The organism is Amycolatopsis sp. NPDC000009 (assembly GCF_055563465.1).
On record NZ_JBVHDI010000015.1, the window covers coordinates 57,672 to 167,163 of the forward strand.

Genomic DNA, 109,492 nt, shown 5'->3' on the forward strand with positions numbered 1-109,492 from the left:
CGCTCGAAGCCCTCGGCACGATCGTGTTCGCCGCCGCCGCGGTCGCCGTCCCCGCGTGCATGATCCTCGGCCACGGCCCGTGGCAGCGTGATCTCGCGGCGAAGATCGGTGACCTCTCCCTCGGGCTGATCTGGCTGCTGTTCTCCTTGTCGGTACTCGGAAACGTGTTGCGTCTCGTCCTCGCGGCGTCCGGAGTGGACAGTGCGGCGGGAATCGTGTCCGGAGTCGTCTTGGTCGCCTTCGCGGGGCTGGCGGCGTACGGGATGTTCGAGGCCCGGCGCGTGCCGAGGCTCAAGGAACTCGATGTCGTGCTCCCCCGACTCGGCGCGGGGCTCGACGGTCTGCGCTTCGCGATCATCACCGACACCCACTTCGGCCCGCTGAACCGGACGAAATGGTCGGAGAAGGTCGTCGAAGTGGTGAACGAGCTCGACGCCGACGTCGTGGCCCACGCGGGTGACCTCGCCGACGGTTCCGTCTCCAAACGCGCACAGCAGGTCGCGCCGCTCGGGAAGGTGCGGGCGAAGCTCGGCAAGTTCTACATCACCGGCAACCACGAGTACTTCGGCGAGGCGCAGGCCTGGCTCGACCATATGCGCGACCTCGGCTGGGACACGCTGCACAACCGGCACGCGAAGGTCCACCAAGACGGGGACACGCTCGTCTTCGCCGGCATCGACGACCCGACCGGCACCGCCTCCGGCCTGCCCGGCCACGGCCCCAACCTCCCCGCCGCGCTCGACGGCGTCGCCGAGAGCACTCCGGTCGTCCTCCTCGCGCACCAGCCGAAGCAGGTCAAGCAGGCCGCCGAGGCCGGGATCGATCTCCAGATCTCCGGGCACACCCACGGCGGCCAGATCTGGCCGTTCCATCTCCTGGTCCGCCTCGACCAGCCCGTTCTGGCCGGTCTTTCGCGCCACGGCGAGCGCACGCAGCTCTACACGAGCCGCGGCACCGGGTTCTGGGGGCCACCGCTGCGCGTCTTCGCGCCCAGCGAGATCACCCTTCTGACCTTGCGAAACTGCAAGTAGTCACCTGGTTGCGACACCCCTCATGGCACATCAGGTGCCACCGACAATTTTTTTTGTCTTGACAACTGAGGCTTTCGGAGCGAAGCTTGTACCCAACGCACCCGCCGCCCCGAAAGGCCGAAACGATGACCATCACCGCCACCCGGACCCACGTCGCACTGCCGGCCCGCGCCCTGCTCGCGTGCGGCGCCGTCTCGGGTCCGCTGTACTTCCTGACCACGCTCATCCAGGCCGCCGTCCGCGACGGCTTCGACGTGACGAAGCACCCGGCGAGCATGCTGAGCAACGGCGACGCGGGCTGGATCCAGGTGACGAACTTCCTGGTCACCGGTGTCCTGATGATCGCAGGAGCGATCGGCCTGAGCCGCACGCTCGAACCGGGCAGAGGCAGCACGTGGGGGCCACGGCTGCTGGGCGTCTTCGGCGCCAGCATGCTCTTCGCCGCCGTCTTCAAGGCCGACCCCGGCAACGGCTTCCCTATCGACACCAGCCCGGCAGGCACCGGCACCGCCACCATCAGCACCGCGGGCGTCCTGCACATGGCCGCCGGCTCGATCGGTTTCCTGTCGCTGATCGTCGCGACCTTCGTGTTCGCGAGCCGCTTCTCCCGTGAGGGCCACCGCGGCTGGGCCGTCTACTCCCGCGCCACCGGCATCGCGTTCTTCGCCTCCTTCGCCGGGATCAGCTCCGGCAACGCGAACGCCGTCGTGATGCTCGCCTTCTGGGCCACCGTGATGCTGGCCTGGGCCTGGGTCACCGCCGTCATCCTCCGTTCCGCTCGCTAGACCACCCGAGGAGAATTCCCGCCATGAACACCGTGACCTCGCAAGACGGCACCACCATCGCCTACACCCGCACCGGCTCCGGCCCCGCCGTCATCCTGGTCGACGGCGCGATGTGCCACCGCGAGTTCGGCCCGGCCAAGCCGCTGGCCGCCGAACTGGCCCCGCACTTCACCGTCTACACCTACGACCGCCGCGGCCGCGGCGAGAGCGGCGACACCGCGCCGTTCTCCGTCGCCCGCGAAGTCGAGGACATCGCCGCGCTGATCAAGGAAGCGGGCGGGACCGCCCACGTCTACGGGATCTCCTCCGGCGCCGCGCTCGCCCTCGAAGCCGCGAAAGCCGGGCTCCCCATCACGAAACTGGCCGTCTACGAATTCCCGCTGGTCGTCGACGACACCCGCCCGCCGGTCCCGGCCGACTACGCCGACCGGCTGGAGAAGGCCATCGCCACCGGCAAGCCCGGCACCGCGATCAAGACCTTCATGCGGGAAGGCGTCCGCGTCCCGGCTCCGGTCGTCTTCATGATGCAGTTCATGCCCGCGTGGCCGAAGCTGAAGAAGGTCGCGCCGACCCTGCGCTACGACGCCGCCCTCTTCGACGGCCTGCACGACGGCACCCCGCTGCCCGAGGGCCGCTGGGCGAGCGTGTCCGTGCCGACGCTGGTCATGGACGGCGGCAAGAGCCCCGCGTGGATCCGCAACGGCGTCGCCGCGCTGGCGAAGGCGGTCCCGGGCGCCGAGCACCGCACGATCGAGGGCCAGACGCATATGCTCAAGCCGAAGGCCGTGGCCCCGGTCCTGATCGAGTACTTCACCGACTGACGGAGCGATCACGATGATCGAACTGGTCGAAGGCGACATCACCGAGCAACGGGTCGACGTCGTGGTCAACGCCGCGAACTCGTCACTGCTCGGGGGCGGCGGGGTGGACGGCGCGATCCACCGCCGCGGCGGACCGGAGATCCTCGCCGAATGCCGGGCCCTGCGCGCGGGGCACTACGGCAAGGGACTGAAGACCGGAGAGGCGGTCGCCACCACGGCGGGCCGCCTCCCGGCGCGCTGGGTGGTGCACACCGTCGGGCCGGTGTGGTCCGATTCCGAAGACCGCTCCGCTTTGCTGGCCGCCTGCCACCGCAACTCGCTGCACGTGGCCGCCGATCTCGGCGCGCACACCGTGGCGTTCCCCGCGATCTCGACCGGGATCTACCGGTGGCCGGTCGAATCCGCGGCGGAGATCGCCCTCGAAACCGTGATGACCACGCTCTCGGCCGGGTCGTGCTCCGTGGAGCTGGTGCGGTTCGTGCTGTTCGGGAAGGCCGCGTACGACGTGTTCCGCGAGCAAGCGGACGCCATGGGCCTCGTGAGTGGTAAGGACGGTTAGAACCGTCCTTACCACTCACGAGCCGACTACACGCCCGCCGGCGAACTACCCTGCGCCACCAGCTCCTGGGCCGCCCCGCTCCCATCCGCCGGAACCGACCAGATCGCCGAATCCACGCCGTACGCCACGGTCCGGTCGTCGAGCCAGGTCGCCTGGTCGTCCACGCTGCGCGTCTCGGCCAGCATGGTCTCCTTCCCGGAGGCCAGATCGAGGACGGCGAGCCGCCACGGCGCCGCCAGATCCGCGGAAACCTTCTTCTTGAAGGCGATCCGCTTCCCGTCCGGTGAGAGCGACGGGCATTCGACGTTCTCCCGGATCATCCTCGCGACGAGCTTCTCGTAGTCCGCCTCGACCAGGTACGTCTTCCCCTTCGTCCCCACTGTCGCGTAGAACCGCTTGCCGTCCGGGGCGAAGGTGATGCCCCAGTAGTTCACGTCGGACGAATAGTACGGCTTGCCGTCGAGGAGAAGCCCCATCTCCTCGATGCTCTTCATCAGTTTCCCGGTCTTCAGGTCGAAGATCCCGGCCCTGGTCGAAAACCCGGTCTCCGCATAGGAATCCCCGTTGACGAACAGCGTCCAGTAGGCGAGTTTCCCGTCGGGCGAGACCCGGCCGCGGCTGGGGGTGCCGGGCAGTTCGATCCGGCGGATCTCGTTGAGGTCCTTGTCCAGCACGATGACGTCGGTCATCGGCGGCAGCACCCCGGGCTGCGCGGCCAGGCACAGCGCGGTCCCCGCCGAGGCGGCGAACCGGTCGCAGCTGAGCCCGGATACCTTCCTCGGCTCGCCGGGCCGGTCGGCCGGGACGGTCGCGAGATGGCCGAAGTCCGGGCCTTCGGCGGTGTTGCGGAACAGCAGCTGCCCCTTGGCCTGCACCGAAACCGGCTGTCCGGTGACGACGGCGACGGAGTTGACGGCAGGCCCTCGGTCCCGGGAGACGACACCGTAGCCGACGGCCGCCGCGATCAGGACGACGACCGCCGCCGCCACGCCCAGGATCCGCGCCCTCACGCGTAGGTCCGCAAAGGACGGAGCACGGCCGCGGCGACGACCACCACGGCCAGCGCGCCCGCGGCGACCAGTACCGCGGCGTGCAGATCCCACGTGGTCCAGGCGAGTCCGAAAAGGACGGACGCGAGCATCCGCGTGGTCGCCTGCCCGGTCTGCACCAGCGCCAGCCCGCTCGCCCGCTGGTGCTCGGGCAGCAGCGGCCCGGCGGCGGCCATCAGCACACCGTCGGTGGCCGCGTAGAAGACACCGTGCAGCACGAGCGCCAGCACCGCGAGGATGCCGCCGTCCACCGGTCCGAGCAGCGCCAGCAACGCGACGACCAGCGCGACGTGTCCGCCGAGGAACACCTTCCAGCGGCCGATCCGGTCCGAAAGCCTGCCGCACGGAACGGCGAGCAGCAGGTACACGCCCGCGGTTCCCAGCGGCAGCAAGGGAAAGAAGACCGCGCCGAGATCCCAGCGGCGCTGCAGTACGAGGTAGAGGAACGAGTCGCTGAGGGTGACCAGGCCCAGCAGCGCCGCCCAGACGCAGATCCGGCGGAACGACGCCTGCCGGATCAGGCCCGCGGTCTCCCGCAAGGAGACCTTCGGGCGTTCGGCACGCGGCTTGGGCTGGTGATCCTTGACGAGCACCACCAGGATGATCACGCCGATCGCGGCGACGCAGAAGCTCGTGAAGAACACCGAGTCGTAGCTGCCGAGGCTGAGCCACAGCACGGCCATTGCGACCAGCGGGCCGAGGAACGCGCCGAAGGTGTCCATCGCGCGGTGCACGCCGAACGCGCGGCCGAGATGTTCCGGCTCGCTGCTCAAGGTGATCAGCGCGTCCCGCGGCGCGGTCCGGACGCCTTTGCCGGTGCGGTCGGCCGCGAGTACCGCGCCGATCGCGACGGTGGAGGAACCCGCCACCATCAGGCCGATCTTGCCCAGCGCCGAGAGGCCGTAACCGAAGCAGGCGACCGCTTTGAGCCGCTGCCACCGGTCCGCGAGATGCCCGCCGACGAGCCGGACGACGGCGGTGACACCGGAGTAGAGGCCGTCGAGCACGCCGAACTGCAGCGGGCTGAGGCCGAGACCGAGGACCAGGTAGAGCGGGAGTACCGCGGTCACCATCTCCGACGAGATGTCGGTGACCAGGCTGACCAGGCCGAGCGCGACGACGTTCCCCGTGACGGCCCGTTTCACGCCGCTCTTCGGGACATCCGCCGCGGCGTCCGCTCCCCTACTGGTGGCTATGTACATGGGAGACCTCCAGAGCCGGGTCGCGGCGTGTACGGCCGCGACCCGGCACCCGAATCGCGAGGATCAGTGGCAGGTGTAGGTGGGAGAGGAGTCGATCGTCTTGCCGTCGAGCCCGATCAGCTGGGTCGAGAAGGCGTTGTCCGACATGTTCAGCTTGAGCACGCCGTAGGTCGAGATCGCCTTCGCCGTGGCCGGGTGCTCGGTCTTGACCGGGTACAGGCTCGCCCCGCCACCGCCGCCGATGATCTGCACCGGACCCGCGGGATCCTTGTCGCCGTCGGCGTTCTGCGGATGGAACCGCTCGTAGTGGTGGTCGTGCCCGTTGAGCACCAGGTCGACCTTGTTCTGGACGAGGGTCTCCCAGAGGGTGGCCATCTTGCTGTTGTCGCCGTGGTCACCCGAGGTGTAGCGCGGGTGGTGGTAGTACGCGGCGACGCAAGGCTTGGTGTTGCTCTTCAGGTCCTGCTTGATCCAGTTCAGCTGCTCGTCGCTGATCGCGTTCGCGGCCAGGCCGGGCGAGAACTCCGTGCTGTCGATGGCGACGAAATGCCAGTTGCCCATTTCCCAGCTGTAGTAGGTCTTGCCGTTCGGCGTCGCGATCTTGCCGAAGTACTGCTTGTAGGCGCCCAGCGGGGTGTGGTCGTAGGTCTCGTGGTTGCCGGGGACCGGGTGCATGATGTTCTTGTACTTGCCCCAGGTCTTGTCGAAGTACTTCGTGAAGTCCTCGATGTGGGCGTCGTCGTACTGGTTGTCGCCCATGGTGATGACCGCGGCCGGGTTCATCTGGCCGACCAGCGCGGCCGTCTTCGGGTGGACGCACGAAGACGACGAAGCGGTGCACTGTTCGGCGATGTCACCGGAGGCGGCGAGGACGAACGAAGAACCACCCGCCTGGGTGGTCGCCTGGATCTGGTTGCTCGCCGCCGAGGTGTTGCCGGCGGCGTCCTTCGCACGGACGGTGTAGGTGTACGCGGTCGACGCGCTCAGCCCGCTGTCGGTGTAGGAAGCGCTTTCAGTAGTGCCGACGACCTGGCCGTTCCGCAGCACTTCGTAGCCGCTGACACCGACGTTGTCCGTCGAGCCGGTCCACGTCAGGTCCACAGTGGACGAAGTGACCGAACCCGCCTTGAGGTTCGACGGCGCGGTGGGCGCCTGCGTGTCACCGGAGGAGTCCGACGTCCCGTAAACCTGCATCTCCCAAAGGGAGTAGCCGTAGCTGGTGGCGCGTTTGGTGCCGACGAGGCGCAGGTAGCGGCCGCGCGCGGCCAGCCCGGTGAGGTCGTCGGTCCCCCCGTTGCCGTTGGTGACGGACTTGATCGAGGTCCACGCCGAGCCGTCGTTGGAGACTTCCAGCCGGTACGCGCTGGCGTAAGCCACTTCCCAGTTCAGCTTGACCCGGTTGATGGCCGAGGGGCCGCCGAGGTCGATGCGGATGAACTGCGGGTCCTCGCCTTCCTTGCTCGCCCAGCGGGTGGTGCTCTTGCCGTCGACGGCGAGCGGACCACCGTAGGAGGAGGACTCCACCGAGGAGACCAGGACGGCTTTACCTTGGGACAAAAGGACATCAGCGGCTTGGGCGTTACCGCTGAGCAGCGTCGGCAACAGGATGGCGGCCGCGCCTAGTGGCAGTAGTCGGGTTCGGGCCTTCACATCGATCTCCCCGGGAATCCGTGGCGGCGGGTTGAGAGGGACGGGTGCGCGGCGATTGTTCGTTTGGTAAGTTTCCTAACGAATGCGTACGGTAATCCGTGCCACTCAGTGAGTCAAGACGTAGACTCGTCCCATGACCGGCGCATTGATCTTCGATTTCGACGGGACGCTGGTCGACACCGAGGCGGCCGTCCTCGTGGCCTGGCAGGAGACCTTCCGCGCTCGCGGCGGCGAACTCCCCCTCGACGTCTGGCACACCGTGATCGGCACGCAGAACACCGCCGTCGCGATGTTCGAACTGCTGGAGGAGAACGACGAGAACCTGGACCGGGTCGCGGTCCGCACCGGCGTTCGCACCAGGGTCACCGAGCTGCTGGAATCGGTGGGGCCGCGGCCTGGCGTCCACGAGTACCTCGAAGACGCGAAGGAACACGGCCTGCGGCTGGCCATCGCGTCCAGTTCGACCGGCGACTGGGTCACCACGCATCTGAACCGGCTGGGCCTCGCGGACGCGTTCGAGGCCGTCCTCACCGGAGACCTCCACCAGGCGAAGCCGAGCCCGGACCTCTACCTGGCCGCGCTCGCCGCGCTGGACCTGCCCGCGTCCGAGGCGATCGCGTTCGAGGACTCACCCCACGGTGTCACCGCGGCGAAGGCCGCCGGGCTCGAATGCGTCGCCGTGCCGAACGCGATCACCGCGGTACTGAACTTCGACCACGCCGATCTCGTACTCGGCTCGCTGGCCGACAAACCCCTCGGCGAGCTGCTCAGCCGTTGAGCAGCGCCGGAGGCTGACCTTCGCGGCGCGGTTCCAGGTGCCCCAGGAGTGCCGCCACCGACGTTGCGAAAGCCACTTTCGCAACGTTGGAGGTTGCGAAAGTGGCTTTCGCAACACCACCGCGCCTTCCCCACCTCGGCGAATTGCTCAGCCGTTGAGCAGTTCGCCCAGCCGGACGAGGAACGGGCGCTGGCCTTTGAGCAGCTTCTCCTCCGCTTCGGCCAGCGTGAACCAGGCGACGCGGTCGACCTCCGGGAACTCCTGTGTCCGGCCCGACCGCGGCGGCCACTCCATCTCGAAGGTGCCCGGCACCACCTGAGCCGGGTCGAGGTCGCCCTCCACCGCCCAGACCGTCACGACCTTGCCGCCGGACTGCTTCACGACGCCGAGCGGGAGGTACTCCCCCTCGGGCGCCGGCAACCCCAGTTCCTCCTGGAATTCTCGCCGCGCCGCGGCCTCCGGCGCCTCGTCCGGCTCGTACTCGCCCTTGGGCACCGACCAGCCGCCCGCGTCCTTCTTCGCCCAGAACGGCCCGCCCATATGCCCGAGCAGCACCTCGGCCACCCCGCCCGACCTGCGGAAGAGCAGGATCCCGGCACTCGTCTTACCCGCCATGCCGTCCAGTCTGGCCTTACTCCGACCGGGTGATGTGACCGGCCCGCGAAAAAAGTTTCCGCCCGGATGTCGATTCGCGTCGTGCCCGTCCGACGCGTTGTCAGAAGCCGCCCGACAGACACTCCCGGAAGGACCGGAACCATGACGCAGACCACCGCCCCCGCCCAGACCACCGCCACCACGACCGCCGCCACCCCGCGTGCCGCCAAGGCGCAGGGCGCGATCCAGTCCGCCGTCCGGATCGTCGTCTCGTTCCTCTTCCTCTGCCACGGTTTGCAGGGATTCGGATTCTTCGGTGGCGTCGACGGCGCGGGCGGTTCGGTCGAACTCGGCTCCTGGCCCGGCTGGTACGGCAGTGTGATCGAGCTCGTCGGCGCCGCGTTCGTGCTGGTCGGCCTCTTCACCCGGCCGGTCGCGGTGCTCCTCTCCGGCGTGATGGCGTACGCCTACTTCACCGTGCACGCCCCGGAAGGCCTGCTGCCGCTGCAGAACATGGGCGAGCTGTCGACCCTCTACTGCTGGATCTTCCTGCTGATCGCCGCGATCGGCCCGGGCACCTACGCCCTCGACACCCTGCGCCGCCGCCGCTGAATCGGAAAACACGAGGCCCCTTTCCTGGATTCATTCCAGGAAAGGGGCCTTAACGCGTTTCGGCGTCGTTAAATTCGGACATAACATGGAATTACCCCCCGAAAGAAAGTTCCCCGCAGGTGGGGGTGTCCGGCATCCTCTATCGCATCAATGGTTTAGACCACCTTGAGCCGGAAGGATGCGTCATGACCCAGACAGCCGCCGCCTCGACCACCGAGGTCGGCCCGACCGCCCCCAAGTGGCAGGGACTCGCCCTCTCCGCCGTCCGCGTCGTGGTCTCGTTCCTCTTCCTCTGCCACGGTTTGCAGAAGATGGGCCTCTTCGACAAGCCCGCCGTGCCGTTCGGCACCTGGCCGGGCTGGTACGCCGGGGTGATCGAAACGGCCGGCTCGCTGCTGATCCTGGCGGGCCTGTTCACCCGCCCGGTCGCGGTACTGCTCTCGGGCACGATGGCGTACGCGTACTTCGTCGTGCACCAGCCCGACGCGCTGCTGCCGCTGCAGAACAAAGGCGAGATGGCCGCCCTGTACTCCTGGATCTTCCTGCTGTTCGCGGTGGTCGGCCCGGGCACCTACGCGCTCGACACCCTGCGCCGGCGCCGCAAGTCCTGAAAGTCCGTGAAGGCCTCCTTGAGGGACTCTGGGTCCCTCAAGGAGGCCTTCACGGACAACGGGGTCAGCGGCCTTGAGGCATGCCTGCGGCAAGGTCCGACAGCGCCAGCACGTGCTCCATCAGCACGGTCAGCACCTGCTTCGTCGACTCGCGTTCCCGCGCGTCGCACAGCAGCAGCGGGACGTCCATGCCGACGTCGAGCGCCTGCCGGACCTCCTCGGTGCCGTATCGGTAGGCGTTGTCGAAGCAGTTGACGGCGACGACGAAGGGCAGCCCGCGGCGCTCGAAGAAGTCCACGGCCGCGAAGCAGCTGTCGAGCCGCCGGGTGTCGGCCAGCACGACGGCGCCGAGCGCGCCTTCGGCCAGCTCGTCCCACATGAACCAGAACCGGTCCTGCCCCGGCGTGCCGAACAGGTACAGGATCAGCTCGGGGTTGATGGTGATCCGGCCGAAGTCCAGCGCCACCGTGGTGGTCGTCTTCTTCTCGACACCGGTGAGGTCGTCGACGCCCTCGGACGCCGCGGTGATGACCTCCTCGGTGCGCAGCGGGGGGACCTCGCTGACCGAACCGACCATCGTGGTCTTACCGACCCCGAACCCGCCGGCGACGAGGACCTTGACCGCGTTCGCGGTCAGGGATCGCCGGGGCTCAGAGTTTCCGGATGCCATCAAGAACCGCCTGGAGTACGTGTTTGTTGGGGGTGTCGGTGACCGGGGTCGCGGTGCGGAACAGCACGAGGTTCTGTTCGATGAGGTCGCTCAGCAGCACCTTCACCACCGGCAGCGGCAGGTCTATGCGCGCGGCGACCTCCGCGACGGAAGTCGGTCTCTGGCACAGGTTGAGGATCCGCCCGTACTCCGGCTCGAAGCCCGCCACCTCCTGCGAGGAGCGCATGGCGACCACCAGGGTGATCAGGTCGAGGCCGAGCGTGTCCGAGCGGGTGCGCCCGCCCGTGACGGCGTACGACCGGACCAGCGGCCCGGCCTCCTCCTCGAACCAAGACTCGTGCCGCCCGCTCATGGCGACGTGGGAGTCGCGGCGCGGGGCGCCGAAGTGAGTACCGCGCCGACCCGCTTGACCATCAGGTTCATCTCGTAGGCCACGAGGCCCATGTCCGCGTCCTCCTTCGCCAGCAGCGCGAGGCACGCACCGCGGCCCGCCGCGGTGACGAACAGGAAGGCGTGGTCCATCTCGACCATGGTCTGGCGGACGTTGCCGCCGCCGAAGTGCCGTCCCGTGCCCCGGGCGAGGCTCTGGAACGCCGACGCGACCGCGGACAGGTGCTCGCCGTCCTGCTCCGACAGGTTCCCGGACCGTCCGATGAGCAGGCCGTCGGAGGACAGGACTACCGCCCTGTCGGCACCGGCGACACGCTTGACCAGGTCATCCAGCAACCAGTCGAGTTCACTGACTCCCGCGTTGGCCATCTAGTCACGATCTCCGTACATGTCGAGGTCGGTGTAATCGTCGGTGGGTTCGGTGTCCCGCGCGCGGCGCGTGCCCTGCTGGAACGCGGCGAGCCGGTTCCTCGCCAGCTCGGGGGTGTCCTCGCGGACCTCCTCGCGCTGGGCGGCGGGCCGGTCCTCCATCAGCTGGGGGACCAGGTTCGCCTGGCGGCGGCGCTGCGGCAGCGGTGGCCTGCCGGGCGCCTCAGGGCCGGGCCGCCGGGTCTGCGGCGGGCGGCCGTCCTGCGGCCGGGTGTCGGCGGGCGGCCACGCCGGCGGCTGCACCGGCTGCGGACGTCCCTCGGCACGCACGGGCTCGGGGCGGATCGGCTCGGGCCGCGGCGTCTCCGGCCGGGGCACTCGCGGCGGGCGCGGGGGCAACGGCGGCAACGCGGATCCGGGCTGCTCCGGGGCCTGCTGCTGAGGCTGCGGCTGCGGCGCGACCGGCATCGGCACGGGCAGTTCGGGCCGCTCCGCGGGGATCTCGGTGCGGTGCCGGGCACGACGGCCCGGAAGCAGCGGCGCGGCTTCCGGCACCTCGGTGCTCTCGGGGTCCACCTCGTCCTCCGGCTGATCAGACGGGACCGGCGCGAGCAGGTCGGTGCGGACGAGCACGATGGCCCTGGTGCCGCCGTACGCGGATTCGCGCAGGTGCACGGAGATCCCGTGCCGCGCCGCGAGGCGCGCGACCACGAACAGGCCCAGCCGTGGCTCGGCTGACAGGGCCATGATGCCGAAGTCCGGCGGATCGGCCAACATCGCGTTCAGCTCGGCGGCCTGCTCGGGCTCGATACCGAGGCCCTGGTCCTCGACCTCGATCACGACACCCTTGCCGACCACGTTGCCCCGCAGCTCGACGCGCGACTGCGGCGGCGAGAATGAGGTCGCGTTGTCGATCAGCTCGGCGAGCAGGTGCACGAGGTCGCCGACGACCGGGCCCTGCACCGCCATCGCGGGCATCTTCGCCGTCTTCACCCTGGCGAAATCCTCGGTCTCGGCCGAGGCGCCGCGGGTCAGCTCGGCCAGCGTCACCGGCTTGCGCCACTGACGGCCTGGCTGCCCGCCACCGAGGATGATCAGGTTCTCCGCGTTGCGACGGGCGCGGGTGGAGAGGTGGTCCAGCTGGAAGAGCGTGTCCAGCTGCTCCGGGTCCTCCTGCTTGCGCTCGGCCTGGTCGAGCACCTTGAGCTGGCGGTGCACGATGACCTGGCTGCGGTGCGCGATGTTGAGGAACACCGTCTTGGTGCCCTCACGGGTCCTCGCCTCTTCGACGGCGGCCGCGATGGCGGTCTGCTGCGCCTTGTTGAAGGCCTCGGCGACCTGGCCGATCTCGTCGTCGCCGTGGTCGAGGAAGTGACCCTTGTCGTCGAGGTCGACGGGTTCACCGGCCCGCACGCGGTCCACCAGTTCGGGCAGCCGGATCTCGGCGACGTCGAGGGTGTCCTCGCGCAGCCGCGCCAGCCGTCCGATGAGCCGGTTGGACAGCCGCAGGGCGATGACGAACACGCCGATCGCCACCAGCAGCGCGATGGCCGCGGCGATGGCCGACGTGATCAGCGTCCGGTCGGCCTCGTCGACCGCCTCCGTCGTGGCCGTACCACTCTGCTCGACGAAGCCGCGCATCATCGCGTCGCTGACGCCGCGCGCGGCCTGAAGCCACGTCTGCTCGGGGATGGGGAGCGTGGCCTTGCTGTTCTGCAGGAAGGTGTTCTCGACCGTGGTGACGGCCTTCCACGGATCGCTGGCGACGAGCTGGTCGAACTTCGCCTTGACGTCCGGGATCATCCGCGAGACCGAAGACTCCAGCTGCGAACGGTAGGAACCGACCTCGGTCACGTAGGCGCGGTAGGCCTCGTCGGTGAAGCCGCCGCCCGCGACGGCCGCGGCGGCGAGGGCGTTCGCGCGCTGCATCTGGTCGATGGCGGTGAACAACGGGACCGCGGTGATCCGCTGATAGGCGTTCTCGGCGTTCGGCGCGTCCTGGGCCAGCCCGGTGAGGCCCTCGACGAACTGGTCGAGGATCTGGTTGTAGAAGGTGAAGGCGTCCAGCAGCGGGAGCTGGCCGGAATCGGCCGACTGCCGGATCTGCGGCGCCTTCTGGAGGAGCCCGTTCAGCGTGGCGATGTTGCGCTGCACGCTGTCGGGCGAGTCGCCGACGAACTTCTGCAGATGCGCGGCGACACCCTGGGCGGCGGCGTCGGTCTTGGCGCGCTGCTCGACGAGCGTCGCGTGCTGCGACCGGTCGCCGGCGAGCTCGCGCAGGGTCAGGCGCCGCTCTTCCTGCACCTGGACGAAGAAGGGGAGAGAGGGGGCTTCCGAGTCACGGATTCGCTGCGCGTAGTCACGGCCGTCGACCGCGTCGAAGATCAGGTACCCGCCGATCGCCAGACCGACCAGCATCAGCGCGATGCTCGGAATGAGCGCGATCGTCAGAACGCGCGAACGAATCGAAGAGCCGCGGCCTCGTCGAAGGGAAATCTGCTTCACCGTGGTCCGTTTTCCTTCCGGCAGTTTTTGGTGTCGGGTCGCCGGGGATTCATACCCGCGGGATCCGATAGCCGGATCAACACAGCGTGGTCCGCTCCGCCCGCGAAGACGCTAGGAGACCCAAACGGGTGAGTCAAGTCCAGACGCGAAGGGTAGTCGCGTATGGCCGTGACCTGCTGACAAGAGGCAGCCGGACCAGGAAAGTCCACCACGTGGGACAGGGCCCCCGGCCAAGTGACTCACCAGTAGATCACCTGGCGGTTTACCGCAGGCAGCGGCTTGATCGTCACTCTTCGGATTCGATCAAGTCACACCTCTCGGACCCCGAGTCCGAGCGAAAAAGCCGACGAAAACTACGCGCCGTGACCTCGCTCACGCTTTCGGACCAGCGCTCCACATACCGTTCGGTTTGCGAACGACATCACCGCGGAGCAACGCCGCCGTAACACCCTTCGCGCCACGAAATCGAGAATTTCCGCCGCTCATTACCGGCGATTCGGCGAAATGATCTTCGTCGAACCGGCCGAGCTCGTCGTCGAGGAGCGCGTCGACCCTCCCGGAGGCGTCGCGGAGGATCCGGACGCCCGCCCAGCACAAGGTCGCCACCCCGCAGATCAGGATCACGACGAGCGCGGTCTCGACCGGATACCGGGCACCGAATTCGTTGAGCAGAAATCCGGAGGCGGCACCGGACACGGCGACGACGACATACGTGAACGACATGATTCCCTCCCTCTCCGGCGCCGCGGACCGCGCCTCGCCGACAAGACGGGCGACGCGGGTTTTCCTTACGCCACAGGGGAAGGATCTACGTCACACACGCGGCGGGGCGAAGGTCGAGATTAACAGCGGATTCGCGAAAGAGCGCGCGTTCTCCCCCGCCGGGGCGAGGTGATCACCTATTTGCCATCGATTCCCGAATAAGTTTCACCCCTTTCGCCACACCCGGTATACCGAAATGAGTGGCTTCGAAAATCATCGAAAGCTTCGGAGATCCCGCAGCGTCGTCACGGCGCGAAGCACCTCGCCGTAGGTGGTGTAGAGCGGCGCCAGCCCGAATCGCAGCACGTTGGGCGGGCGGAAGTCGCCGATCACGCCGCGGTCGATCAAGGCCGCCATCGTCTTGGCCGCGTCGTCGTCGATCACCGAGATCTGGTGGCCGCGGTCCGCATCGCGCGGGGTCCGGATCGTCGCGCCGTCGAGGAGCTCGTCCGTGCACCGGAAGAAGAACTCGCCGAGCGCGAGGCCCTTCTCCCTGAGCACTCCGCGGTCCACCCCGTCCCAGACGTCGAGGGCCGCGTCCAGCGCGAGCAGCGACAGAATGTCGGGCGTGCCCGCGCGGCCCCGCGCGATACCCGCGTCCGCCTCGTACGCGCCACGCATCGCGAACGGATCACGGTCGCCCGCCCAGCCCGCCAGCGGCTGCTCGAAGCGGTCCAACCACTTCGTCGCCACGTAAAGGAAAGCGGGCGATCCGGGGCCGCCGTTGAGGAATTTGTAGGTGCAGCCGACGGCTAGGTCCACGCCCGCCGCGTCGAGTTCGACGGGCAGCGCGCCGACGCTGTGGCAGAGGTCCCAGAGCGCCAGCGCACCGGCGCGGTGCAGTGCCCCGGTCAGCTCGGCCATGTCGTGGGCGCGCCCGGTGACGTAGTCGACGTGGTTGATCAGCGCGACGGCCGTCCGCTCGCTCACCTGGGCGGGCATGTCCTCGGCGACGACCCGGCGCACCGTGCGCCCGGTCAGCCGGGCGACCTCGTCGGCGATGTAGCCGTCGGTCGGGAAGGTGTCCGCGTCGACGAGGATCTCGTCGCGGCCGGGCTGGAGGCGGGTCGCGGCGACCAGCGCCTTGAACAGGTTCACGCTGGTCGAATCGGCCACGACGAGCTGCCCCGGCGCGGCGCCCACCAACGGCGCGATCCGTTCGCCGACCCGGACCGGAGCCTCCCACCAGCCCTCCGACCAGGACCGGATGAGCCGCCCGCCCCACTGCTCGCGGACGACCGCGGCGACGCGTCCGGCCACGTGCTTCGGCGGGGCGCCCAGCGAGTTGCCGTCGAAGTAGGCGACACCGGCGTCGAGGTCGAATTCGTTTCGCTTGTGCGCCAAGGGATCGGCCGCGTCCAGCGCCGCGGCCTCGGCTACGAGGTCAGTCACGGCGACCATCGTCGGCGAGAGTGTTCCAGAAGTCCAGTTCGTACGCCTGGAACAGCCGAGCGTGGGTCCGAGCGTCCTTTTCGGACAGAACACCGGCGTCGAGCGCGGCCTGCACGGCTCGGACGGCCAGCTCGTCCAGCTCGGGGGACGGCGTGCCGAAGAAGTCGAAGAAGGCGCACGCCTCGTCGTCGAAGCCGTAGCGCTCGCGCATCGCGGCGGCGATCGCGGCGCAGTACCGGCCGAAGGCGGCGAAGTTCGCGACGATCGCCACGATGACGTCCGCCGGTTCGCCGTTGAGCGCGAGCCAGGCGACGAACGCCGGGTACGCCTGGCATCCCGCGCGCGGCTCGAAGCCGGATGACTCCTCGGCGAGCGCCGCCAGCTTGCCGAGCGCCAGCCCTTCACCCGCAGCCAAGGCCGCGAAGAACTCCCGCGCCGGCTGGTCCTGGGAACGCGACGCGAGATGGAGGAAACTGCGCCAGTCGCTGCGGACGATCCGGTACTCCTCGGCGGCGATCGCGGCGAAGACCTCGCGCGGCGCCTCGCCCGCCTCGACCACCGGGACGAGCCTGTTCTCGTCGTCGCGGGGCGCGAGTTCCGCCTGGACCGCGTCGATCAACTCGCGTGCCGGACCGGTCATCGTCGTAGCTCCTCCTGGTGCGGGACTGACGCGGTGAAAACGGAAAAGGTGGACATTTCGCGGGCCACCACCGTGGCCGCGATTCTCTATCCAGCACTGCCGACAGCCCTTACAGTGTGCCTGATCAGGCAGCATCGAGGAGGCCAGCGTTGACCACCCAGCCGACCGTCGCCGAGCAGATCGAAGGCCAGACCATCCCCGCCCTGCTTCACCGCAACGCCCAGGAGTTCGGTGAGCTGCCGGCGGTCACGTCACTCGACATCGAGGGCAAACCGACCCTCACCTGGGCCGAATTCCGCACCGCCATCGCGGAGGTGTCCCGCGGGCTCGCCGGGCTGGGGCTCGGCGTCCGCGACCGGATGCTGATCATGGCGCCGAGCAGTCCGGACCACCTGATCGCCGATCTCGCCGCCGCTCATCTCGGCGCGATCCCCTGCACCGCGTACGCGACGCTCAGCCCGGAGCAGATCGGGTTCGTCGCCCGGCACAGCGCCGCCGGCGTCGTCGTCCTCGCCGGTGCCGACGAACTCGCCCGCTGGTCGCAGGTCCTCGACGACCTGCCCGCGCTGCGGCACGTCGTCCTGCTCGACGGGTCCGTGGTCCCCAAGGACGACAAGCGGTTCCTGTCGTTCGCCGACCTGCGCGCGGCGGGCGCCGAGGCGCACGCGGCCGACCCGCGGGCGTTCGAGACCGCCTGGGCCGCGATCACTCCGGACGATCCGCTGTCGATGATCTACACCTCCGGCACCACCGGCGACCCCAAGGGTGTCGTGCTGTCGCACCGCAACGCGATCTACCAGGCCGTCGCCGTCCAGAAGCTGCACGACTCCCCGATGCACGCCACGAACATCGCGTACCTGCCGCTCGCGCATATCGCCGAACGCGAACTGTCGATCTACATGCCGATCGTGTGGGCCGGGCACGTGCACACCGTCGCCGACCCGACCGGCGTCGTCGGCGCGCTCGGCCAGGTGCACCCGAAGAGCTTCTTCGGCGTCCCGCGGGTGTGGGAAAAGATGGTGGCCGGCCTCAAGAACCTGCTCGGCTCGCTGCCGGAGGAGAAGCGGAACGGCCTGATCGCCGCGAACGAACTACTGCAGCAGGGCTACAAACTACGCAGCGACGGCAAAGAGGTTCCGCCCGAGCTCGCCGAAAAGATCGCGCAGACCGACGCGGCCGCGCTCGCGCCGGTGCGGGCGATGCTGGGCCTCGACCAGATCGAGGTCGCTTCCAGCGGTGCCGCCGCGCTGCCGGTGGAGATCCTGTACTTCATCGCCGGGCTCGGCGTCGAGATCCAGGAGGTCTGGGGGCTGTCCGAGACCACCGGCGCAGTCACCTCGAACACGCCGTCGGCGTTCAAGGCCGGTTCGGTCGGCCGCCCGCTGGAAGGCATCGAGGTGAAGGTCGCCGAGGACGGCGAACTCCTCGTCCGCGGCGCGATCGTGTTCCTCGGCTACCTGCAGGCGGACGGCACGATCGAACCGGACGTCGACGCCGACGGCTGGCTCGCCACCGGCGACATCGGGACCATCGACGAACGCGGCTTCGTCACGATCACCGACCGCAAGAAGGAACTGATCATCACTTCGAGCGGCAAGAACATCGCGCCGACGAAGATCGAAGGTCTCCTCAAGGAACACCCGCTGATCGGTCAGGCCGTCGCGATCGGCGAGAAACGGCCGTACGTCACGGCGCTGATCGTCGTCGACGACGAGATCGCGCCGGGCTGGGCGACCGCGAACGGCATCCAGCTCGCGGAAGGCGAATCGCTCGCCGACAACGCGGAGGTCCGCGCGGAGATCGAGAAGGCCGTCGAGGCGGCGAACGCCCGGCTGGCCAGGATCGAGCAGATCAAGCGGTACCACGTCATCCCCAAGGCGTGGACGCCGGAATCCGGCGAGGTGACCCCGACCCTGAAGCTGAAGCGGCGGATCATCAACGACCGGTACGCGCCCACGATCGCGGACCTGTACGCGGCGGCTTCGGAACCCGCTCCCGCCGCCGGCTCCTGATCGCGCGTGAAGGCCCCCTTCCCTCGGCTGAGCCGAGGGAAGGGGGCCTTCACGCGCTTCGGCCCGGTCGCGTTGGACGTGCGCCAAGTCGTCACACGCGTGCTTGAAGGCGTAACTCGCGTGTTTCCCGCCGGAAGACCCGGTGCGGCTCCGGCCCCGGCGAGTTACGCCTCCAATCACGCGAGTTACGTCTCTGATCACGCGAGTTCGCCCTCCAAACACGCGAGTTCGCCCCTCAATCACGCGAGTTCGCCCCTCAATCACGCGAGTTCGCCCTTCAAGCACGCGTGTTCGCCCTTCAAGCACGCGGCGAAAGGGGTCGCGACCGGTGAGGGGCCGCTGCTAACTTGCCGCCGTGGATCTCTTCTCCCGCTCCTGGGCGGCACTCCTCGCCGCCGTCGCCGAAATCCCCGACGAAGACTTCGCCAAGCCGTCCGGCTGCGCCGGCTGGCTGGTCCGGGATCTGGTGTGTCACCTGGTGATCGACGCCCAGGACGTCCTGATCACCCTCGCCACTCCCACCGAGACGGAACCCACGCGCGACGCGGTCACCTACTGGGAGATCGCCGAGAAGCCGCCCACCGGCGAGGACGACCTCGACGCGCTGATCGTGCGGCTCGCCGCCGCCTACCAGGAGCCGCGGCTGCTCAAGTTCCATCTCGACGACGTCGGCTCCGCCGCGGGCCGGGCCGCCGGCCTCGCCGACCCGGCGTCGCGGGTCTCCACCCGCGACATCGTCCTGACCGCGGGCGACTTCCTCGCCGCGTACGTCCTGGAGTGGACGCTGCACCACCTCGACCTGGTCGCGTATCTCCCGCACATCGACGGCCCCGCCGCCGACAGCCTCGCCAGGACGCGGCAGATCCTGGAGCAGCGCACCGGCGAAACGTTCCCGGCGTCGTTCTCCGACACGGACGCGCTGCTGGTCGGCACCGGCCGACGTCAGCCGACGGACGCCGAGAAGGCCGAACTCGGCGACCTGGCCGTGAAACTGCCGTTCGTGGTCGGCTGATCCGGACGACACGCGTGATTGCGTGGACGACACGCGTGATTGGACGGACGACACGGCGTTGTTGTCCGTCCAAGCACGCGTGATCACGCGGTCCGGGTCGACTCCGTCCACTTGCGCAGCCTCGGCGGGACACGCTTTTCGAGGCCGTAGTTCTCCAGGTGCGCGCTGAACACCTCGTCGAAGGCGCGCTGCACGGTCTCGGTGTCCCACACCGGCCGCTCGAGAATCGGCTGCTTCAGGTACGGCTGCCCCATGACGTGCAGCTGCGGCCCGTTGCAGCGGATCATCTGCCCGGTGATCCCGTCGGATCCTGGGCCGAGCAAGAAGAGCACGACCGGCGCGATCCGCGACGGCGTCCGGTCCGGCGGGCAGGCCCGCAGCGACCGTTCGGACTTCCACACCATCCGGGTGTGCGCGAGCGGGCAGACCGCGTTCACCCGGATCCCGCTCTCCTCGAGATCGAGCGCCCACGAGTAGGTCAGTGAGGCGACGGCGCCCTTGCTGGCGGCGTACACGCCGAGCTTGCGCTGCCCGAGCGACGCCCCGGACGAGATGTTGACGATCGAGCCCGGCGTGCCCCGCGAAACCATCGCCTTGATCGCGGCGAGCCCGGTGTACATGACGCCGAGGACGTTCACCTCGACCAGCTCGCGGGCCTGTTCGACGTCGTCCTCCCACGGCAGCGCCTCGTAGTTGAGGCCCGCGTTGTTGACCAGCCCGTCGATCGCGCCGAACTCGGCGAGGCACAGGTCGACGATCTCCTGTGCCTGCTTCGGATCAGCGACGCTGTGCCCGCTGGCGACCGCCCTGCCGCCGAACCGGCGGATGTTCTCCGTCGTCCGTTCGGCCAGTTCGGCGTCGATGTCGTTGACCACGACGGCCCCGCCCGCCCTCGCGACGTGCACCGCGAACGCCTCGCCGAGGCCCCGTCCCGCCCCGGTCACGACGACGGCCTTGTCGTCGAGCAAACCGTTCATCGCCTTCACCCCTTTGACCCAGCCGGCCTCCACCTCCAGACCGGTCTCTACTCAGTGTTGGCCCATTCGGCCCAACCGGACCGCCGGCGGCGACGAACGGCGGCCCGGCTGCGCCGAGCGAGGGCGGGGCGATCGGCGCGCAGATACCCGCGGGCGAGTCAGGCCGCCGTCACCCACCGGTCAGACGGCGTAGCCCGATCAGCTCAACAGGCGCAGGATTCGGCGGTCTTCTGTTCGTCTCCCTGTAGCCAGAGGCATACTGAACGTTGTCCGGCGGGACGACAACTGTGACTCCCTCGTCGACCGCGTACCACGGCAGGCAAGAATGCGAGGGACGTAAGTTCACCCGATCGGGGGGAGGTGGTCACGCAGTGAAGACGAACGCGGCGCCGCGGATGACCGCCGCCCTGGCGAACCGCGAGTTCCGCGCACTCTGGCTCGCCGAGGTGCAGTCCCTCATCGGGGACCAGCTCACCATCGTCGCGCTGGCGATCCTCGTCTACGACCGGACAGGTTCCGCGCTGCTTTCCGCGGTGGTCTACTCCCTGACCTTCCTGCCCGCGCTGGCCGGTGGTCTCGGCCTCTCCCAGCTGGCCGACCGGTACCCGAGGCGCACCGTCCTCGTCGTCTCGTCCCTGATCCAGGGCGTGCTGATCGCGATCATGGCGATCCCGGGCACCCCGCTCGCCCTGTTGTGCGGGCTGGTGGTGCTGGCACGGCTCGTGAACGCCCCCGGCAACGCGGCGCAGAACGCGCTCACCCGTGAGGTGTTCACCGACGACGACCTCTATCTCAAGAGCCAGGACATCAGGGGTATCTCGACCAACACCGCCATGCTGCTCGGCCTGGCGGGCGGCGGCCTGCTGGTGTCGCAGGTCGGGGCGAGCTGGGCACTGGCGCTGGACGCCGCGACGTTCCTGCTGAGCGCGGCCGTGGTCCGCTTCTCGGTCTCCCGGCGGGCGGCGGCGTCCGACGGCAGCGGCAGCTGGTTCGGCGCGGTGAGGCAGGTTTTCGGCAACCGGCACCTGCGGGTGCTGGTCTGGTTCTCGTGGCTGGTCGGCCTGGCCGTCGTCCCCGAGGGGCTCGCCGCGCCGCTCGCCGCGGAGATGGGCGTCGGGAAACAGGCCGTCGGCTGGCTGCTGGCCGCCGATCCGCTGGGCTTCGTCATCGGGGCGTACCTGCTGTCCCGGTTCGTCTCGGCGGAACAACGACGGAAGCTGCTCGGCGTGCTGGCGGCACTACCGATGGTCGCCCTGATCGCCTTCGCGCTCCAACCCGGGCTGATCCCGGCATTGCTCCTGCTGGCGGCGGCGGGTGCCGCGGGGGCGTACCTGATCACGGTGAGCGCCACGTTCATCACGTGGGTCCCGAACGAACTCAGGGGCGGTGCGGGTGGGGTGTACCGCACCGGGTTGCGGGTGGCTCAAGGAGTAGGGGCGGGACTCGGCGGGCTCGCCGCCGATCGGCTCGGGGCGGCGACCTCGGCCATCGCCCTCGCGGGCGTGGTCGGCCTGTTGCTGGCCGTACTGGTCGCACTCAGCTGGGGACACATCAACGGATCCAGCCCGGAACCGCTGCTGTCATGAGGAATCCACACTGGACGACCCCTGGGGCGGCACGGCCGCCCGGCGGGTTCGTACTAGGAAATCTCGACACGACACTGCTTCGGCACCTCAGTGAAAAGAAACGGCTTCGGGTCAGAAGTCACGGCTCGACACGGTCATCCACCTCCCGGCCACCTCGTTGCTGCGAACTATTACCTTGTCCGGGCTCAGAAGTCACGACTGGACACTATCCGTCACCCCTTCCGCGTCACGTCTCGAAAAACATTCAGTCGCCAAGATCAGAAATCACGGGACACGATTGGCACCTCCGGTCCGTGTTCGCGGGCACCCTTGCCTGTGTCGGACAACCGATGCGATGGGATGATACCGGCCGTGGAATACGAACGGTGTATCAGTCGGTACCGGTGAGATTACTCAGCCGTGCCGTCCGCGCGGAAAAGAGGTAGCAATTGCCAGCCGAGACCGGTGACCGCCGCCAGCACGGTGACGGCACCGGCGACCTTGACGACGCGACGGCGCCACCCGCCGCCCAGAGCGGTGCACCCGTGACCGAACGCGGGCGGACGAGTCCGGAAGGTGACCAGGCCCCGCCGGAACGCCATCCCTACGATCCCAGGGCGTGGGCGCTGTGGCAGCGGCCGAAGCGATTCATCGCGTTCCTTTTCGCGATGGAGGCCATCGGAATCGCGATCATGGTCCTCGCGACGATGAATTCCACAGATCCGGGAAGAATAGACTGGGTTCGTTTCGCGATTCTCGCGGTCGGCGCCACGGCGCATATTCAGCTCACCCAGCGACAGGAGGAAAGGCGGCGCGACCGAAGCCGCACCGTCCTCATCGACCTCACCGCGGTCTGGACATTTCCGGCCGCGGTGATCCTGCCGCTTTCGCTCACGCTTTCCATCATCGCGATCGTGCGTATCCAGCATTGGTTCATCGCCCGCCGTCCCGCGCACAACTTCGTGTTCTCGTCGGTCACCCACGGCGTTTCGGTGACCCTGGCGTCGCTCACCTTCGCCGCTTTCGGGCCGCATGAATGGGGACGGATCTCCGGCTGGGACACCCTCGGCGAGTTCGGGATCCTGATCGTCGCGGGAATGGTCTTCGAAGCGGTGCAGATCGTCTACATCGGCGGCATCCTCGCCCTCGGCTCGCCGAAGCGGCCGTCGATCTCCACCGTGCTCGGCAATGCGGCGGACAACCTGCTGGAGGCCATCACGATCGGCCTCGGCGCGGTCACCGCGGTGCTGCTGTTGATCATGCCACCGATGGTGATCGTGATGGCCGTGGTGACGGTGGTGTTCAATCGCCTCGCCGAGATCGACCAACTGCAAAACGACGCGCGGACGGACCCGAAAACCGGCGTTCTGAACATGCGCGGATGGTCGGAGTCGGCCGATCGGGCACTCGGAAGGACCGCCCGATCGGACGACAACCTGGCCCTTCTGATGATTGATCTCGACCACTTCAAGTGGATTAACGACACATATGGACATCCGGCGGGTGACGACGTCCTCCGCGATGTGGCCCGGAAATTGGACGAGGTCACCCGGCCCGCCGACGTCATCGGCCGGTTCGGTGGCGAGGAATTCCTCGTACTCCTGCCGGATATCGACGAAACGGCGGCCAAACTCGCCGCCGAGCGAGTGCGCAGCGCCATCGCGGAACTGCATATAGTGACTACCGACAAAAGGGGCAGCCGGGTCACCATCTCGGGCCGCACCACCTCGATCGGGGCGGCCCTGTTCCCTCGTCACGGTGAATCCCTGGAGGAACTCCTGCACGCCTCCGACGCCGCCGTCTACGTGGCCAAGGAGAACGGCCGGAACCAGGTGCGCTTCGCCCAGGACGTGCACCGGCCCGCTCCCCCGCCCGCCGCGGACCCGCATTCAGAGGACTAAACGCGTCACACCTTCGGGGGAGACTCCAAGGAAACCCCGGGGGTTATCCGGATGTCGGCCTTGATCGGCGGATGGCACCCTGGACGCCATGCCAGCGACAGCCGAAGCCGCCGCTCGTCCTGCCCGGATCCGGCGGCCGTGGTCGACTTCGGGCTGGTTGCTGCTGGTCACCGTGCTGGTGTTCGGCTTCGGGCTGATCGCGTCGCGGCCGGCCTCGCCGCCGGACCAGGGGCCACCGACGGGTGACATCCTCGCCGCGCAGAACGCGGTCGACGCGCTGGTGCGGCCGGGCCCGGTCGAGCACGCGATCGCCGAACTACCCGCCGACTTCACCGCGGTCAGCGGGATCACGCCCGGGGTGATGACGGCACGCGACGGCACCGTGCGCGCCGTCCACTCCGACGGTGGGTGCTCGGCACCCTGGGGCGACGACAACACCAAGTGGGACTACGCCGTCCCCTGCAAGGCGCACGACCTGGGCTACGACATCCTCCGCTACGCCGAACGCAAGGGGCACCCGCTCGGCCAGGAGGCCAGGGCCTCGCTCGACGACCGGCTCTCGGCGGACATGCACAACGCCTGCGTCGTCAACCCGATGGACTCGCCCGGCACCTGCGACGTCGTCGCCTCCCTCTATACCGCCGGTCTCGTGCTCAACTCCTGGCATCAGCGCTGGGGGCCGCCGGTCGGTGACCCGCTCGGCCCGATGATCGCCGGCGTCCTGGTGATCGGCGCGCTGCTGGTGTTCCGGCTGCGCGGCTGGGTCCGCAACCGCCGGAACGCCGTCACCCTTCCTGCCGAGCCGCGGCCGGTCGCCCCGGTCGGCCGGTGGGCGCTGCTCGGGGTCGCCGGTGTCGTCCTCATGCTGCTCGGTGAATCCGCCGTCGCGCTCGCGCATTGGGCAGGGGCGCCGGAGCGGTCGTTGTGGCCGTTCACCTGGCTCGCCCAGCTCTGCCCGCTCATCTTCTTCGCGGTCGGCCGGATCAACGAGGCGGGCTGGCGGTCGATCCGCGCGACCGGCGGCCGCTATCCGCAGTACCTCGCCGACCGCGCGAGCCCGTTGCTGCGCCCGGCATTGATCTTCGCCGTCGTCGCGCTGGTCGTTCCCCTGGCACTGGAGGTGCTGGGGATCCCGACCGGCACGAACGCCACCGTCATGCGGATCGCGCTGCATCCGCTCTGGCTGCTCGGTGTCTTCCTGCTGACCGTCGTGCTCGCGCCGGCGCTGCTGACGCTGTATCACCGGACGCGGACCGCCTCCGTCGCCGGGCTGCTGGCGCTGACCTTGGCGAGTGAGGCCGCCGCGCAGTGGTCCGGTTCGGCCGTCCCGCGTTACGCCGAGACGTTGTTCCTCGCCCTGTTCGTCCAGCAACTGGCGTTCGCCCACGCCGGCGGCGTCCGCCTGTCGCGTGGTGCCCTCGTGGCGACGGCGTTCACCGGCGCCGCCGGATTGGGTCTCGCGGTCGCCGTCCGTGGCGAAGGGCCGATGCTGCTCGGCGGGCCGGGCGCCCCGGCCGCACTGTCGGGTCCGCCGTGGGGCGTGCTCCTGCTCGGCCTGGTGCAGCTCGCGTTCCTCGGCCTGCTCGCGCGGCCGCTGGCCCGGCTCGGCGCCCGTCCCGCGGTCGCCGCCATCGCCCGCCTCGTCCTGCGGGCCCCGATGAGCCTGTACCTGGGCTTCCTGTCCGCGATGCTGCTGCTCGTGGCGGTCGTCTACCTGCCGGGACCGTTCGTGGACGGGCTCAGCTGGCTGGCGCGCCCGAGGGTCCTGCTCGCGATGGCCCTGCTGGCCGTGCCCGCCGTGCTCGTCTTCTGGTGGTTCGAACGGCATTCGGGACCGCAGCAGCGGACGGTCGACGAGCCGGGACTGCGGGCCATGGTCTTCTGCCGCGCGGCGGCGACGGTCGGCATGGCGTACGCGATGCTCGGCGTGTTCGGGTTCGCCCTGACCCGCTTCGGTGGCGCGTCCGCCGACGCCGACCTCCTCGGGATCCGGTTCGGCCCGGTCCAGAGCCTGGTCAACCTGCTGCTCGGGGTGTACCTCCTGCACACCGTGCGGAACGGCACCAGCCGGATGACCGGGACCTGGCTCGTCTGTGCGGTCGCGTGCGCGCCGCCGCTGATGACCGCCCTCGACGGCGAGCAGGTGAGCGCCGCGTCCGTCGCGCTGCCGGTCGCGACGATCGTCGTCGCGATGCTCGCGGCGGCCGCCACACTGGTCCCGGCCCGCGCGGCCCGGCGCGTCCTGCCCTGACCCACACAGCGCTGACCAGGCATTCTCCGTACCATTACGAGGAAACCGGTGGTGCGTGCCACATCTTCGGGGGGATGTGTAATCCTGCGACAACCCGCAACAGGCACCATGCGTCCCTTGAAGAGACCGTCGAACCGGTAACGACCAGAAGGAGCAGACCGCGTGGAGTACCCGCCTCGGAATGGGCATGGGGATCGACGTCCCGCCCGGCCTAGGCAGGACGCGCCCGGACGCGTTCCTTCCCGCCCGGCCCCACCCCGGAGTGCCCGCCCGGCCGCGGGCCCGCCGCCCAGGCGCCCGGCCCCCAAACGTGCCCCCCGGCGGTCGTTCCGCGGCCCCAAGATCGCTCTCGGCCTGGTCTCGCTGCTGGTGATGGGCCTGACCGGGTACGCGTGGGCCGCGATGGACGGCCTGACCTTCGCGAACGTCGGCATCGGCGCGGACGAAGGCGAGAAGCCCGCCGACGGCGCCCGCGACATCCTCCTCGTCGGCCTCGACAGCCGCACGGACGCGCAGGGCAACCCGCTGTCCAAGGAGGTCCTGGCCCAGTTGCGCGCCGGACAGGCGGACGGCGAGCTGAACACCGACTCGCTGATCTTCGTGCACATCCCGAACGACGGTTCCAAGGCCGTCGCGATCTCGCTGCCGCGTGACTCCTACGTCGACATCCCCGGCGGCTACGGGAAGCACAAGATCAACTCGGCCTACGCCCGCGCGATGCTCGACGAGCGCAAGAAGCAGCAGGAGAAAGGCGTCTCCGACCCGAAGGAACTCGACCAGAAGGCCAACGAGGCCGGGGCGAAGACCCTGATCAAGACGGTCGAGCAGCTGACCGGCTCGACCATCGACAACTACGCCGCCATCAACCTGCTGGGCTTCAGCGAGATCACGCAGGCCATCGGCGGCGTCGACGTCTGCCTCAACCACGACGTCGACGACCAGTTCTCCGGAGCGAAGTTCACCAAGGGCCCGCACACCATCTCGGGTGTCGAAGCGCTCGGCTTCGTCCGGCAGCGGCACGGGCTGCCGCGCGGCGACCTCGACCGCGTCGTCCGGCAGCAGGTGTTCATGGCCGGGATGGCGCGGAAGGTGCTCTCGGCGGGCACGCTCGCGAACCCCGGCAAGCTCAACGACCTGATCACGGCCATCAAGAAGTCGGTCGTGCTCAACCAGAACTGGGACGTCTTCGGCTTCGCGCAGCAGATGAAGAGCCTGACCGGCGGTCAGCTCGAGTTCCGGACGATCCCGATCGTCAACATCGAGTACAAGACCCCGAACGACGGCGTCGCCATCCAGGTCGACCCGAAACAGGTGAAGAACTTCGTCCAGGGGCTCGCGGGACCGCAGCCGGGCGAACAGCAGCAGGCGCCGCCCGCCGAATCGCCCAACAAGGCGACCACGGTCGACGTCCGCAACTCGACGACCCGCGACGGCCTGGCCTCGTCGGTGCTGAAGCAGCTCGTCGACAAGGGCTTCACCGCGGGCGACACGGCCACCGCGAGCGCGCGCAAGAAGACGGTCGTCTGGGTCGCCAAGGGCGAGAAGGCGAAGGGTCAGGCGGTCGCCGAGGCGCTCGGCGGCGACCCGACCGTCCAGGAGGACAAGAGCGTCGAGGCCGGGCACGTGATGGTCTTCCTCGGCTCGGACTTCAAGGCGCCGAGCGGGGCCGAGGGCTCCGGCTCCTCGCAGAACGCCGTCGGCTCGTCGGCCGCCGCGCCGCCGCCCGAGCAGTCCGACGAGAAGCCGATCACCGCCGAAGGCGTGCCCTGCGTCAACTGACGCTCTCGCAGCACCTCCGGGCAGGCGGGCTCAGGTGTTGCGAAAGCCACTTTCGCAACCTTCAGTGATGCGAAAGTGGCTTTCGCATCGGTTTGCGCTGGCGCTCAGGTGCGGTGCCACCTCCGGCACGTGTCGCGAAAGCCACTTTCAGGACGTCAGGTGTCTCGAAAGTGGCTTTCGCGACACGGCCACCCGCCGGCGTACGGGCCCTGAAGGCCACCGAAACGGCCCCTCCACAAGCCGTTCCTTCACCCATTCGGCCCAGCCAGCCAAAATCGATAGGAAAAGCACCCCCGAAACCGCGTAAGAGCGAGGGCCCTGCCGACTTTCATACACGTGAGCGCGCTCGTCCCGGGTTTTGTCACACCGGGTGGGCGGTGGAGAAGGTTGGCAAGGCAGGGGATGGGGAGTGCTGATCGACGCTGAGAGCTATCAGCGGATACTCGGAGACGAGCTCCGCAAGCTCCGCCGTAAACGTGGCTGGACACGCAAGGAACTGAACCAGCATCTGCAGAGCGAGATCTCGCTCCAGACGCTGGCCACCTACGAGCTGGGCACCCGGCACTGTTCGGTGGTGCGGCTCGTCGAACTGTGCGTCGCGATGGACGAGCTGCCACAGGATCTGCTGGCCAAGGTGCACCGCCGGGTGTTCGTGGACGAACCGGGCCGGGTCCGGGTCGACCTGCGCCAGGTGATCAAGGACGAGCAGCAGGAACTGCTCCCGCTGCGGCGGTGGGCGGACGACCGGCTCAAGCGGTCGAGTGACAACGGCTCCGCCGAAGTCCATCTCGATCTCGCGGCGCTGGAACGGATGGCCGAACTCTGCGGCATCCCCACCGTCGATCTCATCGGAAGGCTTCGCCGGCTCAACCCCTCATGAGCGCGGCGTTCCCCGGTCCGTGAAGGCCATGCCCCCCATCTTGGCTTTCACGGACCTCCCCCTTTTCGCGTGAAGGCCCCCTTCCCTCGGCTGAGCCGAGGGAAGGGGGCCTTCACGCGCGGGCTCAGCCGAGCAGTTCGTAGTCCTCGCGGCGCACCTTGCGGGTGTCGAGCCAGTACCGCCAGGTGAAGCCCGGCCAGATCGTGCGGTTGACGCCCTTCGCGTCGAGATACCAGCTCTTGCAGCCACCCTGGGTCCAGATGCCCTTGGCGAGCTTGCGCTGGATCTCGCCGTTGAAGCGCTCCTGCGCTTCCGGCCGCGGGTCGAGCGCCTTGCCGCGCGCGAGCCGCAGCGCCTGCGCGACGTAGGAGATCTGCGCTTCGATCATGAACACCACGGAGTTGTGCCCCAGCCCGGTGTTCGGACCGAGCAGGAAGAACAGGTTCGGGAACCCCGACACGGTGATGCCCTGATATGTCCGCATCCCCTCGGTCGCCCACTCCTTGCCGAGGTTGCGCCCGTCGCGGCCGATGATCTCCAGATCGTCGAAGGCGTCGGTGACGTGGAACCCGGTGCCGTAGATGATCGCGTCGACCTCGTGCTCGACGCCGGCACCGTCGACGACACTGTGCTCGCGGACCTCCCGCACGCCGTCGGTGACGACGTCGACGTTGTCCCGCGCGAGCGCCGGGTAGTAGTCGTTGGAGACCAGGACCCGCTTGCAGCCCATGGTGTAGTCCGGCGTCAGCTTCCGGCGCAGCTCCGGGTCCTTGACGCTCTTGTGGATGTTGCGCTTCGCGATGCGCTGGCCGATCTTCATCACCCACGGCTGCCCGTTGAAGCCGATCGCGCGGGCTTCGAGGCCCCAGTAGAGGACGTTGCGGAAGGCGCGTTGCAGCAGCGGCACCGAACTGAACGTCTTCCGGAGCGCTTCCGGCATCTCACGGTCCGGCTTCGGCATGATCCACGGCGGAGTCCGCTGGAAGAGCGTCAGTTCGGCGACGTCCTTCGCGATCCGAGGCACGAATTGGATCGCGCTCGCGCCGGTGCCGACCACGGCGACGCGTTTGCCGGCGAGGTCGTAGTCGTGTTCCCATCGCGCGGAGTGGAAGGCGCGGCCCTTGAAGCGCTCGATGCCGGGCAGCTTCGGGATCTGCGGCAGGTGCAGCGCGCCGACCCCGGCGACCAGCGCGGGCGCGACGAACTCGTCGCCCGACTTCGAGGCGACGTGCCAGCGGTTCTCGTCCGCGTCCCAGCGGGCGCCGGTCATCTCCTGGCCGAAGCGGATGAAGCGGTGCAGGTCGTACTTCGCGGCGACGTCGCGCATGTACCGCCAGATCTCCGGCTGCGGCGAGTACGCGCGGGACCAGCCGGGGTTCTGCTCGAACGAGAACGAGTACATATGCGAGGGGATGTCGCAGGCGCAGCCGGGGTAGGTGTTGTCCCGCCACGTGCCGCCCACGTCGTCGGCCTTCTCCAGGATGACGAAGTCCTCGCGACCCTCTTTGCGCAGCTGAATGGCCATGCCCAGCCCGGAGAAGCCGGTTCCGACGATGACGACACCGGTCTCGGTGCGGTTGCCCATGACCCGACCTCTCGTTCGGTTTACCTGTTACCGGGAGTTCACCTTACTCGAAGTAGGTTACCTTCGGTAGAGTGTTGTGGTGACGACGGCGAAGCGCAAACGCATGCCACGAGCAGAGCGAATGCGGCAGATGATCGAAATCGCGGAAGAGGTCTTCGCCGAACGCGGCTACAGCGCGGCGTCGATGGACGACATCGCGGAACGCGTCGGCGTCTCCAAACCGATGCTCTACGAGTACTTCAACTCGAAAGAGGGACTGCTGCTGGCCTGCATCCAGCAGTCCCGGGCGGCCCTGCGCGAGGTCACCGAACGGGCGACCGTCGGCGCGACGTCCGCCGAGGACGCGCTGCGGCGGGGGCTGCTCGCCTTCTTCGTCTTCATCCGGGAACGACGGCAAGCCTGGTCGTTGCTCCGCCACGAGATGGCGCTGATCGGGACCGGCGCCGCCGACGAGATCGAGCAGACCCGGCGCCAGCAGACCGACCTGATCGCCGCGCTGATGGGTGATCACCTCGACGCGGGGGACGACCTCCGCGCCGAGGCGTCCGCGGAGTTCGTCGTCGGCGCGTGCGAACGGCTCGCGATCTGGTGCGAACGACACGAGGACGTCAGCCCCGAAACGGCCACCGGATACGCCATGGACGTCCTCTGGTCAGGCCTGTCCGCGAGGGCCCGCTGAAACGACTGTGAAGATGCTCGTGCATTAGGCCATTCGGTCGTCACTCAGAGCACATTGCCGCCAGTGTCTTGTGACACAGAGTTGTCCTACTGTATCGATGACACTGTAGAAAGTCTGATGGACAGTCGCGACCTCCCTCAGGAGGGGGCGCCACCACCCGAAAGTGGCGTCATGACGGGGGCGTGACCGAGTCCATTGAGTGACGCATGCTCGCGAGGAGAGGGGTGAGGCGGATGACCGAACCGATCACCGCGTCGTACGTCCAGGAGGACGACGACTGGAAGATAACGGTCAGCGGCTCCGGCAAGGAACTGACCGGTCGCGCGCCGGGCATCATCGCGGCACGGGACCGGGCCGACCAGCTGGTCGAGAAGCTGTCCCCGCCGGAACACTCGACGGTGGTGCACCTGCTCAACGGCAGCGCCCTCGAGTTCACCGCCGCCTACATGACGGCGAGGCTCACGCTTCCGGAGATCGAACCGCTCGAGGTTCCTCCGCCGGCGAACGGCAAAGCCAAGGAGAAGGCCGGCGGCAAGCCCCCGGTGCCCCAGGGCAAGGAGCTCCCGAAGGTCGTCGACGAGGCGAAGTCCAAGGAGAAGTCCGAGCCTGCCAAGACACCCGCCAAGGCGGCCCAGACCTCCTGAGGCCTACTTCAGGAGTTTGCGGATCAGCAGCACGCCGATCAGCACCGCCCCGCCGATGAGCGGGTACTTCACCTTGGGCTCGTCCAGCTTCGCGCGCAGACCGGTCTTCGCGGAATCCACCAGCTTCGCGGGGTTCGCCTTCGTGCCCAGCTGGTCGAGCGTGGCGACCAGCGCGTTCCTGGCCTGCTCGATCTCACGCTCGATGGTCTCGGGATCGCGAGCCACGTGTCCTCCTCGCCGCGACGGACTTGCTGGAAGCCCACGTTAGAGGACGCCACCCCCCGACGTGGCACCGGCCACGCCGAGAAACGCGGATCGTGTCGCACGCTACGATTTCGGGGCAGTACTTGGGGGCCCGTAGCCCAATTGGCAGAGGCACACGGTTTAGGTCCGTGCCAGTGAGAGTTCGAGTCTCTCCGGGCCCACCCATCAAGGCCTGACGCGGGAAGAACCCGGCCATGGCGCCACGGCGGATCTTCTGCGTCAGTACGAGTGTTCTCGCACCAGCCCAGTCGAGAGGCGCCGACATCAGACCAGCTCGTACCGGCCGAGCGATCTCAGCGTCGCCTCGCCTTGATGAGCTCATCGGGACCGAACGTCGCGGCCAGCGGTAGACCCTCTTCGACACCAGCGCGGGACACAGCGACCAACGGCGTGGAGTGGTCACGTCCCGGAATCGACATGGAACCCGCGATGAGCTTCTCCAGCTCACGTTTGCCGAAGAGGTCGTTTTCCAGCCACTTGATGGAGCCGGTGAACGCGATGCGAGTCGGTGCCGGCTGCTCTCGGTCGGCACCGACCAAGTCGATCTCCGGGTTGTTCTGGCGGTTCCACCAACCGCCGACGAACTCCGCGCCAGGCAGCCGCTCGTCGGGCAACAGCCGCGCAAGACCGGTACGGACGAGCGGCTCGACGGCACGGCCACGCCAAGACGTCCAAGACCGTTCGATCCGCGCTGCCACCAGGTCGCCACGACCCCGTTCGACCTCGGCGATCCCCCTCTGCAGGAAGGTGAGCCAGAACCGCAGGTAGGAGTCTTCGATCCGGTAGCGCTTGTTCTTGGTGTCGGGGCGAGTGGCCAATGGGTTGTCGACGGCGACGATGCGTTTGGCCGTGAGTGTGGTCAGAATAGGCGCGAGAGTCCCCGACGGGATCGGGTCACCAGCGCCGATCCGGCTGGCGATCGTGCTGAACGTCCGCTCGCCCGTTCCGATGGCTTCAAGGGCCGAGCGGCTGTGCGACGGCTTAGGGACCTCACCGAGCAACGACAACTCTCCTGCCATCAGCAACGGAGAGAGCGGATCCCCGAGCTGGTCTTCCAGGAACGCCTTCCGGTCGGTGCCCGGCTTCCAGCGTTGGACGATCTCGGGAAAGCCTCCGGTGATCAGGAACGCGTCGATCGCTTCAGCAGGCTCGAGCGCGGTCATTTCCTGCACGTCGCCGAGGTCGAGCGGCCGGACGAGCATGCGGGCGGCACGGCCATGGAATGGACGGCCGTACTCCTGGAGGGCCTCCATCGTGGACAGATCACTGCCGACGAGTAGCAAAAGCACAGGCTTCGCCGACAGGTAGCGATCCCACACGGTCTGCAAGGCACCTTCGAACTCGCCGTCCTGCTCGACGAGCCATGGCACCTCGTCGAGAACGACGATGCTCGGTTCGCGTTCCGGGACAGCAACCGCCAGGCTACGCAGCGCTTGGTTCCAATCGGTACCGGCCGCGCCTGCGACGAGGTCGGCGCCAGGCAACGCGGACTGGGCCAGCGCGGCGGTGAAGTCGGCGCGCTCGGCGGCCGGATTGCGGCCGCGGGAGGCTTGAAAAACGACATACGGCACGCCTGAACGGTCGCAGAACTCTTGGACCAGCCTCGACTTTCCCACCCGGCGCCGACCGGTCACGATCACGGCCTGCCCAGGAGTGGTCGCGACCGCGTCACGGACCACCCGCAGCTGCCTGTCCAGCAGGGCGAGATCGGCCGTCCGCCCCTGGAAACTCATCAATGCATTTCCTCACATAAGTATGATTCAATCTTACTTAGACTTCATCTTACTTTATTCGCGCGGCTCAGCGCACCCGGTCATAGACCAGCGCCATCTCCCCCAACTCCCCGACCTCCTGATAAGCCAGCGCCCACTTCGACGCGGGCAGGCCGTCGACGAACAGCCGCTGCCCGCCGCCGGTGATCTCGGGGCAGATCATCAGGTACAGCCGGTCGATCAGGTCGTCCGCGAGCAGGGCCTTGATGACACTGGCGCTGCTGTTGACGAGGATGTCGCCTTCCCCGTTCGCCTTCAGGTCGGCGATGACGTCGCCGGCGGGGGCGTTCACAATGCGGGCGCGGTCCCACGGCGCTTCGGTCAACGTCTTCGAGAAGACGACCTTTTCCGCGTCCGTAAGCCACTTCGCGTAGGCGCGGTCGCGCGGGTCGGCGTTCTCGTCGGCGGCGATGGTGGGCCAGAAGCCCAGGAAGCCTTCGGCGTTCAGCCTGCCGAGCACCGCGGTGGTCGCCTTCTCGTGGATGCGGGCGAGGTGGGCACGGGCGACGTCGGTGGTGGCGTACGAGACGATCGCGCCCATGTCGCCCGGTCCGCCGGGGCCGCTGTAGTGGCCGTCGAGAGTGACGCTGATGTTCGCGGTGACGCGGCGGCCGGTGGGGTTCGTCATGTCGTTCAGTCCTTTTCCTTGGTGAGTTGAGCTGCGAGGTTGTCGAGCACCTGGCCCCAGCCGGTTTCGATACCGGCGATGAAGGGGACCGCCTCGACGGTCGTTTCGGTGATCCGCAGGTCGAGCCGGAGCCGGGTCCCGCCCGGCGCCTCGGCGAACTTCAGGTCGTAGTGGCCGGTGAAGAAGGTGTCCCCCTTGGCGTCCAGCACCGAGAGGTCGAATTCGAGGTGTTCGGGTTCGGTCGCGGCGCGGACCTCGCCCGCGGAGCGGTATCGCCCTTCCGCGTCGCGGTAGTCGAGCACGGCCCGTCCCCCGGCCCGCGGCTCGATGACGCAGTCGGTGACGGTCATCGAAGGCGGCGCCCACCAGGACGCGAGCAGCGCGGGCTCGGTCCAATGCCGCCAGACGGCGTCCGGCGGCGCGGCGAGCAGGCGGTCGAACGTGAACGCCCGGCCGTCCGCCCACCGATCCCGCTTCGCGGAGGCGGTGTCCGCGGAGATCGCGGCCTGATAGCGCGTGAGGACATCTCGCTCGCCCTCGTTCGCCTCGATGGTCGCGATCAGCGCTCGCAGCCGTCCTTCGAAGTCCTTCAGCGGACCTGCTTCGGCCGCATAGACCCGACGCTGACCCAGCGGGAAGACCGTCACGAGGCCGGCGCGGGCGAGGGTCTGCAGGTGCTTGGTGGTCTGCGGCTGCCGCAGGCCGGTCAGCTCGGCGAGTTCGCCGACGGACCGGGGCCGCTCGGCGAGAAGCTCGACGATGCGCCGCCTAGCTCCGTCTCCCAGTGCTGCTGCGATCTGCTCCATGCCCAGAAGTATTCACTCATCAGAATATTCTTGTCAAGGAATATCTTGCGGATGGAACTCCAGCAGGCTTCGCTCCTCGGTCAGCGTGGTGATGGAGGCGAAGACCAGCCCGTGCGAGGCGGCGAGCTCGCGAAGTTCGTCGAGGCGCCGCTCGCGGCCGCCGTAGAGCACGAGCATGACCAGGTCCCACTCGGTCTGGGCCCCGAGTCCGCCGACCGCCTCGATGACGAGCACCCGGCCGCCCGGGCGGACCGCGTCGGCACAGCGGGCCAGGATGCGATGGGCGTGCTCGTCGTCCCAGTCGTGGAGGATGTCGGAGAGCAGATAGGCGTCCGCGCCTGCCGGGAGCGGGTCGAAGAAGCTGCCCGCGGTGACCTCGACGCGGTCTTCCAGGCCCTGCGCGCGCAGTTCCCGTTCCGCGGCCGCCGCGGTCGGCGCGAGATCGACGAGGTGGCCGCGCATCGAGGGGTTGGCCTTCAGGATCGCGGCGAGCAGGCTGCCGTGACCGCCGCCGACGTCGACGAGCGTGCCGAACCGGGACCAGTCGAATCCGGCGACGAATCGCGGCACCTGTGTCAGGAACCGCTGGGTCATCTGCCGGTCGAACGTGTCCCGGAGATGGGGCTGCTCGGCGAGATCGGTCCAGAAGTCCTTGCCGTAGCGGCGGATGTAGCCCGCCTCGCCGGTGGCGATGCTGTGCGCGAGTTCGATGAACGCCAGCTCGCCCCGCCCGCCGGCGGCGTTCATGTCCAGGAGCCCGGCGATCCCGTTTCCGGCGTCGGCGCGGAGTTTCGCTCCGTACTCGGTGGTGCGGTAGCCGTCCGGAGTCGCCTCGACGACGCCGAGGGTCGCGAGATGTCCGAGCAACAGGCCGAGGGCGAGCGGGGATTGGCCCAGCTCCGCCGCCAGATCGTCGACGGCCGCGCCGGGCCCGGACAACCTGTCCGGCAACCCCAAGGTCACCGCGACCCGCAGCGCCATCGGCGTCGCGAGCCCGGCCAGCCGGAGGAATTCCTGTCTGTCCTTGTCATGGGAGGTCACGACTATCCACTGTGGCAGCGTGGTCAAGCGACTTACGGCACCAGCGTGCGCCCGGTGAAGTCCGCGTTCTCCACGGCCTCGACGTAGCTCCGCGCGACGTCGGCCGCCGGGGTGCCGCCTTCCGGTTCGCCGAGCGCGGCGAGGGTCTCGCGCACCCAACCGGGGCTGACGGCGTTGACCCGGAGGCCGCGTGGCAGCTCGCGGGCCGCCGCGGCGACGAACGCTTCGAGACCGGAGTTGGTCAGGACTCCGAAAGCGCTGCCGCGCAACGTCTCCGGGATCCGGCCGGCGGTCAGGGTGACCGAGCCGCCGTCCGGCAGATGCGGGATCGCGTGCCGCAGCAGGAACACCTGTCCGAGCAGTTTTCCTTGCAGCCCCTGGATGAACTCTTCGTCGGTGCCGCCGTCGACCGGCACCAGCGAGCCGCTCCCCGCACAGCACACGACGTGCTCGATACCCGGCTCGGCGGCGAAGAGCGCGTCGAACGTGGCGGGCTGCTCGACGTCCACCTTGATCTCACCGGAGCGGGACGCGGGGAGCACCGTGTGCCCGCGTGCGGTGAGCGCTTCGGTGACCGCGGCCCCGATCGTCCCGGTGGCACCGACCACGAGGATCTTCATCGGCGTCTTTCCCTTCAAGGTCTCGTGAGAGGTTCGGTTTCGTAAGCCCGGTGCAGTGCCTCGACGAACGACGGCGCGTCCGGCAACGGCGCGGAGCCGATCCGGCGCACCGCGATCCCGGGTGTCCACGAGTTCATGACCACCGCGCCGCCGAGCCCCGGCAGATCGGCGAGCGTGACCTCCCGGACTCGTTGCGGCACACCGAGTACCTCCAGCCGCCGCTGGACGATGCCCATCGTGGTCCCCGTCAGCAGGCCGGCGTCCGGCCACACCACCGTACCCTCGTCCCAGAAGGCGAGGTTCCAGATCGTCGCCTCGCTCAGCCTGCCCCGGCGGTCGACGAACGCCGCGTCGTCGAATCCTTCCCCGACGGCCTGCAGCCGGAAGTACGTCTTCGCCATCTCGCCGGTGTGCTTGAAGGCGGGGAGGGCGCGCTCGTGCTCCACGGCCGTCAGCGCCAGCGGCCCCGCCGGACCGGACGACGGTGGCCTGGTCCGCACCAGGACTTCGAGCTCCCCGGGACAGTGGATCGTCACCGTGAGGGAGACGTCGGCGGGGCTGTCCTTGAGCGCCTCCCGCACGAACGAACGGATCCGGTCGTCGGGCAGGGCGTCGCCGAACAGCTCCAGCGAGGCGGTCCGGAGCCGGCCCAGGTGCAGGTCGAGACCGCGCACGCGGCCGTCCCGCACCTGCATGGCCGTGAAATGCGCGAAACCGGCGAAGGCGAGCGGCGCCAGCTCTTCGGCGGTCGCCGTCCGGCCGTTCAGCTGCGCGACATGAGGACTCATGCCCGCACCGTAAACCGGTTGCGGCCGCCCCGTCCCGGCGGAAGGATCCCGCGGGTGTCCGCATCGCGTACCGAGCTGTCGCGCTGGCAGTTCGATCTGACCTGGTCGTTGTTCGACTACCACCTCGCCGATCTCGAACCGGCGGACTTCCGCTGGGAGCCTTCGGCACTGTGCTGGACGATCCGGGCGGACGGCACCCCCGACTGGGCCGACACCGAACCCGACCCCATTCCGGTGCCCACCATCGCCTGGCTCACCTGGCATATCGGCTGGTGGTGGAGTGTCGCACTGGATCACGCGAACGGACGGGCTCCGCGCGAGCGCGAGGAAATCACCTGGCCCGGCGAAGATTCCACCATCGAGTGGCTGCGCGGTCTTCGCGAGGAATGGCTGGCTGTGCTGGATCGGTTGACCGACAACGACCTGGACGCGCCTTCCGCCTATCCGTGGGGCGGGGACGCCGGGCTGACGTTCGCCCACACTGTCGCCTGGGTGAACTCGGAACTGATGAAGAACGTGGCCGAGATCGGGCAGCTCAGGTTGCTGCGGCGCAGCTCGATGTGACGCCGGGGACTTCAGCTCGCCGAGAAGTACCGGACTGACGGCGACCGGGTAGTCGTCGAGCGCGTACACCGTCCCGGCGAGTTCCACGCGGACCGGGGTTTTTCCCTTGTGCGCCAGCAAAGTCCGCGCCCTCGGTCAGCCGCTCGGCGGCCGCGTGCAGGGTCAGCGGCGGCTCCCCGTCGCCCGCCGCCGAACACCGACATCTTGTCCCCGCCCGGACGGACTGCCGGTAGAACTCGAGTACTCGGTATGAACGTGCAGGTGCACGAAGGAGTCCACCGGCCACTCCCCACGGTTGTACGATTCCGGTCCGACGCGGCGATTGGACCGTTGGCACGCCGGTGTTGTCCAACAAGCGACACACGGCGATCGACAACCAGGAGTTGTAGGGAGACACAGTGGAGCTGGACCTGGGCGCGGTGCGCGCGTTCGTCGCGGTGGCCGACGACCGGTACTTCAGCGAGGCCGCGATCCGGCTGGAGATCAGCCAGCAGGCGATCTCCAAACGCGTCGCGAAGCTCGAGGCGGATCTCGGCGTGCGGCTGCTGTCGCGGACGCGCGGCGGGGCAGAGCCGACCGAAGACGGCGAGGAGTTCCTCACCCACGCCCGCGCGCTGATCAGCCTCGCGGACCAGGCCGTCGAGCGCCTCCACGGCAGGCGGCGGGCGCTGCGCGTCGACGTCCTCGGCACACGGCTGGCGACCATGGAGGTCATCCGGGCGTTCCACGCCGACCACGACGACGAACTGGAGCTCGTCACGCCCGGGCTGGGCGCGGTGCGCCGGTCCCTGCTTCCCGAGACCGTCGATGCCGCCTTCGCCCGCGTCAGCACCGTGCCGTCCCCGGGGATCGGCCGCACGCCCGCCTATCTGGAACCGGCGAACCTGCTGGTCGGGCGGCGGCATCCGCTCGCACGGCGGCGCCGGGTCGCGATGGCGGAGCTGGCCGGCCTGACGGCGTGGATGCCCTACAACGCGCGGGCCGGCGAATGGGCGGAGTTCTGGCAGGAACTGTGCCCGGAATTCGGCATCCTGGTCGACACCGACGGCCCGAACTTCGGGCTCGAACACCACGTCGAGGTGCTGAGCGAGTCGACGGACAGGCTGGGTTTCGTCGGCGCGAAGATGCACGTGCCGTGGCATCCGGACATCGTCCAGATCCCGCTCGTCGACCCGGCGCCGGTGTATCCGTTCTCCCTGCTGTGGCGGCACGAGAACCGGCACCCCACCCTGCGGTTGCTGATCGAGCACGTCCGCTCCGCCTATCGGCCGTTCGATCCGGAGCGGCAATGGCTCCCGGTGTCGGACCGGGAGGCGATGAGCGCGGATTGAGTCAATGGTCCGTGAAGGCCTCCTTGCCTACCCTGAGGGTAGTGAAGGAGGCCTTCACGGACATTGGCGGTGAAGTGTCCTTTGTGGCCAGACAGGGCACCGTCTTGACGGGCCACGGATCGGGATCTACTCTTCTCCCTTCAGACAGGCACAGACGAAGAGCCACTGTCAGCGGTCTTCGTCGTGTCTGTTTTTTTGTGTCGGATCGCTGACAGCCAGCGCAGAAAGTTGGCGGTCCATGAGTTCATCGACGCTCAGCCCGACAGGCTCGATTTCGAACGTTTCCCAGGTAGCCGCGCTGATCAACAGTCTTTCGAGGCTGCCGCGCAAGGCGAATCTGCTGTGGTATCTCGTGCTGGGCGGCCTTTTCCTGGACGCCTACTCCAATGCCGCCCTCGGCGCGGGCCTGTCGCCGATGATCAAGGAACTCGGCCTCAGCTCCACCCAGGTCGGCGTGCTGACCGCGACCGCGCCCGCGGTCGCCATCCTGTTCAACCCGATCGGCGGCTGGCTGGCCGCCCGTATCGGACGGGTCAAACCACTCATCGCCGCCAAGGCGATCGCGGCGATCGGCGCGGTCCTGACCGCGACGGCGGGCGGTTTCGGCGAGGTGTGGTTCGGCCGCGGCCTGGTCGGTGTCGCCTACGGCATCGACTTCGCGGTCGCCATGGCCATGCTGGCCGAGTACACCCCCGCGAAACTGCGCGGACGGCTCAACCTCTGGCAGTCCGTCTGGTACGTCGCCACCACCGTGAACCTGGGGCTGACGCTGGTGTTCTTCCACCTCGACGCCGGGGTGGGGATCTGGCGGTGGTCCGTCGGCTCGGCCGGCGTCTTCGCGATCGCGCTGCTGGTCCTGCAGGTGACGTTCCTCGTCGAGAGCCCGTCGTGGCTCGCGGCCAAGGGCAGGCTCGCCGACGCCGCGGTCAGCCTCCGCCGGATCTACGGTTTCCAGGTGACCCCGGGAGCGAAGAGCGGGCCGGATCCCGCCACGGAACAGAAGATCGGGTTCCGGCACGCTGGTGTGCTCTTCCGCAAGCCGTACCTGCCGCGGACCTTCCTGTCCACGGCGATCTCGCTGACCCAGTCGATGCAGTACTTCGCCGTCGGCTGGTACCTGCCGGTGATCAGCCTGGCGATCTTCGGCCAGGCGTTCCAGACCGCGACCCTCGGTTCGATGGTCTTCAACATCGCCGGGATCATCGGCGGCGCGCTCTCGGCTTACGTCGGCAGGAAGATCGGGCTCCGGACGAGTTCCGCCATCGGCTACGCGTTCGCGTTCGCCATCCTGCTGGTGATGGGGCTGGGCTTCGGGAAACTGCCCATCGCCGTCGGCTTCCTGCTCCCGTTCCTGTTCATCTTCTTCCACTCGGCCGGGCCCGGCGCGAACGGCAAGTCGATCGCGGCGCTGTCCTACCGCAGCGACATCCGCACGCTCGGCACCGGGGTGACCGGGATGCTCGGCAGCTTCGGCAGTGTCATCGGGCTGTACGTGTTCCCGCAGATCAAGGAGGCGATGGGGCTGGGCCCGACGATCGCCCTGCTCGCGGTGGTGCCGTTCCTCGGCCTGGTCTCGTGCCTGATCGTCCGCTGGGACCCCACCCGCAGCGGAATCGACCCCGACGACGAGACGATCGACCTCAAGCTCAGGAGCGCCTGATGCGGCGCGGGATCCTGGCCGTCGACGAGGGTTCCACCGGCACCAGGGCGGCCGTCGTCGGCGAGGACGGCCGGTGCGGGCCCTCCTTCTACACCTCCATCGACGTGAGCCACCCCGAACCGGCGCAGGTCGAACAAGACGCCATGCAGCTACTGGACCGGACCGTCGACGTCGCCCGGCAGGCGGTGGCGTGGGCCGCCGGGAACGGCGTGGAGATCGCGGGGATGTCGATCTGCACCCAGCGGGCGACGGCCGTCCTGTGGGACCGGGAGACCGGGCGCCCGGTGGCTCCCGCCGTGGTGTGGCAGGACAGCCGTTACGCCGCGGAGCTGGCGCAGCTCGCTCCGGAGTGGGACCGGTACCTGTGGCCTGCGACCGGCCGTCCGGTGGGGACTCGCGCCCCGTTCCTGTGGGCGGCACGGCAACTCGAGCGGCTCGACGTCCCGGCGGATCGCGTGCTGTTCGGCTCCGTCGACACCTGGCTGGTGTGGCATCTCAGCGGGCGCGAGCGATTCACGATCTCGGCGACCAACGCCGTCGCGTTCGGCGGATACCGGCTACGTGAGCACTCCTGGGACCAGGAATGGCTGGCGGCACTGGGTTTTCCCGCCGAGCTGGCACCACCCCCGCAGGACGACGACGGCGACTACGGCTACACGGACCCGGATCTGCTCGGCATCCGCGTACCGATCGCGGCGGTCATGGGTGATCAGCACGCGTCGCTGATCGCGCTGGGCGCGCTGTCGCCCGGCCAGGGCACCTGCGTCCACGGCACCGGCACCTTCGTCGGCGCGCTGGCCGGCGACGAGCCGCCCGAGGCGGTGGGCGGACTCGACGGCGTACTGTGCCTGGTCGCCTGGCGTAGCCGCGGCCACAGCCGGTTCAGCCTCGAGGCCTACACCTCGACCACCGGCTCCGCCCTGCGCTGGCTCACCGAGGACCTCGGCCTGTTCACGTCGGCGGCCGAGATCAGCGCGCTGGCCGCGACCCAGCCGAGTGGCGAGGCGACCTGGTTCGCGCCGACGCTCGCCGGGCTGCGCACCCCGGTGCTGCGGCCCGAAGCGCGTGGTGTGCTGGCCGGGCTGAGCCTGGCCACCACACGGGAAGTCCTTGCCCGCGCGGTGATCGACGGGATCGCCCACGCGGTGAGTGACACCGTCGACGCGCTGCGGACGACCATGGACCGGCCCCTGACCCATCTGCGGGTGGGCGGCGGTCTGGCGGCGAGTGACGCGTTGCTCCAGAGCCAGGCCGATTTCACCGGTCTCGCCATCGAGCGGGTGGCGGATTCCGCGACCGCCAGCCTGCGCGGCGCCGCCTACCTCGCGGGCACGCGGCTCGGGCTGTGGCCGTCGCTGGCCGACGCGGTGGCCCACCGTCCGCCGGACCGGATCTTCGAACCCGGCCTCGCCGAAACCGACCGGCTGAAGCTGCGGGCGCGCTGGCAAGACGTGCTCGCCGTCTCCCTGTCCTGAATACCCCTTGTTCTGATCGGAAAGGCTTCTCGATGTTCACACTGCCGTCCCGGCGGCCGAACGCCGTCGCCGCGGGAGCGACCCCTTCGGCACCCTTGCGGCTGGACCGTCGCACCGCGTTGACCGGACTCGACACGGGCGAGTTCGACCTGCTCGTGATCGGCGGCGGGATCACCGGCGCCTACACCGCGCTGGACGCCGTCTCCCGCGGCCTTTCGGTCGCACTGGTCGAACGGGACGACTTCGCCTCGGGGACGTCGTCCAAATCGTCCAAAATGGTGCACGGCGGCCTGCGCTACATCGAGCAGGGCAACCTGGATCTGGTCCGGCATTCGCTGCTGGAGCGTCAGCGGTTCCGTCGCAACGCCCCGCATCTGGTGCAGCGCCTGCCTTTTCTGTTCCCGATCCTGGCGAAGGACGGTGTTTTCGACGCCAGGATCGCCCGCGCCTTCGAGAGTCTCTTGTGGACATACGATCTCGCGGGCGGCTGGCGGATCGGCAAACTGCACCAGCGGCTCACGGTCGACGAGGTGCTGGCGCACGCCCCCACCCTGCGCGCGGACCATCTGCGCGGCGGGCTGATGTACTACGACAGCCGCGCCGACGACGCCCGGCTGACCCTCGCGATCGTTCGCAGCGCGGCCCGGCTTGGCGCGGTCGTCGTCAACGGCGCCGGGGTGACCGGCCTCCGCACCACCGGCGGGCGGGTGACCGGTGCGACGGTCGAAGCCGACGGCGAGCGGATCGACGTCCGGGCACGCGTGGTCGTCAACGCGACCGGGGTGTGGGCGGACAGCGTCGACGGCATGGCCTCCTCGGGACATCGGCCTCAGGTGCGCCCGGCGAAGGGCGTCCACATCGTCCTGCCGTGGTCGAAGATCCGTAACGACTGCACGGTGACGGTGCCGATCCCGGGCCGCGCGAGGCGGGCGACGTGCACCCGGTGGGGCGACGTGGTCGTCGTCGGCACCACCGACACCGACTACGACGGCCCGACCGACGACGTGCACTGCACCCGCGACGAGATGGAGTTCCTGCTCGAAGGCGCCACGATCGCCTTCGACACCAAGCTCGGCCCCGAAGACGTGCTGGGCAGTTACGCGGGTCTGCGGCCGCTCGTCGGCGGATCCGAGGGCGCCACGCTCGACATGCGGCGCGATCACCACATCACCGTCGCCTCGGGCATGGTCACCGTGACCGGCGGCAAACTCACCACGAGCAGGCATATGGGTGAGCTCGTAGTCGACAAGGCGCTCGGGCTGCTGGGGCGCAAAGCCCGCTGCCGCACCAAGAACCTGCCCCTGCTCGGCGGTGCCGGATACGACGCCGAGGCCACCGCCGCGACCGGCGGGATCGCCGCGCACCTCGGCGGCCGCTACGGCACCGAAGCCCGTTTCGTGAGCGAGCTCGTCGACGAGGACCCGTCGCTCGGCGAGCCACTCATTCCCGGCCAGCCGCATCTCAAGGCCGAAGTCGTGTTCGCGGCCAGGTCGGAAATGGCGCGTTCGGTGGACGACGTGCTGTCCCGGCGCACCCGGCTGCGCTTGTTCGCGAGGGACGCTTCCGCCGAGGCCGCGCCCCTTGTCGGCGAACTGCTCGGCGCCGAACTCGGGCTGTCGCAGGAAACCGTGGCCGCGCAAGTGGAGGACTATCGGGCGGACGTCGCCCGGGAGAAGTCGATTCTGTTGGGAGACGACGCATGATCAGCAGCCAGGCCATCGCCCACCCGTTCAACCGGGGCAAGTACGTGGTCGGCGCGCCGACGCCGCCGCGCTGGGGCGACCGCACCCCGCCCGGACAGGGGCCGGCGTCGCTGCAGACGACCGCCGTCCCCGTGCCCGCCGCGCTGACCGAGTCGCTGCGGGGTGTCGCGGACGCGGTGCACACCGACCACGACGAGGTCGTACTGCGCACCCGTGACTGGTGGGCCGGTTCGATGATCGGCGAGACCGCGGGGAATCCGGCGACCCCGGACGCGGTGATCGCCGAAGTGAGCACGGTGGAGCAGGTCCAGGCCGTGGTCCGGCTGTGCGGTGAGCACGGCGTGCCGCTGACCGTGTCCGCCGGGCGCAGCAACGTCACCGGCGCCGCGCTGCCGGTGTTCGGCGGGGTGGTGCTGGACGTCTGCGGGCTGAACCGGATCCTGTCCTTCGACGCGGACTCCCAGATCGTCGACGTGCAGGCCGGTATGTTCGGCGACCTGTTCGAAACCGAACTGCAGAAGACGCACGGTGCCACCACGGGACACTGGCCGTCCGCCTTCGCACTGTCCACTGTGGGCGGTTGGGTGGCCTGCCGCGGCGCGGGTCAGCTCTCCACCCGCTACGGGAAGATCGAGGACATGGTGGTCGGCCTCGACGTCGTGCTGGCCGACGGCACGCTCGCCCGGTTCGGCGACTACCCGCGCGCCGCCACCGGCCCCGACCTGCGCCAGCTGTTCGTCGGCTCGGAAGGCACGCTCGGCGTGATCACCTCCGTCCGGCTGCGCACCCATCCGCTGCCCGAGTACGCCAAGGCCGTCGCCTACGGTTTCGAAACCTTCGCCGAGGGGCTGGAGGCGTGCCGTCTGATCATGCAGCGCGGCGCGACCCCGGCCGCGATGCGGCTCTACGACAAGTTGGAGAGCGGGACGCATTTCGGCCTGCCGGACACCAACCTGCTGCTGATCGCCGACGAAGGCGACCCGGTGCTGGTCGACGCGATGCTCCGCGTCAGCTCCGAGGTCTGCGCGGCGACCGGGTCCGAACTGGACGGTCCGGCGCTGTTCGAGCGCTGGCTGGACGAGCGGATGCTGGTCGGCAAGTCGGCCGACGGGTTCACCCCCGGCCCGGGTTTCGTCGCCGACACCCTCGAGATGGCCGGGGCATGGTCGGCGCTGCCCGCGATCTACGACGAGGTCGTGGCCGCGATCAAGGCCGTTCCGGGCACTTTGGCCGCTTCCGCGCACCAATCGCACGCGTACACCGACGGCGCCTGCCTGTACTTCTCGCTGCGCGGTGACGTGGAGCCGGAGAAGCGGCGGCACTGGTACCGCTCGGCGTGGGACGCGGCCAATGCCGTGCTCGTGCGCCACGGGGCCGCGCTGAGCCACCACCACGGTTCCGGTCTGCTTCGCGGACCGTACCTCGCGGACACGCTCGGCACGGGCTTCGACACCTTCGTCGCCGTGAAGCGGACCCTCGACCCGCGGGGCCTGCTCAATCCGGGCAAACTCGGGCTGCCCAGTGACTTCGGGCCGAACCCCCTTGACTCCACGAGCTGATCGACCACTGTGGACCGTATGAACGAGAGGATCACGGCGGCGTTCGCGGACGTCCCGGTCTGCGCGTCGGTGGTCGGCACCGCCAAGGTGGGCGACTTCGCGAACTCGGCGTCCCGCGTCGGCATCCTCGCGGCGGTCCCGGTCGGGCAGCTGGCCAAGATCGTGCCGGTGCTGACGGGACTGGAGAAGGTCCTCTTCGTCAACATCGATTCCTGTCCCGGCCTCGCCACCGACCGCGGCGGTGTGGACTTCCTCCAGGAGATCGGGGCGACCGGGGTGGTCAGCACCCGGGTCGCCCCGATCGAACGGGCGCGCACGTTGTCGATGCTCACGATGCACAAGGTGTTCGTCACCGACCGGTCGAATCTGAACCGCAGCCTGGAAGCGGTGAAACGCAGCCGCCCCGACCTGGTGGAGCTCATGCCCGCGCCGATCATCCCGTGGATGTCGGCGCAGGCCCGCGAAGTCATGTCCCCGTTCGTGGCGGCCGGTTTCGTCACCGACCGGTCCGGGGTGGCGCATTCCCTCGCGATGGGCGCACTGGGCGCCGCGTCGTCCGATTCGGGGCTGTGGTCGCTGACCCGGTCCCAGCTGAGCGCAGGAGAGAAATGAGCTTCGTCGTGGTGGCCCGGTACGTGACCGCGCACCGGGACCGCGTCCTCGGACTACTGGAGCCGATGGCCGCCGCATCCCGGCGTGAGCCCGGATGCCTCCGCTACACCGTCCACTCCGGAACCGAGGACGGAGTGGTGGTGATCGTCGAGGAGTACGAGTCCGAACCGGACTTCACCGCGCACTGCGAGTCGGAGCACTTCCGGCGGATCGTGCTCGGCGAGGTCGTGCCGCTGTTGTCCGAACGCCAGGTCACCACCTGTGTCCCCGCCGGGAGCGAGCGATGATGCGGGTCCGGGGCGCGGTCCTCCGTGAAACCGGCCGCCCGCTGGAGATCGAGACGATGACGCTGGAGCCTCCCGGCCCGGGCGAGCTGCTCGTCCGGGTGCGGGCGGCAGGTCTGTGCCACTCGGATCTGTCGGTGATCGACGGCTCGCGACCCCGGCCGCTGCCGATGGTCCTGGGACACGAGGCCGCGGGCGAGGTGGTCGAGGCGGGGCAGGGCACCGGCTTCACGGCGGGCCGGCATGTCGTGTTGTCGTTCGTGCCCTCCTGCGGCGACTGCCGCCCCTGTCTCACCGGACGGCCCGCCCTGTGCGGTCCGGCGGCCGAGTCGAACCGGAACGGCACCCTGCTCGGCGGCGGTACCCGCTGGTCCTCCCCTGACGGCCGCCCGGGACACCACCTCGGTGTCTCCGCGTTCGCCGAGCACATCGTCGTCTCGGCGCGTTCGGTGGTCGCCGTCGACGACACCCTGCCGTTCGACGTCGCGGCCCTCTTCGGCTGCGCGGTGCTCACCGGCGCCGGCGCCGTCTTCAACGCGACCGACGTACGGCCGGGAGACAGCGTCGCCGTGTTCGGCCTCGGTGGCGTCGGCCTCGCCGCACTCCTCGCCGCGAAGGCCGCCGGCGCGGCCACACTGGTGGCGGTGGACCTCGTCGCCGAAAAGCGCGAACTGGCGCTGTCCCTCGGCGCCACCCACGCACTCGAGGGCGACGTCGAGGCGATCAAGGAACTCACCGACGGCGGCGCCGACCACGCCGTCGACACCACCGGTGTGGTCGCCGCCCTGCACCAGGCGTACCGGGCCACCCGGCCCGGTGGCACCACGGTCACCGTCGGCCTTCCCCACCCCTCCGCCGAGCTCGCGCTGCCCGCGCAAAGCCTGGTGGCCGAGGAAAAGACGCTGCGCGGCAGCTATCTCGGCTCGTGCGTCCCCCGGCGCGACATCCCCCGGTTCATCGCCCTGTACCGGGCCGGGCTGCTGCCCGTGGAGGCGCTGCTGACGCACCGGATCGGGCTGGAGGAGATCAACACGGGATTCGACCGGCTGCGGCGGGGCGCCGCGGTCCGGCAGGTCGTCACGTTCCCTTGATCAAGGTTCGGGAGCGATGTGGCTCCGCATCTCCTTGGCGACTCTGGCCGGGAGAGCGAGCACAACGCCTTCGAGCATTTCCCTCGCCTGCCAGGGATCACCGCAACATTCCCAGACACCGCAGCCTTCGGTGTCGACTCGGAGCCGCCAGTACGGGTTCGCGACGAACTCTCGCCAGAGGCGCAGCGCGGTCCGGGTCGCACCGGGCCCGAGATGGTTCCGGGAGCGTTCGAGCCGGGCGAGCTCGGCGGCGAGCGCCGGCGAGAAGCCCACACCGAATTCGGCCGGGTGTCGCGGCGACAGCTCTCGCCGGACTCGCGCGGGCGATCTACGCGGCATGGGCCTTTCGGAAGTTCGTCATCTGATCATCCTGCCACGGCCCCGATCGGTGACGGCTGTTCCGGGCACCTTCGTTACAGCCTGACGGGTGACGCAGTCGGGAAAAGGTTTGGCGGGCGATAGCCGGCCCGTCCGATTCGCCCTTTCGGGTCGTCCCTCCATGGCTGACGCGGCTCATCCATACCCGTACTGTGACGACATGGCGTCTCGAAGCCCCTTCCGCTGGCTGACCCGATGGGCCGACTGGTTCGAAGAGCGCGGCGTCTATGTCCCTGGCGAGGAAAGCCGCGCGGTCGACCCGATGCGCGATTTCGGCTGGCTGATCGTGGCCTGGGTGTCCGGTCTGGCGATCTTCATCCTGTTCTTCGCCTTCGCCGTCTGACCCCTGGCGATGTGCCACCGAGGTGACGACTGTCACTAGTCGTGTCCTTCCGATCACGGATCGGCCACGGCTGTACACCAGGTGCGCGTCAACCCGGCCTCGCCGCTCCTCTCGGCTGCGGAAGACCGTCAGTCTGGACTCTTCGGCACTAATACCTACCTCGAACGGCCCACCCGCACCGCCGACTGGAGTAACCGCACATGGCGCCCCCGCGCACCCCGAAGCTCTTGATCGCCGCCTGCTCGTTGCTGCTGGCGACCGCGTGCGGGGTTCCGGCACCGGAAAAAGGGGCCGCCGTGCTCGGCGCGGACGCTCCGGCGCAGGGCCTGGCCGCGACGCACGCGGAAGGTGACCTCGCCTTCGGTGCCCCGCACCGGTTCGCGACCGGGGTCACGATCTCCGTGTCGGCGCCGAAAGCGTTCCGCCCCAGCGCGTCGGCGTACCCGCAGAGCCCGCGCGCGGTGGCCTTCGCCATCGAGGTGACGAACGCGGGCGACGGGACCTACCGGCTCTCCGGCCTGTCCGTGACGGGCGAGGTCGACGGAGAGGCCGCCGCGGTCAAACAGGTCGTCGACCCGGTGCAGGGCTACAACGGCATCGCGGACGCGGGCAAGGACGTGGCGCCCGGCCGGTCGGTCCAGCTGAACCTCGCCTTCGCCGTTCCGGACAGGCCGGTGAAGCTGCGCCTTCAGGTGCGGCCGAGCCCTTCGGAGCCTGTCGCGGCCAAGTACTGCGGAAAGGTCTGACGCCGCCGATTCGCTACCGTGTGCGTCATGACCGAGCAGCGACTTTCCCCCGGCGACAAAGCGCCCGACTTCACCCTCCCCGACAGTGAGGGCAACGACGTCAAGCTCAGCGACTTCCGCGGCAAGTCGGTCGTCGTGTACTTCTACCCGAACGCCGGCACGCCGGGCTGCACGAAGCAGGCCTGCGACTTCCGGGACAGCCTCGCGCAGCTCAACGACGCCGGCTACCAGGTGCTCGGCATCTCGCCCGACAAGCCCGCGAAGCTCGCGAAGTTCGTCGAGGCGGAGGGGCTGACCTTCCCGCTGCTGTCCGACACGGAGAAGACCGTTCTCAAGGCGTACAGCGCCTTCGGCGAGAAGAAGAACTACGGCAAGGTCTACGAAGGCGTCATCCGCTCGACGTTCGTCGTCGACCCCGAGGGCAAGATCGCCGTGGCGCAGTACAACGTGCGCGCCACCGGCCACGTCGCGAAGCTGCTGCGGGACCTCGACCTGGCGTCCTGACGATGACGGGACTGGAGGGGCCCGCACTCAAACTGGGCGGCACCATCGCCTCGCACGCGGCGAAGTCGTGGCTGCAACGACGGCGGAAGAAGACCGAGCGCGAGTCGAGCCTCGCCGAACTGGCGGCGGACGAACTCAAAGGTCCGCTGGAGAAACGCAAACTCGAGAACCTGGTCGAGTCGATCGGCCTGCAGGTGGCCGAAGAGCTGAAGCCGGTCCTCACCGCGCGCTTCTCGTCGCTGCCCGAAAACGAGATCGAAGCCGCGTTCCTCGCTGTCGAGGACACGCTCGGCAAGGTCGACCTCTCCGACGAAGCCCTCCTGGCGGACGACGCCGACCCGGAACTCCTGGCCCGGCGCGTCCGCGAACAGTTCCCCGCTCGCTCGGCCCTGCTCGCCGAGCGGGCGGCGGCACTGTACGAACTGGCTTTGGATCAGGCATGCCGTCACCTGGTGATGGTGGTACGGCATCTGCCGTCGTTCCAGCCGACGACGCTGGCCGAGATCTTGGGACGCCTGTCCCGGCAGTCGGACCAGCTGGACCAACTCCTCTCGCGGATCCCGAAGACGAGCCTCACCGCACCGGCGGGAACCGACCACGACGCGGAGTTCAGGGCGGAGTACCTGGGTCTGCTCGCGCGGAAGCTGGACAGGCTCGATCTGCTCGGGCTGACGAAAGACGACCAGCCGACGCTGCCGCTGACAGTCGCCTACCTCAGTCTTTCCGTCTCGTCGGAGAGCTCGCGCGGCGACGACCGGCCGATGGACTGGTTCAAGAAACACACCGCCCGTCCCGACGGGACGACCATGCGGGCGGAAAGCGCGATTGGCGAGGAGCACCGGACGCTGGTCCGCGGCGAGGCGGGTTCCGGCAAGACCACCCTGCTGAACTGGCTCGCGATCGGCGCGGCGGGCAACCGGTTCACCGGGAAGCTGTCGTCGTGGAATGGATTCGTCCCGTTCCCGATCCGGCTGAGGAGCTTCGCCTCCGGAGATCTGCCGGGCGCCGAGCAGTTCGTGGCTCACGCCGCCCCCACTCTCGCCGGGCGGGCGCCCGCGAACTGGGCGGACCGCGTGCTGCGAAGCGGAAAGGCGATGATCCTGGTCGACGGCGTCGACGAGGTCGAAGCGCCACGCCGCCGGAAGGTCAAGGACTGGCTCCACGAACTCGGGCTGACCTATCCGGAAGCGCGTTTCGTCGTCACCTCCCGGAGCGCGGCCGCGGACCAGCGGTGGCTGTATCAGGAAGGGTTCGGTTCCGTTCTGCTGGAACCGATGAACGCGACCGACATCCACGCGCTGGTCGACAAATGGCACGAAGCCGCGGTTTCGGCACGCCCGGAAGACGATCTCGACGACGCCCGGCGGCGATTGCTGAACCAGCTGAACAATCGTCCGCATCTGCGCACGCTGGCGTCGAGCCCGCTCCTCTGCTCGATGCTGTGCGCGCTGAACTGGGCGCACCGTTCGGAACTGCCGCGTGACCGGATGGACCTGTACCGCAAGGCGTTGTCGATGCTGCTGCACCTGCGCGACACCGCGCGCAGCATCACCGTCCTGCTCACCGAACAGCAGAAACTGATCCTGCTCGGACATCTCGCCTGGCGGCTCACCTCCAGCGGCAAGGTCGAACTGCCGAAGGACGAGGTCCTGGAGCACATCGCGTACCGGCTGCGCTGGATACCGCACGTCGACCACGACGCCGAAGAAGTACTGGACCATCTCCTCGAACGCAGCGGCGTGCTGCGGGAGCCGGTGAGCGGCCGGGTGGACTTCGTGCACCGGACCTTCCAGGAGTTCCTCGCCGCGAACGAGGCCACCGAGGCACGCTATCTGGACACCCTGATCGCGAACGCGCATCGGGACACCTGGCGGGAAACCGTGATCATGGCCTGCGGTCACGCGAAGCACCATCAGGCCGACAAGCTGCTCACCGAAATCCTCGATCGCGCCGACGCCGAACAGCAGCACACCCGCCGCCTGCGCCTGCTCGCGGCGGCCTGCCTGGAGACGGTCAGCAACGTCGATCCCGCCGTGATCGAGCGGGTCGAACAGGTCACCCGGGCGCATCTCGTCCCACCGCGCGACCTCCGTGAAACCCAGTCCTTGGCGTCGGTCGGGCCCCGGCTTTTGCGCTATCTCCCCGAAACCACCGACGGACTCAGCGAGGCGGCCGCCGCCGCGACCGTCCGGGCGGCCACCCTCACCGCGGGCGACGACGCTCTGCCGCTTCTGCGCGGCTACGCCCAGGACTCTCGGGAAAAGGTCCAGAAGCAGCTCAGCGAGGCTTGGCAATACTTCGATCCGGAACGCTTCGCCGACGAAGTGCTGGCCGATTCCCCGCTGTGGAACGGCAAATTCGAAGTCAATGCCGGCAGGCTATTGCCTTATGTGAGCCGGCTTCGACATCTTGATGCCTTGTCGGTCATACTCCCCTACTCAGAAGAATTGCCCGGACTCGACCTGCTCTCCGGCGTGCCCGAACTTCAGGCGCTCAACCTGAATTTCGACGAGAACGCCGTGGTGGACGTAACCTCTCTGGCCGATCATCCGGAGTTGAAGGACATCGGTCTGTTCTTCGCCAAGAAGTACACCGGTCTGCAATCGCTCAAAGCCTTGGAGGGACTAGAAGAACTGACCCTCTTCCGGTCCTCGCCGTGGCGCGGACTGGAAGCACTCGGCCGCCTGACACAAGTGCGGGACCTATCGCTCGATCGACTGCAGTCGATCGACAGTCTCGATGCTCTGGCCTCGATGACTTCGCTGGTCAATCTCAATCTGTGGCAATGTTCGCGCCGCGCGCTGGCCGCCACGCCGCCGCTGCCCGGAATCGACAGACTCAGGCTGTTCTGCGCACCGAGTACCGAAATCACCGCACAGCTGATCGCCGAAACCTTCCCAGGCCTGAAGTATCTTTGGGCGAGACATGTCGACACGACGGATTTGACCCCATTTGCCGACCTTCCGCTGACGTCGCTCAGTCTCTGGTCCTGCGAGCTAAACGATCTCAGCCCGCTTGCTTCCCATCCCACGCTGAAGCGCGTCACGATTTCCGCCAACGAGGGGGACACCGTGGACGTCCGGCCATTGGCGGATCTCGACATCAGCCTCCGCGCACGACCGGAAGACCGCATCATCGGACTCGACGAACTCGGGCCCGGCGTGAAGATCCTCTGACGACTCAGCCGGCCAGCTTCCGCAGCTCCCCCACCAGCGCCCGCAACGCCTTCCCCCGGTGCGAAGCTTCGTCCTTTTCGGACGGATCCAGCTCAGCGGAGGTCCGCGTCTCGCCCTCCGGCACGAAGATCGGGTCGTACCCGAAACCGTTGGTGCCACGGCGTTCCCGGATCAACGAGCCGCGCCATTCCCCGCGCACCACGGTTTCGTCGCCACCGGGGACGACCAACGCGGCCGCGCAGACGAAAGCCGCGCCCATGCGCTCGTCGGGGGTGTCGGACAGCTGCGCCAGCACGAGATCCAGGTTCGCCTCGTCGTCGCCGTGCTTTCCCGACCAGCGCGCCGAAAGCACGCCCGGCATGCCGTTGAGCGCGTCGACGGCGATACCCGAATCGTCGGCGATGGCCGGGAGACCGGTCGCGGCGGCCGCGTCCTGGGCCTTCGCGAGCGCGTTGCCTTCGAAGTCCGGAGCAGTCTCGGGCGCTTCGGGGAACTCGGGGACGTCGGCGAGGCCGATGACCTCGACGCCCTCGATCCCTTCGGCGACCAGGATGCGCCGGAGCTCGCCGAGCTTCTTCGCGTTGCGGGTGGCGAGGAGCAGCTTGGTCACTTCGCGCCCTTCTTCTTGTCCGGACGCGGCTCGGGCAGTTCGCCGGGGTACGGCAGCGCGAGCGCCTCCGTCTGCAAACGGGTCAGTTCCTCGCAGCCCGCGAGCGCCATGTCCAGCATGGTGTCCAAAGTGGACCGCGCGAACGTGGCGCCCTCGCCGGTGCCCTGCACCTCGATCAGGGTGCCCGTGTCGGTGGCGACGACGTTCATGTCGACCTCCGCGCGCGAGTCCTCTTCGTAGGGCAGGTCGAGGCGCACCCGGCCGTCGACGACGCCGACGCTCACCGCGGCCACCGAAGACGAAAGCGGCTGCGGGTCGGCGAGGCGGCCCGCCGCGCCGAGCCAGGTGACGGCATCGGCGAGCGCGACGTAACCTCCGGTCACCGCGGCCGTGCGGGTGCCGCCGTCGGCCTGGATGACGTCGCAGTCGATGACGATCGTGTTCTCCCCCAGCGCCGCCAGGTCGATGCAGGCGCGCAGGGACCGGCCGATCAGCCGGGAGATCTCGTGGGTGCGGCCGCCGACGCGGCCCTTGATGGATTCGCGGTCGCTGCGGGTGTTGGTCGCCGACGGCAGCATCGCGTACTCGGCGGTGACCCAGCCGAGGCCGGAACCGGCCCGCCAGCGGGGGACGCCTTCCGTGACGCTCGCCGCGCACAGCACCCGGGTGTCGCCGAATTCGATCAACACCGAGCCCGCGGGCCACCGCTGGAAACCGCGGGTGATCTTGATGTCGCGAAGCTGGTCGTCGTTCCTGCCGTCTTTTCTCGCCACGGCCGCCACTCTAGAACCCCGCGTCAGAGGTCGTAGACGGCGCCCTGCTCGACCAGCTCGGCCTCGGGGAACGCGACGGCCGCCTCGGCGAGGACCGCGTCGCGGTCGGTCCAGGGCGCGACGTGGGTGAGCAGCAGCCGCCCGACCCCGGCCTTGCGTCCCAGCTCCCCCGCTTCCTTGCCGGACAGGTGGACACCGGCGGGCCGGTCGGGTGAGTCGGTCCACGACGCTTCGGACAGCAGGACGTCGGCGCCGCCCGCGAGATCGGTCAAGGTGTCGCAGACGCCGGTGTCCCCGGTGTAGGCGAGGGTCTTGCCGCCGTGCGCGAACCGCAGGCCGAACGCGGGGGTCGGATGGTCGACCGGGACCGCGGTGACCTCGAACGGCCCGATCTTCATGGGCTCGCACCGAAGGGCCTCGAAGGCGAAGACGTCCGTGAGATCGGTGGTCGCCCGCTCGTCCTCGTTCGCCGCGTACGCGTAGGTCAGGCGCTCTCGCACGTCCGACGGCCCGTACACCGGCAACCGCCGCGGCCTCGCCGGGTACGGGAGCGTGGGGTGGTAGCGCCGCAGCACGGTGAGCGCGCTGACATCGGCGCAGTGGTCGGGGTGCAGATGCGAAAGGATCAACGCGTCCAGGTCGAACGGGTCGCGCAGCGCCTGCAGCCTGGCGAGCGTCCCGTTGCCGAGTTCGAGCCCCAGGACGAACCCGTCCGCCTCGATCAGGTAGCCGGACGCGGCGGCGTTGGGCCCGGGGATGCTGCCGGAGCAGCCGAGGATCGTGAGACGCACTGTGACACCTTAAGCACGGAATCGGCGATTTTAGGCGCTGGTGGGAGCCAGCACACCCGGAGCGAAGCCCATGAACCGCTGAGCGAGCCTGGTGAACGGCTCGGCGGATCCGGTGGCGACGAACTCGTGCCGCGGCGGGGTGTCGCGCTCGGCGAGGAGGTCGGCTTCGGTGAGGACACGCACGAGGTCACGCGCGGTCTCCTCGGCGCTGGACACCAGCGTGACGTCCTGGCCCATGACGATCTGCAGCACCCCGGACAGCAACGGGTAGTGCGTGCAGCCCATGACCAGCGTGTCGACCTGGGCGTCCAGCAGCGGTTCGAGATAGCCCTGCGCGAGCCCGAGCACCTGGCGCCCGGTGGTGATCCCGCGTTCGACGAAGTCCACGAACCGCGGGCACGCGACGCTGGTGATCTCGACGTCCTGCGCGGCGTTGAAGGCGTCGTCGTAGGCGCGCGACCGCACGGTGCCTTCGGTGCCGATCACGCCGATACGGCCGGAGCGCGTCGCGGAAACGGCCCGGCGCGCGGCCGGGAGGACGACCTCGATCACGGGGACGTCGTAGCGTTCCCTCGCGTCGCGAAGGCAGGCGGCGGAGGCGGTGTTGCAGGCGATGACCAGCGCCTTCACCCCGCCTTCGACGATTTCGTCCAGCGCTTCCAGCGCGTACTGGCGCGCGGTGGCGATGGGAAGCGGGCCGTACGGGTTGCGGGCGGTGTCGCCGACGTAGCGCAACTGCTCACCGGGCAGCTGTTCCAGGATCGCCCTGGCGACGGTGAGCCCGCCCACTCCGGAATCGAAGACGCCGATGGGGGCGTCGGCGCTCGGCTTGGTCACACGGCGAGGCTACCGGGACCGGTCGCTTTCCTGGCTTGGGACCTGTCCACCCGCGCCATCAACCAGGCGGCGAAGACCCCGGACAACGCACCGAACAGGTGACCCTGCCAGGAGACGCCCGGATCGCCCGGAAGCAGTCCCCAGAGCATCCCGCTCCAGATGCCCAGCAGCACCACAGCCACCAGGATCTGCCCGACGGCGCGGTTGAAAATGCCTCGGACCAGCAGGAACGCGAGCCAGCCGAAAGCGACGCCCGACGCGCCGACGGTCACCGTGCCGCTCGGCGCGATCAGCCACACACCGAGGCCGGAGAGCACCCAGATGATCGCGGTGACCAGCACCCACCGGCCGATACCCGCGGACATCGCGAGGAACGCGAACACCAGCACCGGGACGGTGTTGGAGAACAGATGCCCCCAGCCCGCGTGCAGCAGCGGCGCCCAGAGCACGCCGTCGAGGTCGGAGAGCTCGCGCGCGCCGATGCCACCGCTCTGATCGAGGTCGACGGGCAGTACGACGTCGACCAGCTCGACCAGGTAGAGCAGCGCGGTGAAGGCCAGCGCGACGATCGCGGCGGCCCTCGGGTTCGACGGCAGGACGCGTTTGGCCGGATCGCTACCGGGCTCGCTCGCCGGGACCGGCTGGGAAGGCAAAGTGGTCACCTCCCCAGGCTACGGCGGCGAACGGCGAGATCGCCTCCGTGAGAACCCTGAATTGTCGGTGGGTGCCACTACGGTCGCTCACATGGGGTTCCCTTCTTCCGAGCACTCCGAGCACATCGACGTGCCCGCCTACCTCGCGCGACTCGGCCTCGAGCACGAGCCGCCGAGCCTCGACGCGCTCTTCCGGCTGCACAGGGCCCACGTGGAGCGGGTGCCGTACGAGGATTTCGAAGTCCAGCTGGGCCGGGTGACCTCGCTGGACCCGGCGTTGTCGTTCGCCCGGATCGCCGCCGGCCGCGGCGGCTACTGCTATCACCTCAACGGCGCGTTCTCGGCGCTGCTGCGAGCGCTCGGTTACCAGGTCACCCGGCATCCGGGCGGGGCACAGATGCCGGGCGCGCCGTCCGGGATCCACCTCAATCACCTGGCACTGACGGTGACCGGACTACCGGACGAACCCGCCGCGGGCTGGCTGGTCGACGTCGGTCTCGGGGACGGCATCCACGAGCCGGTCCCGCTGCGTGAGGGCGAGTACAAGCAGGGGCCGCTGGTGTTCCGCATCCGGCCCTCGGAGGTCACCCCCGGCGGCTGGCGGTTCGACCACGATCCGCAGGGCAGTTTCGTCGGGATGGATTTCGCGCCGGAGGCGGCCGTGATGGCCGACTTCGCCGAAAAGCACGTCGAGCTGTCCACGTCCGAGGATTCCGGCTTCGTCCGCACGCTGGTGGTGCAGCGGCGCGACGCGGAGGGAGTGGATTCGCTGCGCGCGCTGACCTTGAGCGGTCTGCCGGGCGGCAAGACCGTGCTGGAATCACCGGCCGAGTGGTGGACGGCGATCGAGGACGTCTTCGGCGTGGCTCGCGGCGGATTCACCGGTGAAGAACTGGACAGGCTGTGGCGGCAGGCCGTCGCCCAGCACGAGCGTCACACCGTGGGAGGGAGTGAGGCCTTGCCCAGCGCGTAGTCCACGGCCGCCTCGGCGTGCAGCCTGGTGGTGGGGAAGGTGGGCACCGGGCTGTCTTCAGGGCCGACGAGCAGTTCGATCTCCGTGCAGCCGTAGATCACGCCTTCCGCGCCCGCTTCGGCGAGCCTCGCGATGACCTCGCGGTATCGCTCACGGGAGTCCTCGGTGACCACGCCGTGGACGAGTTCGTCGTAGATGACCCGGTGCACCGTCTCGCGGTCCTCTTCGCCGGGCACGAGCACGTCGATGCCGTGCGCGGCGAGGCGTTCGCGGTAGAACGGCTGGGCCATGGTGAAACCGGTGCCCAGGAGTCCGGCTCTCTTGATTTGGCGGGCCTTGATCGCGGCGGCCGTGGTGTCGGCGAGGTGCAGGAGCGGCACGCCCAGGCCGTCGGTGAGGTGGTCGGCGACCTTGTGCATCGTGTTGGTGCAGAGGACGACGAAGTCCGCTCCGGCGGCTTCGAGAGCCAGGGCGGCGCGGTTCAGTTCCCGCCCCGCGTCGTCCCAGCGCCCTTCGGCCTGCATCGCTTCGATTTCGGCGAAGTCCACGGAGTACAACACGGTGCGCGCGGAGTGATATCCGCCGCGCAGCTCGCGGACGCGTTCGTTGACCAGGCGGTAGTACTCGGCCGAAGATTCCCAGCTCATCCCGCCCAGCAGGCCGATGGTCTTCATGTCGCCATCGTGCCAGTGCCACTGGGCATCCTGGACGCGGCCGTTTGGGTTTGGTCGAAGGTCCGTGAAGGCCTCCTTGCCTACCCTCAAAGTAGGGAAGGAGGCCTTCACGGACTACGCGATCGCCATCCGAAGCCGGGCAACACCACCTGTCCCAGGAGTCACAGCCGCGGCGCGTGAAGGCCTCCTCCCTCGACACAGCCGAAGAAACTCGACCTTCACACCTCGCCAAGTACGTGAAGGACCCCTTCACTGCGCTAGACGCAATGAAGGGGTCCTTCACGCACCCTTTCGGTGGGGATCACCAAGTCCAGCCCCGCGCGCGAGGGGTCAGGCCCAGAGCTGTCCGTCGAGCCGTTCGGCCGCTTCGTCGAGCGATCCGGAGTACGCGCCCGTCGAGAGGTACTTCCACCCCGCGTCAGCGACCACGAAGGCCACATCGGCGGGCTTCCCCGCCGCGGCGGCCTTCTCGGCGACGGCCAGCGCCGCGTGCAGCACGGCACCCGTCGAGATCCCCGCGAAGATGCCTTCGTGCTCCAGCAGCTCGCGTGTCCGGCGAAGCGCGTCGTACGCGCCGACGGAGTACCGGCCGTTGAGCACGCTCGCGTCGTAGAGCTCCGGGACGAAACCCTCGTCGAGGTTCCGCAGGCCGTACACCAGCTCGCCGTAGCGCGGTTCGGCCGCGATGATCTGCACGTCCGGCTTCGTCTCGTGCAGGTAGCGCCCGACACCGACCAGGGTGCCGGTGGTGCCGAGGCCGCCGACGAAATGCGTCAGGGTCGGCAGGTCCTTGAGCAGTTCGGGCCCGGTGCCGCGGTAGTGCGCGTCGGCGTTCGCCGGGTTGCCGTACTGATAGAGCATCACCCAGTCCGGGTTGGCCTCGGCCAGTTCCTTCGCCCGGCGCACGGCCTCGTTGGACCCGCCGGCGGCCGGGGAGAAGACGATCCGCGCGCCGTACGCCTGCAACAGCTGCTTGCGCTCGGTCGAGGTGTTCTCCGGCATCACGCACACCAGGCCGTAGCCCTTGAGCTTCGCGGCCATCGCGAGCGCGATCCCGGTGTTGCCCGACGTCGGCTCCAGGATCGTGGAGCCGCGCCGGAGCGTGCCTTCGCGCTCGGCGGCCTCGATCATCGCCAGCGCGGGGCGATCCTTGATCGAACCGGTCGGGTTGCGGTCCTCCAGCTTCGCCCACAACCGCACGTCGTGGGTGGGCGAAAGCCGGGGAAGGCCGACCAGCGGCGTGCCGCCGAGCGCGTCGAGCAGTGACTCGAAGCGAGCCATCGATCAGCCACCGGCCACGGCGGGCAGGATGGTCAGGGTGTCGCCGTCCTTGACCTCGGCCTCGAGACCACCGGAGAAACGGACGTCCTCGTCATTGACGTAGACGTTGACGAAGCGGTGCAGCTTCTCTTCCTTGACCAGGCGGGCCTTGAGACCGCCGTGGCGGGACTCGATGTCGTCGATCACCTCGAGCACGGTCTTGCCGGTCGCCTCGACGGACTTCTCGCCGCCGGTGTGCGTACGCAGGATGGTCGGGATGGACACGGTCACGGCCATGGTTTTCTACCTCCGGTGGGTTCTCTGCTACGCAGACGTTCGGGCCGGTCCGGGATATTCCCGGACAGGGTTCAGCCGATGATCTCGACGGGCTCCTCGGTGATCTCCCCGTCCACGATCCGGTACGACCGGAACTGGTGCGAATCGGGGTCCTTGGTGGAAACGAGCACGTAGTGCGCGTCGGGTTCCGAGGCGTAGGAGACATCGGTGCGGGACGGATAGGCGTCGGTCGCGGTGTGCGAGTGGTAGATGACCACCGGGACCTCGTCGTTGGCGTCCATCTCGCGGTAGAGCTTGAGCAGATCGCCCGAGTCGAATTCGTAGAACGTCGGCGAGCGCGCCGCGTTCAGCATGGGGATGTACCGCTCGGGGCTGTCCGATCCCTCGGGACCGGCGATCACCCCGCACGCCTCGTCGGGATGGTCACGACGGGCATGGGCGACGATCTCGTCGACGAGTTCACGGCGGATCCGGAGCACGTCGCCCATCTTAGGTGCTGGACAGAGCCGGTCCACACTCTGAGATCGCCGCCACTCCCCCTCGCGTTTCGTCCTCTGGATGCGGTCCTTGCGCGTGCAAGGACCGCATCCAGAGGACGAAACGCGGGGTCAGGAGAAGGCTTCGGGCCAGACGTCGCGGTACGCGCGCATGTCCCCCGCCGAAGTGGCCGAAAGCACACCGTGCACCATCGCGCGGCCGAAGACCCTCGCGGCCGCCGAGCACAGCGTGTCCAGCACCATCGCGCGTCGCGCCGCCGCGACGGGGCCCGCGCCGCCGGGAAGTTCCCGGTCGCCGGTCGCCAGCGCGAACACCGTGTCACCGTCGAACATCGTGTGCGCCGGCCGCACAGCCCTGGCGAGACCGTCCTGCGCGGCCACCGCGAGCCGCCGCGCCTCCGCCTTGGACAGCGCCGCGTCGACCGCGACCACGCCGATGGTCGTGTTGAGCCCCGCGGCCTTCGCCTCGACGTCGCCCGGCCGCTCGGGCCAGCGGACACCGAACTCGCCGTCGACCTCGTGATCCGCCGCGTACGCGCGGCCCGTCGAGAGATCCACGGCCTCGCCGGCGGCGTTCACGGCGGCGACGACGCCGACGGTGAATTCCCCGACCTTCTCCGAGGCCGTCCCGATCCCGCCTTTGAGTGACCCCGCCTTCGCCCCGGCGCCCGCGCCGACGGTCCCGAGCGTGACCGGACCCCCGACAGCCGCTTCGCAGGCCGCGTAACCGAAGGAGGCGTCCGGACGGTTTCCCCACTCGCTACGCGGCAGGTCGAACAACACCGCGGCGGGCACGATCGGCACCACCTCGTGCGGCTGAGTGCCCACGGGGATGCCCAGGTTCCGCTCGGCCAGCCAGCGCATGACGCCGTCCGCGGCGGCCAGGCCGTACGCGCTCCCGCCGGACAGGCAGATCGCGTTGACGTGCTGGACCAGGTTCTCCGGCTCCAGCAGGTTGGTCTCGCGCGTTCCGGGCGCGCCGCCGCGCTGGTCGACGGCCCCGACCGCGCCGCCGGGGACCAGCACGACCGTCGTCCCGGTCGCCCAGCCGTCGCCGACCCGCTCGTGATGCCCGACCAGTACGCCGGGGACGTCGGTGATCATGACGTCAGCGACTGGATGAGGGTCTCCTGCACCCAGGTCAGCCAATGGTAGACGCCGAGATGCGGAGCGCGGGGATCGTCCTCGGGCAGTTCGTCGGGCATGTCCTCGGTGACGTCGAGCGCGGTGCCCAGCGCCAGCCGGACGTCGTTGAGCGCGCCCAGCCACGCGTCGGCCTGCTCGAAGGTCAGCCGCACGTTCCCGCCGTCACGCGGCAGGGTGTCCAGCACGATCTTGGCGACGCCTACCTTCTTGTCCAGCAGTTCGGGCTCGTGGATCGACCGCATCGCGGCGGCCGAGTCGATGTCCTCGCGGGTCGGGTTGTCCGGGTCCAGCTTGTGGAAGTCCGGCAGCAGCCGGGAAAGCACCGGGTCGTCCGGCGATTCGGTCGGGCCCATCCGGATGCCGGTCAGCTCCGCCAGCTCGTCCTGGGGCGCCTCCTCGGCGCGCGCGGTGAGCATGTCCTCCAGCTGGCTGACCAGGCCGCGCAGCACCGCGGCCTCCTGCTGCTCGAATCCCGCGACGATGGTGTCGCCCTTGCGGCGCCATCCGTTCATGAAGGCTGCTCCATGGTGGCCCAGAGGCCGGCCGCGTGGAGTTTCGCGACGTCGGTCTCCACCTTCTCCTTGGACCCGGACGACACGATCGCCTTGCCCTTCTGATGCACGTCGAGCATCAGCTTCGTCGCGTGGTCCCGGCTGTAACCGAACAGCTTCTGGAACACGTACGTCACGTACGACATGAGGTTCACCGGATCGTTCCAGACGACCGTCCGCCAGGGTTTGTCCTCAGAGACGACCTCTACTCCCTGTGGATCAACCTGCGTCTGCTCGGATGCGACAGGCGTGGACATGCACTCCATGGTGTCACGGGCAGGTTCCGGTACGGGCTGGCAGGTCCGGCCATGTGGGTGAATAGGCTGGTGCCATGGGTTTCCCCGAGGCGGCCACTGGCGCCAGCACCGCGCTGCTCACCGACCACTACGAGCTGACCATGCTGGCCAGCGCCCTGTCCGACGGGACGGCGGACCGGCCGTGCGTCTTCGAGGTCTTCGCACGTCGTCTGCCCGACGGCCGCCGCTACGGTGTCGTCGCGGGCACCGGGCGGGTCCTCGACGCGATCGCCGACTTCCGGTTCACCGACGCCGAGCTGAGCCAGCTGGAAGCGACGGCCGTCGTCGACGACGCCACTCTTTCGTGGCTCGCGGACTACTCCTTCTCGGGGAACATCGACGGTTACCCCGAGGGCGAGCTCTACTTCCCCGGCTCGCCGATCATGACCGTCACCGGCTCCTTCGGCGAAGCCGTCGTGCTGGAGACGCTGATCCTCTCGATCCTCAACCACGACAGCGCGATCGCGTCCGCCGCGGCGCGGATGTCGGGCGCCGCGCACGGCAGGCCGATCATCGAGATGGGCGGGCGCCGCACGCACGAGTACGCCGCCGTCGCCGCCGCGCGGGCCGCGTACCTCGCCGGCTTCGCCACGACCTCCAACCTCGAAGCCGGCCGCCGCTACGGCATCCCGACGCGGGGCACCGTCGCGCACGCCTTCATGTTGCTGCACGACAGCGAGGAACAGGCGTTCCGCGCACAGGTGGACAAGATGGGCACCGACACCACGCTCCTGGTGGACACCTACGACATCACCAAGGGCATCGAGACGGCCGTCCGGGTGGCGGGCACCGAACTCGGCGCGATCCGCATCGACTCCGGTGACGTGGGCCCGCTGGCACGCAAGGCCCGCGAGCAGCTGGACGCCCTCGGTGCCAAGGACACCCGCATCGTGGTTTCGGGCGATCTCGACGAGCACGCGATCGCGGCGCTGCGGGCGGAACCGGTCGACGCGTACGGCGTCGGGACCTCGGTCGTCACCGGTTCCGGCGCGCCGACCGCCGGCATGGTCTACAAGCTCGTGGAGGTCGACGGCAGGCCGGTCGCCAAGCGCAGCGCGCACAAGGAATCCCGCGGCGGCCGGAAATCCGCGCTGCGACGGCACCGGGAGACCGGCACCGCCGTCGAAGAGGTGATCTGGACGGCCGCCTCGACTTCCCAGGTCCCGGAACAGGGACCGAACGACCACGAATTGCAGATTCCGCTGGTCCGGGACGGCCGGACGGTGGATGATTTGCCCACGCTGGACGACGCGCGCCAGCGGCTTCGGCGGGCGCTGGTGAGCCTTCCGTGGGAAGGCCTCAAGCTCTCGCACGGGGAGCCCGCCATCCCGACCGTATTCGTCTAAAGAGAACTCAGGAGCAACACATGGGGACCGCCTTGATCGTGGTCGATGTGCAGAACGACTTCTGCGAAGGCGGGTCGCTCGGCCTGCCCGGTGGCGCCGCCGCCGCCGAAGCGATCTCCAAGCAGGCCGCGGAAGGCGGCTACGCGCACGTCGTCGCCACCCGCGACTACCACATCGACCCGGGCGATCACTTCAGCGAGACGCCGGACTTCAAGGACAGCTGGCCGCGGCACTGCGTCGCGGGCACTTCCGGCGCGTCGTTCCACCCCGCGCTCGACGTGGTCCCGATCCGCGAGGTCTTCTCCAAGGGCGAGTACACCGCCGCGTACTCCGGCTTCGAGGGCAACGCGCGCGACGGCAAGACGCTCGACGCGTGGCTGAAGGAGCACGACGTCACCGAGGTCGACGTCGTCGGTATCGCGACCGACTTCTGCGTCCGCGCGACGGCGCTCGACGCGGCGAAGGCCGGCTTCAAGGTCCGGGTGTTGCTGGACCTCACGGTCGGCGGTTCGCAGCCGACGGTCGACGCCGCGCTCAAGGACTTCGACGAGGCGGGCGTGACCTACACCGGGAAGGCGCCGGTCCCGGCCGCATGATCCAGCACGACCTCCAGGACACCCTGATCGAAAACCGGCTCGTCGCGATCTTGCGGGCCGCGGACGCGAGCCGGTTCGCCGACGCCGCGACGGTGCTGCACGCGGCGGGCGTGCGAGTGCTCGAAGCGGCGTTGACCACGCCGGGCGCCACGGACGCCATCGCGACCATCCGGAAGAAGCTCGGCGACGACGCGTACGTCGGCGCCGGGAGCGTGCGCGAGGTGTCCGATGTGGACAAAGCGGCGGACGCCGGAGCGACGTTCCTGGTCACGCCGACGGTGAATCCGCTGGTCATGGAGCGCGCGCACGAACGCGGGCTGCCGGTGATCTGCGGCGCGCTGACGCCGACCGAGATCGACCAGGCGTGGCGTCTCGGCGCCGCGGCGGTGAAGGTCTTCCCGATCGCGGCCGTCGGCGGGATCGCCTACCTGCGGGCGGTCCGCGCGCCGATGCCGGACATCCCGCTCGTCCCGACGGGCGGCGTGCACCTGGCCGACGTCGCGAAGTACCTCGAGTCGGGCTCGATCGCCGTCGCGGCCGCCACGCCGCTGGTCGGTGACGCGCTCACGTCGAAAGGGTCGCTGACGGATCTGGCCGCCCGCGCGGGCGAGTTCGTCGCGGCGGCCGCCAAGTACGTCTCGCGCACCTGACGCATTTCGTCCTCTGAATGCGGTACTTGCGTGTGCAAGGACCGCATTCAGAGGACGAAACGCCGGGGTTCAGGGGGTCGGCTTCTTGCCGTAGGGGTCACAGCTCGCGGTCCCGAGGTAGATGTCGCCCTTCGCCGGTCCGTCACCCTGCGGGAACAGCTTGATGTGCAGCATGTGCGTCACGAGGCTCCCGTCGGGCGGCGTCGGTGTGACGGTCTCGTTGACCGTGAGCGACGCCAGCGGCGTCCCGGCCTTGCCGCCCGGGATGGTCAGCCGGTAGTTCTGCGGGATGTTCTCGGGCACCGTGAACCCGGTGACGTCGCCGAACTCGATGTAGCCGAGGCTGCCGTCCTCGGTGGTGCTGCATTTCGCCATGAACGAGCGGACCTTGATCACCGGGCCGCCGAAGCGTTTGAGCAGGGTGGTCTCGAACCGCCGCCCGGCCGCCTCGCCGATGGCCACCGCGCCGTTCCGGCCGCAGCGAGACTCACCCCCGCTGAACCGCGCGAAGTCACCGACGGAACCGCCCTGGGTCTTCGCGCTCAACGGACCATCGACGTCACACGGCGCGAGCTCGCCCGTGACCACGTGTTCGTCGCCGATCTCCACGTCGAGCGAACCGACCGACGCGGCCGCCGTCGCGGGGGCGGGACCGGCCGACGCGACCGCCGGACCTCCCGCCACCAGCGCCCCGGTCAGCATCGTCACCGACAACAGCCTCGAAACGGGTTTCCTCATGTCGGGCAGCCTCCACCAACCGCCTGCCCCGTGCAGGGTCATGCCACCCGGTCGAGTGGACGCACGATGACCGTGAGGTGGCCGACATTCGGTCCGCGTCCCGTCTTCTGACGTTAACCTCGGTTCACATTCGTGTACTCATAGGAGGTCTGAGTGTCTTCGCTGTCCGTGACCGGCACCCGTCCGGTTCTCGCCGACCTCGTTCCCGGCGCACTGGTCCGTGACGCGGTCCTGGTCGCCGGTGGTGCCGCCCTGACCGGCGCGGCCGCGCAGATCCTGATCCCGGTCCCCGGCTCCCCGGTGCCGATGACCGGCCAGACGTTCGCCGCCCTGCTGGTCGGCGCCGCGCTCGGCTGGAAGCGCGGCGCGCTGTCGATGGCGCTGTACCTCGCCGTCGGCGCGGCCGGGTTCGGCTGGTTCCAGAACGGTTCTTCCGGCCTGTTCGGCGCCAGCGCCGGCTACATCGTCGGCTTCGTGCTCGCGGGCGCGCTGGTCGGCGCGCTCGCCGGCCGCGGCGGTGACCGCACGCCGTTGCGCACGGCGGGGACGATGGTGCTGGGCAACCTGGCCATCTACTCGGTCGGCGTGCCGTGGCTGATGGCGTCGACCGGCTTCGGCCTGTCGACAGCGCTCGAGAAGGGTGTCGTGCCGTTCCTGATCGGCGACGCGCTGAAGATCGCCGTCGCGGCCGCGCTGCTCCCGGGCACCTGGGCGCTCGTTTCTCGCTTCCGCAAGGAGTCGTGACCGGTCCTTTCACCGCCCCGCGAGCTGCCATGAAAGGTCCCTTCCTCGCGAATTTTGCGAGGAAGGGACCTTTCATCGCACGGGGCGGACGATCTTGACGGTGCCCCCGGCTATCGTCTTGTCCCGTGCCCTCCCGTGCTGATTTCCCCGGTGTCCTCGAACTCCTGACCCACGCGGTCGAGTCCGTGGGCGGTGCCGAGCGCGAGGGCCAGGTCAAGATGGCGGACGCCGTCGGCCGGGCCATCCGCACCGGCGAGCACCTGGCCGTCCAGGCGGGCACGGGCACCGGGAAGTCGTTGGCCTATCTCGTACCCGCGATCCGGCACGCGGTCGAGAAGGAGGCCACGGTGGTGGTCTCCACGGCCACCATCGCGCTGCAGCGCCAGCTCGTCGACAGGGATCTCCCCCGGCTGGCGAAGGCGCTGAAGAAGCCCCTCGGCCGCGAGCCCACCTTCGCGATCCTCAAGGGCCGCCGTAACTACCTCTGCCTCCACCGGCTCGATTCCGGCGCCCCGGACGAGCCGGAGGATCAGCAGCTGTTCGACCCGTTCGCCGTCTCCAGGCTGGGCAAGGAGGTCACCCGGCTGCGGGAATGGTCGTCCGACACCGAAACAGGCGATCGCGACGAGCTGGTCCCCGGCGTTTCGGACCAGGCGTGGCGCCAGGTGTCGGTCACTGCCAAGGAATGCCTTGGCGCTTCACGCTGCCCCATCGGCACGGACTGTTTCGCCGAGCGGTCCCGCGCCGAGGCGGGCAAGGCCGACGTAGTCGTCACCAACCACGCGCTGCTGGCGATCGACGCGCTGCAGGGCTACCAGGTGCTCCCCGAGCACGACCTGGTGATCATCGACGAGGCGCACGACCTCGTGGACCGCGTGACGTCCGTGGCCACCGGCGAGCTGACCAGCGGCATGGTCTCCGCCGCCGCCCGGCGCTGCGGGAAGCTGGTCGACGACGAAGTGGCCGACCAATTGCTGGAAGCGAGCGACGGGCTGGCCCTGATCCTCGACGACCTGCCGTCCGGCCGGATGGATTCGCTGCCGCAGGCCCTCACCGGCGCGATCCCCGCGGTCCGCGACGCCGCGCATCGCTGCCTCACCGCGCTCGGCAAGGATCGCAAGGAGGACGTCGACGAGGCCACCGCCCGCAAGCTGGCGCGGTCGCTGCTCGAAGAGGTCCACGACACCGCGGTCCGGCTGCTCGAGGCCTTCGACGACGACAAGGCCCACCAGCGTGACGTCGTCTGGCTGACCGGGGACCGCTTCTCCACGAACCCGCGCCCGCCCGCGCTGAAGGTCGCCCCGCTGGGTGTCGCCGGTCTGCTGCGCGAGCGTGTCTTCAACCAGCACACGACCGTCCTCACGTCGGCGACGCTGACCCTGGGCGGCACCTTCGACACCATGGCCCGGCAGTGGGGCCTCCCGCCCGGCGGTATGCGCGTCGAGAAGGCACCTGGCGCGGCGACCGACAAGGCCGCTCCAGCCGACAGCGACGACGCAGACGGCCCGAAGTGGACCGGCCTCGACGTCGGATCCCCGTTCGACCACAAACGCAACGGCATCCTCTACCTGGCCAAACACCTGCCTCCGCCGGGCAGGGACGGGTTGCAGCCCTCGACCATGGACGAGCTGGCCGAGCTGATCGAGGCCGCGGGCGGGCGCACGCTCGGCCTGTTCTCCTCGATGCGCGCGGCGAAGCAGGCGACGGAGGAGATGCGGGAGCGGCTCGACCTGCCGATCCTCTGCCAGGGTGACGACGCCACCGGCCTGCTGGTGCAGAAGTTCTCCGAGGACGCGCGCACCTGCCTGTTCGGCACACTGTCGCTGTGGCAGGGCGTCGACGTGCCCGGCCCGTCGCTCCAGCTCGTGGTGGTCGACAGGATCCCGTTCCCCCGCCCGGACGACCCGGTCTCCTCCGCCCGGCAACGGGCGGTGGAAGCCAGGGGCGGCAACGGTTTCCTGACCGTCGCGGCCACGCACGCGGCGCTGCTGCTCGCACAGGGCACCGGGCGGCTGCACCGTTCGGTCAGCGATCGCGGCGTCGTGGCGATCCTGGATTCGCGGCTGGCCACCGCCCGCTACGGCGGATTCCTGCGTGCCTCGCTGCCGCCGTTCTGGCCGACCATGGACCCGAAGGTCGCCCGCGACGCGCTGCGCCGCCTCGACGCCGCCGCCCCGGCCTGAGTGGCCTGGAACACGGCCGAGTACCGTTAACGGAACGCCGAAGACAGGGAGAACCGGTTGTCCCACGAGTCGCCCAACGCACAATCCCGGACCGTCAGCGTCGATGACACCGGAGTGCGGCGCCAGCTCGCGGACGGCAGCGAGGAAGCCGTCACGTGGTCCGAGCTGTCCGCGGTGGTGGTCAGAGTGATCCCTGAAGGCCCGTGGAAGGAAGACGTCTTCTTCATGCTCGCCGGCGCCGACGGGAAGGGCACCGCGATCCCCAGCGGCGACCCCGCCGCCGACGCGCTGATCGAGCGGCTGCAGACGCTGCCCGGCTTCGACAACGAGAAGTTCATCGAGGCCATGACCACCGACGCCGACGAGGCGTACGTGGTCTGGAGCGCCGAAGGCCACCCCGCCAAACACTGAGCTCCAGTGCTACTCGACCGGGAAGCTCTCCGTGACCGGGATGCCCTTCTTCAACGTCCGGCTCACCGTGCACAACCGCTCGATGGCGCGGTCCACCGCCGCCGCAAGAGCCTCGCGCTCCGAAGCGGGCAGCGAGGACACGTCGACGTCGAAAGACACGTGAACGGCGTCGAGCTCCGAAGCGCCTTCGCGCTGGTCCGCGGTCACGCCGACCCGGAACTTCGAGTCCTCCCCGATCCGGCGCGTGATGAGGTTCTCGGCGGTGACGGCCGAGCAGCCCGCCGCCGCGATCTGCAGCAGTTCGGCGGGTGAGAAGGCGCCCTCGGCGCCCTTGCGGCCGATCACGACCTCGGCACCGCGTTCGTTACGGCCGATGAAGCGGTGCTCACCGTCGCGCTGGACTTCCAAAGACACGGTTCTCCCTTTCAGAGTGGCGGCAGCCTGGGGGCGATCTCGCCGGCGAGCCGTTCCGCGGCCGGACACATCTCCGGCGGCTGCTTGACCTTGTCCGCCACGTAGATCTCCACCGTCTCGATCATGGCACGACCGTCGCCGGTGAAGGTCCGGTGCGGGATCTCGGCCTGGCAAGCCTTCCACTCCGGCGCGACCTCCACGAAGGCTTCCCGCGATCCGAGAGCGACCCGTCTGCCGCCGTCCTCGAACGGCGCCCGCTCCCGTTCGAACCGGATCGTCACCTCGGTCTCGCGATGGTTCCAGTAGCACTCCCAGTTGCCGAAGACCGGATCCGGGCTGGCCGGACCGCCGACGATCGCCTCCGGCAGGTCCGCGCCCAGCGCGCAGGCGTCGAGACTCCCGAGCGAACCTGCCGGGAAGGGAGCGGGGCGCCGCTCGACCGGTTCCCGGTTCAGCACGCTCACCGCGTGCGTGGCCACCGGGTCGACGTAATCGCACAGATGCGCGTGCCAGTTCCGGATGTGCCGGGCGTGGACCCACACCTGGTTGCCGTCCGGCAGCGGGATGCCCCGCGCGCATTTGTCCTCGGAGTCGCTCGGGATCTCGCGCACGATCAGTTTCCCCGGCACCGGCTTCTCCAGCAGCGGTGACGTCGGCGTCGTCAGTTCGAGGCGGATGTCGACGATGTCGTCTTCGTCGGGGCTCAGCCGTAGCCGGACACCGCAGGAGTTGAAATTGCCGCCGGCGCTGTCCAGTTCAGGAGACCCGAGGTGGTTGAGCACGACGGGATCCACCAGCGCGCAAGGATCCGCCGTCCGCCGATCACCGATCAGTTCGGACGGCGGGCCGGCCGCGATCGACGCGGGTTCCCTCGTGGCGTAGACCAAGCCCGCGGCCAGCACCAGTACCGCCGCGACGACCGCCATCACGACGGCCCGCCTGGTCACCCGGAAACGTCGTACCCGCGCGGGAACGTCGACGTCCGCGACCTCGGAAAGCAGCTCGGCGGCGCGGACGGCGTCCGGCCGGCCTGCCGGTTTGCGCCGCAGCAGCTCCATCAGCGCGGGCGCCAGCGGTCCCGCCCGGCGAATCGGTTCCAGCGTGTACGACGTCGCCCGCCGGAGCTGGACGAACGGCCCGACGCTCGCGTCTCCCCACACCGACGTGCCCTCGACGGCGGCGAACAGGGTGGCGCCGAGCGAGAACACGTCCGCCGCGGCACCCGCCTGCCGCCCTTCCGCCATCTCCGGCGCGACGTAGCCGGGAGTCCCGACGTCGAGGCCGCCGCCGGTGCGGGTCACCTCCGCCCACTGCGCGATGCCGAGGTCGGTGAGTTTGGCCGTACCGTCGTCGGCCACCAGGACGTTGCCCGGTTTGAGATCGCGGTGGACCATGCCCTTCTCGTGCATCGCCGCGAGCGCGGCGGCGAGCTGGACACCGATCTTGGCCACCTTGCCGGGCGGTAGCGGCCCGTCGGAGTCGATGACGTCGGCGAGGCTGCGCGAGGGCAGGTATTCCATGACGAGCCAGCGGTCGTCGCCGTCGTTCACGGCGTCGAAGACGGTGACCACGTTCGGATGATGCAGACCCGCGCCGATCCGCGCCTCGCGCCGGATCTGGCCGCTGTCCCCGGCCTGCGAGCGTTTGAGGGCGACGACCCGGCCGAGATCCAGATCGGTGGCACGCCAGACCACACCCATGCCCCCGGCGCCGATCCGCTCCTCCAAGCGATAGCGCCCGGCGATCAGCCGGTCACCCATGCGGGGAGTATAGGAGGCTAAGCCCTTTGGGCTATGACCGTGACTGTTCCGGGATCGACTTCGGTGAATCCGGCGTCCCGGACCGCGACGGCACCATCACGGCGCCACGAGCCTTCGGGATCCTCGACCGGGCAAAGCGCCTTCCAGGTCGCGACCGGCGGTGTCCGCACCGAGCACCGGAACCCGGTCTCGGCCCAGGCCGCCCGTTCGGCCTCGTCCAGCAGTGCGGCGAGGATCATCGTCGCATGCCCGACCTGAGCCGCCCCCTTGCCGACGGTCATCGAGACCTCGGGGTTCAGCAGCAGCCGCGGGACACCGTCCGGCGTGGGACCCGGCTCGTCGGCCGGGAGTTCGCTCCCGGAGATCTGCAGCCGCGAGACCTCCTTCGGCGTCTCGACGACGCGGCAGGGAAGCAAGGCCCGCGCCTCGGCGCCGTCGACCTCGATCGTGATCCCCGGCAGTTCCTGGACCGCTCGCCAGTGCGCGCCGCGCGCCCGCCGGGCGACCTTGCGGATCCGGCCGTCGACCCAGGCCTTGAGCGGGTCGTGCCATTCGCCTTCGGGCAAGGCGCGTTCGTCGAGGCAGACTGCGGCCGCGGCGGCCGCGGCGGCCTCCAGCAACCCCGTCCGCGACGGCGGTTCGGCCCGTTCCATCCGCAGGATCACCGGCATGGCCCGGACCTCGGCGGGATCCTCGTCCGAGGTGTCTTCCGTGTCTTCGGCGGGCAGTCCCAGCCAGTACGCGTAGCGCGCGGCCAGCGGATCCAGAACGCTCATGGCCGGGAAAGCTCGAGACCGTCGGCCGCGTCGGCCGCCTCGATCTCGCCCCTGGTGACGCCGAGCAGGAACAGCACGGCGTCGAGGTACGGGTGGGAGAGCGCGGTGTCGGCGACCTCGCGCAGCGCGGGCTTCGCGTTGAAGGCGACACCCATTCCGGCGACCGACAGCATGTCGATGTCGTTCGCCCCGTCGCCGACGGCGACACACTGCTCCAGCGAGATCTCGTACTCCTCGGCGAACCGGCGCAGCGCCGTCGCCTTGCCCGCACGGTCGACGATCTCGCCGACCACCCGGCCGGTGAGCTTGCCGTCGACCACTTCGAGTTCGTTCGCGGCGGCGAAGTCGAGGCCGAGGTCGTCCACGAGGGACTGGATGATCTTGGTGAAACCACCCGAAACGACGCCACAGCGGAAGCCCATGCGCTTCAGCGTGCGAATGGTCGTGCGCGCGCCCGGGGTGAGCTCGATGGACGCGGCGACCTCGTCCAGCACCGTCTCCGGAAGCCCCTCCAGCAGCGCGACCCGGCGCTCCAGCGACTCGCCGAAGTTCAGCTCGCCGCGCATCGCGGCCTCGGTGATCTCACGGACCTGCGGTTCGACGCCGGCGTGCGCGCCGAGCATCTCGATGACCTCGCCTTGGATGAGCGTGGAGTCGACGTCGAAGACGACCAGCCGCTTGGCGCGGCGGGCGAGCCCGGCCCGCTCGACCGAGATGTCGATCCCGGCCTCGACGGCGGCGTCCGCCAGCGCGGTGCGCAGCGCGGCGTCGGCCTCCGGGGTGTCCTGGGCGAGCGAGGCGTACAGCTCCAGCCCGGTCACCGGGTAGTCGGCGACGCTGCGGATCGAGTCGATGTTGACGTCCAGCGCGGCGAGGCGGCGCGCGACATCGGAGAACGCCCGCGCGGTCACCGGGCGGCCGAGCATCAGCAGGACATGCGTCGAGTCCTTCTGCCCGATGGCGAACGGGTCGGCGCCGATGGCCGAGCCGATCTTCACCTCGACCTGCATCCCGACCGAGGCCATCGCCTGCTCGACGTACTCCTGCAGGCCCTCCGGGTCGCGGTACACGCCGGCGAGCACGCCGAGCACCAGCTGACCGCGGATGACGACCTGCTCGACGTCGAGGACGTCGACGTCGTGGCGCGACAGCACGGCGAACAGCACCGAGGACACACCCGGCTTGTCGGGACCGGTCGTGGTGATGAGAACTGGTGTCTGCGTCACGGGGTCAGTCTCCCTCAGCCAGGCAAAAAAATGGCGCGTGCCTTGCCCCTGTGTGAGGCAAGGCACGCGCCGATTCCGCTTATCGGGTCACTTCTCGCTGGAGTTGTCCTTGGAGTGGTCACCCGGCATGGCCGCCTCGGTGAGCACCTGGGACGGCGCGCGGTGGGTGTTGACCTTCTGCTTCCCGAAGAAGCCGATCTCACCCTCCTTGTGGATGCGCTCCACCATATGCGGGTAGTGCAGCTCGAACGCCGGCCGCTCGGACCGGATCCGCGGCAGCTCGGTGAAGTTGTGCCGCGGCGGCGGGCAGGACGTCGCCCATTCGAGCGAGTTGCCGTAGCCCCACGGGTCGTCCACCGTGACGATCTCGCCGTACCGGTAGCTCTTGAAGACGTTCCAGATGAACGGCAGCGTCGAGGCACCGAGGATATACGCGCCGATCGTGGAGATCGTGTTCAACGTGGTGAACCCGTCGGACTGCAGGTAGTCCGCGTACCGGCGCGGCATGCCTTCGGCGCCGAGCCAGTGCTGCACCAGGAACGTGGCGTGGAAGCCGATGAACGTGGTCCAGAAGTGCCACTTGCCGAGCTTCTCGTCCATCATGCGGCCGGTGATCTTCGGGAACCAGAAGTAGATCCCGGCGAACGTGGCGAACACGATCGTGCCGTAGAGCACGTAGTGGAAGTGCGCGACGACGAAGTAACTGTCGGACACGTGGAAGTCGATCGCCGGCGCGGCCAGCATGATGCCGGTCAGACCGCCGAAGAGGAACGTGACGATGAAGCCCATCGAGAAGATCATCGGCGTCTCGAAGGACAGCTGGCCCTTCCACATCGTGCCGATCCAGTTGAAGAACTTCACGCCGGTCGGGACCGCGATCAGGAAGGTCATGAAGGAGAAGAACGGCAGCAGCACGGCGCCGGTCGCGTACATGTGGTGCGCCCACACGGCCACCGACAGCGCGGCGATCGCCAGCGTCGCCCAGACCAGGCCCTTGTACCCGAAGATCGGCTTGCGGCTGAAGACCGGGAAGATCTCCGACACGATCCCGAAGAACGGTAGCGCGACGATATAGACCTCTGGATGGCCGAAGAACCAGAACAGGTGCTGCCAGAGGATCACGCCGCCGTTCGCGGGGTCGAACACGTGCGCCCCGAGATGCCGGTCCGCCAGCAGGCCCATCAGCGCCGCGGTCAGGATCGGGAACGCCAGCAGGATCAGGATGCTGGTGACCAGGATGTTCCAGGTGAAGATCGGCATCCGGTACATCGTCATACCCGGGGCGCGCAGGCAGACCACCGTGGTGATCATGTTGACGCCACCGAGGATGGTGCCGAGACCGGACACGACCAGACCGGAGATCCACAGGTCGGCGCCGACGCCGGGCGAGTGGATGGCGTCCGACAGCGGGGTGTAGGCGAACCAGCCGAAGTCGGCGGCGCCACCCGGGGTCAGGAAGCCGGACATCACGATCAGGCCGCCGAAGAGGTACAGCCAGTACGAGAACGCGTTCAGCCGCGGGAAGGCGACGTCGGGCGAACCGATCTGCAGCGGCAGCACGAAGTTCGCGAAGCCGAACAGGATCGGCGTCGCGTACAGCAGCAGCATGATCGTGCCGTGCATGGTGAACAGCTGGTTGTACTGCTCCTGCGAAAGGAACTGCTGCCCGGGACGCGCCAGCTCGGAGCGGATCAGCATCGCCATCGCGCCGCCCACCATGAAGAAGGCGAACGACGTGACCAGGTACATGATGCCGATTTGCTTGTGGTCCGTCGTGCGGAACAACCGCAGCAGGTACGAACCCTTAACCGACTCGCGCGCGGGATACGGGCGCGTGGCGATCGGCTTGGGGGCTACGGCCGTCACTCCTGCCTCCAACACTCAAACCTTGTGGTGGTCAATTTGCGGTCGCCGGGCGGGTTCGGGACCCACTCCGGCGGCTAGTGGGGATCGTAGCCCTCACTACCGACAGTCGCGCGCACCGGCTGGCAAGATCGCGCCGTGACCGACGAACACACCCGTGCGGGAGTGGCCGCGGCCGTCGCCGTCGGGGCCCGGTACGGGCTGCCGGCCGTCGCTCCCGAAGTCCTGCATTTCAAGTCGAACGTGCTGGTGAGACTGGGTCCGGTGGTGGCGCGGGTGCCCGGCACGACGCGCTTCGCGCGGGCCGCACCCGAGGACTGGCTCAGGCGCGACGTCGAGCTGTCTAAGTACCTCACGGAACGTGGTGTGCTCGTCGTCTCACCCACCACGGATCCCCCGGCAGGACCGCATTTCGCCGACGGCCTCCCGGTCACTCTCTGGCACTACACGCCGCACGAGCCGGGGCACACGCTGTCGCCGCGCGAGGTGGCGCATTCGCTCGCCCGGGTGCACGACGCGCTCGCGGACTACCCCGGTGAACTGCCCGAACTCGGGCCGGTCCGTGAACTCCGGACGTTGCTCGACCGGCACGGTGCCCTCCTGGGCGGCGCGGCACCCCGGTTGTACGACGAACTCGAGCGAGTGGCGGCCGCGCTGCCGGACACCGAACCGCGGCCACTGCACGGTGACGCCCATCGGGGGAACGTCGTCGCGACGGCGGCCGGGCCGTGCTGGCTCGACTTCGAGGACACCTGGCGGGGGCCGCTCGGCTGGGACCTCGGCGTGCTCTTCGCGGAGGCCGGGCACGAGACCTTGGACGCGTACCCGGCCGATGTGGCGCCCTCGTCGCTGGAGCCGTTCATCGCGTTGCGGCGGTTGTTCGAGGTCCCCTGGCGGTTCGTGATCGCCCAGCGCTTCCCGGAGCGGCTCCCCGAGGCCGAAGCCGCCCTGGAGCGCTACTTCTCCCGCATTTAGTCCTCTGAATGCGGTCCTTGCACGCGCAAGTACCGCATCGAGAGGACTAAACGCGGGAGATCAGGAGCTCGGCCGCCACGTCGACGCCGTCCGTCCGCACCTCACCGCCGACCTGACGCGCCCGCTCCTCGACGCCGGGGCGCAGCACCTCGCCCAGAGCGAGCGTCAGTGCCTCGGCGGAGGGCTCACCGGTGATCGACGTCCCCACCCCGAGTTCTCCGACCCGCTGCGCGAAGTAGGGCTGATCGAACATCTGCGGGACGAGCACCTGAGGCACCCCGGCCCGCGTCGCCGCCGTCGTCGTGCCGGCGCCACCGTGGTGCACGACCGCCGCGACCCTCGGGAAGAGCGCCTGCTGGTTGACGTCCCCGATGGCGAGGCAATCGGGTTCGTCGTCGATCAACGCCAGTTCGGTCCAGCCGCGGAACACGATCGCCCGCCGCCCGTGCGCCCGCGCCGACTCGATCATCGCCTTCGCGATCTCCTCCGGGGCACGGATGCTCCCGAACCCGAAGTAGACCGGAGGTTCCCCGTCGTCGAGGAACGCCGCCAACTCCGGGGACAACGGACTGTGGTCCGGCAGGATCCAGGCGCCGGTCTGGTGCACGTCGAGCGCCGACGGACCCCGCCAGGGCGCCAGCACCGGATCGGCGGCCAGCCACGGCGACTCGGTGAAGACATGCCCGCGGACGTCGTCGACCGGCGGGAGACCGAGCCTTTCCCGCTGCGCGTTCAGCACGCCGCCCCAGTGCCCGTTCCACCGTTCCGCGTCGTCGGCCCACAAGGCCGGGATGGCGACATCGGGATTCTTCGGCGCCCAGCCCGGGAAAACGGGCGGCCGATGATGCAGTGAAGGCAGCGTCATCGGGCAATAGGCGGTGAAGAAATAAGGAATCCCTTTTCGCTCGGCCACCGAATGGGCGGCGATGTTCAAGGCCATTCCCGCGACGACGGCGTCACAGTCTTCGGCCACCTCCGGCATCGTCTGGAATTGGCCGACGACCATGGCTTCGGCCATCGCGCGCCGCCCCTCGGGTGTGGCCATCGCCTTGGTCATGGCGGAATCCGGCTTCGCGGTCGACCGGAGTTCCGGCCCCAGCGACGCGAAAGGAATCCCGAGACCTTCGGCCCAGTCACGGAAATCGGGCGGTGCGCAAAGCCGGACTTCCTGGCCGAGTTCCCGCAATCGCACCGCCAAGGCCACCAGCGGCCGCACCTCACCCCTCGTCCCGATAGTGGACAGGAGTACACGCATGGGAATCCCCCTTCGGCAAAACGTGAAGGCACGAATTGTGGCCCGGGAATGGGGGCTTGCCGCAAGCCCCGGGGTCCGCTATACCTTGGAAGGGGCGAGGGAAACGTTTCTTACGCGGGGTACCAGCCCGAAATCGCTTCGACGACTCCGGCCGGATCCTCCAGCGGCGTCAGATGCCCGGCCTCCGGCAATACGACCAACGTCGCGTCCGGCAGCGCTTCCACCAGGGTGTTCGCCTCCGCCAGCGGAGTCAGCCCGTCCTCTTCGCCGACCACGACCAGCGCCGGCACGTCCGCCGAACGCAGCGTTTCGAGCGAATCGGGCCGCGCCGCCATCGCACGCGCGGCCCACGCCACACCGGACGGCGGCTGCGACGTGATCAGTTCGCGAAGCTGTCCGGCCACTTCGGGGCGGGCCTTTTCGGCGAGCAATCCGGGCGTGACGGCTTCGGGCATCCATCCGGTGCCTTCCGCTTCCACCCTGGCCGCGACGTCGTGCCGGGCCCGCGCGGCTTCGGGAGCGTCGGCGGTCGCCTTCGTGTCGATGAACACGAGCCCGCCCACCCGTTCCGGCGCCAGGCGCAACACCGCCATCGTCAGGTAGCCGCCCATCGAGCAGCCGCCGAGGACGACCTTGTCGAGGCCGAGCCGGTCGAGCAGCGCCACGACGTCGCGGGCGGCGTCGGCCAGGTCCGGTTCCCGGTCGGTTTCGGGCAGCGGGCTGCGGCCGAGGCCGCGCTGGTCGGGGGTGATCAGCCGCAGGCGTTCCGAGAGCGGCGCGCGGACCGCGTCCCACATGCGGGCGTCGACGGGGAAGGCGTGCAGCAGTACCAGCGGGAGATCCTTCATGGCGATAATTCTGTCGCACCCTGGCGCTACCGTCAGATCCGTGCTGACAGAGATCAAGACGGAGAGGTTGCTGCTGCGGAGGCTGCGCGAGGCGGACCGCGAGAACATCGTCGCGCTGCAGGCCGATCCGGAGACCAACAAGTTCAACGTCGTGCCGCACACCGTCGAGGGCGCGCGGGAGCTGTACGACGCCTGGATGAAGCAGTGGGCCGAGAACGGGTTCGGTTACCTCGCGGTGTCCGCTCTGGACGATCCCGAGGTGATCGTCGGTTTCGGCGGCGTCCGGTATCACGAATGGAACGGCGAGCGCGTGCTGAACCTCGCGTACCGCTTCTGGCCGTTCGCCTGGGGCAACGGCTACGCGACGGAGATGGCGGCCGCCGTCGTCGAGTGGGCCGAGCGGGAGATCCCCGAGGTCCCGGTGATCGCCAACATCATGGTGTCCAACGAACCGTCGATCCGGGTCGCCGAGCGGCTCGGCTTCAAGATCCACACGGAGGAGGAATTCGAAGGCGCGCCGTCACTGCACATGAGGCGCTGAGTCACCAGCGTCCGGGACGACGCCGGGATCGCGCGCTCCAGCACGCCTTGTGCCAATGACGGCGGTCGGCGACCCCGCCGGTGTCGTCGGCCGGCCAGGCGACCACATGCGGGGTCCCCTGCCGGATCTCGTGGTCGCAACCGGGGCAGCGGTAATCCTTGGTGGCCTGCGCGCCGGGCACGGTGCGCACCAGCCAGTCGCCGTCGGCGGCGGATTCGGAGCGCGCCCAGCCGGTCGACGCGCCGAGGTCGGGGCGTCCACCGCGTTCGGGCCGGTTACGTCGTGGCACGCCCGAAACGGTATACGGCCGGATGCCGGGTGATCCCGCTCGCTCGGCGTCCGGTCGCGTGCCATCGGCGTGTCGTCCGTCTGATCACACGTGTCGTCCGTCCGATCACGTGTGTCGTCCATTCGATCACGTGTGTCGTCCGTCCGATCACGCGTGATCGCAGGCGTAACTCGCGTGATTGGAGGCGTAACTCGCGTGACGGAAGGCGTAACACGCGGGGTCAGCCGCCGAAGTAGGCCCCCGGCGTCACCCCGACCGCCCGGCGGAAGGCGGCGACGAACGCGCTCGGCGAGGAGTAGCCGATCCGGCGGGAGACCGCGGTCAGCGGCATACCCTCCGCCAGCAGCGGCAAGGACGCGCGCAGCCGTGCCTGCACCCGCCACGCACCGAACGTCGTACGGCACTCGGTCAGGAAGAGGCGCGCGAGGGTGCGTTCGCTCGCGCCCGCGTCGCGGGCGAAGTCCGCGAGGCCGCGGCGGTCGGCCGGATCGGCGATCACCGCTCGCGCCACGGTCAGCGCACGTCCGTCGGACGGCATCGGCACGGCGATCGGCACGACGTCCACCGGTTCGAGCAGGTCGAAGGCGACGGCCTCGGCCCGGCGGCGCGCGTCGTCGCCGAGGTCTGCGGCGCCGAGGTGGTCCAGCAGCTCCCGCAGCAGCGGGCGGACGGCGACGAGCGTGGGTTCCGGCCAGCGCACCGGGCATCGGTCGCGGGCGGCGTAGATCCCCCGCAGCACGGTCTGCGCGGTGGCGCCGGTCCGGTGGACGACGCCCGCCGGGATCCAGAGCGCCCGCGTCGGCGGCAGCACCCAGTACCGCTCGCCGACGTTCACGCTCAAGATCCCCCGGGCCGCCCAGGCGAGCTGGTGGCCGTCGTGCTCGTGCCACGGGAGCCAGGTGCCCGCGGGCAGGTCCATCTCGCCGAGCACCATCGCCGTCGACATCGGCGGCAGAAGTCCGATTTGCGACATCACTTGGCAGCCTATCGCCTACCGGTCACGGCTAGCTTCGGATTCATGCCGATGAACCTGGTGCACCGCAAACTCTGCAGTTCCGCGCTGTGGGCGAAGGCCGTCGCCCACGAGATGCCGGGCAACGTCGCCGGCTTCGACCTCGGCGACTCCGTACTGGAGATCGGCCCGGGCTTCGGCGCGACCACCCGCGCGCTCGCCGGGCTCGTCCCCCGGCTCACGGCCGTCGAGATCGACGAAGCGTCGGCGGACCTCCTCAAACGGGAGTTCGACGGCCGGGTGCGGATCGTCCAGGGCGACGGAGCGGCGCTGCCCTTCGAAGACGGCGAGTTCTCGGCGGTCGTCTGTTTCACGATGCTGCACCACGTGCCGACGACGGCGCTGCAGGACTCGATCTTCGCCGAGGCGTTCCGCGTGCTCCGGCCGGGCGGTGTCCTTCGCGCGATCGACAGCCTGGAGAGCCTGCCGTTCCGGCTGCTCCACATCGGCGACACGATGAACGCGCTCGACCCGGTTTCGCTCTGGCCCCGGCTCACCGACGCCGGCTTCGCCGACATCCAGGTCGAGCACGTGCCCAAGCGCTCCGTGAAGTTCTCGGCCAGGAAGCCCTCCTGACGCATTTCGTCCTCTGGATGCGGTAGTTGCACGCGCAAGGACCGCACCCAGAGGACGAAATGCAGAGGGTCAGCCGCGCGCGAGGACCAGCGGGACGAGTTGTTCGGCCGGAGTCAGCGAGCCGTGCTGGCCGACCAGGGAGGACTCGACGGCCTCCGCCAGCTCCCGCACGAGCCCGAACCGTCCCTTCGACGCCACGACGACGTCGCCGATACGCGGGCGCACCCGGTCGGAGACCGGTCCGAACCAGCCGGCCTCGATGGCCTCGTCGCGCGGGAGGATCCACGCCCGCTCACCGATCACTTCGCGCCAGGCCGCCAGGACGTCGGCCTCCGCGCCCGATTCGCTGTAGACGTGCCGCGCCCGGACCTCGCCCCCGATCGCCCGGACGCCACCGAGCAGCGCGGGGGTCTCGTCGATGTCGAGAGCGCCCTCGACGGTCACCATGCCGTGGTCGGCCACCACCGCGAGGAGTGCCCCGGCCGGCAGCCCGTCCACAATGGACTCCACCAGCCGGTCGACCTGCCGCAGCTGCATCCGCCACGGCACCGACCCCGGCCCGTAGACATGGCCCAGCATGTCGAGTTCGCTGTGGTAGCCCCAGCAGAACGCGGGCCGCGCTTCGAGACAGTGCAGGACGCAGGCGGCCAGGTCGCCGAGCGCGTGGACACCCACGTAACGCGCACCGGACTGCGTCGCGCGGGTGAGCGCGGTGTCGGCGAACTTCGCCGAAGACACCACGCTCGTCGTGATCCCGGCGGCCGCCGCGCGTTCGAACGTCGTCGGCAGCGGCTGCACCTCCCGCGGCGGCAGCGCGCCGCGGAGATCGCCGCCGTCCACGTGGCTGCTCCAGCGCAGCGCGTTCAGGACGCCGGTGCCCGGCACCTCGAAGCTGTAGCCGACCAGGCCGTGCTCCCCCGACGCCAGCCCGGTGCCGATCGCGCCGAGACCGGCCGCCGTCGTCGCCGGGAAACCGACCCGTAGCGGTGACTTCGCCAGCTGGGTGAGCACGGGAGCGTCGACGGCGTGTCCGGCCAGCAGTTCCCAGCCGAGACCGTCGATGAGCAGGACGCAGGCACTGGACGCCTCCGCCAGGCTCAGCGAGTTCGCGAACCCGTCGGCGCCGAGGGCGGAAAGCACGGACGGGACCACTTGGCCGAGGTGCGGCACATGCGCCGCGACAGGCAGTTCCACCCGGCCAGCTTGCCATCCCGGCGGCCGGAGGAGATGGGATAATGCCGGAATGCCGACTTACGCCTACCGCTGCCGCGAATGCGCCGGAACCTTCGAACTGCTGCGGCCGATGAGCGAGTCCGGTGCGCCCGCGCCGTGCCCGGAGGGCCACCAGGACACCGTCAAGTTGCTGACGACCGTCGCGCTGACCGGGTCGGCCTCCGGTCCCGCCCCCGTTCCCGCAGGTGGAGGCGGTTGCTGCGGCGGAGGCTGCTGCAGCTGATCCCACCCGTTCGGGTGGCGCAACGTGTGATCGCCCGAATGGCGGGTACCCCCTTCCCACCAGTCTGGAAGCTCCAGTGGTGGGAAGGGAGAAAGTCCAGTGGCCACATCAGCACTGGCGGCCGTCGACTTCGGTCAGGGCGTGTCGAGCGCCTGGAGTTCGGTCGCCACCTTCGTCCCGAAACTGCTCGCGTTCCTGGTCATCCTGTTCATCGGCTGGCTGATCGCCAAGGCGCTCTCGAAGGCCGTGAGCATGGTGCTCGAGAAGGTCGGGTTCAACCGGCTCCTCGAACGCGGGGGCTTCAAACAGATGCTCGCGCGCAGCCAGTTCGACGCTTCGGGCATCATCAGCAAGATCGTCTACTACGCGATCCTGCTGATCGCCCTGCAGTTCGCGTTCGGCGTGTTCGGCCCGAACCCGGTGAGCGCGCTGCTCAACGACATCGTCGCGTGGCTGCCGCGTGCCATCGTCGCGATCGTCATCGTGGTGATCGCCGGTGCGGTCGCCAAGGCGGTCAAGGACCTGATCGGCAACGCCCTCGGCGGCGTCTCCTACGGCAAGGTGCTCGCCACCATCGCCTCGGTGTTCATCTGGGGCCTCGGCGCGATCGCCGCGCTGAACCAGATCGGCGTGGCCACCGCGGTCACGATGCCGGTGCTGATCGCCGTGCTCGCCACGGTCGGCGGTATCGCCGTCGTCGGTGTCGGCGGTGGTCTCATCAAGCCGATGCAGCAGCGCTGGGAGACCTGGCTCGGCCGGGCCGAGGCGGAGATCCCCGCCGCGAAGGCGCAGGCCGAGGCCTACCAGCGCGGACGTGAGGACGCCGGACGCTCGGGCGAGGTGCCCGCGGAGCGGACGACGGTCCACCAGCCGGTGTCCGCCGGGCACCACGCGGCCGACCCGGACAGGATGGGTCAGCAGCCGACGCCGCACCAGCAGTTCCCGCCCAGCCAGGGTCAGGTGCCGCAGCACCAGGATCCCGGCCAGCGGCCCCCTGGTGGAAACATGCCCCCTCCGCCGGAGTACCGCTGACCTTCCACGGGAGCGGGTGGGGCGTCCGGCCGCCCTACCCGTTCCCGGTCGGCTGGGTCCGCCGGTCGTCCATCGAGGCGGCCAGCGAACACACGCCGACCAGCCGCGCGGTCATCCAGTCGCTGGTGGTCCAGGCGGACAGATCGGCCGGGATGCGGAACGTCCACCCCTTGGTCTTCGCCTCGTCGAGCAGCCCGCGCGTGTAGCCGGCAAGAAGGACGACCCCGGCGACCGCCGCCGAACCTTCGACCCCCGCCGCGAGGATGTCCCGCACGGCGGCGGAGTGCTGATCGAAGACGGCCGACAGCCCGGGCACGGCCGCCGCGGCGGCCAGCCCGGCGACACCGATCTGCTGGTGCAGCCGGGAAAGCGTGCTACGAGCCGAAGATTCCACCCAGGACGAGACCAGATCTTTCACCCGACCAGGTTAGCCAGGCCGGACGATTTGTCGACATCCCGGTGATGACGATCGCAGAATTCAGCAGGTCTTGAGGGCCTGATCCAGGTCGTGCCACAGGTCCTCGACGTCCTCCAGCCCCACCGACATGCGGATGAGCCGGTCGGTGACCCCCGCGCCGCGCCGGTCGTCCTCGGCGACGATCCGGTGGCTGATCGAGGCGGGATGCTGGATGAGCGAGTCCACGCTGCCGAGGCTGACGGCAGGCGTGATCAGGCGGACCGCGCCGATGAGCGCGTGCGGATCCCCTTCGACCTCGAACGCGATCAGCGGGCCGCCGACGGCCGGGTAGTGCACGGCGCTCACGTTCGCGTGCCCGCGAAGCCGCTCGACGAGTTCGGCGGCCGTCGCGGACGCGGCGTTCACGCGCAGCGGAAGTGTCGAAAGGCCGCGAAGCAGCATGTACCCGGCAAGCGGGTGCAGCACGCCTCCGGTGGCGAAGCGGATCTGCCGCAACATTCCCGCGTCCGCGGCGTTGCAAGCGACGACACCGCCCATGACGTCGCCGTGGCCGCCGAGGAACTTGGTCGCGCTGTGCAGGACGAACCGGGCTCCGTGCCGTCCCGGCCGCTGGAGCACGGGGGTCGCGAAGGTGTTGTCGACCAGCACCGGGACCTCGCCGGCGGCGCGTACGATCTCGGCGATGTCGACCTCCCGCAGGGTCGGGTTAGCGGGCGTTTCGAGCAGCACCAGCCCGGTGTCGGGCCGGAGCGCCGACTCGACGCCTTCCGGATCGGCCCAGGTCACCTCGGTGCCGAGCAGACCGGACGTGAGCATGTGGTCGGTGCAGCCGTAGACCGGCCGGACGGCGACGACATGCCGCTTGCCCTGCGCGACGGCCGCGAGCAGCGAGGCGGACACCGCCGCCATGCCGGTGGCGAACGCGACGGCGTCTTCGAATCCTTCGAGTTCGGCCAGTGCCTTCTCGAAGCGTTCGACGGTCGGGTTGCTCAGCCGCCCGTAGACCGGGAGCCCGGACAGCGAGCCCGAGGCGGCGAATTCGTCGATGCGGCCCGCCTCCTCGACACTGTCCCGCGACGGGTAGGTCGTGGACAGGTCGAGCGGAGCGGCGTGGACGCCGAGGTCCGTGAGATCGTCACGGCCGGCGTGGACGGCTCGGGTACGCAGCGTTGCGGTCATACCCAGATGGTGCGGTTTTCTCCGGGCTGGCCGCAATATCCTCGGATATCATTCGCCGATGTCGGATTCCGTCGAACTGAGCACGGTTGATCTTCGTATTCTGCGGCTGCTGCAGAACGACGCCCGGATCTCGAACAAGGATCTCGCGGCCGAGGTCGGCGTCGCGCCTTCGACCTGTCTCGACCGCGTCAACCGGCTGCGCGAGCTCGGGGTGATCACCGGTCAGCGCGCCGAGGTGGACGCCGCCAAACTGGGCCGCCCGCTCGAAGCGCTCCTGTTCGTCCAGGTCCGCCCGCACCGGCGGGCGCTGGTCGACTCGTTCGTCGAGCATCTGCTGGGCCTGCCCGAGGTTCGCGCCGTCTACCACCTGACCGGCCCGGACGACTTCCTCGCGCACGTCGCCACCGCGTCGGCGACCGAGCTCCAGCGGCTGGTCCTCGACGAGCTGACCGCCCGCGACGAGGTCGCCAGGGTGCACACGAACCTCGTCTTCCAGCACTGGAGCGGGGGACCTTTGCTACCGCCTAGTCGATCCGGACCTTGAAGGGATGCGTGACGTCGGCGGGGCACGTGAAGACGTTCAGCACCCCCTGACGGCGGAAGGACCAGCCCGCCGCCTCGCCCTCGGCGACCTCGCATCCGCAGCCGACCTCGTGCTCCTCCGAGGCCAGCGCGACCGTCTGGCGCAGCTCGGCGCCGCACTCCCGGCAGCCGAGCTCGTACCGATCGGTCGCGTCCCAAGCGGTCCAGCCGCCGATCTTCGAGTACTGGTCCAGTTCCGGCCAGCCGTCCGGGTCGTCACCCGCTCCCTCGGGAATGCCGAGCGCGGCGCGGGTCTCCGCCGGGAAGTCGCAGAGCCGGGGCAGCTCGTCGATCGAGCACGGTTCGAAGACGCAGGGATCCGGCAGGTAGGCGGCCGTGGCGCCGTCAGGAGCGGGCGGCGGGACCGTGATGTCCGTGATGTCCCGCACCTCACCCGAATCACGCCAGACCAGCCGGACCGCTGCCCCCTGGTGATGCGGGCTGTCGTGCTCCATCGGGCAGAAGAGGATCTGCAGGACGTCGGTGCCCTCGGGGAAGGGCAGCTCCGGGAAGTCGTCGCGGAAGAACTGCGCCGCGCCGACCATCGCCGGCACCGGGCCGTCGAGCCGATGCCCGGCCCGCCATCCGTCGTCGGACGCGTCCGGATCGGGCGGCCAGGTCACCGGGCACTCCGGCCACGGCTCGTCCGACGGCCACAGCAGCGGACCGCCGAAGTGGCTTTCGTCCGGACCGGGGACTCCGGGCGCGGGATGCAGCCGGATGGCCGTCCGGACCAGGTCGTTCAGACCGGGGATGGGCACCCCGTCGTAGGTGAGCTGACGCACTCCCGGGAGCTTAGAGGTCCGGCAACGGATCTTCAGGTTTTGCCCGCATGATCTCGGCATCGGCGGCGTGCACGACCGCGATGTACTCGTCGTCGATCTCGTAGTCGATGCCCTCGAACTTGAACCACGGGACGGTCGACGTGTCGACCGGTCCGATCCGGTGGTTCCGCAGCGTCGTCGAGACGACCCGTTTCGGGGTCTTCCGGCTCAGGTACCCGGTCGTGAGGACCGTGATCGTCTTACGGGTCACCGCGAAGAACACGCTGGGAGTGGCACTGCCGAGGACGTCGGCAGGGAACACGTAGTGGATCTCGTCGTCCGGATCTAGGAGCTCTTTGATCCGCTTCCTGACCCCCGAGGAAACCGGCATGTCCCCCAAGTTACCGGGCCGAGTAGTCCTTGAACCCCTTTCCGGTCTTCCGGCCGAGCCGTCCGGCGGTCACCAGGTGTTCCAGCAGCGGCGCTGGCGCGAAGCCCTCCTCGCGGAACTCGTTGTACAGAGTCCGCTGGATCGCCAGCGAGACGTCCAGCCCGACGACGTCGAGCAGTTCGAACGGGCCCATCGGCAACCCGCAGCCGACCTTCATCGCGGTGTCGATGTCGTCGGCCTCCGCGTAGTGCGCCTCGAGCATCTTCACCGCGTCGTTCAGGTACGGGAACAGCAGCGCGTTGACGATGAACCCGGCCCGGTCGCCGCAGTGCACGGGATGCTTGCCCGCCGCCGCGCAGACGGCGTCGACGGTCGCGATCACGTCGGGCGCGGTGGCGATGGTCGAGACGATCTCGACGAGTTTCATCACCGGCGCCGGATTGAAGAAGTGCACGCCGACCACGTCCGACGGCCGCGAGGTGGCGGCCGCGCATTCGATGACCGGCAGCGAGGACGTGGTCGTCGCCAGGACCGCGCCCGGCTTCACCACGTCGTCGAGCGCGGCGAAGACGGCCTGCTTGACGGCCAGGTCTTCGGCCACCGCCTCGACGACGAGGTCGACGTCGGCGAGTTCCTCGAACTCCACCGCCGGCGAGATCCGGCCGAGCGCGGCGGCGGCGTCCTCCTCGGACAGCTTGCCCTTGACGACGGCCTTGTCCAGCGACTTCTTCACCCGCGCGACCGACGCCGCGGCCTTCTCCGCGCTCCGCGCCCGGAGGATGACCTCGTAACCGCGTTTCGCGAACACCTCGACGATGCCCGTCGCCATGGTGCCGGTCCCGACGACGCCGACCTTGCGCACCTCACGAGGCACCACAGTGTCCGATTTGGACGCTGTGGACTTCGTGACGGCATCGGTCACCGTCGGCGAATCGGGCTCGTCGTAGGTGTAGAAACCCTGGCCGGTCTTCCGGCCGAGCAGCCCGGCGGTGATCATCTGCTTCAGCAGCGGCGCCGGCGCGTGCAGCCGGTTGCGCGATTGGTGGTACATCGTGTCGAGGATCTCGTACGCCGTGTCCAGCCCGATGAGATCGAGCAAAGCCAAGGGCCCCATGGGATATCCGCAGCCGAACCGCATCGCCGCGTCGAGGTCCTCGCGGGTGGCGTAGCGCTGCTCGTACATCCGCACGGCGTGGTTGAGATACCCGAAGAGCAGGGCGTTGGCGATGAATCCGGCGCGGTCGCCGATCACCACCGGGGTCTTGCCGAGGCGTTCGGCGAACGCGACGACGTCGGTGACCACCTCGGGTTCGGTGACCACGGTGCGGACGATCTCGACCAGCTTGAGGATCGGCGCCGGGTTGAAGAAGTGCATCCCGACGACCTTGCCCGGCCGCGCGGTGTGCACGCCGATCTCGGTGATCGACAGCGAGGAGGTGTTCGAGACGAAGATCGTGTCCGGGCCGGTGATCTTGTCCAGCTGGGCGAACACGTCGGATTTCGCTTCGAGGTTCTCCGGGATCGCCTCGATCACCAGGTCCACATCGGACAGTTCGGCCAGCGACGTGGTGTACCGGATCCGGTCCAGCAGCGCGCTCCGGCCGTCGGCGTCGAGTTTGCCGCCGGTCACCGCCCGTTCGGTCGAATGCTCCAGATGACCCCGGCCGCGGTGGACGCCATCGTCGTCGATCTCCACCGCGACCACGGACACGCCGCTCCGCGCGAGCACCTCGGCGATCCCGGCACCCATGGTGCCGAGACCGATGACTCCCACACTCGAGATTTCCCGCGCCACAACCGGCCTCCGGAGGTTACTCGCTGGTAGTTTCTCCGATCGTGCCATGCCGGGGCGGGGAAAGCAGCGGCTGTCACCCTCCGAATCGAGTAAGTGTCACTCGCGGACGAAGGAGCAAGGGACCTTTGCTACCGCCCGGCGGCCGGGGAGAAGTCCGTGAAGGCCTCCTTCCCTACCCTCAAGGTAGGCAAGGAGGCCTTCACGGCATGAGGCCTCAGCTCACTCGCCGAAGTTCTGGTCGACGAGGTCCTTGACCTTGGTGAGGGCCTCCTCTGCCTGCGCGCCCTTCGCGCGGACCTCGATCCGGTCGCCCTGACGGGCACCGAGCGCCATCAGCGCGAGCACGCTGTTGGCGTCCGCGGTCTCGTCGCCGAGCCGCACGGTGACCTGCGCGTCCAGCCCCGCGATGCTCCGGACCAGTACCGCTGCGGGCCGCGCGTGCAGCCCGACGTCGTTCCGCAGCGTGAGTTCGACACTGCTCTCGCCGTCCTGCGCGCCTCCGTCGAACGTCAGGTCCGGCGGCGCGCCCGCCGACGCGGCCGCTTCGGCGACGGCCTTCCGGTCCGCCCCGCCCTGCGCCGCGACGGCGGCGGCGATCGCGCCTTCGACCAGCGGCGCGTCCACGACGACCGCGGCCGACGGGTCGGCGAGCGATTCGACGGCCAGTTCCGCGGTCATCTGCGCGCTGCCGAGGTCGTACAGCAGGACGACGCCCGCGCCCGAATCGGCGCGCTGGGTCGCGGCGACGACCTCGTCGTAGTCCGTCCCGATCCCGCCGTCGGCCAGACCGCCCGCCGCCGCGATGGTGACGTCCGGCGCCATCTGCGCGGCGAGTTCCGCGAGCCCTTCGGCGAGTTTGGCGCTGTGGGAGACGAGCACGATTCCGACGCTCACTTGGCGGCCTCCGCGAAGGCGCGAAGCAGCAATGCCGTCGAACGGGCACCGGGATCCATATGGCCCTTGGCCCGCTCGCCGAGGTACGAGGCCCGGCCCTTGCGCGGCACGAGCTCCACAGTGGACTCGGCGCCCCTGTCCGCGGCGTCCGCCGCCGCGGACAGGATCTCCGCGATGCCGGATCCGGAGGCTTCCTCGGCGGCGGAGACGGCCGGGATCAGGGCGTCGACCATGGTCCCGTCTCCCCCGACGGCCTTGCCGCGCGCCTGCACTCCTTCGAGTGCCGCGCGCAGAGCCTCGACGAGCAGCGGACCGTCCACTTCGGCCGCGTCGCCCAGCTTGACCGACGCGCGCAGGAACGCCGTGCCGTACAACGGGCCCGCCGCGCCACCGACCTTCGAGATCAACGTCGTGGCGGCGAGCTTCGCGACCGCGGCGGGAGTTTCGGGCGTGGCGGTGTCCAAAGCGGACACGATGGCGCCGAACCCCCGGTCCATGTTCTCGCCGTGGTCGGCGTCGCCGATCGCGCGGTCGAGGTCGACCAGCTCGGCTCGGTGCTCGGCGATCACGGCGGCCGCCGCCCGCAAGGCGGCGGCGAGCGTCTCGGCGGTGCAGGCCATCAGACTCCCCACCTCAGGGCCGGGGTGTTCACCGGCGCGTCCCACAACTCGGTCAGCTCGTCGTCCAGTTTCAGCAACGTCAGGCTCATCCCCTGCATCTCGAGGCTGGTGATGTACGGCCCCACCAGCCGCCGTTCGACCACGATGCCACGCTCGGCCAGCAGCCGCTCGGCGATCCCGTGTGCCAGGTACAGCTCGACCAGCGGGGTCCCGCCCATCGAGTTCGTGAACAGCAGGACCTTGTCGCCCTCGGCGAAGGGCAGGTCCGTGACCACCGCTTCCACCATGCGCGCGACGAGTTCGTCGGCCGTCACCACCGCGGTCCGCTCGATACCGGGCTCGCCGTGGATGCCGATGCCGAACTCGATCTCGTCGTCGGCGAGGTCGAAGCTCGGCTCGCCCGCGTGCGGCACGGTCGGCGCGGTGAGCGCGACACCGATCGACCGGACCTGGCCGATCACCTTGCGTGCCAAGGCCTCCACCGCGTCGAGTGTGTCGCCTCGTTCGGCGGCGGCACCGGTGACCTTCTCCAGCAGCACCGTGCCGCCGACCCCGCGACGGCCGGCGGTGTAGGTGGAGTCCTTGACCGCGACGTCGTCGTCGATCACCACGCTGCGCACGTCCAGCCCTTCGGCGGCGGCGAGTTCCGCGGCGGTCTCGAAGTTGAGGACGTCGCCGGTGTAGTTCTTCACGATCAGCAACGCGCCCGCGTCGCCGGTGGTGGCCTTGACCGCGGCCTCCACGGCGTCCGGCGTCGGCGAGGTGAACACCGCGCCCGGGACGGCGGCGGCGAGCATGCCCTGCCCGACGAAGCCACCGTGCAGTGGTTCGTGGCCGGAGCCGCCGCCGGAGATCACCGCGACCTTGCCCGCCACGGGCGCGTCCACCCGCACCACGAGCGCCGGGTCGTCCTCCACGCGCAGGACGTCCGCGTGCGCCGCGGCGAGCCCGCGCAGGGATTCCGCGACCACCGTCTTCGGGTCGTTGATGATCTTCTTCAAGGGTGGCCTCCGGCACGTCGGCGGGTGGGGTGTCCCCTTCCTACCTCGCCCGGCCGGATGCCGCCAGCGTCAGGGCTTCGGGAGCTTGGAGATCACCGATTTGGCGATCTTCGACGCCTTACCGCACGACGCCGCTTCGTCCTTCTTCTCGTCGTAGTTCTTGTAGCTCACGCTGACGATTTCGACCTCGTCGTCCGCCCACGGCTTGTGCTGCCACTCGATCTTGCAGTCGGCGTCGCTGCCGCTGCCGACCTTCTGGTACGCGGTGACGCCGTCGATGTCGACCTTCTTGTTCCCGTCGCGTTCCGCGGGAGGAAGACCGCGGCGGAAATTGATCGAGACCCGCGGGTTGGAGCCCGGCGTCCAGTCGCAGGAGTGGAACGTGGTCAGGGTGCTCGCGCCGTGCGGCACCACCTCGTTGAGGACGGCGTTGTCGGCGGCGGTGCACGGGTCGACACCGGTGAGCGTGCCCGCGACGGCCGGGTATTTCGCCGGTGACGCGTGCAGGCTCTTCACGGCCTTCGCGGCCACCGCGCGGCCTGTCGCGCATGCGTCGCCGCCGTCGTAGGTGACCGAGAAGCTGATCCCGCGCTCGGGCTTGCGCAGCGTCATGATGCCGACGTCGCAGCTCTTCCCGTCCTTGTTCTTCCGCTCGATCTGCGGCAATCCCTCGACCGTCGAAACGGTGACGCCGTTGCTCGAAAGGTAGGTCGACGCGCCGATTTCGACCCGGACCGTGAGCTCCTTGCCACCGGCGTCGACGGCCTTCGTCCGGCAGGTGCCGAACGAGCTGAGATTCGCCGTCGGCTCCTCCGGCGTGCCGAGGCTGCTCAGCGCCTCCTTGCTCACCAGCCCGCACGGGTCGACCGAGCGCAGCACCGCCGGGGTGACCGCGGGATCGTTGATGTCCCCGTCGGGCACCGAACCGCTGCCGGAGCCGGGTTCGGCGGCGACGGTGGTGCGGGCGAAGTTGGACTTGCCGAGGTTCTGACCGCAGGCCGACAGCGCGCCGAGCGCGGCCACCATGGCCACCACGGACGCGATCCGGCGACGTCGAGCGTTGAACAGCACGAAGTGCACGGTAGCCGGAGCTCCTCGCCGGTGTCCGGACAACCCGGCTATTCGCCGGCCTCGCCCTCGGTGCTCGGCGGCACCACGATGGGGCGCAGCTTCGCCCACAGCACGAACAGCGCCGCGAACACCAGCATGCCGATGCCCGCCCACAGGTTGATGTTGACGTCGGCGGCCCTGGTCAGCTCCTCGTCGGTGGTGAACCACAGGCCCATGATCGTGAGCACCAGCCCATAGCCGCCGATGAGCAGCGCGATGATCAGCCGGATGTCGAAGACGCCGGCCTTCTTGGGAGCTTGCGACGCAGCCATCTCCGGCCTCCTAGAAGATGATGTTGAGCACGATGGTCAGGATCAGCACGATGCCCGCGAGCAGTCCCGGCTTGCGGTACCAGCCCGCGTCGTCGCCGGTCTCGTCGTGCTTCAGCGACTCCTTCGGGGTGAGGGAGTACACGAGGCCGACCAGCTGGGCCTCCGGCTTCGGCGCGGTGGCGAGGGAGACCCCGACGCTGACCGCGATGTCGACGACGAACGCGGTACCGGCGGCCACGAAGCTGACGCCCTGCCCGGTGAGGCCGAGGACCCCGGCCTGCGACAGGAGCCACACGGTGACCGCGGACGCAGTACCGGACACGAGCCCGACCCAGCCGGCCGTCGCCGTCATCCGCTTCCAGAACATGCCGAGGATGAAGGTGGCGAACAGCGGCGCGTTGAAGAAGGAGAACAGGTCCTGCAGATAGGTCAGGATGTTCCCGGAGTTCGACGCGATGAACGCGGTGCCGATCGCGAGCACGGTGCCGATCGCGGTGACCAGGCGGCCGAGACGGAGGTAGTAGCCGTCCGACTCGTTCTTCTTCACGTACGACTGCCAGATGTCATAGGTGAAGACGGTGTTGAACGAACTCAGGTTCGCCGCCATACCGGCCATGAAGGACGCGAGGAGACCGGCGATCGCAACGCCGAGCATGCCGTTGGGCAGCAGGTCGCGCATCAGCAGCAGGATCGCGTTGTTGGCGGTGACCCCGCTGGGCGCTTCGCCGCCATCGAGCAGGATCTGCTTGTCCTGGACGTACTCGGACACGGTGACCGCGGCGATCATGCCGGGGATGATCACGATGAACGGGATGAGCATCTTCGGGAAGGCGCCGATGATCGGCGTCCGCCGCGCGGCCGACATGCTCTTCGACGCCATCGCGCGCTGGACCTCGACGAAGTTCGTGGTCCAGTAACCGAAGGACAGCACGAAACCGAGACCGAAAACGAGGCCGAGGATCGAGAGGAAGCTGTTGCCGAAGCCGGTGAGGTTGTCACCCGGCCAAGAGGACAGCTGCGCATCTCCGCCAGGGCCGGCGGAGACCTTGTCGACCAGGCCCTGCCAGCCGCCGACCTTCACCAGGCCGACGATGGTCAGCGGCAACAACGCCGCGACGATCACGAAGAACTGCAGGACCTCGTTGTAGATCGCGGCGGAGAGACCGCCGAGCGCGGTGTAGGAGAGCACGACCGCGGCCGCGACGATGATCGACACCCACAACGGCCAGCCGAGCAGGAGGTTCACGACGCTGGCGAGCAGGAACAGGTTCGCGCCGGCGATGAGGATCTGCGCACTCGCGAAGCTGATGCCGTTGACCAGGTGCGCGGGTTTGCCGAACCGGCGGAGCATGAACTCCGGGACACTGCGCACCTTCGAGCCGTAGTAGAACGGCATCATCACGATGCCGAGGAACAGCATCGCCGGGATCGCGCCGATCCAGAAGTAGTGGAAGGTCGGCAGGCCGTAGAGCACGCCGTTGGCCGACATGCCCATGATCTCGACCGCGCCGAGGTTCGCCGAGATGAAGGCGAGACCGGTGACCCAGGCGGGCAGCGAGCGGCCGGAGAGGAAGAAGTCGAGGCTGCTCGAGACCGACCTTCGCGCCATGTACCCGATGCCGAGCACCAGTGCGAAATAGAAGGCGAGCAGGACGTAGTCGATCGGACTCGCGTCGAGCCGCAGGTTCGCATCGGCCAGCACGTGCAACCGACTCACCTCCACAGTGAAAATGTCCACGAGAAACGCCTGGATCACGTCAATCGCGGACCATACTGCATGGATTCAGGAGCGGCAGTGCGGGTGGGCGATGATCGACCTGATGTGTCTGTTTCGGGACAGTTCCTGACAATTCTTGTCCGGTGATCGGCAGAACTGCCGTCCCGTCACCGCGGCATCCCCGATTCGCTGCCTCGATGGACTGGACCCTCGTCGAACGCGCGTCCTGGATCGCGGGCATCGTCAGCGCGGTGCTGGCCGTCGTCGCGGCATGGATGGCGTACCGGGCGACCAAGGGGACGACGCGCGATCTCGCGATGCTCGTCTCCGCGGCCACGGGCAAACCCGAGTTGCTGGAGCAGGTGGAAGCCGCCGCTCGCGAACGGGTCGAGACCATCCGGCGGCGCGTGCGCGCCGTACTGGCCGCCGCGGCGACGACGGTGGCGTTCCTCGCCGCGGCGGGCATGATCACGCTGGTGCTGGCGGCGATGCCGGACCACGTGCGCACCGAGGCCGTGGGTGGCGACGCGCCCCGGACGGTGCAGGAATGCCCGAACGCGGGGGAAGCGACGGTATGCGCTCCGATGCACATTTACGAACTGTTCCCCGGCGGGAAGGTGGAGACCCTGTTCTCGGGAGTCCATCGGCCGTCGAAACGGGGTACCGGCATCCTTTCCGTCGAACTGCCTGCCTGCGAGGCGGAGGTGCGCTGGCACGTCTCGGTCGGCGGCGCGGTGGTCGCCGACGCCGTGTCGCGCGACAGCCTGGTGCGAGCGGAATTCCCGGTGGCGAGCGACCAGGGGTACACGTTCACCGCGGAACGCCCCGCCGTCAGCGGCTGCCCCACGACCGAGCTTCGGGTGCGGACCGGGATCACCTTCGACCGCTAGACAGCCGGAAAAGGGCCGCCCCGGATCGGGAGCGGCCCTTTCCCGTGACCGGTGGGGGTTTACCGGTCCGTGGGCAGGCCCACTTCGCCGTCCTCTTCGATCAACCTGGCGAGGACGTCGTCCGGCATGTACGTGCGGTGCGGGTAGCCCGAACCCCACGAGTTGAGGAACGGCACGGCGCCGAGTTCGTCGGCACGCGGATTGGCGAGGACCTCGTGCACCTCGTCGACCGTCTTCGCCCAGCGATAGGCGTGGAGGCCGTTCTTGGCGTCGGGCGTGTAGGCGGCCCGCGCGACGTGGTCGTCGTCCGCGTAGGTCTCCGACCACGGGACGTGGCCCAGTTCGAGCAGGACCTCGGCCGCCGCGCGGACGGACGTGCCGTTGTTGTCGCCGGGGTTGGTCTCGCCCCATTCGTCACGGAGCTTCGACTGATCCCACAGCCACCGCGCGGCGTACAGGTCGCCGTTGAACATCGTCATGCAGCGCGACCAGCCGAAGCCGACGCAGGCGCCTTCCTTGCCCTGGTCGTAGAAGGCGTACTGGGTCTCGCCGTCGGTCGATTCACCGGGTTCGAGGCAGACACAGTGTCCGCCGCGGATCCTGGTGAGCGATTTCGCGCCGCCTTTCGCGACGAAGAACTCGCCGGACTTCTCGTCCTTCTCCGGTACGTCGAATTCCTTGTACCAATTGACACCGATGACGACCGGCGACCGGGAGGGCCGGTCCTCGGTGGCCAGCGCGGTCAGCGGATAGCGCTCGACGTGGCGCCAGTCGTCCGGGACGAACCGGCCGAGGCGGCCGTCCGCCGGGTCACTGCCGATCGGGCGATAACGCATGGGATCCTCCTATCCCTCATCCCACCGGAAACACCGCCGGCGAGTTCACTGCGGCACGATCTTTTCCAGAAACCGCCGTGCGGCCTCACGCCCGCTTTCGAAGAGGCGCTTCTTCTCCTCTTCGCCGAGCCCGAAGTCGACGGCGGAAACCCCCGTCGTGTCGACGTACACCGTCCGCCGGTTCACACCTTCCTCGTGCAACCGGTAACGATTCCAGTCCGACAGCAGGGTTTCGAGCGAACCGATGGCGATCCGCAACGCGCTCTTCACCGGTTTGTCCTTGCCGCCCGCGGGTTCCCCGGACAGCTTCACCCCCCAGGTCGGCCACCGCGGCTTCTTCGCGTCGGTCCGGTCGAAGACGGTGATCGGGAAGTTCGACAGCAGGCCGCCGTCGACCCAGGTGACGGTGCCCTCGGGGCGGACGTCGAACTGCACCGGCCGGAAGTAGAGCGGGATCGACATCGACGCCCGGACGGCGTCGACGATCTTCTCCGCACCGGGGTCGCGGCCGTACTGGGAATAATCCCAAGGCAGCCGGACGAGTACCCGGCGGGTCAGGTCGCTGACGTGGACGACGAGGGAATACCGTTGGTACGGAAGCAAAGTACCTTCGGGATCCTCGATGGCGAGATCGGCGAAGGTGCGCACGCCGACCTCTTCCAGCAACGGCGTGAGCCATTCGGCGAGATAGTCACCGGAGTGCATCCCGTCGTGCAGGAGCAGATCGACGCCGTCCCCGATCGGGCCGGTGACCTTGTCGAGCAGGGACCGGTCCTGGAAACGGCGGCAGTCCAGGTCGTTCATCACCGCTTCCAGACCGCCGAGATCCTTACCGGCCTTCTGATACGCGGCGACCAGTGTCGCGACGATCGCACCCGCGCTCGTCCCGGCGATCCGGGGAAACGAATAACCGGCGTCGTGCAACTCCAGTACCGCGCCGAGCAGCCCGATGCCTTTGACGCCGCCGCCTTCCAGCACGAGATCGACGTTCTTCCGAGAATCAGCCATGGCCCATCACCCCTGCGCCCGCGACCGCCGTATGTCGGCGGTACCCCTCGCGGAAATCGAGTGTGACACAGCGCGAGACCGGGCAATCCGGCGTTCACCCGAATGACACAGAAATAGCTGGTTCTTTTGCAGGAGAACGCGAGTTCGTTAATTTCTCGCGCCCTTTCGGGCATTCTGTGGCGCGAGAAAGAATGCAGATACGAATCCGAGGACTCGATTCGATATCGGCTGTTCAGTGCCCGGGGAGGCGGCCGCCGGCACCGGAGGGGGCCGCGGGTTTCGCGTGACCGGACGGACGGCACGCGCGCGGCCGGGTCCCCTCACGAGTCGTCCACCGGATCACGCGTGTCCTCCACCTGATCACGCGTGTCGTCCACCGGATCACGCGTGTCGTCCGCCCGGCGGTAGTTGCACGCGCAACTACCGCATCCAGAGGACTAAACGCGAGAGGGGGAGGCTCAGAAGAGGCGGAACTCGTCCGATTCGATGCCGCGCAACGCGTCGTAGTCCAGCGTGAGGCACCGGATACCCCGGTCCTCGGCCAGCACCCGCGCCTGCGGCTTGATGATCTGCGCCGCGAAGACACCCTGCACCGGCGCCAGCAGGGGGTCGCGGTTGAGCAGTTCGAGGTACCGCGTCAGCTGCTCGACGCCGTCGATCTCGCCGCGCCGTTTGATCTCGACGGCGACACTGGCGCCGTCGGCGTCGCGGGCCATGATGTCGACCGGCCCGATCGCGGTCGGGAACTCCCGCCGCACCAGGGTGTAGCCGTCACCGAGGGTCTTGATGTGCTCGGCGAGCAGTTCCTGCAGGTGCGCCTCGACGCCGTCCTTCTGCAGTCCCGGTTCCGCGCCGAGTTCCTGGGCGTGGTCGTGGAAGATCTCGTCGATCGTGATGACGAGCTTCTCGCCCTGCTTGTTCTCGACGATCCACAGCTTGCCGTCCTCGATCAGCCAGCACGGCGGGCTCATCCAGTTCAGCGGCTTGTAGGCACGGTCGTCCGAGTGCACGGACACCGAGCCGTCGGCCTTCACGAGCAGCAGCCGGGTGGCCATCGGCAGATGGGCGGTCAGACGGCCGGCGTAGTCGACCTGGCAGCGAGCGATCACAAGGCGCACCCCGCGAGGGTAGGACAAGCACGGCGATACTGTGCGCATGGACCCCGTTCAGCGTGTCAGCTCCCGCGAGGTGTACCGGAACAACTGGATGACCCTGCGCGAGGACTCCGTCCGGCGGCTCGATGGTTCCGAGGGGATCTACGCCGTCGTCGACAAACCGGTCTGCGCCGTGGTGATCCCGTTCGACGGCGCCCGGTTTCACCTGGTCGAGCAGTTCCGCTATCCGGTCGGGATGCGGCGCTGGGAGTTCCCCATGGGCACCGCGCCCGAGCAGGCCGACGTCCCGCCGCTCGAACTCGCCGCCCGCGAACTGCGGGAGGAGACCGGGCTGATCGCGGGCACGATGACCGACCTCGGCAGGACCGACGTCGCACCCGGGTTTTCGAGCCAGCGTGGGCACGTGTTCCTCGCCACCGATCTCACGCAGGGTGAAACCCAGCGCGAGGTCGAAGAGCAGGACATGCGGACGGCGTGGTTCGAGCGCGGCGAGTTCGAGAAGATGATCGCTTCGGGAGACATCACCGATTCCCAGACGCTGGCCGCCTACACGCTTCTGCTCATGCGCGAGCGCGTTCTCTGAACTCAGTCGGGCCAGACCGGCGAACGCTTCTCCAGGAAGGCCGCCATCCCCTCACGTGCTCCAGGCAGCTGCGAAGCCGAAGCCATCACCTCCAGCGCCAGCGCGTAGGCGTCGGCCTCGGGCCGGTCCAGCTGCGCGTAGAGGGTCTGCTTGCCCATCGCCTTGCTGGCCCGGCTCCCGCGCGTCGCACGTCCGAGCAGCGAAGCGACGGCTTCGTCCAGCGAGTCGTCCGGTACGACGCGGTTCACCAGGCCCCAGTCCAGCGCGGTGGCGGCGTCGACGACGTCGCCGGTGAGCGCCAGTTCCATCAGGCGTTTCCGCCCGATCGCGCGCGCCACCGGTACCGCGGGCGTGTGACAGAACCACCCGCCCTTGCCACCGGGAAGGGCGAACCCGGCGGACTCCGCGGCGACGGCGAGGTCGCACGAGGCCACCAGCTGGCAGCCCGCGGCGGTCGCGAGCCCGTGCACCCGCGCGACGACGACCTGCGGGACGGACTGCATCGTGCCCATCAGGTCCGTGCACAGCCGCAGCAGCTCGCGTACGCCCATCAGGTCGCGCGCGGCGACGTCGCCGAAGTCGTGTCCCGCCGAGAACACCGGCCCGGCGCCAGCCAGGACGATCCCGGTGGCGTCGGTGTCCCCGGCCTCGCGGAACGCCGCGAGGAGTTCGGCGAGGTGGTCCGCCGACAGCGAGTTGCGCCGCGCGGCGCGGTTCATGGTGATCGTGACGGTGTCCCCGTCCCGCTTCACGAGGATGTGCTCGTACTCGGCCATGCTTCGACGGTAACCGACCGGAACGTCCGGCGATACGAATCGGGCCCGACACCGACGTCGGCACGCAGCCGTCGTCGCAGGTTGGCGGCGGTGCCGAGACCGGACCGCTGCGCGACCCGCTCGACCGGGAGCTCGGTGGTCTCCAGCAGCCGCCGCGCGAGCCGCACCCGCTGCGCGCGCAGCCACCGCCCCGGTGTCACGCCGGTGGCCGCCGCGAACTCGCGATGGAAGGTCCGCTCGCTCAGCCCGGCGTGACCGACGAGGTCGTCGACGCCGATGTCGTCGGCGATCCGCTCCAGCGCCCAGTCCATTGTGGACGATACGCTCGGCCGCGACGGCGTGGGCGGCAACGGGTTGTCGACGTACTGCCGCTGGCCGCCTTCCCTCGCGGGCGGCATCACCAGGCGGCGGGCGAGGGCGGCCGCGACCTCGGCACCGTGATCGCGGCGGACCAGGTGCAGGCAGAGATCCAGGCCGCCGACCACCCCGGCGGAGGTCAGGACGTCACCTTCGTCGGTGAACAGGACGTCCCGCTGGACGACGGCGTCGCGAGCGGCGGCTTCGAGGTCGTCCAGCAGCCGCCAGTGCGTGGTGACGGACCGGCCGTCGAGCAGCCCGGCCGCGGCGAGCGTGAAGGCCCCGGAGCACAGCGACGCCACGGTGATGCCCGCCCGGTGCGCCTTGCGCAGCGCGGCGACGGCGGGCGCGGGCACCTCGGCGTGCGGATCCACCCGGCCGGGCACGAGGACGAGATCGCAGCCCGCCAGCCCGCTCAGCCCATGCGTCGCCTCGACCTGGCCGAACGGATGGACGGCGATCCGGGCCCGGCCGGACGCGCAGAGCCGGACCTCGAACGGGCCGATGCCGCTGTCGGTCCGGTCCACGCCCCAGACCTCACCGATCACGCCGAGGTCGAAGGACCGGCTGCCCGGCAGGAGGAGCACACCCACGGTTCGCATGGCAGGAAAGTACCGTATCGCGCGTCTTCTGCCACTCCCCTCCGGCAGCCGGACGCGGGAAACTCGAAGCCATGACCACAGAAAACAAGGCCCTGCTCGTGATCGACGCTCAGCGCGGCTTCGACAAGCCCGTCTGGGGCCCGCGCAACAACCCCGGCGCGGAGGCCAACATCAAGGCGCTCGTCGACGCCTACCAGGAGCGCGGGCTGCCGATCGTGCTGGTGCACCACGACTCCGTGAAACCCGGCTCGTCGCTGCGGCCGGGACAGGAGGGCAACCACTTCAAGCCCGAACTCGACGGTGTGCGCGCGGACCTGGTGTTCGGCAAGAAGGTCAACTCGGCCTTCCACGGCGACGTCGATCTCGACGGCTGGCTGAAGACCCGCGGCATCACGTCGTTCGTGCTCGCCGGCATCCAGACGAACTTCTGCTGCGAGACCACCGCGCGCGTCGGCGGGAACCTCGGGTACGACGTGACTTTCGCGCTCGACGCCACCTTCACCTTCGACCTCGCCGGGCCCGATGGCGGCGTCCTGACCGCGGACGAGCTGTACCGGGCGACCGCGACGAACCTGCACGGCGGCGGGTTCGCCACGGTCACCTCGACGAAGGAGATCCTCGCGAGCCTTTGAGGCGCGATGGGCTCGCCCGCCGACGTTGCGAAAGCCACTTTCGCAAAGTTGAAGGTTGCGAAAGTGGCTTTCGCAACACGCCACCCTTGCCTCACCCCTAGGCAACACCCCGGGCAGGAGACGGTGTCGCAGCCGAGCCGAGGCGCGAGCCTCAAGCCCGGTCGATGACCGCCTTGAGGAACCGCCGCGTCCGGTCGTGTTCCGGATCGTTGAACAGCTTGTCCGGCGTGGCGTCCTCCAGCACCTGCCCCTGGTCGAACATCATCACCCGGTCCGAGACATCCCGCGCGAACTGCATTTCGTGGGTGACACAGAGGATCGTGATGTCGGTGGACGTCGCGATCTCACGCAGCACCCGCAGGACGTCGGCGACCAGTTCCGGGTCGAGCGCCGAGGTCACCTCGTCCAGCAGTAGCACGTCCGGCCGCATCGCGAGCGCGCGGGCGATCGCGACGCGCTGCTGCTGGCCGCCGGAAAGCCTGGTGGGGTGCTCGTCCTTCTTTTCCGTGAGCCCCACCATTTCCAGCAGTTCGACGGCCCGCGCCTCGGCCTCGTCCCTGGGGACGCCGAGCGAATGGATCGGCGCCTCGGTGATGTTGCGCAGCACGTTCATGTTGGGGAACAGGTTGAACTGCTGGAACACCATGCCGATCCGCTTGCGCGCCTCCCGCAGGTACTTCTCGTCCGCGGGTACCAGCTTCTCGCCGCGTTTCCGATGGCTCAGGTAGTCGCCGCAGACCTCGATGGTGCCGCCGTCGACCTTCTCCAGTGTCATCAGCAGCCGCAGGATCGTCGTCTTCCCGGACCCGCTCGGCCCGATCAGCGAGACGAATTCCCCCGGCGCGACGGTGAAATCGAGGTCCCGCAGCACGACGTGGTCGCCGTAGGACTTGACCACCTGCGAGAACCGGATCATCGGGGAATCAACTGTGGGCGGCACGTCGCTCCAACCTTCTCACCAGAATCGAAGCCGGCAGGCTCACCAGCAGGAACAGCACCCCGGCCAGGGTGTACGGCTCGACGACGCGGAACGTCTCGGCGCCGACCTCCTTCGCCCTCGCCAGGACGTCGACGACGCCGATCGCCAGCAGCAACGGGGTTTCCTTGAACATCGAGATCGTGTAGTTGCCGAGCGCGGGCAGCACCCGCGGCACCGCCTGCGGCAGGACGACCGCGGTCCACACCCGTGACTTCGGCAGGTTCAGCGCGGTCGCGGCCTCCCACTGTCCTCTCGGGACGGCCTCGATCCCGGCACGGTAGACCTCGGCGGCGTAGGTCGCGTAATGCACGCCGAGCGCGATGACGCCGGTGACGAACGGGGACAAGGTCATGCCGCCCACCGGCTGGATCACGTAGTAGAGAACGAACACCTGGATCAGCAGCGGCGTGCTGCGGACGAACTCGATGAACAGCCGGACCGCTTGGGACAGCACGGGAATGCCGGTCCGGTGGATCAGCGCGAACACCAGGCCGAGCACGTACCCGACCACCGAGGCGAGCAGGGTGATCTCGACGGTGACGAGAAGCCCTTCCAGCAGAAGGGGAACCGAATTCGCGGCGGCTTCCCAGCTCCAGTTCATGACACACCTCCCGCGGCGGCCGTCATCTTGGCCGGGGCCCTGCCGAGCCGCCGCGCGGCGAGCCGTTCCAGCAGCCGCATCCCACTGGTGATCAGCAACGCGAGCAGGAGATAAAGCACGAGTTCGGTGCCGTAGATCCAGCCGAGCTCGGCGCCGAACACCGGCCGCAGCAGTTCACCTTGACGCGCCATCTCCGGAACGGCGATGAACGACAGCAGCGCGGTGCTCTTCAGCAACTGGATGAAGAGATTGTTGAACGGTGGCAGCATTTCCGCGAACGCCTGCGGCAGGATCACCCGCCGCATCCGCTGGGCGGGCGTCAGGTTGAGTGCGACGGCGCCCTCGAACTGCGCGCGCGGGACCGAGTTCACCGCGCCGCGGACGATCTCCGCGCCGTAGGCCCCGTGGTTGAGCCCCAGTACCAGGATCCCGGCGAACAGCGGCATCAGCTGGAAGCCGACCAGCACCGGGAGCACGAAGTACAGCCAGAACAGCTGAACCACTTCCGAGGTGCCACGGAAGATCTCGACGTAGACGCGGGAAATCCCCCGCACCACTCTGGACGGCGATCTCAGCGCCAGCCCGGCGGCCAGGGAGAGCACCACGGTGAGGGCGATCCCGCCGAGGGCGGCGGTGACGGTCGCGGTCAGTCCACTGAGGACGGACGTGATGATATGCGATACCGACGACGACATGACGTCAGCCCGCTACACCGCGCAGAGTTTCTCGGTGGTGACTTCGGGCTTCGGCAGGTTGGCCGCCGAGAAGCCGAACGGCGTCACGATCTTGGTCCATTCGCCGCTGTCGTGCAGCTTCTTGAGTTCGGCGTTGAACGCCTCGCGCAGGGGGTTGTCGTCCTTGCGGAAGACGAAGGCGCCGGCGGAGACGACCGGTTTCCCGTCCTTGACCGGGTCGAAGCCAGGCGTGACTTCGGCGGCCGCGCCGGGGCTCTTGCTCAGCACGTCCTTGAGGGAGATGTCGGTGAGCGCGGCGCAGTAGACCCGGCCGTCGGTGACCGCGCGGAGCATGTTGTCCTGCGAATCGAGGGTGACGATCTGGTCCTCGGCGACACCGGCGTCGGTGGCGTACCCCTTCTCCACGGCCGCCGAGAGCACGGCGACCTTGACCTTCTTGGCCGCGATGTCCTCGAACTTCAGTACCTGCTGTGGATTTCCCTTGGGTACCAGCAAAGCGGTCAGCGCCGAGTAGTCGGGGATCGAGAAGGCCGCCGCGTCGCACCGCTCCTTCTTGATGTTCATCCCGGCCGCGACGACGTCGTACTTCCTGGCGTTGAGCCCAGGGATCAGCTGGTCGAAGGAGACCGCTTCGGCTTCCACGTCGTCGATGCCCATGGCCTTGAAGACGGCGCGAGCGACTTCGGGGGCTTCCCCGGTGACCCTGCCGCTCTGATCCGTGAAACCGTAGGGCGCTTCGTTCGCGATACCGATCTTGATCTTCTTCGCGTCCTTGGCCGCCTGCAGTGCGTCCCCGGACGAGGTCGACGTGCACGCGGACAACAGCACCGGACCGCCGATCGTCACCGCTCCCAGCACAGCCGACCGCCGGAAGAACTCTCGCCTCGACCACTCGCCGTGCGTCATCGCCGCACTCCTTTTCGATTAATCGGTTTAATCGAAACGTAGGTGGGTACCTTTGCCCCGGCAATGTGAGCGGCTCACCCACCAGCGGCCGTTACGGTACCGAGATTAACGGTGACGTTAAGTGCTCAGACCGTGGCGCTCCCGCACCAATCCGACAATTCCGTCCATGATGTCGGTGAGTTCGTAGTCCTTCGGCGTGAACACCTTCGCGATTCCCCGCTCCAGCAGGAGCTTCTCGTCGTCGGGCGGGATGATGCCGCCGACGATGACCGGGATGTCGCCCGCGCCCGCGGCCCGCAAACCGTCCACGACCTGCGGTACGACCTCGAGATGCGAACCCGAGAGCACCGAAAGGCCGACGACGTGCACGCCCTCCTGGACGGCGGCCGCGACGATCTGCTCCGGCGTGAGCCGGATGCCCTGGTACACCACTTCGAAACCGACGTCGCGGGCCCGCACGGCCACCTGCTCGGCACCGTTGGAATGCCCGTCGAGACCGGGTTTGCCGACCAGGATCCGCAGCCGTTCGCCGATCTCGGTGTTCGTCGCCTTGACCCGGTCGCGCACGCGGCGGAGCTCCTCGTTGCCCTCGCCCGCGGCCGCCGAAGCGGAAACCCCGGTGGGAGCACGGTATTCGCCGAACACTTCGCGCAGCGCGCCCGACCATTCACCGGTGGTCACCCCGGCGCGGGCACAGTCGACAGTGGCCTCGAACAGGTTCTCCGACGTCTTCGCGATGGCCTTCAGCTTCTCCAGCGCCGACTCGGCGGCCGCGTTGTCGCGCCGCGTCCGCCATTCCTCGATCGCGGTGACGGCCTGCTTTTCGACGGCGGGGTCGATCGTTTCGATCGCCTTCGCACCTTCCGCTTGCAGCGGGGACGGCTCGGTGGTCTCGAACTTGTTGACGCCGACCAGGATCCGCTCGCCGTTCTCCATGCCGCGCCGGTACTCCGCGAGCGAGGCGACGAGCTGGGACTTCATGTAGCCGCTCTCCACGGCCGCGACGGCGCCGCCGAGATCCTGCACGCGCGCGATCTCCTCGCGCGCGCCTGCCATGATCTCGTCGACCTTGGCCTGGATGACGTGCGAGCCGTCGAAGATGTCCTCGTACTCCAGCAGGTCGGTCTCGAACGCGAGCACCTGCTGCATCCGCAGCGCCCACTGCTGGTCCCACGGCCGGGGCAGGCCGAGCGCCTCGTTCCACGCGGGCAGCTGGATCGCGCGGGCCCTGGCACCGCGGGAAAGCGAGACCGCGAGCATCTCCAGCACGATGCGCTGGACGTTGTTCTCGGGCTGCGCCTCGGTCAGGCCCAGCGAGTTGACCTGCACGCCGTAGCGCAACCGCCGTGCCTTGGGATCCGTGACGCCGTACCGATCCCGGGTGATCTCGTCCCACAGCGCGGTGAACGCGCGCATCTTGGACATCTCTTCGACGAACCGCACACCGGCGTTGACGAAGAACGAGATCCGCGCGACGACCTTGGCCATGTCCGCCTGCTCGACCTGGCCGGAGTCGCGGACCGCGTCGAGGACGGCGATGGCGGTGCACAACGCGTACGCGACCTCTTGCGTCGGCGTCGCGCCGGCTTCCTGCAGGTGATAGCTGCAGATGTTGATCGGGTTCCACTTCGGCACGTGGTGCACGGTCCACGCGATCATGTCGGTGATCAGGCGGAGACTCGGACCCGGCGGGAAGATGTAGGTGCCGCGGGAAAGGTATTCCTTGATGATGTCGTTCTGCGTGGTGCCGGTGAGCTTGGCCAGCACCTCGTCCACGTCACGGCCCTCGGTTTCGGCCTGCTCACGCGCCACGGAGACGTAGAGCGCCAGCAGCCACATGGCGGGCGCGTTGATCGTCATCGACGTGTTGGCCTCGGCGAGCGGGATGCCGTCGAAGAGCCGTCGCATGTCGCCGATATGCGAAACCGGGACGCCGACCTTGCCGACCTCGCCCTTGGACAGCTGGTGATCCGGGTCGTAGCCGGTCTGCGTCGGCAGATCGAAGGCGACCGAGAGACCGGTCTGCCCCTTCGCGAGGTTACGGCGGTACAGCTCGTTGGACGCGGCCGCGGACGAGTGGCCCGCGTAGGTCCGCATCACCCAGGGGCGGTCCCGTTCACGGTCCGTGGGATAGGGCACGGTCTACCTCCGGCGCTGGACGACCGTCTGAGTGTACCGGCCGGTAACATCGGCCGCCGAGTTGAATCGGACACAGTCGGGTCATTCTCCGGCCATCGACCCCTGGCGCTGTCGTGCCTCGTCAACGGCTTTCGCGAGCTTCTCGCGCACTTTGGCCACATCACTGACACCCACAAGGATGACCGGTGGCTCGCGGTCCTTCCCGGTACCCGCGCCGAAGTTCGCCGACGCCCACGCCAGCACGCCGAGCCTGCCGAAGGTGATCGTCCCGGTCTTGCCCGGCCCGGGGGTGACGACGGGATCGGCCAGCCCGGCCAGCGCCGCGGATTCCTCCTTGCGCCGGACGAGCGAACTGGTCGCGATGACCCGGCCGTCCGTCACGGCGTACGTGGTCGAGGCGAGCCTGAGATAGCGGATCAGCGGCCTGCCCGCGAGATGGAAGACGCCCGCGGCGGTGAGCACGACCCACGCGGCCATGTGGAACGCCGTGTCGTGGTTGGCGGCGAAGAACAGCGTGACGCCACCGAGCCAGAGCAGGCCGACGGGGACGTTGAACCGGTCGCCGGGATTGAAGAGGGGCCTGCGCACCGGCTGCCCGGCCCAGATGACCCGTTCGCCTGGAAGGAGGTCGATCTGCCCCTCATGCATGCCACGGCACACTACCCGTCCGGGGGACGGGCGAGGAGTGTCCGTTCGTCGGTGAAATTCCGGGCCGAAGGGACCTAGCGGGTGTTCTGCTGGGCGGTCGCGATGAGGTCGCGGACACGCCTGGCATCCTCGATCCCGCTCAGCTCGGGCATCGCCTCGTCGGCGTTCTGGAAGAGCCCGACGACGAATCCCACGCCTTTTCCGAACGTGACGTTCCCGGTTCCGTCGCCGTTCTCCGCCACCCGCGGTGGACCCAACACCTCCAGGTAGGCCGACGTGCTCTCCTTGCCCTTGATCCACACGACCACTCGCCGGTCGGTCACGGCGTACGAAGTGGCCTTCAGCTTCAAGTAGCGCTGGATGGGCTGCCAGAGCCAGCCCAACACGATGAAGCCCGCCACGAGGTACGCGAAGACGGGGATCTCCTCCCCGTCCCGCATGAAGAAGTAGAACCACGCCCCGGCCAGCACCAGACCAGGCACGATCATCAGGTCGCTCTTCGCGAACATCGAGATGCGCTTCGGCGCGCCTGACCAGATCATGCGCTCTCCGGGCAGCAATCCCGTATCCCCCAGGTACATACGCGGACGATAAGCCCGCGTCAGCACGCTGACCAGGGCTTTGCCGGAATCGTGACCGGGCATCTCCGTGCCTGGCGAGCCGTCGCGATCAGGTCCCGGACGAGGCGGGCCCGCTTGCGACGGACAGCGATCCCGGAACCGGGACTGTGACCGAAATCCGCGAGACTCACCCCGTGCCCGGCGTCTAGCGTGGGTGACCGTGACGTGGAGTTCGTACAGCAGCTATCTGGTCATCGTCGTCCTGATCGTCCTCGCGCCGGGGCCGGACACGATGGTGATGCTCAAGAACTCGTTGTCGGGCGGTACCCGCGGCGGCTTCCTCACCACGGCCGGGATCTTCGTGGCCAACGCCGTCCAGGGCACCGCCGCCGCACTCGGCCTCGGCGTCGTCATCGCGCAGTCGCAGCCGGTGTTCGTGACGCTCAAATGGGTCGGCGCCGCGTACCTGGTCTTCCTCGGTATCCAGGCGCTGCGCGGCGCGTGGCGAGGTGACTACTCCGGTGTCACGGCGGAGAAGCAGCAACGGTCGAGTGGCTTCCGCCGCTTCCGTGAGGGCTTCCTCTCCAACATCACCAATCCGAAGGTGCTCGTGCTGTACCTGTCGGTGCTGCCGCAGTTCCTCGACCCCGCGACGACGTCGGCGTGGCACGCGCTGCTGCTCGCCTACACCGTCGCGGTGCTGGGCGCGGTCTGGCTGCTGACACTGCTGTTCTTCGTGCACCGCGTGCGGGCCTGGCTGGAGCGCCGCAAGGTCCGGCGAGCGCTCGACGGCGTCACTGGCACCGCACTGGTCGGTTTCGGCGCGGCGTTGGTGGTCGAATCATGACCTGGGGTGTCTACGGCGGTTTCGCGCTGATGATGCTGGCGCTGGCGCTCGTCCCGGGCCCGGACAACATGGTGGTGCTGAAGAACGCGCTGTCCGGCGGTGTCCGCGGTGGCGGCTGGGCCTGTTTCGGCATCGGCGTCGCGAACCTCGCGCAGGCGACCGCGGCGGCGCTCGGCCTCGGCGCGGTCATCATGAACTCGCGGCCGGTGTTCGAAGCCGTGAAATGGGCGGGCGCGGCCTACCTCTGTTACCTCGGTGTGCGGGCCCTGATCGGCGCCTTCCGCGGCGACTACGGCCGTCTCACCGAGACCGCCGCCACGCGGAGCGGATTCCGCCGCTGGCGGGAGGGTTTCCTCTCCAACTTCACCAATCCGAAGGTCCTCGTGCTGTACCTGTCGGTGCTGCCGCAGTTCCTGACCCCGGGCGTCACCGGCACCGGCGACGCCCTGCTGCTGGCCTACACGATCGCGGCGGCGGGCACCGTCGCCCAGCTCCTCCTGCTGTTCTTCGTGCACCGCGTGCGGGCCTGGCTGGAACGCCGCAAGGTCCGCCGCGCGCTCGACGGCGTCACCGGCACCGCACTGGTCGGTTTCGGCGCCGCCCTCGTACTCGAGTAACCCCTTCGGCCGTTTACGCGATACTCCGGATGTCGCAATGGCGCGGCCTAGGGAGGCTTCCGTGAACAAGAAGACCTACGGCGTCATCGCCGGAGCCGCCTTCTCCCTCCTTCTCCTCGGCGCGGGCCCCGCCGACGCGGGCGAGCGCGGCAACGGCGGCGCTCCTCCCGGCCACGCCAAGGACACCACCAAACCGCAGCCTCCGTCCAAAGCGGACTTCTCCGGGCACGGCGCCAACAAGCACGGGCCCTACGACTCCACACGCGACGGTTCACCGTCGGCCAACGGCAACGGCGGTGGCGAAGCCGCAGGTAAGCCCTGCGCCGGCTGCGTCGGCAAGGCCGACAACAAGAACCCGCCAGGGCAGCTGCCCGGAGGCTCGGACGCCAACGCGGGTTACGAATGCGACCGCAACCACGGCGTCGGGCGTGGCAATCCCGCGCACACCGCCTGCGTGCCGGACCGGACGCCGCCCGCCACGAACCCACCGGCCGGGACTCCCCCGCCCGGGGGACCTCACGCCGAGGCCGTCCCTCCCGCGGTCGTCCCGGCGGCGGCCGTCGCCGCGGCCGCCGCGCCCCGCGCCGCCGTCGCGGTCGCGAGCGCGCCGTCACTGGCCAAGACCGGTTTCGAGCTCGAACCCGTGCTGCTGACCGGGCTGGGTTCGCTGGCCGCGGGTGCCGCGCTGTACGCCGGGGCCCGGCGACGCAGGGACGCGTGACTACTTTCGGCGGATGACTTTCAGGCGCCCACCACGTTGAATTCCGTCTCCGGAAGCACGAGTCGAGGAGGCCGTTCGTGAGGTTCACCTCCGCCGCCACCGTCGCGGCGATGGCAACCGCCCTGCTGCTGGGCGGCG

The 109,492-nt window shown here is 69.0% G+C and carries 117 protein-coding genes and 1 tRNA gene (2 of these 118 only partly in view); 50 read left to right on the forward strand and 68 right to left on the reverse strand.

The window, feature by feature from the left end; translation table 11 throughout:
* From ACZ3HL_RS31250 to ACZ3HL_RS31265, 4 genes are all read left to right on the forward strand, one after another.
* Positions 1-1,031, forward strand: partial view of a metallophosphoesterase gene (locus tag ACZ3HL_RS31250; RefSeq protein ID WP_465535065.1) — the 3' portion only. 103 nt of this gene lie to the left of the window's left edge; 1,031 of the gene's 1,134 nt are visible here — the last part of the coding sequence; its start codon lies beyond the left edge, outside the window; its stop codon occupies positions 1,029-1,031.
* A gap of 125 nt (positions 1,032-1,156) precedes the next feature.
* Complete coding sequence (locus tag ACZ3HL_RS31255; protein WP_465535066.1) at positions 1,157-1,816, forward strand: DUF998 domain-containing protein; 660 nt, start codon at positions 1,157-1,159, stop codon at positions 1,814-1,816.
* 23 nt (positions 1,817-1,839) lie between these two features.
* Complete coding sequence (locus ACZ3HL_RS31260; RefSeq protein WP_465418344.1) at positions 1,840-2,637, forward strand: alpha/beta fold hydrolase; 798 nt, start codon at positions 1,840-1,842, stop codon at positions 2,635-2,637.
* A 13-nt stretch (positions 2,638-2,650) separates the two neighbouring features.
* Positions 2,651-3,196, forward strand: coding sequence for an O-acetyl-ADP-ribose deacetylase (locus ACZ3HL_RS31265; protein ID WP_465535067.1), 546 nt, complete (start codon positions 2,651-2,653; stop codon positions 3,194-3,196).
* Between the two features lie 26 nt (positions 3,197-3,222).
* Here ACZ3HL_RS31265 and ACZ3HL_RS31270 read toward each other — a convergent pair whose 3' ends face one another.
* From ACZ3HL_RS31270 to ACZ3HL_RS31280, 3 genes are all read right to left on the reverse strand, one after another.
* Positions 3,223-4,206 carry a hypothetical protein gene (locus ACZ3HL_RS31270; protein WP_465535068.1) on the reverse strand — a complete coding sequence of 328 codons (984 nt, stop codon included), beginning with the start codon at positions 4,204-4,206 and terminating at the stop codon, positions 3,223-3,225.
* Positions 4,203-5,447, reverse strand: a complete 1,245-nt coding sequence (locus ACZ3HL_RS31275) for an MFS transporter (protein WP_465535069.1) — start codon at positions 5,445-5,447, stop codon at positions 4,203-4,205. The genes ACZ3HL_RS31270 and ACZ3HL_RS31275 overlap by 4 nt, the downstream gene beginning before the upstream one ends.
* Positions 5,448-5,510: 63 nt before the next feature.
* Complete coding sequence (locus tag ACZ3HL_RS31280; RefSeq protein WP_465418336.1) at positions 5,511-7,097, reverse strand: discoidin domain-containing protein; 1,587 nt, start codon at positions 7,095-7,097, stop codon at positions 5,511-5,513.
* Between the two features lie 133 nt (positions 7,098-7,230).
* Here ACZ3HL_RS31280 and ACZ3HL_RS31285 point away from each other — a divergent pair, with 133 nt between their 5' ends.
* A complete protein-coding gene (locus tag ACZ3HL_RS31285; protein WP_465418334.1) occupies positions 7,231-7,875 on the forward strand; it encodes an HAD family hydrolase in 645 nt (214 codons plus the stop codon).
* A gap of 147 nt (positions 7,876-8,022) precedes the next feature.
* Here the strand turns inward: ACZ3HL_RS31285 and ACZ3HL_RS31290 are convergent, their stop codons facing one another.
* Entirely contained in the window at positions 8,023-8,490 is a 468-nt protein-coding gene (locus ACZ3HL_RS31290; protein WP_465418332.1) for an NUDIX hydrolase, read from the reverse strand.
* Between the two features lie 141 nt (positions 8,491-8,631).
* Between ACZ3HL_RS31290 and ACZ3HL_RS31295 the strand changes: the two genes are divergently transcribed.
* A complete protein-coding gene (locus ACZ3HL_RS31295; protein WP_465418330.1) occupies positions 8,632-9,081 on the forward strand; it encodes a DoxX family protein in 450 nt (149 codons plus the stop codon).
* 185 nt (positions 9,082-9,266) lie between these two features.
* Positions 9,267-9,692, forward strand: coding sequence for a DoxX family protein (locus ACZ3HL_RS31300; RefSeq protein ID WP_465418328.1), 426 nt, complete (start codon positions 9,267-9,269; stop codon positions 9,690-9,692).
* 64 nt (positions 9,693-9,756) lie between these two features.
* Here ACZ3HL_RS31300 and ACZ3HL_RS31305 read toward each other — a convergent pair whose 3' ends face one another.
* The 7 genes from ACZ3HL_RS31305 to ACZ3HL_RS31335 all read right to left on the reverse strand — a co-directional run bounded on the left by ACZ3HL_RS31305 (position 9,757) and on the right by ACZ3HL_RS31335 (position 16,420).
* Positions 9,757-10,362 (reverse strand): GTP-binding protein, encoded by a 606-nt coding sequence (locus tag ACZ3HL_RS31305; RefSeq protein WP_465535070.1) that lies wholly within the window; start codon positions 10,360-10,362, stop codon positions 9,757-9,759.
* On the reverse strand, positions 10,343-10,714 hold the full coding sequence (locus ACZ3HL_RS31310; protein WP_378370172.1) for a DUF742 domain-containing protein: 372 nt from the start codon (positions 10,712-10,714) through the stop codon (positions 10,343-10,345). The genes ACZ3HL_RS31305 and ACZ3HL_RS31310 overlap by 20 nt, the downstream gene beginning before the upstream one ends.
* A complete protein-coding gene (locus ACZ3HL_RS31315) occupies positions 10,711-11,121 on the reverse strand; it encodes a roadblock/LC7 domain-containing protein (protein WP_016336740.1) in 411 nt (136 codons plus the stop codon). The genes ACZ3HL_RS31310 and ACZ3HL_RS31315 overlap by 4 nt, the downstream gene beginning before the upstream one ends.
* Positions 11,122-13,626 carry a sensor histidine kinase gene (locus ACZ3HL_RS31320; RefSeq protein WP_465418325.1) on the reverse strand — a complete coding sequence of 835 codons (2,505 nt, stop codon included), beginning with the start codon at positions 13,624-13,626 and terminating at the stop codon, positions 11,122-11,124.
* 372 nt (positions 13,627-13,998) lie between these two features.
* The gene (locus ACZ3HL_RS31325; protein ID WP_465535071.1) at positions 13,999-14,349 is read right to left on the reverse strand and encodes a hypothetical protein; all 351 of its coding nucleotides are present in this window, start codon (positions 14,347-14,349) and stop codon (positions 13,999-14,001) included.
* A gap of 252 nt (positions 14,350-14,601) precedes the next feature.
* On the reverse strand, positions 14,602-15,789 hold the full coding sequence (locus tag ACZ3HL_RS31330) for a kynureninase (protein ID WP_465535072.1): 1,188 nt from the start codon (positions 15,787-15,789) through the stop codon (positions 14,602-14,604).
* Positions 15,773-16,420 (reverse strand): transcriptional regulator, encoded by a 648-nt coding sequence (locus ACZ3HL_RS31335; RefSeq protein ID WP_465535073.1) that lies wholly within the window; start codon positions 16,418-16,420, stop codon positions 15,773-15,775. Before ACZ3HL_RS31335 ends, ACZ3HL_RS31330 begins: the two co-directional genes overlap by 17 nt.
* Before the next feature lie 149 nt (positions 16,421-16,569).
* Between ACZ3HL_RS31335 and ACZ3HL_RS31340 the strand changes: the two genes are divergently transcribed.
* Together ACZ3HL_RS31340 and ACZ3HL_RS31345 are read left to right on the forward strand one after the other, a co-directional pair.
* Positions 16,570-18,432 carry an AMP-dependent synthetase/ligase gene (locus ACZ3HL_RS31340; RefSeq protein ID WP_465535074.1) on the forward strand — a complete coding sequence of 621 codons (1,863 nt, stop codon included), beginning with the start codon at positions 16,570-16,572 and terminating at the stop codon, positions 18,430-18,432.
* A gap of 355 nt (positions 18,433-18,787) precedes the next feature.
* Positions 18,788-19,444: a maleylpyruvate isomerase N-terminal domain-containing protein gene (locus ACZ3HL_RS31345; protein ID WP_465535075.1), complete on the forward strand. Its 657-nt coding sequence runs from the start codon at positions 18,788-18,790 to the stop codon at positions 19,442-19,444.
* An 83-nt stretch (positions 19,445-19,527) separates the two neighbouring features.
* Here ACZ3HL_RS31345 and ACZ3HL_RS31350 read toward each other — a convergent pair whose 3' ends face one another.
* The gene (locus ACZ3HL_RS31350; RefSeq protein ID WP_465418313.1) at positions 19,528-20,421 is read right to left on the reverse strand and encodes an SDR family NAD(P)-dependent oxidoreductase; all 894 of its coding nucleotides are present in this window, start codon (positions 20,419-20,421) and stop codon (positions 19,528-19,530) included.
* A gap of 371 nt (positions 20,422-20,792) precedes the next feature.
* Here ACZ3HL_RS31350 and ACZ3HL_RS31355 point away from each other — a divergent pair, with 371 nt between their 5' ends.
* A complete protein-coding gene (locus ACZ3HL_RS31355) occupies positions 20,793-22,007 on the forward strand; it encodes an MFS transporter (protein WP_465418311.1) in 1,215 nt (404 codons plus the stop codon).
* Between the two features lie 389 nt (positions 22,008-22,396).
* Here the strand turns inward: ACZ3HL_RS31355 and ACZ3HL_RS31360 are convergent, their stop codons facing one another.
* Entirely contained in the window at positions 22,397-22,588 is a 192-nt protein-coding gene (locus tag ACZ3HL_RS31360) for a hypothetical protein (protein ID WP_465535076.1), read from the reverse strand.
* Positions 22,589-22,654: 66 nt separating this feature from the next.
* Between ACZ3HL_RS31360 and ACZ3HL_RS31365 the strand changes: the two genes are divergently transcribed.
* The 4 genes from ACZ3HL_RS31365 to ACZ3HL_RS31380 all read left to right on the forward strand — a co-directional run bounded on the left by ACZ3HL_RS31365 (position 22,655) and on the right by ACZ3HL_RS31380 (position 28,797).
* Complete coding sequence (locus ACZ3HL_RS31365) at positions 22,655-23,887, forward strand: GGDEF domain-containing protein (protein WP_465535077.1); 1,233 nt, start codon at positions 22,655-22,657, stop codon at positions 23,885-23,887.
* 88 nt (positions 23,888-23,975) lie between these two features.
* Complete coding sequence (locus ACZ3HL_RS31370) at positions 23,976-26,138, forward strand: phospholipase A2 (RefSeq protein ID WP_465535078.1); 2,163 nt, start codon at positions 23,976-23,978, stop codon at positions 26,136-26,138.
* Between the two features lie 162 nt (positions 26,139-26,300).
* Positions 26,301-27,917, forward strand: a complete 1,617-nt coding sequence (locus ACZ3HL_RS31375; protein ID WP_465535079.1) for an LCP family protein — start codon at positions 26,301-26,303, stop codon at positions 27,915-27,917.
* 409 nt (positions 27,918-28,326) lie between these two features.
* Complete coding sequence (locus tag ACZ3HL_RS31380; RefSeq protein ID WP_465418301.1) at positions 28,327-28,797, forward strand: helix-turn-helix domain-containing protein; 471 nt, start codon at positions 28,327-28,329, stop codon at positions 28,795-28,797.
* A gap of 124 nt (positions 28,798-28,921) precedes the next feature.
* Here the strand turns inward: ACZ3HL_RS31380 and ACZ3HL_RS31385 are convergent, their stop codons facing one another.
* The gene (locus ACZ3HL_RS31385; RefSeq protein WP_465535080.1) at positions 28,922-30,382 is read right to left on the reverse strand and encodes a flavin-containing monooxygenase; all 1,461 of its coding nucleotides are present in this window, start codon (positions 30,380-30,382) and stop codon (positions 28,922-28,924) included.
* Positions 30,383-30,503: 121 nt separating this feature from the next.
* Between ACZ3HL_RS31385 and ACZ3HL_RS31390 the strand changes: the two genes are divergently transcribed.
* Together ACZ3HL_RS31390 and ACZ3HL_RS31395 are read left to right on the forward strand one after the other, a co-directional pair.
* A complete protein-coding gene (locus ACZ3HL_RS31390; RefSeq protein WP_199745385.1) occupies positions 30,504-31,061 on the forward strand; it encodes a TetR/AcrR family transcriptional regulator in 558 nt (185 codons plus the stop codon).
* Positions 31,062-31,294: 233 nt separating this feature from the next.
* Positions 31,295-31,705, forward strand: a complete 411-nt coding sequence (locus ACZ3HL_RS31395) for a hypothetical protein (protein WP_465418295.1) — start codon at positions 31,295-31,297, stop codon at positions 31,703-31,705.
* A 3-nt stretch (positions 31,706-31,708) separates the two neighbouring features.
* Here ACZ3HL_RS31395 and ACZ3HL_RS31400 read toward each other — a convergent pair whose 3' ends face one another.
* A complete protein-coding gene (locus ACZ3HL_RS31400; RefSeq protein WP_005165704.1) occupies positions 31,709-31,930 on the reverse strand; it encodes a DUF3618 domain-containing protein in 222 nt (73 codons plus the stop codon).
* A gap of 126 nt (positions 31,931-32,056) precedes the next feature.
* Between ACZ3HL_RS31400 and ACZ3HL_RS31405 the strand changes: the two genes are divergently transcribed.
* Positions 32,057-32,130 (forward strand) — tRNA-Leu (locus ACZ3HL_RS31405).
* 132 nt (positions 32,131-32,262) lie between these two features.
* On the opposite strand, the gene ACZ3HL_RS31410 is transcribed toward ACZ3HL_RS31405, so the two are convergent.
* From ACZ3HL_RS31410 to ACZ3HL_RS31435, 6 genes are all read right to left on the reverse strand, one after another.
* Positions 32,263-33,648 carry an ATP-binding protein gene (locus ACZ3HL_RS31410; RefSeq protein WP_465535081.1) on the reverse strand — a complete coding sequence of 462 codons (1,386 nt, stop codon included), beginning with the start codon at positions 33,646-33,648 and terminating at the stop codon, positions 32,263-32,265.
* 121 nt (positions 33,649-33,769) lie between these two features.
* Entirely contained in the window at positions 33,770-34,369 is a 600-nt protein-coding gene (locus ACZ3HL_RS31415) for a dihydrofolate reductase family protein (protein ID WP_465418293.1), read from the reverse strand.
* 5 nt (positions 34,370-34,374) lie between these two features.
* Entirely contained in the window at positions 34,375-35,175 is an 801-nt protein-coding gene (locus ACZ3HL_RS31420) for a metalloregulator ArsR/SmtB family transcription factor (RefSeq protein ID WP_465535082.1), read from the reverse strand.
* 33 nt (positions 35,176-35,208) lie between these two features.
* Positions 35,209-36,216, reverse strand: coding sequence for a methyltransferase (locus ACZ3HL_RS31425; protein ID WP_465418289.1), 1,008 nt, complete (start codon positions 36,214-36,216; stop codon positions 35,209-35,211).
* A gap of 32 nt (positions 36,217-36,248) precedes the next feature.
* Positions 36,249-36,836, reverse strand: a complete 588-nt coding sequence (locus ACZ3HL_RS31430) for an SDR family oxidoreductase (protein WP_465535083.1) — start codon at positions 36,834-36,836, stop codon at positions 36,249-36,251.
* 14 nt (positions 36,837-36,850) lie between these two features.
* Positions 36,851-37,624, reverse strand: coding sequence for an aminotransferase class IV family protein (locus tag ACZ3HL_RS31435; protein WP_465535135.1), 774 nt, complete (start codon positions 37,622-37,624; stop codon positions 36,851-36,853).
* Between the two features lie 54 nt (positions 37,625-37,678).
* Here ACZ3HL_RS31435 and ACZ3HL_RS31440 point away from each other — a divergent pair, with 54 nt between their 5' ends.
* From ACZ3HL_RS31440 to ACZ3HL_RS31480, 9 genes are all read left to right on the forward strand, one after another.
* Complete coding sequence (locus tag ACZ3HL_RS31440; protein ID WP_465418282.1) at positions 37,679-38,188, forward strand: DinB family protein; 510 nt, start codon at positions 37,679-37,681, stop codon at positions 38,186-38,188.
* Positions 38,189-38,586: 398 nt separating this feature from the next.
* On the forward strand, positions 38,587-39,519 hold the full coding sequence (locus ACZ3HL_RS31445) for a LysR family transcriptional regulator (RefSeq protein ID WP_465535084.1): 933 nt from the start codon (positions 38,587-38,589) through the stop codon (positions 39,517-39,519).
* 238 nt (positions 39,520-39,757) lie between these two features.
* Positions 39,758-41,179, forward strand: a complete 1,422-nt coding sequence (locus ACZ3HL_RS31450) for an MFS transporter (RefSeq protein ID WP_465535085.1) — start codon at positions 39,758-39,760, stop codon at positions 41,177-41,179.
* Complete coding sequence (locus tag ACZ3HL_RS31455) at positions 41,179-42,654, forward strand: FGGY family carbohydrate kinase (protein WP_465535086.1); 1,476 nt, start codon at positions 41,179-41,181, stop codon at positions 42,652-42,654. Before ACZ3HL_RS31450 ends, ACZ3HL_RS31455 begins: the two co-directional genes overlap by 1 nt.
* 32 nt (positions 42,655-42,686) lie before the next feature.
* On the forward strand, positions 42,687-44,357 hold the full coding sequence (locus ACZ3HL_RS31460; protein ID WP_465535087.1) for a glycerol-3-phosphate dehydrogenase/oxidase: 1,671 nt from the start codon (positions 42,687-42,689) through the stop codon (positions 44,355-44,357).
* Positions 44,354-45,916, forward strand: a complete 1,563-nt coding sequence (locus tag ACZ3HL_RS31465) for an FAD-binding oxidoreductase (RefSeq protein WP_465418271.1) — start codon at positions 44,354-44,356, stop codon at positions 45,914-45,916. The genes ACZ3HL_RS31460 and ACZ3HL_RS31465 overlap by 4 nt, the downstream gene beginning before the upstream one ends.
* Positions 45,917-45,934: 18 nt before the next feature.
* Complete coding sequence (locus ACZ3HL_RS31470) at positions 45,935-46,528, forward strand: glycerol-3-phosphate responsive antiterminator (protein WP_125785062.1); 594 nt, start codon at positions 45,935-45,937, stop codon at positions 46,526-46,528.
* Positions 46,525-46,815 (forward strand): putative quinol monooxygenase, encoded by a 291-nt coding sequence (locus ACZ3HL_RS31475; RefSeq protein WP_465535088.1) that lies wholly within the window; start codon positions 46,525-46,527, stop codon positions 46,813-46,815. Before ACZ3HL_RS31470 ends, ACZ3HL_RS31475 begins: the two co-directional genes overlap by 4 nt.
* The gene (locus ACZ3HL_RS31480) at positions 46,812-47,903 is read left to right on the forward strand and encodes a zinc-binding dehydrogenase (protein ID WP_465535089.1); all 1,092 of its coding nucleotides are present in this window, start codon (positions 46,812-46,814) and stop codon (positions 47,901-47,903) included. The genes ACZ3HL_RS31475 and ACZ3HL_RS31480 overlap by 4 nt, the downstream gene beginning before the upstream one ends.
* Here ACZ3HL_RS31480 and ACZ3HL_RS31485 read toward each other — a convergent pair whose 3' ends face one another.
* Positions 47,904-48,242: a hypothetical protein gene (locus ACZ3HL_RS31485; RefSeq protein ID WP_465535090.1), complete on the reverse strand. Its 339-nt coding sequence runs from the start codon at positions 48,240-48,242 to the stop codon at positions 47,904-47,906.
* Positions 48,243-48,441: 199 nt separating this feature from the next.
* Between ACZ3HL_RS31485 and ACZ3HL_RS31490 the strand changes: the two genes are divergently transcribed.
* From ACZ3HL_RS31490 to ACZ3HL_RS31505, 4 genes are all read left to right on the forward strand, one after another.
* Positions 48,442-48,624 carry a hypothetical protein gene (locus tag ACZ3HL_RS31490; protein WP_007028251.1) on the forward strand — a complete coding sequence of 61 codons (183 nt, stop codon included), beginning with the start codon at positions 48,442-48,444 and terminating at the stop codon, positions 48,622-48,624.
* A gap of 200 nt (positions 48,625-48,824) precedes the next feature.
* Complete coding sequence (locus tag ACZ3HL_RS31495; RefSeq protein ID WP_465418263.1) at positions 48,825-49,370, forward strand: hypothetical protein; 546 nt, start codon at positions 48,825-48,827, stop codon at positions 49,368-49,370.
* 27 nt (positions 49,371-49,397) lie between these two features.
* The gene (gene bcp, locus ACZ3HL_RS31500; RefSeq protein ID WP_034308781.1) at positions 49,398-49,874 is read left to right on the forward strand and encodes a thioredoxin-dependent thiol peroxidase; all 477 of its coding nucleotides are present in this window, start codon (positions 49,398-49,400) and stop codon (positions 49,872-49,874) included.
* Between the two features lie 2 nt (positions 49,875-49,876).
* Entirely contained in the window at positions 49,877-53,050 is a 3,174-nt protein-coding gene (locus ACZ3HL_RS31505; RefSeq protein WP_465535091.1) for an NACHT domain-containing protein, read from the forward strand.
* A 4-nt stretch (positions 53,051-53,054) separates the two neighbouring features.
* On the opposite strand, the gene rdgB is transcribed toward ACZ3HL_RS31505, so the two are convergent.
* Genes rdgB through ACZ3HL_RS31530 form a run of 5 tightly spaced genes read right to left on the reverse strand, consistent with a single transcriptional unit; the run spans position 53,055 to position 56,714 of the window.
* Positions 53,055-53,660, reverse strand: a complete 606-nt coding sequence (gene rdgB / locus ACZ3HL_RS31510) for an RdgB/HAM1 family non-canonical purine NTP pyrophosphatase (protein ID WP_465418259.1) — start codon at positions 53,658-53,660, stop codon at positions 53,055-53,057.
* On the reverse strand, positions 53,657-54,433 hold the full coding sequence (gene rph, locus ACZ3HL_RS31515) for a ribonuclease PH (RefSeq protein ID WP_034309252.1): 777 nt from the start codon (positions 54,431-54,433) through the stop codon (positions 53,657-53,659). Before rph ends, rdgB begins: the two co-directional genes overlap by 4 nt.
* A gap of 23 nt (positions 54,434-54,456) precedes the next feature.
* On the reverse strand, positions 54,457-55,224 hold the full coding sequence (locus tag ACZ3HL_RS31520; RefSeq protein ID WP_465535092.1) for an MBL fold metallo-hydrolase: 768 nt from the start codon (positions 55,222-55,224) through the stop codon (positions 54,457-54,459).
* Positions 55,225-55,254: 30 nt separating this feature from the next.
* Positions 55,255-56,061, reverse strand: a complete 807-nt coding sequence (gene murI / locus ACZ3HL_RS31525; RefSeq protein ID WP_465418255.1) for a glutamate racemase — start codon at positions 56,059-56,061, stop codon at positions 55,255-55,257.
* Positions 56,058-56,714: a rhomboid family intramembrane serine protease gene (locus tag ACZ3HL_RS31530; RefSeq protein WP_465418589.1), complete on the reverse strand. Its 657-nt coding sequence runs from the start codon at positions 56,712-56,714 to the stop codon at positions 56,058-56,060. The genes murI and ACZ3HL_RS31530 overlap by 4 nt, the downstream gene beginning before the upstream one ends.
* 91 nt (positions 56,715-56,805) lie before the next feature.
* Here ACZ3HL_RS31530 and ACZ3HL_RS31535 point away from each other — a divergent pair, with 91 nt between their 5' ends.
* Positions 56,806-57,687 carry an arylamine N-acetyltransferase family protein gene (locus ACZ3HL_RS31535; RefSeq protein WP_465535093.1) on the forward strand — a complete coding sequence of 294 codons (882 nt, stop codon included), beginning with the start codon at positions 56,806-56,808 and terminating at the stop codon, positions 57,685-57,687.
* Here ACZ3HL_RS31535 and ACZ3HL_RS31540 read toward each other — a convergent pair.
* The 7 genes from ACZ3HL_RS31540 to clpS all read right to left on the reverse strand — a co-directional run bounded on the left by ACZ3HL_RS31540 (position 57,648) and on the right by clpS (position 62,369).
* Entirely contained in the window at positions 57,648-58,361 is a 714-nt protein-coding gene (locus tag ACZ3HL_RS31540) for an aspartate/glutamate racemase family protein (protein WP_465418251.1), read from the reverse strand. The genes ACZ3HL_RS31535 and ACZ3HL_RS31540 overlap by 40 nt on opposite strands.
* Before the next feature lie 330 nt (positions 58,362-58,691).
* Positions 58,692-59,642 (reverse strand): PLP-dependent cysteine synthase family protein, encoded by a 951-nt coding sequence (locus tag ACZ3HL_RS31545; protein WP_126732704.1) that lies wholly within the window; start codon positions 59,640-59,642, stop codon positions 58,692-58,694.
* A gap of 3 nt (positions 59,643-59,645) precedes the next feature.
* Positions 59,646-59,918: a MoaD/ThiS family protein gene (locus ACZ3HL_RS31550; protein ID WP_005165659.1), complete on the reverse strand. Its 273-nt coding sequence runs from the start codon at positions 59,916-59,918 to the stop codon at positions 59,646-59,648.
* Between the two features lie 71 nt (positions 59,919-59,989).
* Positions 59,990-60,406 (reverse strand): M67 family metallopeptidase, encoded by a 417-nt coding sequence (locus ACZ3HL_RS31555; RefSeq protein WP_016336788.1) that lies wholly within the window; start codon positions 60,404-60,406, stop codon positions 59,990-59,992.
* A 120-nt stretch (positions 60,407-60,526) separates the two neighbouring features.
* Complete coding sequence (locus ACZ3HL_RS31560; protein ID WP_465535094.1) at positions 60,527-61,519, reverse strand: P1 family peptidase; 993 nt, start codon at positions 61,517-61,519, stop codon at positions 60,527-60,529.
* Complete coding sequence (locus ACZ3HL_RS31565; protein WP_034308812.1) at positions 61,516-62,073, reverse strand: DUF2017 domain-containing protein; 558 nt, start codon at positions 62,071-62,073, stop codon at positions 61,516-61,518. Before ACZ3HL_RS31565 ends, ACZ3HL_RS31560 begins: the two co-directional genes overlap by 4 nt.
* Positions 62,070-62,369, reverse strand: a complete 300-nt coding sequence (clpS, locus tag ACZ3HL_RS31570; protein WP_005165655.1) for an ATP-dependent Clp protease adapter ClpS — start codon at positions 62,367-62,369, stop codon at positions 62,070-62,072. The genes ACZ3HL_RS31565 and clpS overlap by 4 nt, the downstream gene beginning before the upstream one ends.
* 74 nt (positions 62,370-62,443) lie before the next feature.
* On the opposite strand from clpS, the gene ACZ3HL_RS31575 reads away from it, so the two are divergent.
* The 3 genes from ACZ3HL_RS31575 to ACZ3HL_RS31585 are packed head-to-tail and all read left to right on the forward strand — an operon-like array spanning position 62,444 to position 65,000.
* Complete coding sequence (locus ACZ3HL_RS31575; protein WP_465535095.1) at positions 62,444-63,754, forward strand: nicotinate phosphoribosyltransferase; 1,311 nt, start codon at positions 62,444-62,446, stop codon at positions 63,752-63,754.
* A gap of 20 nt (positions 63,755-63,774) precedes the next feature.
* On the forward strand, positions 63,775-64,350 hold the full coding sequence (locus ACZ3HL_RS31580; RefSeq protein WP_125673754.1) for a nicotinamidase: 576 nt from the start codon (positions 63,775-63,777) through the stop codon (positions 64,348-64,350).
* Positions 64,347-65,000 (forward strand): bifunctional 4-hydroxy-2-oxoglutarate aldolase/2-dehydro-3-deoxy-phosphogluconate aldolase, encoded by a 654-nt coding sequence (locus ACZ3HL_RS31585; RefSeq protein WP_465535096.1) that lies wholly within the window; start codon positions 64,347-64,349, stop codon positions 64,998-65,000. Before ACZ3HL_RS31580 ends, ACZ3HL_RS31585 begins: the two co-directional genes overlap by 4 nt.
* A 69-nt stretch (positions 65,001-65,069) precedes the next feature.
* On the opposite strand, the gene ACZ3HL_RS31590 is transcribed toward ACZ3HL_RS31585, so the two are convergent.
* The gene (locus tag ACZ3HL_RS31590) at positions 65,070-65,738 is read right to left on the reverse strand and encodes a choice-of-anchor P family protein (RefSeq protein WP_465535097.1); all 669 of its coding nucleotides are present in this window, start codon (positions 65,736-65,738) and stop codon (positions 65,070-65,072) included.
* A gap of 153 nt (positions 65,739-65,891) precedes the next feature.
* Between ACZ3HL_RS31590 and ACZ3HL_RS31595 the strand changes: the two genes are divergently transcribed.
* From ACZ3HL_RS31595 to ACZ3HL_RS31605, 3 genes are all read left to right on the forward strand, one after another.
* The gene (locus ACZ3HL_RS31595) at positions 65,892-66,482 is read left to right on the forward strand and encodes a biotin transporter BioY (RefSeq protein ID WP_016336794.1); all 591 of its coding nucleotides are present in this window, start codon (positions 65,892-65,894) and stop codon (positions 66,480-66,482) included.
* 125 nt (positions 66,483-66,607) lie between these two features.
* Positions 66,608-68,665, forward strand: coding sequence for an ATP-dependent DNA helicase (locus ACZ3HL_RS31600; RefSeq protein ID WP_257484622.1), 2,058 nt, complete (start codon positions 66,608-66,610; stop codon positions 68,663-68,665).
* Between the two features lie 57 nt (positions 68,666-68,722).
* Positions 68,723-69,076 (forward strand): hypothetical protein, encoded by a 354-nt coding sequence (locus ACZ3HL_RS31605; protein WP_126732697.1) that lies wholly within the window; start codon positions 68,723-68,725, stop codon positions 69,074-69,076.
* A gap of 9 nt (positions 69,077-69,085) precedes the next feature.
* On the opposite strand, the gene ACZ3HL_RS31610 is transcribed toward ACZ3HL_RS31605, so the two are convergent.
* The 5 genes from ACZ3HL_RS31610 to ctaD form a co-directional block, all read right to left on the reverse strand.
* Positions 69,086-69,490 carry an OsmC family protein gene (locus ACZ3HL_RS31610; RefSeq protein ID WP_465418238.1) on the reverse strand — a complete coding sequence of 135 codons (405 nt, stop codon included), beginning with the start codon at positions 69,488-69,490 and terminating at the stop codon, positions 69,086-69,088.
* Between the two features lie 11 nt (positions 69,491-69,501).
* Positions 69,502-71,250: a serine/threonine-protein kinase gene (locus ACZ3HL_RS31615; RefSeq protein ID WP_465418236.1), complete on the reverse strand. Its 1,749-nt coding sequence runs from the start codon at positions 71,248-71,250 to the stop codon at positions 69,502-69,504.
* Positions 71,251-71,267: 17 nt separating this feature from the next.
* A complete protein-coding gene (locus tag ACZ3HL_RS31620) occupies positions 71,268-72,026 on the reverse strand; it encodes a peptidyl-tRNA hydrolase (RefSeq protein ID WP_465535098.1) in 759 nt (252 codons plus the stop codon).
* Complete coding sequence (gene serB, locus ACZ3HL_RS31625; RefSeq protein WP_465418232.1) at positions 72,023-73,252, reverse strand: phosphoserine phosphatase SerB; 1,230 nt, start codon at positions 73,250-73,252, stop codon at positions 72,023-72,025. The genes ACZ3HL_RS31620 and serB overlap by 4 nt, the downstream gene beginning before the upstream one ends.
* A gap of 87 nt (positions 73,253-73,339) precedes the next feature.
* A complete protein-coding gene (ctaD, locus tag ACZ3HL_RS31630; RefSeq protein ID WP_005165634.1) occupies positions 73,340-75,118 on the reverse strand; it encodes an aa3-type cytochrome oxidase subunit I in 1,779 nt (592 codons plus the stop codon).
* A 135-nt stretch (positions 75,119-75,253) separates the two neighbouring features.
* Here ctaD and ACZ3HL_RS31635 point away from each other — a divergent pair, with 135 nt between their 5' ends.
* The gene (locus ACZ3HL_RS31635) at positions 75,254-76,090 is read left to right on the forward strand and encodes a phosphotransferase (RefSeq protein ID WP_465535099.1); all 837 of its coding nucleotides are present in this window, start codon (positions 75,254-75,256) and stop codon (positions 76,088-76,090) included.
* A gap of 46 nt (positions 76,091-76,136) precedes the next feature.
* On the opposite strand, the gene ACZ3HL_RS31640 is transcribed toward ACZ3HL_RS31635, so the two are convergent.
* Complete coding sequence (locus ACZ3HL_RS31640) at positions 76,137-77,345, reverse strand: glycosyltransferase (RefSeq protein ID WP_465535100.1); 1,209 nt, start codon at positions 77,343-77,345, stop codon at positions 76,137-76,139.
* Between the two features lie 110 nt (positions 77,346-77,455).
* Positions 77,456-78,193, reverse strand: a complete 738-nt coding sequence (locus ACZ3HL_RS31645) for an alpha/beta fold hydrolase (RefSeq protein ID WP_465535101.1) — start codon at positions 78,191-78,193, stop codon at positions 77,456-77,458.
* A 40-nt stretch (positions 78,194-78,233) separates the two neighbouring features.
* Between ACZ3HL_RS31645 and ACZ3HL_RS31650 the strand changes: the two genes are divergently transcribed.
* Positions 78,234-78,734 carry a GNAT family N-acetyltransferase gene (locus tag ACZ3HL_RS31650; RefSeq protein WP_465535102.1) on the forward strand — a complete coding sequence of 167 codons (501 nt, stop codon included), beginning with the start codon at positions 78,234-78,236 and terminating at the stop codon, positions 78,732-78,734.
* Position 78,735: 1 nt separating this feature from the next.
* Here the strand turns inward: ACZ3HL_RS31650 and ACZ3HL_RS31655 are convergent, their stop codons facing one another.
* A complete protein-coding gene (locus tag ACZ3HL_RS31655) occupies positions 78,736-79,023 on the reverse strand; it encodes a hypothetical protein (protein ID WP_125785093.1) in 288 nt (95 codons plus the stop codon).
* Between the two features lie 220 nt (positions 79,024-79,243).
* Complete coding sequence (locus ACZ3HL_RS31660) at positions 79,244-79,996, reverse strand: AraC family transcriptional regulator (RefSeq protein WP_465418221.1); 753 nt, start codon at positions 79,994-79,996, stop codon at positions 79,244-79,246.
* 51 nt (positions 79,997-80,047) lie between these two features.
* On the opposite strand from ACZ3HL_RS31660, the gene ACZ3HL_RS31665 reads away from it, so the two are divergent.
* Positions 80,048-80,611, forward strand: coding sequence for a class I SAM-dependent methyltransferase (locus tag ACZ3HL_RS31665; protein WP_465418587.1), 564 nt, complete (start codon positions 80,048-80,050; stop codon positions 80,609-80,611).
* A 69-nt stretch (positions 80,612-80,680) separates the two neighbouring features.
* Here the strand turns inward: ACZ3HL_RS31665 and ACZ3HL_RS31670 are convergent, their stop codons facing one another.
* Positions 80,681-81,805 (reverse strand): alkaline phosphatase family protein, encoded by a 1,125-nt coding sequence (locus tag ACZ3HL_RS31670; RefSeq protein ID WP_465535103.1) that lies wholly within the window; start codon positions 81,803-81,805, stop codon positions 80,681-80,683.
* Between the two features lie 49 nt (positions 81,806-81,854).
* Here ACZ3HL_RS31670 and ACZ3HL_RS31675 point away from each other — a divergent pair, with 49 nt between their 5' ends.
* The gene (locus ACZ3HL_RS31675; RefSeq protein WP_038508997.1) at positions 81,855-82,067 is read left to right on the forward strand and encodes an FmdB family zinc ribbon protein; all 213 of its coding nucleotides are present in this window, start codon (positions 81,855-81,857) and stop codon (positions 82,065-82,067) included.
* Between the two features lie 99 nt (positions 82,068-82,166).
* On the forward strand, positions 82,167-83,099 hold the full coding sequence (locus tag ACZ3HL_RS31680; protein ID WP_465418215.1) for a membrane protein: 933 nt from the start codon (positions 82,167-82,169) through the stop codon (positions 83,097-83,099).
* A 34-nt stretch (positions 83,100-83,133) separates the two neighbouring features.
* Here the strand turns inward: ACZ3HL_RS31680 and ACZ3HL_RS31685 are convergent, their stop codons facing one another.
* Entirely contained in the window at positions 83,134-83,517 is a 384-nt protein-coding gene (locus ACZ3HL_RS31685) for a DUF6401 family natural product biosynthesis protein (RefSeq protein ID WP_126732685.1), read from the reverse strand.
* A gap of 60 nt (positions 83,518-83,577) precedes the next feature.
* Complete coding sequence (locus tag ACZ3HL_RS31690; protein ID WP_465418212.1) at positions 83,578-84,696, reverse strand: trans-sulfuration enzyme family protein; 1,119 nt, start codon at positions 84,694-84,696, stop codon at positions 83,578-83,580.
* A gap of 58 nt (positions 84,697-84,754) precedes the next feature.
* Here ACZ3HL_RS31690 and ACZ3HL_RS31695 point away from each other — a divergent pair, with 58 nt between their 5' ends.
* Positions 84,755-85,240 (forward strand): Lrp/AsnC family transcriptional regulator, encoded by a 486-nt coding sequence (locus ACZ3HL_RS31695; protein ID WP_465418210.1) that lies wholly within the window; start codon positions 84,755-84,757, stop codon positions 85,238-85,240.
* On the opposite strand, the gene ACZ3HL_RS31700 is transcribed toward ACZ3HL_RS31695, so the two are convergent.
* From ACZ3HL_RS31700 to ACZ3HL_RS31740, 9 genes are all read right to left on the reverse strand, one after another.
* Entirely contained in the window at positions 85,221-86,063 is an 843-nt protein-coding gene (locus ACZ3HL_RS31700; RefSeq protein ID WP_465535104.1) for a YwqG family protein, read from the reverse strand. The genes ACZ3HL_RS31695 and ACZ3HL_RS31700 overlap by 20 nt on opposite strands.
* Before the next feature lie 10 nt (positions 86,064-86,073).
* On the reverse strand, positions 86,074-86,433 hold the full coding sequence (locus ACZ3HL_RS31705) for a hypothetical protein (protein ID WP_465535105.1): 360 nt from the start codon (positions 86,431-86,433) through the stop codon (positions 86,074-86,076).
* Positions 86,434-86,443: 10 nt separating this feature from the next.
* Positions 86,444-88,228: a 3-hydroxyacyl-CoA dehydrogenase family protein gene (locus tag ACZ3HL_RS31710; RefSeq protein ID WP_465535106.1), complete on the reverse strand. Its 1,785-nt coding sequence runs from the start codon at positions 88,226-88,228 to the stop codon at positions 86,444-86,446.
* Positions 88,229-88,447: 219 nt separating this feature from the next.
* The gene (gene dhaM, locus ACZ3HL_RS31715) at positions 88,448-89,122 is read right to left on the reverse strand and encodes a dihydroxyacetone kinase phosphoryl donor subunit DhaM (protein ID WP_465418202.1); all 675 of its coding nucleotides are present in this window, start codon (positions 89,120-89,122) and stop codon (positions 88,448-88,450) included.
* Positions 89,119-89,742 (reverse strand): dihydroxyacetone kinase subunit DhaL, encoded by a 624-nt coding sequence (gene dhaL, locus ACZ3HL_RS31720; protein ID WP_465535107.1) that lies wholly within the window; start codon positions 89,740-89,742, stop codon positions 89,119-89,121. Before dhaL ends, dhaM begins: the two co-directional genes overlap by 4 nt.
* Complete coding sequence (gene dhaK, locus ACZ3HL_RS31725) at positions 89,742-90,743, reverse strand: dihydroxyacetone kinase subunit DhaK (protein ID WP_034308881.1); 1,002 nt, start codon at positions 90,741-90,743, stop codon at positions 89,742-89,744. The genes dhaL and dhaK overlap by 1 nt, the downstream gene beginning before the upstream one ends.
* A 69-nt stretch (positions 90,744-90,812) precedes the next feature.
* Positions 90,813-91,814, reverse strand: coding sequence for a DUF3558 family protein (locus ACZ3HL_RS31730; protein ID WP_465535108.1), 1,002 nt, complete (start codon positions 91,812-91,814; stop codon positions 90,813-90,815).
* A gap of 47 nt (positions 91,815-91,861) precedes the next feature.
* The gene (locus ACZ3HL_RS31735; protein WP_465418197.1) at positions 91,862-92,125 is read right to left on the reverse strand and encodes a hypothetical protein; all 264 of its coding nucleotides are present in this window, start codon (positions 92,123-92,125) and stop codon (positions 91,862-91,864) included.
* 10 nt (positions 92,126-92,135) lie between these two features.
* Positions 92,136-93,833: a sodium:solute symporter family protein gene (locus tag ACZ3HL_RS31740; protein WP_465535136.1), complete on the reverse strand. Its 1,698-nt coding sequence runs from the start codon at positions 93,831-93,833 to the stop codon at positions 92,136-92,138.
* Positions 93,834-94,039: 206 nt separating this feature from the next.
* Between ACZ3HL_RS31740 and ACZ3HL_RS31745 the strand changes: the two genes are divergently transcribed.
* Positions 94,040-94,732, forward strand: coding sequence for a hypothetical protein (locus ACZ3HL_RS31745; RefSeq protein WP_465535109.1), 693 nt, complete (start codon positions 94,040-94,042; stop codon positions 94,730-94,732).
* 59 nt (positions 94,733-94,791) lie between these two features.
* Here ACZ3HL_RS31745 and ACZ3HL_RS31750 read toward each other — a convergent pair whose 3' ends face one another.
* From ACZ3HL_RS31750 to nucS, 3 genes are all read right to left on the reverse strand, one after another.
* Positions 94,792-95,568, reverse strand: a complete 777-nt coding sequence (locus ACZ3HL_RS31750) for a hypothetical protein (protein WP_465418193.1) — start codon at positions 95,566-95,568, stop codon at positions 94,792-94,794.
* Between the two features lie 45 nt (positions 95,569-95,613).
* Entirely contained in the window at positions 95,614-96,576 is a 963-nt protein-coding gene (locus tag ACZ3HL_RS31755; protein ID WP_465535110.1) for a patatin-like phospholipase family protein, read from the reverse strand.
* Positions 96,577-97,034: 458 nt separating this feature from the next.
* Entirely contained in the window at positions 97,035-97,694 is a 660-nt protein-coding gene (gene nucS, locus ACZ3HL_RS31760; protein ID WP_034308895.1) for an endonuclease NucS, read from the reverse strand.
* A 37-nt stretch (positions 97,695-97,731) separates the two neighbouring features.
* Between nucS and ACZ3HL_RS31765 the strand changes: the two genes are divergently transcribed.
* Entirely contained in the window at positions 97,732-98,274 is a 543-nt protein-coding gene (locus tag ACZ3HL_RS31765) for an NUDIX domain-containing protein (RefSeq protein WP_465535111.1), read from the forward strand.
* Positions 98,275-98,276: 2 nt separating this feature from the next.
* Here ACZ3HL_RS31765 and ACZ3HL_RS31770 read toward each other — a convergent pair whose 3' ends face one another.
* Together ACZ3HL_RS31770 and ACZ3HL_RS31775 are read right to left on the reverse strand one after the other, a co-directional pair.
* A complete protein-coding gene (locus ACZ3HL_RS31770; RefSeq protein WP_037341443.1) occupies positions 98,277-99,050 on the reverse strand; it encodes an enoyl-CoA hydratase-related protein in 774 nt (257 codons plus the stop codon).
* Positions 99,023-100,009 (reverse strand): GlxA family transcriptional regulator, encoded by a 987-nt coding sequence (locus ACZ3HL_RS31775; RefSeq protein ID WP_465418184.1) that lies wholly within the window; start codon positions 100,007-100,009, stop codon positions 99,023-99,025. The genes ACZ3HL_RS31770 and ACZ3HL_RS31775 overlap by 28 nt, the downstream gene beginning before the upstream one ends.
* 71 nt (positions 100,010-100,080) lie before the next feature.
* Here ACZ3HL_RS31775 and ACZ3HL_RS31780 point away from each other — a divergent pair, with 71 nt between their 5' ends.
* Complete coding sequence (locus ACZ3HL_RS31780) at positions 100,081-100,641, forward strand: cysteine hydrolase family protein (RefSeq protein WP_465418182.1); 561 nt, start codon at positions 100,081-100,083, stop codon at positions 100,639-100,641.
* A 151-nt stretch (positions 100,642-100,792) separates the two neighbouring features.
* On the opposite strand, the gene ehuA is transcribed toward ACZ3HL_RS31780, so the two are convergent.
* From ehuA to ACZ3HL_RS31815, 7 genes are all read right to left on the reverse strand, one after another.
* Positions 100,793-101,557 (reverse strand): ectoine/hydroxyectoine ABC transporter ATP-binding protein EhuA, encoded by a 765-nt coding sequence (gene ehuA / locus ACZ3HL_RS31785; RefSeq protein WP_465418583.1) that lies wholly within the window; start codon positions 101,555-101,557, stop codon positions 100,793-100,795.
* Between the two features lie 7 nt (positions 101,558-101,564).
* Positions 101,565-102,221, reverse strand: a complete 657-nt coding sequence (ehuD, locus tag ACZ3HL_RS31790; protein WP_465535112.1) for an ectoine/hydroxyectoine ABC transporter permease subunit EhuD — start codon at positions 102,219-102,221, stop codon at positions 101,565-101,567.
* Positions 102,218-102,916 (reverse strand): ectoine/hydroxyectoine ABC transporter permease subunit EhuC, encoded by a 699-nt coding sequence (ehuC, locus tag ACZ3HL_RS31795; RefSeq protein ID WP_465418178.1) that lies wholly within the window; start codon positions 102,914-102,916, stop codon positions 102,218-102,220. The genes ehuD and ehuC overlap by 4 nt, the downstream gene beginning before the upstream one ends.
* 12 nt (positions 102,917-102,928) lie before the next feature.
* On the reverse strand, positions 102,929-103,822 hold the full coding sequence (gene ehuB, locus ACZ3HL_RS31800; RefSeq protein WP_465418176.1) for an ectoine/hydroxyectoine ABC transporter substrate-binding protein EhuB: 894 nt from the start codon (positions 103,820-103,822) through the stop codon (positions 102,929-102,931).
* Positions 103,823-103,939: 117 nt separating this feature from the next.
* The gene (locus ACZ3HL_RS31805; RefSeq protein ID WP_465535113.1) at positions 103,940-105,961 is read right to left on the reverse strand and encodes a protein meaA; all 2,022 of its coding nucleotides are present in this window, start codon (positions 105,959-105,961) and stop codon (positions 103,940-103,942) included.
* A gap of 81 nt (positions 105,962-106,042) precedes the next feature.
* Positions 106,043-106,609 carry a YdbT family protein gene (locus ACZ3HL_RS31810; protein ID WP_465535114.1) on the reverse strand — a complete coding sequence of 189 codons (567 nt, stop codon included), beginning with the start codon at positions 106,607-106,609 and terminating at the stop codon, positions 106,043-106,045.
* Positions 106,610-106,683: 74 nt separating this feature from the next.
* The gene (locus ACZ3HL_RS31815) at positions 106,684-107,190 is read right to left on the reverse strand and encodes a hypothetical protein (protein WP_465418170.1); all 507 of its coding nucleotides are present in this window, start codon (positions 107,188-107,190) and stop codon (positions 106,684-106,686) included.
* A 199-nt stretch (positions 107,191-107,389) separates the two neighbouring features.
* On the opposite strand from ACZ3HL_RS31815, the gene ACZ3HL_RS31820 reads away from it, so the two are divergent.
* The 4 genes from ACZ3HL_RS31820 to ACZ3HL_RS31835 all read left to right on the forward strand — a co-directional run.
* Positions 107,390-108,016 carry a LysE family translocator gene (locus ACZ3HL_RS31820; protein WP_465535115.1) on the forward strand — a complete coding sequence of 209 codons (627 nt, stop codon included), beginning with the start codon at positions 107,390-107,392 and terminating at the stop codon, positions 108,014-108,016.
* Positions 108,013-108,633 (forward strand): LysE family translocator, encoded by a 621-nt coding sequence (locus tag ACZ3HL_RS31825; protein WP_465418165.1) that lies wholly within the window; start codon positions 108,013-108,015, stop codon positions 108,631-108,633. The genes ACZ3HL_RS31820 and ACZ3HL_RS31825 overlap by 4 nt, the downstream gene beginning before the upstream one ends.
* A gap of 61 nt (positions 108,634-108,694) precedes the next feature.
* Positions 108,695-109,354, forward strand: coding sequence for an LPXTG cell wall anchor domain-containing protein (locus ACZ3HL_RS31830; RefSeq protein WP_465535116.1), 660 nt, complete (start codon positions 108,695-108,697; stop codon positions 109,352-109,354).
* A 77-nt stretch (positions 109,355-109,431) separates the two neighbouring features.
* A protein-coding gene (locus ACZ3HL_RS31835; RefSeq protein WP_465535117.1) for a trypsin-like serine protease crosses the window boundary here: on the forward strand, positions 109,432-109,492 show its beginning. Its footprint extends 812 nt past the window's final position; 61 of the gene's 873 nt are visible here — the first part of the coding sequence; the start codon lies at positions 109,432-109,434; the stop codon falls past the right edge of the window.

What these genes read in the sequence shown, in the direction of transcription:
- ACZ3HL_RS31620 (WP_465535098.1), bottom strand. Translation starts at nt 72,026, where the DNA reads ATGAGCGTTCTGGATCCGCTGGCCGCGCGCTACGCGTACTGGCTGGGA.
- ACZ3HL_RS31640 (WP_465535100.1), bottom strand. Translation starts at nt 77,345, where the DNA reads ATGCGTGTACTCCTGTCCACTATCGGGACGAGGGGTGAGGTGCGGCCG.
- ACZ3HL_RS31315 (WP_016336740.1), bottom strand. Translation starts at nt 11,121, where the DNA reads ATGGCCAACGCGGGAGTCAGTGAACTCGACTGGTTGCTGGATGACCTG.
- bcp (WP_034308781.1), top strand. Translation starts at nt 49,398, where the DNA reads ATGACCGAGCAGCGACTTTCCCCCGGCGACAAAGCGCCCGACTTCACC.
- ACZ3HL_RS31675 (WP_038508997.1), top strand. Translation starts at nt 81,855, where the DNA reads ATGCCGACTTACGCCTACCGCTGCCGCGAATGCGCCGGAACCTTCGAA.
- ACZ3HL_RS31260 (WP_465418344.1), top strand. Translation starts at nt 1,840, where the DNA reads ATGAACACCGTGACCTCGCAAGACGGCACCACCATCGCCTACACCCGC.
- ACZ3HL_RS31370 (WP_465535078.1), top strand. Translation starts at nt 23,976, where the DNA reads ATGCCAGCGACAGCCGAAGCCGCCGCTCGTCCTGCCCGGATCCGGCGG.
- ACZ3HL_RS31690 (WP_465418212.1), bottom strand. Translation starts at nt 84,696, where the DNA reads ATGACCGCAACGCTGCGTACCCGAGCCGTCCACGCCGGCCGTGACGAT.
- ACZ3HL_RS31330 (WP_465535072.1), bottom strand. Translation starts at nt 15,789, where the DNA reads ATGGTCGCCGTGACTGACCTCGTAGCCGAGGCCGCGGCGCTGGACGCG.
- ACZ3HL_RS31310 (WP_378370172.1), bottom strand. Translation starts at nt 10,714, where the DNA reads ATGAGCGGGCGGCACGAGTCTTGGTTCGAGGAGGAGGCCGGGCCGCTG.
- ACZ3HL_RS31765 (WP_465535111.1), top strand. Translation starts at nt 97,732, where the DNA reads ATGGACCCCGTTCAGCGTGTCAGCTCCCGCGAGGTGTACCGGAACAAC.
- ACZ3HL_RS31555 (WP_016336788.1), bottom strand. Translation starts at nt 60,406, where the DNA reads ATGGGCGACGTGCTCCGGATCCGCCGTGAACTCGTCGACGAGATCGTC.
- ACZ3HL_RS31295 (WP_465418330.1), top strand. Translation starts at nt 8,632, where the DNA reads ATGACGCAGACCACCGCCCCCGCCCAGACCACCGCCACCACGACCGCC.
- ACZ3HL_RS31275 (WP_465535069.1), bottom strand. Translation starts at nt 5,447, where the DNA reads ATGTACATAGCCACCAGTAGGGGAGCGGACGCCGCGGCGGATGTCCCG.
- ACZ3HL_RS31770 (WP_037341443.1), bottom strand. Translation starts at nt 99,050, where the DNA reads ATGGCCGAGTACGAGCACATCCTCGTGAAGCGGGACGGGGACACCGTC.
- ACZ3HL_RS31335 (WP_465535073.1), bottom strand. Translation starts at nt 16,420, where the DNA reads ATGACCGGTCCGGCACGCGAGTTGATCGACGCGGTCCAGGCGGAACTC.
- ACZ3HL_RS31565 (WP_034308812.1), bottom strand. Translation starts at nt 62,073, where the DNA reads ATGAACGGATGGCGCCGCAAGGGCGACACCATCGTCGCGGGATTCGAG.
- ACZ3HL_RS31350 (WP_465418313.1), bottom strand. Translation starts at nt 20,421, where the DNA reads ATGAACGGTTTGCTCGACGACAAGGCCGTCGTCGTGACCGGGGCGGGA.
- ACZ3HL_RS31450 (WP_465535085.1), top strand. Translation starts at nt 39,758, where the DNA reads ATGAGTTCATCGACGCTCAGCCCGACAGGCTCGATTTCGAACGTTTCC.
- ACZ3HL_RS31305 (WP_465535070.1), bottom strand. Translation starts at nt 10,362, where the DNA reads ATGGCATCCGGAAACTCTGAGCCCCGGCGATCCCTGACCGCGAACGCG.
- ACZ3HL_RS31325 (WP_465535071.1), bottom strand. Translation starts at nt 14,349, where the DNA reads ATGTCGTTCACGTATGTCGTCGTCGCCGTGTCCGGTGCCGCCTCCGGA.
- ACZ3HL_RS31705 (WP_465535105.1), bottom strand. Translation starts at nt 86,433, where the DNA reads ATGCCGGTTTCCTCGGGGGTCAGGAAGCGGATCAAAGAGCTCCTAGAT.
- ACZ3HL_RS31365 (WP_465535077.1), top strand. Translation starts at nt 22,655, where the DNA reads ATGGAGGCCATCGGAATCGCGATCATGGTCCTCGCGACGATGAATTCC.
- ehuB (WP_465418176.1), bottom strand. Translation starts at nt 103,822, where the DNA reads ATGACGCACGGCGAGTGGTCGAGGCGAGAGTTCTTCCGGCGGTCGGCT.
- ACZ3HL_RS31745 (WP_465535109.1), top strand. Translation starts at nt 94,040, where the DNA reads ATGGACTGGACCCTCGTCGAACGCGCGTCCTGGATCGCGGGCATCGTC.
- ACZ3HL_RS31485 (WP_465535090.1), bottom strand. Translation starts at nt 48,242, where the DNA reads ATGCCGCGTAGATCGCCCGCGCGAGTCCGGCGAGAGCTGTCGCCGCGA.
- ACZ3HL_RS31735 (WP_465418197.1), bottom strand. Translation starts at nt 92,125, where the DNA reads ATGGCTGCGTCGCAAGCTCCCAAGAAGGCCGGCGTCTTCGACATCCGG.
- ACZ3HL_RS31360 (WP_465535076.1), bottom strand. Translation starts at nt 22,588, where the DNA reads ATGGCGTTCCGGCGGGGCCTGGTCACCTTCCGGACTCGTCCGCCCGCG.
- ACZ3HL_RS31575 (WP_465535095.1), top strand. Translation starts at nt 62,444, where the DNA reads ATGGGTTTCCCCGAGGCGGCCACTGGCGCCAGCACCGCGCTGCTCACC.
- ACZ3HL_RS31300 (WP_465418328.1), top strand. Translation starts at nt 9,267, where the DNA reads ATGACCCAGACAGCCGCCGCCTCGACCACCGAGGTCGGCCCGACCGCC.
- ACZ3HL_RS31545 (WP_126732704.1), bottom strand. Translation starts at nt 59,642, where the DNA reads ATGGCTCGCTTCGAGTCACTGCTCGACGCGCTCGGCGGCACGCCGCTG.
- ACZ3HL_RS31695 (WP_465418210.1), top strand. Translation starts at nt 84,755, where the DNA reads ATGTCGGATTCCGTCGAACTGAGCACGGTTGATCTTCGTATTCTGCGG.
- ACZ3HL_RS31470 (WP_125785062.1), top strand. Translation starts at nt 45,935, where the DNA reads ATGAACGAGAGGATCACGGCGGCGTTCGCGGACGTCCCGGTCTGCGCG.
- ACZ3HL_RS31435 (WP_465535135.1), bottom strand. Translation starts at nt 37,624, where the DNA reads ATGAGTCCTCATGTCGCGCAGCTGAACGGCCGGACGGCGACCGCCGAA.
- ACZ3HL_RS31255 (WP_465535066.1), top strand. Translation starts at nt 1,157, where the DNA reads ATGACCATCACCGCCACCCGGACCCACGTCGCACTGCCGGCCCGCGCC.
- ACZ3HL_RS31290 (WP_465418332.1), bottom strand. Translation starts at nt 8,490, where the DNA reads ATGGCGGGTAAGACGAGTGCCGGGATCCTGCTCTTCCGCAGGTCGGGC.
- ACZ3HL_RS31395 (WP_465418295.1), top strand. Translation starts at nt 31,295, where the DNA reads ATGACCGAACCGATCACCGCGTCGTACGTCCAGGAGGACGACGACTGG.
- ehuD (WP_465535112.1), bottom strand. Translation starts at nt 102,221, where the DNA reads ATGAACTGGAGCTGGGAAGCCGCCGCGAATTCGGTTCCCCTTCTGCTG.
- ACZ3HL_RS31455 (WP_465535086.1), top strand. Translation starts at nt 41,179, where the DNA reads ATGCGGCGCGGGATCCTGGCCGTCGACGAGGGTTCCACCGGCACCAGG.
- ACZ3HL_RS31665 (WP_465418587.1), top strand. Translation starts at nt 80,048, where the DNA reads ATGAACCTGGTGCACCGCAAACTCTGCAGTTCCGCGCTGTGGGCGAAG.
- ehuA (WP_465418583.1), bottom strand. Translation starts at nt 101,557, where the DNA reads ATGATCCGGTTCTCGCAGGTGGTCAAGTCCTACGGCGACCACGTCGTG.
- ACZ3HL_RS31775 (WP_465418184.1), bottom strand. Translation starts at nt 100,009, where the DNA reads ATGCGAACCGTGGGTGTGCTCCTCCTGCCGGGCAGCCGGTCCTTCGAC.
- ACZ3HL_RS31615 (WP_465418236.1), bottom strand. Translation starts at nt 71,250, where the DNA reads ATGGGTGACCGGCTGATCGCCGGGCGCTATCGCTTGGAGGAGCGGATC.
- ACZ3HL_RS31265 (WP_465535067.1), top strand. Translation starts at nt 2,651, where the DNA reads ATGATCGAACTGGTCGAAGGCGACATCACCGAGCAACGGGTCGACGTC.
- ACZ3HL_RS31415 (WP_465418293.1), bottom strand. Translation starts at nt 34,369, where the DNA reads ATGACGAACCCCACCGGCCGCCGCGTCACCGCGAACATCAGCGTCACT.
- ACZ3HL_RS31430 (WP_465535083.1), bottom strand. Translation starts at nt 36,836, where the DNA reads ATGAAGATCCTCGTGGTCGGTGCCACCGGGACGATCGGGGCCGCGGTC.
- ACZ3HL_RS31505 (WP_465535091.1), top strand. Translation starts at nt 49,877, where the DNA reads ATGACGGGACTGGAGGGGCCCGCACTCAAACTGGGCGGCACCATCGCC.
- ACZ3HL_RS31475 (WP_465535088.1), top strand. Translation starts at nt 46,525, where the DNA reads ATGAGCTTCGTCGTGGTGGCCCGGTACGTGACCGCGCACCGGGACCGC.
- ACZ3HL_RS31645 (WP_465535101.1), bottom strand. Translation starts at nt 78,193, where the DNA reads ATGAAGGATCTCCCGCTGGTACTGCTGCACGCCTTCCCCGTCGACGCC.
- ACZ3HL_RS31590 (WP_465535097.1), bottom strand. Translation starts at nt 65,738, where the DNA reads ATGAGGAAACCCGTTTCGAGGCTGTTGTCGGTGACGATGCTGACCGGG.
- ACZ3HL_RS31535 (WP_465535093.1), top strand. Translation starts at nt 56,806, where the DNA reads ATGGGGTTCCCTTCTTCCGAGCACTCCGAGCACATCGACGTGCCCGCC.
- ACZ3HL_RS31420 (WP_465535082.1), bottom strand. Translation starts at nt 35,175, where the DNA reads ATGGAGCAGATCGCAGCAGCACTGGGAGACGGAGCTAGGCGGCGCATC.
- ACZ3HL_RS31580 (WP_125673754.1), top strand. Translation starts at nt 63,775, where the DNA reads ATGGGGACCGCCTTGATCGTGGTCGATGTGCAGAACGACTTCTGCGAA.
- ACZ3HL_RS31825 (WP_465418165.1), top strand. Translation starts at nt 108,013, where the DNA reads ATGACCTGGGGTGTCTACGGCGGTTTCGCGCTGATGATGCTGGCGCTG.
- ACZ3HL_RS31810 (WP_465535114.1), bottom strand. Translation starts at nt 106,609, where the DNA reads ATGCATGAGGGGCAGATCGACCTCCTTCCAGGCGAACGGGTCATCTGG.
- ehuC (WP_465418178.1), bottom strand. Translation starts at nt 102,916, where the DNA reads ATGTCGTCGTCGGTATCGCATATCATCACGTCCGTCCTCAGTGGACTG.
- ACZ3HL_RS31390 (WP_199745385.1), top strand. Translation starts at nt 30,504, where the DNA reads ATGCGGCAGATGATCGAAATCGCGGAAGAGGTCTTCGCCGAACGCGGC.
- ACZ3HL_RS31495 (WP_465418263.1), top strand. Translation starts at nt 48,825, where the DNA reads ATGGCGCCCCCGCGCACCCCGAAGCTCTTGATCGCCGCCTGCTCGTTG.
- dhaL (WP_465535107.1), bottom strand. Translation starts at nt 89,742, where the DNA reads ATGGCCTGCACCGCCGAGACGCTCGCCGCCGCCTTGCGGGCGGCGGCC.
- ACZ3HL_RS31465 (WP_465418271.1), top strand. Translation starts at nt 44,354, where the DNA reads ATGATCAGCAGCCAGGCCATCGCCCACCCGTTCAACCGGGGCAAGTAC.
- ACZ3HL_RS31815 (WP_465418170.1), bottom strand. Translation starts at nt 107,190, where the DNA reads ATGTACCTGGGGGATACGGGATTGCTGCCCGGAGAGCGCATGATCTGG.
- ACZ3HL_RS31585 (WP_465535096.1), top strand. Translation starts at nt 64,347, where the DNA reads ATGATCCAGCACGACCTCCAGGACACCCTGATCGAAAACCGGCTCGTC.
- ACZ3HL_RS31660 (WP_465418221.1), bottom strand. Translation starts at nt 79,996, where the DNA reads ATGTCGCAAATCGGACTTCTGCCGCCGATGTCGACGGCGATGGTGCTC.
- ACZ3HL_RS31755 (WP_465535110.1), bottom strand. Translation starts at nt 96,576, where the DNA reads ATGGCTGATTCTCGGAAGAACGTCGATCTCGTGCTGGAAGGCGGCGGC.
- ACZ3HL_RS31490 (WP_007028251.1), top strand. Translation starts at nt 48,442, where the DNA reads ATGGCGTCTCGAAGCCCCTTCCGCTGGCTGACCCGATGGGCCGACTGG.
- ACZ3HL_RS31780 (WP_465418182.1), top strand. Translation starts at nt 100,081, where the DNA reads ATGACCACAGAAAACAAGGCCCTGCTCGTGATCGACGCTCAGCGCGGC.
- ACZ3HL_RS31550 (WP_005165659.1), bottom strand. Translation starts at nt 59,918, where the DNA reads ATGGCCGTGACCGTGTCCATCCCGACCATCCTGCGTACGCACACCGGC.
- ACZ3HL_RS31480 (WP_465535089.1), top strand. Translation starts at nt 46,812, where the DNA reads ATGATGCGGGTCCGGGGCGCGGTCCTCCGTGAAACCGGCCGCCCGCTG.
- ACZ3HL_RS31460 (WP_465535087.1), top strand. Translation starts at nt 42,687, where the DNA reads ATGTTCACACTGCCGTCCCGGCGGCCGAACGCCGTCGCCGCGGGAGCG.
- ACZ3HL_RS31560 (WP_465535094.1), bottom strand. Translation starts at nt 61,519, where the DNA reads ATGATCACCGACGTCCCCGGCGTACTGGTCGGGCATCACGAGCGGGTC.
- ACZ3HL_RS31540 (WP_465418251.1), bottom strand. Translation starts at nt 58,361, where the DNA reads ATGAAGACCATCGGCCTGCTGGGCGGGATGAGCTGGGAATCTTCGGCC.
- ACZ3HL_RS31385 (WP_465535080.1), bottom strand. Translation starts at nt 30,382, where the DNA reads ATGGGCAACCGCACCGAGACCGGTGTCGTCATCGTCGGAACCGGCTTC.
- ACZ3HL_RS31750 (WP_465418193.1), bottom strand. Translation starts at nt 95,568, where the DNA reads ATGCGTTATCGCCCGATCGGCAGTGACCCGGCGGACGGCCGCCTCGGC.
- clpS (WP_005165655.1), bottom strand. Translation starts at nt 62,369, where the DNA reads ATGTCCACGCCTGTCGCATCCGAGCAGACGCAGGTTGATCCACAGGGA.
- ACZ3HL_RS31285 (WP_465418334.1), top strand. Translation starts at nt 7,231, where the DNA reads ATGACCGGCGCATTGATCTTCGATTTCGACGGGACGCTGGTCGACACC.